Origin of the sequence: Romboutsia sp. Marseille-P6047 (assembly GCF_900604535.1) — a bacterium.
In the GTDB taxonomy this organism is placed as follows: Bacteria; Bacillota; Clostridia; order Peptostreptococcales; family Peptostreptococcaceae; genus Romboutsia_E.
On record NZ_UWOT01000008.1, the window covers coordinates 1 to 115,343 of the forward strand.

The 115,343-nt window shown below is 27.8% G+C and carries 113 protein-coding genes, 1 pseudogene and 3 riboswitches (1 of these 117 running past the window's edge); of the genes and pseudogenes, 19 read left to right on the top strand and 95 right to left on the bottom strand.

The features are described 5' to 3' along the window. Both EIH23_RS09470 and EIH23_RS09475 read right to left on the bottom strand, forming a co-directional pair. Nucleotides 1-660: CPBP family glutamic-type intramembrane protease (locus EIH23_RS09470; RefSeq protein WP_122640050.1), on the bottom strand; the 660-nt coding region annotated here is incomplete at its 3' end. Nucleotides 661-1,058: 398 nt separating this feature from the next. After that, a complete protein-coding gene (locus EIH23_RS09475; RefSeq protein ID WP_122640052.1) occupies nt 1,059-1,370 on the bottom strand; it encodes a helix-turn-helix transcriptional regulator in 312 nt (103 codons plus the stop codon). Nucleotides 1,371-1,637: 267 nt separating this feature from the next. Between EIH23_RS09475 and ytaF the strand changes: the two genes are divergently transcribed. Next, complete coding sequence (gene ytaF / locus EIH23_RS09480) at nt 1,638-2,255, top strand: sporulation membrane protein YtaF (RefSeq protein WP_122640053.1); 618 nt, start codon at nt 1,638-1,640, stop codon at nt 2,253-2,255. 30 nt (nt 2,256-2,285) lie between these two features. On the opposite strand, the gene EIH23_RS09485 is transcribed toward ytaF, so the two are convergent. Next, entirely contained in the window at nt 2,286-2,909 is a 624-nt protein-coding gene (locus EIH23_RS09485; protein ID WP_122640054.1) for a YitT family protein, read from the bottom strand. A gap of 404 nt (nt 2,910-3,313) precedes the next feature. On the opposite strand from EIH23_RS09485, the gene EIH23_RS09490 reads away from it, so the two are divergent. Beyond that, nucleotides 3,314-4,417 carry a DEAD/DEAH box helicase gene (locus EIH23_RS09490; RefSeq protein WP_122640055.1) on the top strand — a complete coding sequence of 368 codons (1,104 nt, stop codon included), beginning with the start codon at nt 3,314-3,316 and terminating at the stop codon, nt 4,415-4,417. Between the two features lie 89 nt (nt 4,418-4,506). On the opposite strand, the gene EIH23_RS09495 is transcribed toward EIH23_RS09490, so the two are convergent. The 28 genes from EIH23_RS09495 to EIH23_RS09630 form a co-directional block, all read right to left on the bottom strand. Further along, entirely contained in the window at nt 4,507-4,809 is a 303-nt protein-coding gene (locus tag EIH23_RS09495) for a PTS sugar transporter subunit IIBC (protein ID WP_122640056.1), read from the bottom strand. A gap of 144 nt (nt 4,810-4,953) precedes the next feature. Next, nucleotides 4,954-5,853, bottom strand: a complete 900-nt coding sequence (gene rbsB / locus EIH23_RS09500) for a ribose ABC transporter substrate-binding protein RbsB (protein ID WP_122640057.1) — start codon at nt 5,851-5,853, stop codon at nt 4,954-4,956. 15 nt (nt 5,854-5,868) lie between these two features. Further along, nucleotides 5,869-6,837, bottom strand: a complete 969-nt coding sequence (rbsC, locus tag EIH23_RS09505; RefSeq protein ID WP_330566215.1) for a ribose ABC transporter permease — start codon at nt 6,835-6,837, stop codon at nt 5,869-5,871. A gap of 1 nt (nt 6,838) precedes the next feature. Continuing rightward, nucleotides 6,839-8,329 carry a ribose ABC transporter ATP-binding protein RbsA gene (gene rbsA, locus EIH23_RS09510; RefSeq protein ID WP_122640058.1) on the bottom strand — a complete coding sequence of 497 codons (1,491 nt, stop codon included), beginning with the start codon at nt 8,327-8,329 and terminating at the stop codon, nt 6,839-6,841. Then, a complete protein-coding gene (rbsD, locus tag EIH23_RS09515; RefSeq protein ID WP_122640059.1) occupies nt 8,330-8,725 on the bottom strand; it encodes a D-ribose pyranase in 396 nt (131 codons plus the stop codon). Nucleotides 8,726-8,729: 4 nt separating this feature from the next. Continuing rightward, on the bottom strand, nt 8,730-9,638 hold the full coding sequence (gene rbsK, locus EIH23_RS09520) for a ribokinase (RefSeq protein WP_122640060.1): 909 nt from the start codon (nt 9,636-9,638) through the stop codon (nt 8,730-8,732). 244 nt (nt 9,639-9,882) lie between these two features. Next, on the bottom strand, nt 9,883-10,158 hold the full coding sequence (locus EIH23_RS09525) for a hypothetical protein (protein ID WP_122640061.1): 276 nt from the start codon (nt 10,156-10,158) through the stop codon (nt 9,883-9,885). 120 nt (nt 10,159-10,278) lie between these two features. Further along, nucleotides 10,279-10,914: an HAD family hydrolase gene (locus tag EIH23_RS09530; RefSeq protein ID WP_122640062.1), complete on the bottom strand. Its 636-nt coding sequence runs from the start codon at nt 10,912-10,914 to the stop codon at nt 10,279-10,281. A gap of 37 nt (nt 10,915-10,951) precedes the next feature. Continuing rightward, nucleotides 10,952-11,407: a YaiI/YqxD family protein gene (locus EIH23_RS09535; RefSeq protein WP_122640063.1), complete on the bottom strand. Its 456-nt coding sequence runs from the start codon at nt 11,405-11,407 to the stop codon at nt 10,952-10,954. 148 nt (nt 11,408-11,555) lie between these two features. Then, nucleotides 11,556-12,257, bottom strand: a complete 702-nt coding sequence (locus EIH23_RS09540; RefSeq protein WP_122640064.1) for a DUF6198 family protein — start codon at nt 12,255-12,257, stop codon at nt 11,556-11,558. Between the two features lie 114 nt (nt 12,258-12,371). Continuing rightward, complete coding sequence (locus tag EIH23_RS09545; protein ID WP_122640065.1) at nt 12,372-13,685, bottom strand: TRAP transporter large permease; 1,314 nt, start codon at nt 13,683-13,685, stop codon at nt 12,372-12,374. Between the two features lie 22 nt (nt 13,686-13,707). Then, on the bottom strand, nt 13,708-14,217 hold the full coding sequence (locus EIH23_RS09550) for a TRAP transporter small permease (RefSeq protein ID WP_122640066.1): 510 nt from the start codon (nt 14,215-14,217) through the stop codon (nt 13,708-13,710). 38 nt (nt 14,218-14,255) lie between these two features. Continuing rightward, nucleotides 14,256-15,308, bottom strand: a complete 1,053-nt coding sequence (locus tag EIH23_RS09555; protein ID WP_243113374.1) for a TRAP transporter substrate-binding protein — start codon at nt 15,306-15,308, stop codon at nt 14,256-14,258. 195 nt (nt 15,309-15,503) lie between these two features. Beyond that, on the bottom strand, nt 15,504-16,928 hold the full coding sequence (gene uxaC, locus EIH23_RS09560) for a glucuronate isomerase (protein ID WP_122640067.1): 1,425 nt from the start codon (nt 16,926-16,928) through the stop codon (nt 15,504-15,506). Between the two features lie 15 nt (nt 16,929-16,943). Further along, nucleotides 16,944-18,431: a UxaA family hydrolase gene (locus tag EIH23_RS09565; RefSeq protein WP_122640068.1), complete on the bottom strand. Its 1,488-nt coding sequence runs from the start codon at nt 18,429-18,431 to the stop codon at nt 16,944-16,946. Continuing rightward, entirely contained in the window at nt 18,415-19,908 is a 1,494-nt protein-coding gene (locus EIH23_RS09570; protein WP_122640069.1) for a tagaturonate reductase, read from the bottom strand. Before EIH23_RS09570 ends, EIH23_RS09565 begins: the two co-directional genes overlap by 17 nt. A 30-nt stretch (nt 19,909-19,938) precedes the next feature. Next, nucleotides 19,939-20,970, bottom strand: coding sequence for a sugar kinase (locus EIH23_RS09575; RefSeq protein ID WP_122640070.1), 1,032 nt, complete (start codon nt 20,968-20,970; stop codon nt 19,939-19,941). Continuing rightward, nucleotides 20,951-21,562, bottom strand: coding sequence for a bifunctional 4-hydroxy-2-oxoglutarate aldolase/2-dehydro-3-deoxy-phosphogluconate aldolase (locus EIH23_RS09580; RefSeq protein ID WP_122640071.1), 612 nt, complete (start codon nt 21,560-21,562; stop codon nt 20,951-20,953). Before EIH23_RS09580 ends, EIH23_RS09575 begins: the two co-directional genes overlap by 20 nt. 353 nt (nt 21,563-21,915) lie before the next feature. Next, on the bottom strand, nt 21,916-22,602 hold the full coding sequence (locus EIH23_RS09585; protein ID WP_122640072.1) for a GntR family transcriptional regulator: 687 nt from the start codon (nt 22,600-22,602) through the stop codon (nt 21,916-21,918). 219 nt (nt 22,603-22,821) lie between these two features. After that, nucleotides 22,822-24,675 (bottom strand): ABC transporter ATP-binding protein, encoded by a 1,854-nt coding sequence (locus EIH23_RS09590; RefSeq protein ID WP_122640073.1) that lies wholly within the window; start codon nt 24,673-24,675, stop codon nt 22,822-22,824. Next, nucleotides 24,668-26,920 (bottom strand): ABC transporter ATP-binding protein, encoded by a 2,253-nt coding sequence (locus EIH23_RS09595; protein ID WP_122640074.1) that lies wholly within the window; start codon nt 26,918-26,920, stop codon nt 24,668-24,670. The genes EIH23_RS09590 and EIH23_RS09595 overlap by 8 nt, the downstream gene beginning before the upstream one ends. Then, complete coding sequence (locus EIH23_RS09600; protein WP_122640075.1) at nt 26,921-27,412, bottom strand: MarR family winged helix-turn-helix transcriptional regulator; 492 nt, start codon at nt 27,410-27,412, stop codon at nt 26,921-26,923. Nucleotides 27,413-27,655: 243 nt separating this feature from the next. Next, the gene (gene hydG / locus EIH23_RS09605; protein ID WP_122640076.1) at nt 27,656-29,107 is read right to left on the bottom strand and encodes a [FeFe] hydrogenase H-cluster radical SAM maturase HydG; all 1,452 of its coding nucleotides are present in this window, start codon (nt 29,105-29,107) and stop codon (nt 27,656-27,658) included. A 120-nt stretch (nt 29,108-29,227) separates the two neighbouring features. Next, nucleotides 29,228-29,479 (bottom strand): TM1266 family iron-only hydrogenase system putative regulator, encoded by a 252-nt coding sequence (locus EIH23_RS09610; RefSeq protein WP_122640077.1) that lies wholly within the window; start codon nt 29,477-29,479, stop codon nt 29,228-29,230. A 219-nt stretch (nt 29,480-29,698) separates the two neighbouring features. Beyond that, nucleotides 29,699-31,132, bottom strand: coding sequence for a HAMP domain-containing sensor histidine kinase (locus EIH23_RS09615; protein WP_122640078.1), 1,434 nt, complete (start codon nt 31,130-31,132; stop codon nt 29,699-29,701). Next, complete coding sequence (locus EIH23_RS09620; RefSeq protein WP_122640079.1) at nt 31,132-31,821, bottom strand: response regulator transcription factor; 690 nt, start codon at nt 31,819-31,821, stop codon at nt 31,132-31,134. The genes EIH23_RS09615 and EIH23_RS09620 overlap by 1 nt, the downstream gene beginning before the upstream one ends. A 151-nt stretch (nt 31,822-31,972) precedes the next feature. After that, nucleotides 31,973-32,275, bottom strand: coding sequence for an energy-coupling factor ABC transporter substrate-binding protein (locus tag EIH23_RS09625; protein WP_122640080.1), 303 nt, complete (start codon nt 32,273-32,275; stop codon nt 31,973-31,975). Beyond that, nucleotides 32,259-32,993 (bottom strand): energy-coupling factor ABC transporter permease, encoded by a 735-nt coding sequence (locus tag EIH23_RS09630; RefSeq protein WP_122640081.1) that lies wholly within the window; start codon nt 32,991-32,993, stop codon nt 32,259-32,261. Before EIH23_RS09630 ends, EIH23_RS09625 begins: the two co-directional genes overlap by 17 nt. A 329-nt stretch (nt 32,994-33,322) precedes the next feature. Here EIH23_RS09630 and EIH23_RS09635 point away from each other — a divergent pair, with 329 nt between their 5' ends. The 3 genes from EIH23_RS09635 (at nt 33,323) to EIH23_RS09645 (ending at nt 35,272) form a co-directional block, all read left to right on the top strand. Then, nucleotides 33,323-33,943 carry a PIN domain-containing protein gene (locus EIH23_RS09635; protein WP_122640082.1) on the top strand — a complete coding sequence of 207 codons (621 nt, stop codon included), beginning with the start codon at nt 33,323-33,325 and terminating at the stop codon, nt 33,941-33,943. Nucleotides 33,944-34,077: 134 nt separating this feature from the next. After that, nucleotides 34,078-34,839: a threonine/serine ThrE exporter family protein gene (locus tag EIH23_RS09640; RefSeq protein ID WP_122640083.1), complete on the top strand. Its 762-nt coding sequence runs from the start codon at nt 34,078-34,080 to the stop codon at nt 34,837-34,839. Nucleotide 34,840: 1 nt separating this feature from the next. After that, complete coding sequence (locus EIH23_RS09645) at nt 34,841-35,272, top strand: threonine/serine exporter family protein (protein WP_122640084.1); 432 nt, start codon at nt 34,841-34,843, stop codon at nt 35,270-35,272. A gap of 112 nt (nt 35,273-35,384) precedes the next feature. Here EIH23_RS09645 and EIH23_RS09650 read toward each other — a convergent pair whose 3' ends face one another. From EIH23_RS09650 to EIH23_RS09680, 7 genes are all read right to left on the bottom strand, one after another. Next, nucleotides 35,385-35,867 carry a deoxycytidylate deaminase gene (locus EIH23_RS09650; protein WP_122640085.1) on the bottom strand — a complete coding sequence of 161 codons (483 nt, stop codon included), beginning with the start codon at nt 35,865-35,867 and terminating at the stop codon, nt 35,385-35,387. 16 nt (nt 35,868-35,883) lie between these two features. Then, nucleotides 35,884-37,044 carry a class I SAM-dependent methyltransferase gene (locus EIH23_RS09655; RefSeq protein WP_122640086.1) on the bottom strand — a complete coding sequence of 387 codons (1,161 nt, stop codon included), beginning with the start codon at nt 37,042-37,044 and terminating at the stop codon, nt 35,884-35,886. Nucleotides 37,045-37,153: 109 nt separating this feature from the next. Continuing rightward, nucleotides 37,154-38,038 (bottom strand): DMT family transporter, encoded by an 885-nt coding sequence (locus EIH23_RS09660; protein ID WP_122640087.1) that lies wholly within the window; start codon nt 38,036-38,038, stop codon nt 37,154-37,156. A 153-nt stretch (nt 38,039-38,191) separates the two neighbouring features. Then, nucleotides 38,192-38,647: a dUTP diphosphatase gene (gene dut / locus EIH23_RS09665; RefSeq protein WP_122640088.1), complete on the bottom strand. Its 456-nt coding sequence runs from the start codon at nt 38,645-38,647 to the stop codon at nt 38,192-38,194. Nucleotides 38,648-38,680: 33 nt separating this feature from the next. Beyond that, nucleotides 38,681-39,184, bottom strand: coding sequence for an anaerobic ribonucleoside-triphosphate reductase activating protein (gene nrdG, locus EIH23_RS09670; protein WP_122640089.1), 504 nt, complete (start codon nt 39,182-39,184; stop codon nt 38,681-38,683). A 17-nt stretch (nt 39,185-39,201) separates the two neighbouring features. Further along, complete coding sequence (nrdD, locus tag EIH23_RS09675; RefSeq protein WP_122640090.1) at nt 39,202-41,331, bottom strand: anaerobic ribonucleoside-triphosphate reductase; 2,130 nt, start codon at nt 41,329-41,331, stop codon at nt 39,202-39,204. A 314-nt stretch (nt 41,332-41,645) separates the two neighbouring features. After that, nucleotides 41,646-42,794 carry an aminotransferase class I/II-fold pyridoxal phosphate-dependent enzyme gene (locus EIH23_RS09680; protein ID WP_164489038.1) on the bottom strand — a complete coding sequence of 383 codons (1,149 nt, stop codon included), beginning with the start codon at nt 42,792-42,794 and terminating at the stop codon, nt 41,646-41,648. Nucleotides 42,795-42,948: 154 nt separating this feature from the next. On the opposite strand from EIH23_RS09680, the gene EIH23_RS09685 reads away from it, so the two are divergent. The 7 genes from EIH23_RS09685 to EIH23_RS09715 all read left to right on the top strand — a co-directional run bounded on the left by EIH23_RS09685 (nt 42,949) and on the right by EIH23_RS09715 (nt 48,974). Then, nucleotides 42,949-43,545, top strand: coding sequence for a DUF3793 family protein (locus tag EIH23_RS09685; RefSeq protein ID WP_122640092.1), 597 nt, complete (start codon nt 42,949-42,951; stop codon nt 43,543-43,545). 110 nt (nt 43,546-43,655) lie between these two features. Next, complete coding sequence (locus EIH23_RS09690; protein WP_122640093.1) at nt 43,656-44,288, top strand: biliverdin-producing heme oxygenase; 633 nt, start codon at nt 43,656-43,658, stop codon at nt 44,286-44,288. A 171-nt stretch (nt 44,289-44,459) separates the two neighbouring features. Continuing rightward, nucleotides 44,460-45,212 carry a polyphosphate polymerase domain-containing protein gene (locus EIH23_RS09695; protein WP_122640094.1) on the top strand — a complete coding sequence of 251 codons (753 nt, stop codon included), beginning with the start codon at nt 44,460-44,462 and terminating at the stop codon, nt 45,210-45,212. Beyond that, nucleotides 45,206-45,895 (top strand): DUF4956 domain-containing protein, encoded by a 690-nt coding sequence (locus EIH23_RS09700; protein WP_122640095.1) that lies wholly within the window; start codon nt 45,206-45,208, stop codon nt 45,893-45,895. The genes EIH23_RS09695 and EIH23_RS09700 overlap by 7 nt, the downstream gene beginning before the upstream one ends. 155 nt (nt 45,896-46,050) lie before the next feature. Beyond that, on the top strand, nt 46,051-46,722 hold the full coding sequence (locus EIH23_RS09705) for a response regulator transcription factor (protein WP_122640096.1): 672 nt from the start codon (nt 46,051-46,053) through the stop codon (nt 46,720-46,722). A 2-nt stretch (nt 46,723-46,724) separates the two neighbouring features. Next, nucleotides 46,725-47,936: a sensor histidine kinase gene (locus EIH23_RS09710; RefSeq protein WP_122640097.1), complete on the top strand. Its 1,212-nt coding sequence runs from the start codon at nt 46,725-46,727 to the stop codon at nt 47,934-47,936. Between the two features lie 60 nt (nt 47,937-47,996). After that, nucleotides 47,997-48,974, top strand: coding sequence for an aromatic acid exporter family protein (locus EIH23_RS09715; protein WP_122640098.1), 978 nt, complete (start codon nt 47,997-47,999; stop codon nt 48,972-48,974). Nucleotides 48,975-49,025: 51 nt separating this feature from the next. On the opposite strand, the gene EIH23_RS09720 is transcribed toward EIH23_RS09715, so the two are convergent. The 15 genes from EIH23_RS09720 to EIH23_RS09780 form a co-directional block, all read right to left on the bottom strand. After that, nucleotides 49,026-50,279: a hypothetical protein gene (locus EIH23_RS09720; protein WP_122640099.1), complete on the bottom strand. Its 1,254-nt coding sequence runs from the start codon at nt 50,277-50,279 to the stop codon at nt 49,026-49,028. A 12-nt stretch (nt 50,280-50,291) separates the two neighbouring features. Then, the gene (locus tag EIH23_RS09725; protein WP_122640100.1) at nt 50,292-51,110 is read right to left on the bottom strand and encodes a hypothetical protein; all 819 of its coding nucleotides are present in this window, start codon (nt 51,108-51,110) and stop codon (nt 50,292-50,294) included. After that, nucleotides 51,103-51,795: an ABC transporter ATP-binding protein gene (locus EIH23_RS09730; protein WP_122640101.1), complete on the bottom strand. Its 693-nt coding sequence runs from the start codon at nt 51,793-51,795 to the stop codon at nt 51,103-51,105. The genes EIH23_RS09725 and EIH23_RS09730 overlap by 8 nt, the downstream gene beginning before the upstream one ends. Nucleotides 51,796-51,804: 9 nt before the next feature. Beyond that, the gene (locus tag EIH23_RS09735; RefSeq protein ID WP_122640102.1) at nt 51,805-52,161 is read right to left on the bottom strand and encodes a GntR family transcriptional regulator; all 357 of its coding nucleotides are present in this window, start codon (nt 52,159-52,161) and stop codon (nt 51,805-51,807) included. Nucleotides 52,162-52,323: 162 nt separating this feature from the next. Continuing rightward, nucleotides 52,324-53,970 (bottom strand): carbohydrate-binding domain-containing protein, encoded by a 1,647-nt coding sequence (locus tag EIH23_RS09740; RefSeq protein ID WP_330566218.1) that lies wholly within the window; start codon nt 53,968-53,970, stop codon nt 52,324-52,326. 9 nt (nt 53,971-53,979) lie between these two features. Next, entirely contained in the window at nt 53,980-54,201 is a 222-nt protein-coding gene (locus EIH23_RS16610) for a hypothetical protein (RefSeq protein WP_243113375.1), read from the bottom strand. Nucleotides 54,202-54,268: 67 nt separating this feature from the next. After that, nucleotides 54,269-55,360, bottom strand: a complete 1,092-nt coding sequence (nagZ, locus tag EIH23_RS09745; RefSeq protein ID WP_122640103.1) for a beta-N-acetylhexosaminidase — start codon at nt 55,358-55,360, stop codon at nt 54,269-54,271. A gap of 102 nt (nt 55,361-55,462) precedes the next feature. Continuing rightward, nucleotides 55,463-55,825, bottom strand: a complete 363-nt coding sequence (locus EIH23_RS09750) for a C-GCAxxG-C-C family (seleno)protein (protein ID WP_122640104.1) — start codon at nt 55,823-55,825, stop codon at nt 55,463-55,465. A gap of 440 nt (nt 55,826-56,265) precedes the next feature. Continuing rightward, nucleotides 56,266-57,444 carry an SAM-dependent methyltransferase gene (locus tag EIH23_RS09755; RefSeq protein WP_122640105.1) on the bottom strand — a complete coding sequence of 393 codons (1,179 nt, stop codon included), beginning with the start codon at nt 57,442-57,444 and terminating at the stop codon, nt 56,266-56,268. A gap of 251 nt (nt 57,445-57,695) precedes the next feature. Continuing rightward, a complete protein-coding gene (locus EIH23_RS09760) occupies nt 57,696-57,914 on the bottom strand; it encodes an alpha/beta-type small acid-soluble spore protein (RefSeq protein ID WP_279265875.1) in 219 nt (72 codons plus the stop codon). A 59-nt stretch (nt 57,915-57,973) separates the two neighbouring features. Then, nucleotides 57,974-58,681, bottom strand: a complete 708-nt coding sequence (locus EIH23_RS09765; protein WP_122640107.1) for an N-acetylmuramoyl-L-alanine amidase family protein — start codon at nt 58,679-58,681, stop codon at nt 57,974-57,976. Between the two features lie 391 nt (nt 58,682-59,072). Then, the gene (locus EIH23_RS16335; protein ID WP_164489039.1) at nt 59,073-59,243 is read right to left on the bottom strand and encodes a hypothetical protein; all 171 of its coding nucleotides are present in this window, start codon (nt 59,241-59,243) and stop codon (nt 59,073-59,075) included. A gap of 128 nt (nt 59,244-59,371) precedes the next feature. Beyond that, a riboswitch (cyclic di-GMP riboswitch) is annotated at nt 59,372-59,455 on the bottom strand. A 50-nt stretch (nt 59,456-59,505) separates the two neighbouring features. Further along, complete coding sequence (locus tag EIH23_RS09770; protein ID WP_122640108.1) at nt 59,506-60,321, bottom strand: YjjW family glycine radical enzyme activase; 816 nt, start codon at nt 60,319-60,321, stop codon at nt 59,506-59,508. A 2-nt stretch (nt 60,322-60,323) separates the two neighbouring features. After that, the gene (locus tag EIH23_RS09775; RefSeq protein WP_122640109.1) at nt 60,324-61,817 is read right to left on the bottom strand and encodes a YjjI family glycine radical enzyme; all 1,494 of its coding nucleotides are present in this window, start codon (nt 61,815-61,817) and stop codon (nt 60,324-60,326) included. Between the two features lie 42 nt (nt 61,818-61,859). Further along, nucleotides 61,860-62,549, bottom strand: coding sequence for a Crp/Fnr family transcriptional regulator (locus EIH23_RS09780; RefSeq protein ID WP_122640110.1), 690 nt, complete (start codon nt 62,547-62,549; stop codon nt 61,860-61,862). Between the two features lie 246 nt (nt 62,550-62,795). Here EIH23_RS09780 and EIH23_RS09785 point away from each other — a divergent pair, with 246 nt between their 5' ends. After that, a complete protein-coding gene (locus tag EIH23_RS09785; RefSeq protein WP_122640111.1) occupies nt 62,796-63,749 on the top strand; it encodes a calcium/sodium antiporter in 954 nt (317 codons plus the stop codon). Nucleotides 63,750-63,857: 108 nt separating this feature from the next. Continuing rightward, the gene (locus tag EIH23_RS09790; RefSeq protein WP_243113376.1) at nt 63,858-64,541 is read left to right on the top strand and encodes a YczE/YyaS/YitT family protein; all 684 of its coding nucleotides are present in this window, start codon (nt 63,858-63,860) and stop codon (nt 64,539-64,541) included. Nucleotides 64,542-64,605: 64 nt separating this feature from the next. On the opposite strand, the gene EIH23_RS09795 is transcribed toward EIH23_RS09790, so the two are convergent. The 6 genes and pseudogenes from EIH23_RS09795 to EIH23_RS09815 form a co-directional block, all read right to left on the bottom strand. After that, complete coding sequence (locus EIH23_RS09795; RefSeq protein ID WP_122640112.1) at nt 64,606-65,190, bottom strand: helix-turn-helix domain-containing protein; 585 nt, start codon at nt 65,188-65,190, stop codon at nt 64,606-64,608. A gap of 224 nt (nt 65,191-65,414) precedes the next feature. Further along, the gene (locus tag EIH23_RS16615) at nt 65,415-66,812 is read right to left on the bottom strand and encodes a pectate lyase family protein (RefSeq protein WP_279265880.1); all 1,398 of its coding nucleotides are present in this window, start codon (nt 66,810-66,812) and stop codon (nt 65,415-65,417) included. A 9-nt stretch (nt 66,813-66,821) separates the two neighbouring features. Next, nucleotides 66,822-67,595 (bottom strand): hypothetical protein, encoded by a 774-nt coding sequence (locus EIH23_RS16620; protein WP_243113378.1) that lies wholly within the window; start codon nt 67,593-67,595, stop codon nt 66,822-66,824. Nucleotides 67,596-67,800: 205 nt separating this feature from the next. Next, nucleotides 67,801-67,886, bottom strand: a riboswitch (cyclic di-GMP riboswitch). A gap of 96 nt (nt 67,887-67,982) precedes the next feature. Then, nucleotides 67,983-69,455: a protein adenylyltransferase SelO gene (locus EIH23_RS09805; protein ID WP_122640113.1), complete on the bottom strand. Its 1,473-nt coding sequence runs from the start codon at nt 69,453-69,455 to the stop codon at nt 67,983-67,985. 231 nt (nt 69,456-69,686) lie between these two features. Next, on the bottom strand, nt 69,687-71,156 hold the full coding sequence (locus EIH23_RS09810) for a 6-phospho-beta-glucosidase (protein WP_122640114.1): 1,470 nt from the start codon (nt 71,154-71,156) through the stop codon (nt 69,687-69,689). An 18-nt stretch (nt 71,157-71,174) separates the two neighbouring features. Then, nucleotides 71,175-73,070: pseudogene (locus EIH23_RS09815) on the bottom strand (beta-glucoside-specific PTS transporter subunit IIABC). 185 nt (nt 73,071-73,255) lie between these two features. On the opposite strand from EIH23_RS09815, the gene EIH23_RS09820 reads away from it, so the two are divergent. Continuing rightward, on the top strand, nt 73,256-73,951 hold the full coding sequence (locus EIH23_RS09820) for a GntR family transcriptional regulator (protein ID WP_122640115.1): 696 nt from the start codon (nt 73,256-73,258) through the stop codon (nt 73,949-73,951). A gap of 49 nt (nt 73,952-74,000) precedes the next feature. On the opposite strand, the gene EIH23_RS09825 is transcribed toward EIH23_RS09820, so the two are convergent. From EIH23_RS09825 to EIH23_RS09845, 5 genes are all read right to left on the bottom strand, one after another. Then, nucleotides 74,001-74,432, bottom strand: a complete 432-nt coding sequence (locus EIH23_RS09825) for a gamma-glutamylcyclotransferase family protein (protein ID WP_122640116.1) — start codon at nt 74,430-74,432, stop codon at nt 74,001-74,003. Next, complete coding sequence (gene pcp, locus EIH23_RS09830; RefSeq protein WP_122640117.1) at nt 74,432-75,073, bottom strand: pyroglutamyl-peptidase I; 642 nt, start codon at nt 75,071-75,073, stop codon at nt 74,432-74,434. Before pcp ends, EIH23_RS09825 begins: the two co-directional genes overlap by 1 nt. 34 nt (nt 75,074-75,107) lie before the next feature. Beyond that, nucleotides 75,108-76,037, bottom strand: coding sequence for a DUF979 domain-containing protein (locus EIH23_RS09835; protein ID WP_122640118.1), 930 nt, complete (start codon nt 76,035-76,037; stop codon nt 75,108-75,110). Beyond that, on the bottom strand, nt 76,037-76,726 hold the full coding sequence (locus EIH23_RS09840) for a DUF969 domain-containing protein (RefSeq protein ID WP_122640119.1): 690 nt from the start codon (nt 76,724-76,726) through the stop codon (nt 76,037-76,039). Before EIH23_RS09840 ends, EIH23_RS09835 begins: the two co-directional genes overlap by 1 nt. Before the next feature lie 163 nt (nt 76,727-76,889). Beyond that, nucleotides 76,890-77,774, bottom strand: a complete 885-nt coding sequence (locus EIH23_RS09845) for an FUSC family protein (RefSeq protein WP_122640120.1) — start codon at nt 77,772-77,774, stop codon at nt 76,890-76,892. A 240-nt stretch (nt 77,775-78,014) separates the two neighbouring features. On the opposite strand from EIH23_RS09845, the gene EIH23_RS09850 reads away from it, so the two are divergent. Together EIH23_RS09850 and EIH23_RS09855 are read left to right on the top strand one after the other, a co-directional pair. Continuing rightward, on the top strand, nt 78,015-78,803 hold the full coding sequence (locus EIH23_RS09850; protein WP_122640121.1) for a threonine/serine exporter family protein: 789 nt from the start codon (nt 78,015-78,017) through the stop codon (nt 78,801-78,803). Next, the gene (locus tag EIH23_RS09855) at nt 78,803-79,258 is read left to right on the top strand and encodes a threonine/serine exporter family protein (protein WP_122640122.1); all 456 of its coding nucleotides are present in this window, start codon (nt 78,803-78,805) and stop codon (nt 79,256-79,258) included. The genes EIH23_RS09850 and EIH23_RS09855 overlap by 1 nt, the downstream gene beginning before the upstream one ends. Here EIH23_RS09855 and EIH23_RS09860 read toward each other — a convergent pair. From EIH23_RS09860 to EIH23_RS09905, 10 genes are all read right to left on the bottom strand, one after another. After that, nucleotides 79,251-80,027: an MATE family efflux transporter gene (locus EIH23_RS09860; protein WP_122640123.1), complete on the bottom strand. Its 777-nt coding sequence runs from the start codon at nt 80,025-80,027 to the stop codon at nt 79,251-79,253. The genes EIH23_RS09855 and EIH23_RS09860 overlap by 8 nt on opposite strands. A 57-nt stretch (nt 80,028-80,084) precedes the next feature. Then, nucleotides 80,085-80,585: an MATE family efflux transporter gene (locus EIH23_RS09865; RefSeq protein WP_122640124.1), complete on the bottom strand. Its 501-nt coding sequence runs from the start codon at nt 80,583-80,585 to the stop codon at nt 80,085-80,087. A 116-nt stretch (nt 80,586-80,701) separates the two neighbouring features. Further along, the gene (locus EIH23_RS09870) at nt 80,702-82,054 is read right to left on the bottom strand and encodes an alpha-amylase family glycosyl hydrolase (RefSeq protein WP_206425656.1); all 1,353 of its coding nucleotides are present in this window, start codon (nt 82,052-82,054) and stop codon (nt 80,702-80,704) included. Nucleotides 82,055-82,188: 134 nt separating this feature from the next. After that, a complete protein-coding gene (locus tag EIH23_RS09875) occupies nt 82,189-82,866 on the bottom strand; it encodes a sensor histidine kinase (protein ID WP_279265881.1) in 678 nt (225 codons plus the stop codon). Nucleotides 82,867-82,976: 110 nt separating this feature from the next. Next, nucleotides 82,977-83,738: an ABC transporter ATP-binding protein gene (locus EIH23_RS09880; protein WP_122640125.1), complete on the bottom strand. Its 762-nt coding sequence runs from the start codon at nt 83,736-83,738 to the stop codon at nt 82,977-82,979. After that, nucleotides 83,738-84,829 carry a FecCD family ABC transporter permease gene (locus tag EIH23_RS09885; RefSeq protein WP_243113380.1) on the bottom strand — a complete coding sequence of 364 codons (1,092 nt, stop codon included), beginning with the start codon at nt 84,827-84,829 and terminating at the stop codon, nt 83,738-83,740. Before EIH23_RS09885 ends, EIH23_RS09880 begins: the two co-directional genes overlap by 1 nt. A 9-nt stretch (nt 84,830-84,838) precedes the next feature. Further along, nucleotides 84,839-85,858, bottom strand: coding sequence for an ABC transporter substrate-binding protein (locus tag EIH23_RS09890; protein WP_122640126.1), 1,020 nt, complete (start codon nt 85,856-85,858; stop codon nt 84,839-84,841). Nucleotides 85,859-86,015: 157 nt separating this feature from the next. Continuing rightward, nucleotides 86,016-87,446 carry a YfcC family protein gene (locus tag EIH23_RS09895; protein ID WP_330566216.1) on the bottom strand — a complete coding sequence of 477 codons (1,431 nt, stop codon included), beginning with the start codon at nt 87,444-87,446 and terminating at the stop codon, nt 86,016-86,018. A gap of 127 nt (nt 87,447-87,573) precedes the next feature. After that, nucleotides 87,574-87,746: riboswitch (Lysine riboswitch) on the bottom strand. A 141-nt stretch (nt 87,747-87,887) separates the two neighbouring features. Beyond that, nucleotides 87,888-89,294, bottom strand: coding sequence for a glycoside hydrolase family 1 protein (locus EIH23_RS09900; protein ID WP_122640128.1), 1,407 nt, complete (start codon nt 89,292-89,294; stop codon nt 87,888-87,890). 23 nt (nt 89,295-89,317) lie between these two features. Continuing rightward, entirely contained in the window at nt 89,318-90,712 is a 1,395-nt protein-coding gene (locus EIH23_RS09905) for a PTS transporter subunit EIIC (protein WP_122640129.1), read from the bottom strand. Between the two features lie 336 nt (nt 90,713-91,048). Here EIH23_RS09905 and EIH23_RS09910 point away from each other — a divergent pair, with 336 nt between their 5' ends. After that, the gene (locus EIH23_RS09910; RefSeq protein WP_122640130.1) at nt 91,049-91,528 is read left to right on the top strand and encodes an NADH-quinone oxidoreductase subunit NuoE family protein; all 480 of its coding nucleotides are present in this window, start codon (nt 91,049-91,051) and stop codon (nt 91,526-91,528) included. A 77-nt stretch (nt 91,529-91,605) separates the two neighbouring features. On the opposite strand, the gene EIH23_RS09915 is transcribed toward EIH23_RS09910, so the two are convergent. The 11 genes from EIH23_RS09915 to EIH23_RS09965 all read right to left on the bottom strand — a co-directional run bounded on the left by EIH23_RS09915 (nt 91,606) and on the right by EIH23_RS09965 (nt 103,026). Next, the gene (locus EIH23_RS09915) at nt 91,606-92,493 is read right to left on the bottom strand and encodes a polysaccharide deacetylase family protein (RefSeq protein ID WP_122640131.1); all 888 of its coding nucleotides are present in this window, start codon (nt 92,491-92,493) and stop codon (nt 91,606-91,608) included. Between the two features lie 65 nt (nt 92,494-92,558). After that, nucleotides 92,559-93,413 (bottom strand): anti-sigma-V factor rsiV, encoded by an 855-nt coding sequence (locus EIH23_RS09920; RefSeq protein WP_243113381.1) that lies wholly within the window; start codon nt 93,411-93,413, stop codon nt 92,559-92,561. A gap of 6 nt (nt 93,414-93,419) precedes the next feature. Beyond that, entirely contained in the window at nt 93,420-93,917 is a 498-nt protein-coding gene (locus EIH23_RS09925) for an RNA polymerase sigma factor (RefSeq protein ID WP_122640133.1), read from the bottom strand. Between the two features lie 164 nt (nt 93,918-94,081). Then, a complete protein-coding gene (locus EIH23_RS09930) occupies nt 94,082-95,539 on the bottom strand; it encodes a glycoside hydrolase family 1 protein (RefSeq protein ID WP_122640134.1) in 1,458 nt (485 codons plus the stop codon). Between the two features lie 13 nt (nt 95,540-95,552). Continuing rightward, entirely contained in the window at nt 95,553-96,980 is a 1,428-nt protein-coding gene (locus EIH23_RS09935) for a 6-phospho-beta-glucosidase (protein ID WP_122640135.1), read from the bottom strand. An 82-nt stretch (nt 96,981-97,062) separates the two neighbouring features. Further along, a complete protein-coding gene (locus EIH23_RS09940; protein WP_122640136.1) occupies nt 97,063-99,009 on the bottom strand; it encodes a beta-glucoside-specific PTS transporter subunit IIABC in 1,947 nt (648 codons plus the stop codon). Between the two features lie 95 nt (nt 99,010-99,104). Continuing rightward, complete coding sequence (licT, locus tag EIH23_RS09945; RefSeq protein ID WP_122640137.1) at nt 99,105-99,944, bottom strand: BglG family transcription antiterminator LicT; 840 nt, start codon at nt 99,942-99,944, stop codon at nt 99,105-99,107. Between the two features lie 365 nt (nt 99,945-100,309). Further along, on the bottom strand, nt 100,310-100,789 hold the full coding sequence (locus EIH23_RS09950; protein WP_122640138.1) for a glutathione peroxidase: 480 nt from the start codon (nt 100,787-100,789) through the stop codon (nt 100,310-100,312). Between the two features lie 97 nt (nt 100,790-100,886). Beyond that, nucleotides 100,887-101,318 carry a MarR family winged helix-turn-helix transcriptional regulator gene (locus tag EIH23_RS09955; protein ID WP_122640139.1) on the bottom strand — a complete coding sequence of 144 codons (432 nt, stop codon included), beginning with the start codon at nt 101,316-101,318 and terminating at the stop codon, nt 100,887-100,889. Between the two features lie 163 nt (nt 101,319-101,481). Beyond that, on the bottom strand, nt 101,482-102,243 hold the full coding sequence (locus tag EIH23_RS09960; RefSeq protein ID WP_243113382.1) for a MurR/RpiR family transcriptional regulator: 762 nt from the start codon (nt 102,241-102,243) through the stop codon (nt 101,482-101,484). A 3-nt stretch (nt 102,244-102,246) separates the two neighbouring features. After that, nucleotides 102,247-103,026: a MurR/RpiR family transcriptional regulator gene (locus EIH23_RS09965; RefSeq protein WP_243113383.1), complete on the bottom strand. Its 780-nt coding sequence runs from the start codon at nt 103,024-103,026 to the stop codon at nt 102,247-102,249. Nucleotides 103,027-103,279: 253 nt separating this feature from the next. Between EIH23_RS09965 and EIH23_RS09970 the strand changes: the two genes are divergently transcribed. Beyond that, entirely contained in the window at nt 103,280-104,587 is a 1,308-nt protein-coding gene (locus tag EIH23_RS09970; RefSeq protein ID WP_122640140.1) for a conjugated bile salt MFS transporter, read from the top strand. Nucleotides 104,588-104,637: 50 nt separating this feature from the next. On the opposite strand, the gene EIH23_RS09975 is transcribed toward EIH23_RS09970, so the two are convergent. The 10 genes from EIH23_RS09975 to EIH23_RS10020 form a co-directional block, all read right to left on the bottom strand. Continuing rightward, nucleotides 104,638-105,132 (bottom strand): PTS sugar transporter subunit IIA, encoded by a 495-nt coding sequence (locus tag EIH23_RS09975; protein WP_122640141.1) that lies wholly within the window; start codon nt 105,130-105,132, stop codon nt 104,638-104,640. Beyond that, nucleotides 105,125-106,501, bottom strand: a complete 1,377-nt coding sequence (locus tag EIH23_RS09980; protein WP_122640142.1) for a 6-phospho-alpha-glucosidase — start codon at nt 106,499-106,501, stop codon at nt 105,125-105,127. Before EIH23_RS09980 ends, EIH23_RS09975 begins: the two co-directional genes overlap by 8 nt. Before the next feature lie 216 nt (nt 106,502-106,717). Then, the gene (locus EIH23_RS09985; RefSeq protein WP_122640143.1) at nt 106,718-107,224 is read right to left on the bottom strand and encodes a hypothetical protein; all 507 of its coding nucleotides are present in this window, start codon (nt 107,222-107,224) and stop codon (nt 106,718-106,720) included. A 28-nt stretch (nt 107,225-107,252) separates the two neighbouring features. Next, nucleotides 107,253-108,833, bottom strand: a complete 1,581-nt coding sequence (locus EIH23_RS09990; RefSeq protein ID WP_122640144.1) for an alpha-glucoside-specific PTS transporter subunit IIBC — start codon at nt 108,831-108,833, stop codon at nt 107,253-107,255. Nucleotides 108,834-109,007: 174 nt separating this feature from the next. Beyond that, entirely contained in the window at nt 109,008-109,454 is a 447-nt protein-coding gene (locus EIH23_RS09995; protein WP_122640145.1) for a hypothetical protein, read from the bottom strand. Between the two features lie 2 nt (nt 109,455-109,456). Continuing rightward, on the bottom strand, nt 109,457-110,512 hold the full coding sequence (locus tag EIH23_RS10000; protein ID WP_122640146.1) for a sulfurtransferase: 1,056 nt from the start codon (nt 110,510-110,512) through the stop codon (nt 109,457-109,459). Between the two features lie 262 nt (nt 110,513-110,774). Next, nucleotides 110,775-112,184 carry a vWA domain-containing protein gene (locus EIH23_RS10005; RefSeq protein WP_122640147.1) on the bottom strand — a complete coding sequence of 470 codons (1,410 nt, stop codon included), beginning with the start codon at nt 112,182-112,184 and terminating at the stop codon, nt 110,775-110,777. Between the two features lie 7 nt (nt 112,185-112,191). Next, nucleotides 112,192-113,295: an ATP-binding protein gene (locus EIH23_RS10010; protein WP_122640148.1), complete on the bottom strand. Its 1,104-nt coding sequence runs from the start codon at nt 113,293-113,295 to the stop codon at nt 112,192-112,194. Between the two features lie 13 nt (nt 113,296-113,308). Beyond that, the gene (locus EIH23_RS10015; protein ID WP_122640149.1) at nt 113,309-114,124 is read right to left on the bottom strand and encodes a hypothetical protein; all 816 of its coding nucleotides are present in this window, start codon (nt 114,122-114,124) and stop codon (nt 113,309-113,311) included. Between the two features lie 244 nt (nt 114,125-114,368). Further along, a protein-coding gene (locus EIH23_RS10020; protein WP_122640150.1) for a lysylphosphatidylglycerol synthase transmembrane domain-containing protein crosses the window boundary here: on the bottom strand, nt 114,369-115,343 show its 3' portion. 69 nt of this gene lie beyond the right edge of the window; the window shows 975 of its 1,044 coding nt (coding positions 70-1,044); its start codon lies off the right edge, out of view; the stop codon is at nt 114,369-114,371.

Below are 115,343 nucleotides of genomic sequence, written 5' to 3' on the forward strand. Positions count from 1 at the left end.
ACTAAATATCCCATGTAGTAGCATACATATAGATGTATCCTTTAATTTTATCTTTGCAATACCTAGTAAACTCCCCATAATTAAACCTTTTGTAGTACTTATCATTATTGAATCTACTACATAACCAGGGCTGTGTGTTACTTGCATATACTGTTTTATTATATCTATATATCCTACTTGATATAATGCATAAATTACGGTAATACAGATAAAAACTATTAATGTATTTTTTGTGTAATTACTTAAATAATTCCATATGTATTCTCTAAACAATAATTCTTCAAAAATAGGAATAATAATTATAGATAAAATTAATATCCCTATATTATAAATGTCATATTCATCATTAAAGTATATAGACAAAAATAAACAAATTAAAAATATAGTTCCTATAATTATACGAATTTGTTTACTTTGATTATTGAGCATATTAATAATCTTTATTCTTGATGGATTGAATTTTTCATTATCTTTAAATATTAGAACAAAAAATGTACCAACAATTAAAAATGATATTATACTTGTAATAATTAAGTTAATTAGAGATAAATTAAGCTGACTAAGTAGAATAAACTTTATGCTTATTCTAGCTAATTGGACTACAAATATAATAAAAATGGAATCCAATATATACTCTTTATAATTTGCTCTAGATTTCAATTTAAATCACCTACATATATTCTTCTTTTTTTATTTATATTCACAGTATAACTGAGTATTAATATTTTGTAAAATTTTATTATTAAAAGAAGATTTATAGAAATTATTTATATTATTATCACTAAGTAAATGAAAGGAGAATTAATGAAAAATAAATTCATTTTTAAATCTTTACTGTGTATCTTCACTGTAATATCAATTTTAAGTTTAGGATTTTTTAATTTTTATATGTCAAGTTATTATAATAATGAATCTATTGGATTATCATACCAAATACCTCCATGTTCGTTATTTTTTATAATTCTTTTAGTTATATTTATACAGCTTACTTTAGCATTTAAATTTATGAAAAATAAATAAAAGCACCTTAAATATTCAATCTAAGGCGCTTTTATTTATTAATCATAAAATCCGTTTAACACTCTACATATAGTAGCTTTGCTCCAACTAGTTTGTTTAGCTATTTCTCTATAACTCAATCCATCCTCTCTTAGTTTTTTTATATTACTTATATCTAAATCCCTAATTTGCTTTTCTTTTGGTTTTAATCCCCCTCTATTTGACTTTAACTCTTCAATCTCTAATTTTAAATTATCTATTTCTAATTGTTTTTTTTGCAATTTTTTCTCATAATTTTTTCTCATTTCATTAAATTCTTTTATATAATTTATCTTCCAATCCTCTTCAGTCTTTAATTTGAATATCCCCATATTTTAACCTCCTTACAATTATATTTTTATCAATATATTGAATAGTTTCTTTATTTAACATCAAAATCCTTGTAATTATCTACAAATATTTAATACTTTTTTATTTTATATTTCATGTATTTATAATTTTTATTATCAAATTAAAATATTTTTTCTCATATATATACAATATTTTATAAATATATTTATTTGAACTTAAATCACAAATTTTTAAAATATATATATTATGAATTAGACAGACTTTTGTATCTCAAGGAGGACTTTTCTATGAACTATATGACAGCTCTTTTACTTTCTATATCTGCTAATTTAGATACACTAGCTGTGTGTGTTTCTTATGGAATAAAGAAAGTAAAGGTAAATATTATAGCATCCTTGTTAATAAGTTTTATAACATCTTTAGGAACATTTATATCAATGTTTTTAGGAAAAGTTATAACTAATTTTATCTCGCCTAAGATTGTAACTATAATCGGAGGATTGCTTCTACTAATTTTAGGATTAAAAGTAATATTTGACTTTATAAAAAAATATAAAAAAAATCAGATCAAAAATTTATTAAGAAGTAAGAAAGTAAGTTATTCAGAAATTTTAGATAATCCAGTTAAAGCTGATACCGACAACTCTGGTGATATTGATTTAAGAGAGTGTATTTCATTATCAATAGCACTATCTTTAAATAACCTAAGCGTTGGTATAGCTGCAAGCATTGCTGGTATTAGTATTTTACTTAATACCTTATTTACTTTTATTTTCACATTAGTAAGTATTTATCTAGGATTTTTTATAGGACGTAAATATGCATCTAGATTTGTTGGTGAATACTCTGACTTAGTAAGTGGTTTACTAATCGCGCTATTAGGTATTTATCAAATATTTTTCTAATATTACTTAATAATAAAAAGCGAACCTTATTTAAAGTTCGCTTTTTATCATTATATTTGATTTACTATTTTTTACATAACTATATATACAATCTATTATATTACCACTTATTGCAACTGCAATTAAGGAGTAAAGTATTTTATCTATTGGCATATATGATAGTGATAATAACAAAATAGCACAATCACCTAACATATATACTCTACCTATATTTAAAGATGTATTCTTAGAAATAACTAATGCTAAAGCATCATCACCTCCAGCTGCACATCCGGTCGTGACTATTAAACCTGCTCCTATACCTACACTCAATCCTGCAAATATTGTTGATACAAGCATATTTGTATGAGGTAATATAGGTCCTATAGACTCAAATATATCATACAAAATAGAAAAACTAATTGATGCAAATATAGAATACATTAAGAACTTCTTCCCAAAATATTTATATCCTATTAATAAAAGTGATAGATCTATTATTATATTTGCTACATCTGGTTGAATATTATATAAATTCTTTAACAGTAGTAAAATACCTAACACTCCACCTTCTGTTATATTATTTAAATAATAAAAATTATAAACTCCAAATGCAAGTATTGCTGAGCCTAAGATTATTAGTAATATTCTTTCTAATTCTTGCCGCCTGGCCATTATTCCCATATCCTTTCTTATTAATTTAATATAATTATATAGAATAAAATAGCCTTTGTATACATCACTTTCCTAAACTTAAAATTATATTAAAATGTTCCATTTTTTTCAAGTGTTTTTATTAAGTTTTTTCATTTATTTTATGTCACATTCTATATATTAGTAATTTCAATACTTTAACCATAATGTAAATTTTACAATGTTTACATTAGCTACCTTTTAGTTTAGTAGTATTAAATTTAAGTTTATATTAATTTTTTATTTGTTTACTTATACTATTCTAAAATTTATCGTTAATATAATGATATTATAATACTATTTATAGTTATAATATAAATAGTATTAATTAATCTAATATGATATTATAAATTAGTTAAAATAAATTGACATGAGAGGTAATTAAGATGAAATTTAAAGATTTAGGAATTAAGGATGATATAATAAATATTTTAAATAAAAATGGTATAAATACTCCTACTCCTATACAGGAAGAAAGTATACCATATATAAAAAATGGTAACGATGTAATTGCTCAAGCTCAAACTGGAACAGGAAAAACATTAGCTTTTCTACTACCTATATTTGAAAATATATCTACTAATTTAAATACAACTCAAGTTCTAATATTATCGCCTACAAGAGAACTTGCTATACAGATAAGTGAAGAAGCAAATAAATTAAATGAAGCAAAAAATATAAATATACTTGCTGCTTACGGCGGAAAAGATATTGGATCTCAAATAAATAAATTAAAGAAGAATATCCATTTAATTATAGCTACACCAGGAAGACTTTTAGATCATTTAGATAGGGGTACTATTGACTTAAGTAATATTAAAACATTTGTATTGGATGAAGCTGACCAAATGCTCTTAATGGGATTCAAAAATGAAGTCGAAGCTATACTTGCTAAGACATCTAAAAATCGTCAAACTTTATGCTTCTCTGCTACAATGAATTCTCAAGTTAAGAAATTAGCTTATAGATATATGATTAATCCTATAGAGATTTCTGTTAAGAAAACCGAGATAACTCTTGATAGTATAAAGCAAGAAGTTGTAGAAACTACAGATAGATGGAAGCAGGAATCTTTGTTTAAAGTTTTAAATGAAGATAATCCATTTATGGCAATAATTTTCTGTAGAACTAAAAGAAGAGTGGATGCATTAGAGGAAGCTATGGCTAGAAATGGATACAACTGTGCTAAGCTACATAGTGATATACAACAGTCAAAGCGTGAAAGAATTATGAAGTCTTTTAGAAATGCAGATATACAATATTTAATAGCTACAGACGTTGCTTCTAGAGGACTTGACATTAGTGGTGTTGATAATATATATAATTATGATATACCTGAAAGTGCAGCTGATTATGTTCATCGTATAGGTAGAACTGGTAGAGCTGGCAAGGGTGGTTATACTTGTATGTTTATAGATCCTAAGAATCTAAAAACTCTTGAAGAAATTGAAGAAACTATAAAATTTAAGATCCCTAGAAGAGAACTATAAAAAGAATAATCAATAAAATAGAGGTAAATATCAAGTTTGATATCTACCTCTATTTTATTTAACATAGTATTTCTTATTAAAGTAATAACTTAGTTCAAATCAATAGATATTTCATTTATAACATTTACTGGGTTTTCTATTAAGAATCTTGGTTCTAATTCATAATATTCATAATCTATAAACCTTTCTATTTCCTCTATCTCTTCTACACTTTTATCTATCGAAAATAAAATTGCATTTGAATTTCTTATATTTTCATCTGAAAGTTTATTTTTTATTTTATTGCCCTTTTGAAGTTCACAGTGTATTAAACATCCTAGTTTTTCACCTGCTTCTGTAAGTGCTTTTACACTTTCTTCATCATCACATACTGCCACTATATTTAAAGCCATTCTGTTTACCTCTTTCTTTAATATATATTATATATACCATTATAACCTATACTTTATTAAATTAATTATTAATTTAATAAATAAAAAACATAGACAAATTAATTAGATATTTACCCAGTTAATTTATCTATGTTTACTTTTAACTTAATTTTTAGTTATTAACTTTAACTCTACAGGTATAAAATCGTCTACTCTCTCACCTTTTAATACCTTATCTATAGCATTTACAGCTGTTTCACCTATCAATAATGGCTGTTGAGCTACTGTAGCTGCCATACTGCCTTTATTAACAGACTCTACTGCATCATCTGTTGCATCAAATCCAACTATAAGAACATCTTTCATTCCCATATCTTCTAATGCCTTTTGTGCCCCTAATGCCATTTCATCATTTTGAGCAAATACAGCATCTATATCTGTCTTAGATTGAAGTATATTTTCCATTACTGTAAGGCCTTGAGTTCTATCAAAATCAGCTATTTGTTTAGCTATTATCTTCATATTACTTTCTGATATTTTATCATCAAATCCTTGCCCTCTATCTCTAGCGGCCGATGAACCAGCAGTTCCTTCAAGTTCAACTATATTACCTTCTCCACCTAATTGATCTATCAAGTACTGCGCTGCCATAGCCCCTCCTACTGCGTTATCCGATGCAATATGAGTTACTACCTCTCCACCATTAGCTGCTCTATCCACGGTAACTACTGGTAAATCATAGTTGTTAGCTATCATAACTGATGCTACTGCTGAATCTGAGTCAACTGGATTTAAAAGAACAATATCTACGTTTTTTACTGTTAAATCTTCCATATTTGATACTTCTTTAGCTGGATCATTTTGAGAGTCTAAAACAACAACTTCATACCCCAGATCCATTGCTCTTTTCTCTATACCATTTTTTAAGTCTACAAAGAATGGATTATTTAAAGTCGATACTATAAATCCTATCTTTTTCACTCCACTTACTTCAGTTTTTTGACATCCAACTAAAGTCATGGCACTCATTATAACTGTTAATATTATAGAAAGAATCTTTTTCATTTTAGATTTCCTTTCTTAATTGCTTTTTCTATCTAAAAGTACTGCTAATAATATAACTGCACCTTTTACCATTGTTTGATAATATGATGATACGTCTAATATATTTAGAGCATTACTTAACACCCCTATTATTAGCGCACCTATTATTGTTCCTGTTATTTTACCTTTACCACCATTTAGACTAGTACCGCCTAAAACTACTGCTGCTATAGCATCAAGTTCATATCCTGATCCAGCTGTTGGTTGAGCTGAATATAATCTAGAAGTTATTATTACACCTGCTACAGATGCTAGTATACCACTTATTGTATATACCCATATTTTTATCTTATCAGTATTAAGACCTGATAATTTAGTAGCTTCTTCATTCGAACCTAATGCATATGTGTATCTACCCATTTTTGTATTATGAAGTATATAATAGCATACCATAAATACTACTATCATTATCATAGCTGGAGTAGGTATTCCTAGAATTGTACCTCCACCTATTTTTCCAAATGACATAGCTAGTTCATTACTTCCTAATGTTATAGGATTTCCATTTGTATAAACTAATGTTAGACCTTTTAGAACTGTCATAGTAGCAAGTGTTGCTATAAATGGCTGCAATTTTCCTTTTGATATTATAAATCCATTTAAAAATCCTACTATTGAACCTACTAATAGTGCTGAAATTACTGATATAATTGCATTTTGTCCGGAAACTAAAAGACTAGCACACACTGCTCCACTTATACCTAGTATAGATCCTACTGATAGATCTATTCCTCCTGTTAATATAACAAATGTCATACCTGCTGCTATTACAGCATTTACCGATGTTTGTCTAAGAATATTCATTATATTCTTTGGACTTAAAAATGAAGGATTAAGTACTGATACTATAGCTATTAGTAACACTAATCCTAATAAACTTTTATATTTAACTAATAATTCTTTTACATTTATATTTTTGCTTTCTGCTCTTGATGATATATCCACTTTATGCCTCCTTAGCTTCAACTGCACATTTTAATATTGATTCTTGAGTTGCAGATTGTATATCAAATTCTCCTGTTATTCTACCTTGGCTTAGAACAAGTATTCTATCGCTTAGTCCTAATATTTCTGGCATCTCAGAAGATATCATTATCACTGCTTTCCCTTGACTCTTAAATTCATTTATAAGATCATATATCTCTTTCTTAGCTCCTACATCTACTCCACGAGTAGGTTCATCAAGTATAAGAACATCAGGATGAGTCATAAGCGCCTTAGCTATTGCTATTTTTTGCTGATTTCCTCCACTTAAGTTTTTTATTAATTGATTCTCACTTGGAGTTTTTATTCTCATTCTTCCTATATAATCATTAACTCTTTCAAGTTCTTTTTTCTTATCAATTCTAAATAATGTTGACATTCTATTTAAAGATGATATAGCCATATTTTCTCTTACTGATAAATCTAATATTAATCCATCACCTTTTCTATCTTCAGATACATATGCTATTCTATTTCTTAATCCATCTTTTGCAGACTTATTATTTATTTCTTTATTTTTCATATATATTTTTCCATTAGTTTTTTTTAAGTGACCATATATAGTTTTTGCTAATTCCGTTCTTCCTGCCCCCATAAGACCTGATATTCCTAAAATCTCCCCAGCCTTAACCTCAAATGATATATTTTCTATATATTCATTGCAAAGATTTTCAACCTTAAGTACTGTATCCCCTTTTTTAGTCTCTAATCTTGGAAATTGATCTGTAAGCTTTCTACCTACCATCATTTCTATCATTTTATCTTCGTCTAAATTATCTAAGTCCTCTGTTCCAACAAACTTCCCATCTCTTAAGACAGTTATATAATCACAAATTTCAAATATTTCTTTTAATCTGTGTGATATATATACTAATGCTTTGCCTTCTTTTTTTAATTCATTTATTACATTAAATAAACTTTTAGTCTCTTTATCTGTAAGAGCATCTGTTGGTTCATCCATTATTATAATCTTGGCATCTAATGATAATGCTTTAGCTATTTCTACCATCTGTTGTTCTGCTATACTTAGATTTCCTACTAACTCTCTTGAACTAATAGTCATATTTAACTTACTAAGTAGTTCATCAGCATCACTATAAAGTTTTTTAAAATCAACTCCAAAACCTTTTTGAGGTTCACGACCTAAGAATATGTTTTCTCCTATACTTAAATCTGGTAATAAATTAAGTTCTTGATGTATTATAGCTATTCCCTTTTCTCCTGCATCTTTTGGGCCTTTTATATCAGTTTCTTCACCTTTATAAAAAATTTGACCACCATCTTTTTTATATACACCACTTAATATTTTCATAAGTGTCGATTTTCCTGCTCCATTTTCCCCCATAAGAGCCATTACCTTACCTTCATAAAGCTCTAAATTTACTCCATCTAATGCTTTTACACCTGGGAACTGCTTAACTATGTCTTTCATTTGTAAAATAGGGTTTTTCATTTAAAATACAACTCCTGATTTTAATATTATATTGGCATATGGAGTACATTCTCCAGTTCTTACTACTGCCTTACTTTCTTTAGTAATTTTTTTAAATTCTTCATGGCTAACCATTATAATTTTTATATTTTCAAACCTTTTTAATATTTCATTATATATATAACTATTTTTTTGAACTATCTCTTCAGCTATTATAATTTCTTCTACACATAATTCTTCTAAAACCGTATCTAATGTTTCTATGAATGATGGTACTCCATACTTAAGAGCTAGGTCTATTCTTTTTACACCGTCTGGTATAGGTAATCCACAATCACCTATAGTTAAACTATCTGTATGACCCATTTTTGATATAGTATATGAAACTTCACTATTTATAAGTTTAGTTTTTCTCATCCTTCTACCCCCTAAAATTTTGTACGTCTAATAATGTTGGTAATGAACTTTGTGCACCTTCTTTTTGAACACTCAATGCTCCTACCTTTGATGCAAAGTCCATTGCTTCTTCTAGATTTTTTCCATTAGCAAATGCAACTGCTAATGCCCCAGTATAACTATCTCCTGCAGCAGTAGTATCTATAGCATTTACTTTATATGCTTTCTTAAACATAGATGACTCTTTATTTATATATAAACTTCCTTTAGAACCCAAAGTTACTATAAGTTCTTTTACACCTTTATCTATCATTATCTGTGAAGCTTTTTTGATATCATCTTCAGTTTTTATTTCTACACCACTTAATATTTCTAATTCAGTTTCATTTGGAGTTAATAAATCTACATTTGCTATTATTTCATCATCTAATTTAACAGCTGGTGCAGGATTTAATATTGTATATTTTCCAAGTTCCTTAGATTTTTTTAACGCATAATTTATAGTATCTATTGGAGTTTCAAGTTGTAATACAACTATATCACTATCCTTTATTCCATTTATGCTTTTATCAATATAATCTGTATCTACTTTAAAATTCGCTCCAGGTGCTACTACTATAGAATTTTCAGCATTTTTATCTACAGTTATCATAGCTACTCCAGTTGCTATATCTTCTTTATTTATATACTCAGTGTTTACATTGTCATTTTTTAAGGCATTTAGTAAAGTATCTCCAAATCCATCTCTTCCAACTTTACCTATCATATTTACTTTTCCACCAAGTCTAGCCATAGCAACAGCTTGATTAGCGCCTTTTCCACCTGGAACTTCTTTGAAATCTCCACCAATCACTGTTTGACCACCCTTAGGTCTATCATTTACCTTTACTACTAAGTCCATATTTAGACTTCCTATGACACATATATTTTTCACTGTACTCCTCCTAAAATCTTATTATCTTATTTTCTTACATTAATTAGAGTAACATATTAATTTTATTAGTGCAACATATTTCTTCATTTTTATTATTTTATAGACAATTTTCCCATTTCGTTAAATTTTTATTTAAAACTAAAATTAAATAGTATACACTTTTTATATGTACATACTCATATAAAAAGCTAAAAAGTTAATTTAAATATTCTTAATCGAACTAACCTTTTAGCTTTAATAATATTTAAATGTGTTTTATCATAAACTTTATTATTTCACATACTTCAAACTCTATTAAACAAAATAACTTATATATAACATGGCTTTTGGGTATATTCTCATCTCTTTCATCAATCCAGGTTCTTATTACTATATCTTCACTTTCATCATACTCTAAATTTAATATAGGTGTATCAAAATCTTTTATCTCTATACTAAACAAATATGTTTTACTTTTTTCATTATTGCATTCTTTAAAATAATGAATCTTTAATTTTTCATTTTCAAATAAAGCTTTCATATTTAATACCTCCAATTGTCAATTTAATTATATTTTATCCAAAAGCATACTATTTCATGGACAAAATATAATTTGATTAAATAAAAATGCTGATATAGAAAATAATCTATATCAGCATTTTTATAAATATAATAGTTCTGAAAAACTATCGATTACATGATTATACTCTTTTGTACTACCAAATCCATATCTAGCAAATATAAATCTAACTCCTGCTTTTCTTGCTGCTTCACCATCCATATGAGTATCTCCAACATAAATAGGATTTTTCAAATTATTTCTATTTACTATAAGCTTTATATTTTCTGACTTAGGTAAATTAGTTCTTCCTGGGCATTCAAAATCCTTAAAGTACTTGCAAAAATTGTTATACTCTAAAAAAGTTTCTATGTATCCATCCTGACAATTGCTAACTATAAATAGTTTATATTTTTTATATAACCTATCTAAGGTTTCTTCTATCTTATCATACAACTTAGCTCCATATTTTTTTAAGTATACATTTTCATATTTACCACATTCTTTTATAAGTTTTTCACGTTCTTCTTTATCTACATCAGGTAACATTTTTTCAGCAATATCTTCTAATCTAAGTCCCATATATCCTTTTAATTCATCTTCTGTTATTTCTTTTATTATATTTCTATTTTTAATTAGTACCTCGCTCCATGAGTTTGCAATTTCTTTAGTTGCATCCCACAATGTGCCATCTAAATCAAATATAATGCTATCAATATCTCTTTGTGTACCCAACATTCCCTTTTTCTCCTTTTAAATAAATTCTTTATTATTATTACTTATACTTAATTTTATATCCTTTACTTTTTAATAAATTAATTAATTCTATCTCAAATTTTTCATTATCTGCTTTCGTTCTTTTTTTAGGACCTTTTGTTCTTCCCCCACTTTTTCTTACTTTTTTCGATATATGCCTAGTAAAAAGTAGTTGGTCTATATTATTATTGCTATATATTAGTCCATTTTGATTTATAGCACTTGCCCCCTTAGATAGTACCATTGCTGCAAGACCATAATCTTGTGTGACTACGATGTCCCCCTTATCCACTTTATTTATAATTATAAAATCAGCTGCATCATTTCCTTTTGATACTACTATTGCCTCTACGTCATATCTTGATAAATTATGAGATGTGTCACATATTATAAGAATATCCTTTCCAAAGCTTTTTGTTACTCTTATACATATATCAATTACAGGACACCCATCTCCATCTACTATAAGTTTCATATTATCACCTTATTCTTTTTATTTATTATATATCTAATAATTACATTATATAAAAAAAGAGTACATATAAAAATAAATAACTTATTAAATAAAATACAGCATTAATTTAATAAATTTTTATAATAATATATACTCTTTAATCTCTATATTAATTTATATCTTGACTTACAACCTCATTATTTACCTCTCTATCTTTTCGATTGATAAATATTGGTTGAAAATAGTAATTTTTATCTACATAACTATTCACATTAGAAACCACTTTCCCAGTTATTAAAGCACATACAATAGTACCAATACCTATACCTTCAAATCTTTGTAAAAATACTATTGATAATACTATAGTTACTGCAAGACATGATAAGTCAAATGCTGTTTTGGCCTTTTTATAAGGTATATTTAAATTTTCAGGTAAGTCTCTCGTGAATGTATCTATAGGTAAAACAGGCGTTTTACACTTTAATAATAAAGACATGCCTACTGAAAGCATAGAAAAGCTCACTATAAAATAAATTATATTATAAAGTAATCCGTTTGGTAGTCTCTGCATAATGAATATATTACAAAAATCTATCATATTTCCAAATATTATTGCAAGAAAAAATGAAACAATATAACCTATTTTAAATTTTTTTGTTATTAAAACTAATATAAGTATTAATGTACACTGAAATATATAATTCCAACTCCCATATGTAATCTTATCAAATACAAGGCTTAATGTATATGGAACTGATGATATGGATGATATTCCAAATCCACTTTTAACCATAAGTGTATTAGCAAAACTATTAAAAACTAATCCTATAATCAGCGCTAACTCCCCAATAACTAATTTTTTCTCTTTCATAATCTTCCCTACTTTATGCGTTTTTATTTTATCTAACTAAATTTATTTTTTATAGAGAAACGGTAAACTCTACTTCTTTTGAGTTTACCGTTTCTCTATAAATCTTAATAAATATTATTCTATCATTCCCATTAATTTTGGAAGGAATAAACTTATTTGAGGTATAAATGTAACTAACATTAATACAACAAATATAGAAACATAGAATGGTAATATATTCTTTATTACGCCTTCTATCTTAGTTTTTGCTACTCTACACCCAACAAATAAAGTATTCCCTACAGGTGGTGTTATTGTACCTATACATAAGTTAAATACTAACATTATACCGAACTGTATTGTATCCATACCTAAATTTTGAGCTATAGGTAAGAATATTGGAGTAAATATTAATATAGCTGGAGTTAAATCCATGAAAGTACCAACTATTAATAGTAATATATTCATTATTAATAATATTACTATTGGGTTGTTTGATACACCTAATATTAAATTAGTTATGTAAGTAGGAACATTCGTAAATGCTAACACCCATGACATTATAGAAGATACACCTATTAAAAATACTATCATAGCTGTCATATTTATAGATTCTAATAATATTCTTGGTAAATCTTTTATTTTTATAGATTTATAAAATAACATCGCTAACATTAAAGAATAAACAACTGCTATAGCAGCTCCTTCTGTAGCTGTGAATATTCCGCCTATTATACCACCTATTATTATTACTATTAATGATAAACTTGGTAATGCATCTAAAAATATTTTTAAACCTTGTGCAAAAGTTATTTTTTCACCATTTGTCTTATATCCCTTTTTCTTAGCTATAAAGAATGCAACAACCATTACACCTAATCCCCATAATATACCCGGTATATATCCTGCCATAAATAATGCGGCAACTGATGTACCACCGCTAACTAGTGAGTATATTATTAAAGAGTTACTTGGAGGAATTAATAAACCTGTTGGTGCAGAAGCTATATTAACTGCAGCACTGAAATCTGTATCATATCCTGCTTCATCTTGAAGAGGAGCCATAGTTCCACCTATAGCCGCTGCTGCTGCTGTTCCCGAACCGCTTATCGCTCCAAATAACATATTTCCAACTACATTTGTATGAGCTAATGATCCTGGTAATTTTCCTGATAGCAGTGTTGCAAAATTAACTAATCTTATTGCTATACCACCATTATTCATTATTATCCCTGCTAATACGAAAAATGGTATTGCTAATAATGAAAATGAGTTAATTCCTGTAAATATACGTTGAGATGCTGTAAATACAGCATTTTCCCAAGGTAACGCTGTTAGTATAGATACAACTGAAGATATACCTATTGTAACTGATATTGGTATTCCTATTAATAATAAAACTGGAAATATTGCTATTAAAGCTAATCCTGTTTGTAATGCTAGTTCCATTGGCTTTCCTCCCCTAATTTAATTATGCCGTTTTAGTATTCTTATTCTTTACTTCTTTTCCACTTGATAGTTCTTTGATAATATCTGATATATTTAAAATATTATATATTATTGTTACTATTCCTGATAAAGGTAATGCAAGGTATATATATCCCATTGGGATTTGTAATGATGAAGACGTTTGCCCCATTGATAACTGAGACATTCTAAGACCTCCAAATACTAATACTAACGCAGCAAATAATATAACAACTATTTCTGAAAATAACTTAACCTTAGTTTGATTTCTTTCAGAAAGCTTATCCACTAAAAATGACATACGCATATGTTCTTGTTTTCCAAATACATATGCAGCTCCTAATAAGCCCATCCATACAAAGCAAATTAATACTAACTCTTCAGTTACAGTACTTGGCTTATTGAATATGTATCTTGATGCAACTTGCCATGTAGCAAATATAGTCATTAACGATAGTAATATACAGCATACAACTTCTAAAATTTTATCTAAACCTTTTCTAAGAGCTTCCATTTATATTCTCCTTTAATAATATATTTCACTAATATTTATTATTCCTGCTCAGATTCCACACTCGCATTCTTAGCTAGTATTTCATCTCCTTTTTCACGTATCTTATCATATACAGCTTTCATATTCTCATCTTTAGTATATTCAGCATGTAAATTTTTCATTTTATCTTGGAATGGTTTTATATCTGGGTAATAGAACTGAACCCCCATAGCTTCTGCTTTTTCTTTTGCTTCTGCTGCAGCATCTTCCCATAAGTCTACTTCAAATTTATTTGCATAACTTGCTGCTTCCATCACAATTTTAGCTTGTTCTTCAGTTAATTTATTATCTAGTAAATCTGTACTAGCGATTAATATATCTGGTAACATTGCATGCATGTTGTAAGAGTAATGTTTAGCAACCTCTCCGTGCTTATTATTAATTAATGCTAATTCATTATTTTCTGCACCATCTATAACATTTTGTTGTAATCCTGTATAAACTTCTCCAAATGACATTGGTGTTGGTGATGCTCCTAATGCTTGAAGCATTTTTACATTTGTAGGACTTGTTTGAACTCTTATCTTTAGACCTTTTAGGTCATCTGGTTCCATTATAGCTTTCTTAGTTGTATATATATTTCTTACACCCGCATCAAACCAAGTTAATCCTACAAATCCACTTTGTCTTGTTGATTCATATACAGAGTTCATTATATCTTCATCATTCATTACCGCATGATAATGCTCTGTACTATCCATTATGTAAGGTAAGTTAAAAACTGTGTAGCATTCATTAAATGCTTCTAATGTTCCCAGTCCTGCTATTACTAAATCTACAGCTCCAGTTTGAGATAGCTCTACAGCTTGAGATGTAGCACCTAGTAATTCATTTGGGAATATTTGTACATCGATTTCCCCATTAGTCTTCTCTTCTACGTATTTCTCAAATTCTAACATCGCCTTATGTTGAGGGTGTTCTTCATTTTGACCATGCGCAACTCTTACTACTTTAACTTTTTTTTCTGCCCCATCTACTTTATTGCATCCTACAGCCACAATTCCAATAGCTGCAGCTAGCAATAATGCAGTAATACGTTTTCCTATTTTCATCTAATATCCACCTTTCTCTATATATATTTCAACTTGAATGCTAGTATACTAGAATTCATCATGTTAATAATATAACATATTAACTTAAAATTTTCAATTTTTTATTAAAAAAAAATAATATTTTTTTAATAAAAAATTGAATTTTCATTAATTCCCCTAATTTTATTGAAATAAAATTAGAGGAATATTTAATTATTAATTACCTTTACAATACTTAGCAGCATTATTGTAACAAATATTTTCTATAATTTCCCCTAGAACTTCCATATCAGCTGGATACTCTCCATTTTCAACAAGTCCGCCTATATAATTGCATAAGATCCTTCTGAAGTACTCATGTCTTGTATATGATAAGAAACTACGAGAATCTGTAAGCATACCTACAAATTGACTTAATAAGCCTAATTGGGATAAAGCCATCATCTGTCTTTCCATTCCATCTTTTTGGTCATTAAACCACCATCCAGAACCGAATTGTATTTTACCTGCTATTCCTCCACCTTGGAAATTACCTAGCATAGTTCCTAGTACTTCATTATCTTTTGGATTTAGACAGTATAATATCGTTCTTGGAAGTTTATCTTCTCCATCTAATGTATCTAATAGTCTAGATAAAGGCTGAGCTACTTCACCATCATCTATACTATCGAATCCAACATCTGGACCTAATTTTTTATACATTCTAGTATTATTATTTCTTAACGCTCCTATATGTAACTGCATAACCATATTGTGTTTAGCATATATTCTACCTAAATTAACCATAGTTAAAGTAGCATATTTTTCTATTTCATCCTGAGTTAATTCTTCTCCATTTATAGCTTTTACAAATATTTCATTTACTTCTTCTTCATTAGTATTCTTAAAGTAAACCCTATCCATAGCATGGTCAGTTATTGTACAACCATTTTCTACGAAGAACTCTATTCTCTTTTCTAAAACTTTCATAAGCTCTTTATAGCTAGTTATTTCAATATCTTCAGTAGCACCTAATACTTTTATATATTCAGCAAATCCTTCATTACCTATTTTAACTGCTTTATCAGGTCTTAATGTCGGTCTTACTTCACAGTCAAAACTTTCATCTTTTGCTATTTGTATATGGTATTTCAGGTCATCTGCTGGATCATCGGTAGTTGCTATATACTTAACATTTGATTTTTTTATTATACTTCTTGCACTAAAGTTATCACTTTGTATAACTTCATTACATCTATTCCATATCTCTTCTGCATTCTTTTCACTTAATGTTTCCTCTACACCAAAATATGTTTTTAATTCTAAGTGAGACCAGTGATATATAGGATTTCCTATTAAATAAGGCATAGCTGTTGCAAATGCTTTAAACTTTTCAAAATCACTTTTACTTCCAGTTATATATTCTTCATCTATACCAAAGCTTCTCATAGCTCTCCATTTATAGTGGTCACCATATAACCATATTTCTGTTATATTATTATACTTTTTGTCTTCAGCTATTTCACTTGGTATTAAGTGACAATGAAAATCGAATATTGGCATATTCTTTGCATGTTCATGATATAAGTATTTAGCTGTTTCATTTTGTAATAAAAAGTCTTCATCCATAAATTTTCTAACTTTTGTAAGTTCTTTTAACATATTTAACTCCCCCTATTATAAAGTTACACCATCTTTTAATATTGATATTTCTCTATATCCATATTGCTCATTTTTAGCTATGTACTCTCCTGATGCTGTATCAAGTATTAACTTAAAGAATGAGTCATCTACAGATTGAGTATCTTTTGTTTCTATTAATTCACCAGCATTAAAATCTATCCAGTGCTTCTTCTTATTATATAAGTCTGTATTAGTAGATATTTTTAGTGTTGGCACTGAACCTCCAAATGGAGTTCCTCTACCTGTTGTAAACAATACCATATGAGCTCCTGCAGCAGCTAGAACTGTAACTGCAACTTGATCATTCCCTGGACCATACAGTAAATTAAGACCTGTTTTTTGTGCTCTTTCACCATATCCAAGTACATCTGTTACTATAGCTTTTCCACCTTTTTGAACACAACCTAATGACTTTTCTTCTAATGTTGTTATTCCACCCTTTTTATTACCTGGGGATGGATTTTCATATATAACTTGATCATATCTCATAAAGTATCTTTTGAAGTCATTTATTAAATCAACACTTTTATCAAATACATTTTTATCAACAGCTCTGTCAAATAATATAGTTTCAGCTCCAAACATCTCAGGTACTTCAGTTTGTATAGAAGTTCCTCCTAATGAAACTATTTCATCTGATAGTCTTCCTAACAATGGATTAGCAGTTATTCCTGAAAATGCATCTGAACCTCCACACTTAAGACCTATCTTTAATTTAGATATGTGAACATCTTCTCTTTTAAATTTAGAAGCATAGTCAACTAACTCTGATATCAGCTTTTTTCCTTCCTCAATTTCATCTTCAACATCCTGTATATTTAAGAATTTTATTCTATTGTGATTTATAGGCTCTAAGATTTCTTTAAAACTTGCTAGTGTATTATTTTCACACCCAAGACCTACTACTAAAACTCCCGCTGCATTTGGATGATTAACTAATCCTGCAAGTATATTTCTTGTATTTTCTAAATCGCTTCCTAATTGAGAGCATCCATGTGGGTGTTCAAAATAGTGCACTCCATCAACTTTATCATTTATAAGTTTATTTCCTTCTTTAACTAACAATGCACATGTTTTATTTATACAACCTACTGTATTTATAACCCATATTTCATTTCTAATTCCAACATCTCCATTTTCACGAACATATCCTTTAAAGTAGATGTCTTCATTTTTTTTGTCATATTTTAAATCATTTTTGTTAAATTCATAATCTAGTATTCCATCTAATCCTGTACCCATATTGTGAGAGTGTATCCACTCTCCAATTTTTATATCTTCTTTAGCCTTACCTATACTGTATCCGTATTTTAATACATCATTCCCCTTATGTATTTCTTTTACTGCAACCTTATGTCCCTTTGGTGTATCTTGTAATAATTTTATCTCTTTATCTTCTATGCTGATGATGTCCCCTTGGACACCATCAGCTAATAATACAACTACATCATCTTCCTTATTTATCTTAATGAACTGGCTCATATTCCTTCTCCATTGCTTGTAATTTTTCAGTTACAACTTCCACTATATTTAAATATTTAGTTAAGTCTTCTCCCCAAAGTTTATCTTCACTTAATACATATCTTACATACTCTTCATTTTTTTCTTCAAACTTGGAGTTTGCATTCTCCATAAATTCTAATACTTCTGGAGTATCAAATACTTTATATTCATTTCCATTAAAGTCATATCCAACATATCCATTTTCTCTCTTACTTATTTGATAGAATCTTAAAAGCCCTGCTAAACCTATCATCATATTTTCTGGAAATTTATTATTATCTTCTATAAATGACTTTATGGTTGGCCATAATCTATTTTGGAATTTAGATACTGAGTTCATAGATATAGACTCTAACTTATGTTTTATATGTGGATTTCTAAATCTTCCAAGAACTGTTGATGCAAATTCTTCTTTATTTCCAGTTTTATTTTTTAATGAAGGTAATATCTCTTTTTGTAATGTTTCATTTAAGTATTCTTTCATTTGCTCATTTTCAACAACTTCATCAACTTGGTTAAATCCTTTTAATATACTTTGAGGGGTGATTAATGTATGTGATCCATTTAGTATTCTTACCTTTAATAGTTGAGTATCATGTAAAGATTCTAACCATTGAACATTAAGCCCTGATTCTTTTAGTGGTAATATTTTATCTAATTCTTCACTTCCTTCTATTGCCCATAAGAAGAACGGCTCACACATAGACATTGCTTCATCTTTATATCCAAATCTATCAAAATAAGCTTGAGAATCTTCTCTTGGATAACCTGGAACTATTCTATCAACTAAGTTATTTAAGAATACACAATTTTCATTAACCCAAGCTTTAAATTCTTCTGAAGCTCCGAAATCTTCAGCATGTTTTGCTACCAATTCTTTTAATACTCTCCCATTTTCTGCTACCAATTCACAAGGGAATATAAGTAATTTCTTAGAAATATTTCCTAATGTATTAAATCTATGCATTAAGAACGCTGTTAGTTTCCCTGGATATAACCCTTCTGTCGCAACGTTTTCTAAGCTAACATTTTTATATGCAAGTCCAGCTTCTGTTGTATTTGATATTACTACATCTAAGCTTTCTTGCTCTGCTATATTCATAAAAGTATCCCATTCTACATTATAATTGAATACTTTTGAAAATACAGATATTATATCTTGTTCGAATATTTCATTATCTCCCTTAAACCCTCTTTGTACCACTGTATATAGTTTATCTTGAGAGTTTAATGTATTAATCTTTCCATCATAGTTTAAAGGACAAGTTAATGCTATTGAACCATTGTAGTTCCCTTTCTTTATAGCTTGATCTACCATCCAGTCAAAGAATGACATTAAAAAGTTTCCTTCTCCTACTTGCATTATTTTTACTGGGCTATTTAATACTTTTTCATGATGTTCTCTTTGTGATTGAGTTAAGCAATCCATGCTTAGACTTCTTAATTCTTTACTCATATAAATAATTCTCCTTAAAATATATTTATTTTATCTTTTTATATTTTCTATCCCTAAATTCATAAGTGTTTCAACATCTTCTAGTGAAACTAAATTTATATCACCTTGTATACTATGCTTTAAAGAGCTTGCACAAGTCGCAAATTCAACTACATCATCATTCTTCATTTTATTTAATAGTCCATGTAGTATACCTGCTGTATAAGAATCTCCTCCTCCAACTCTATCTAATATATCAAAAGTATATACCTTTGACTTACTTAAATTTTCTCCATCAAATAAAAATCCTTGTAAAGAGTTGTTACTTACTGAGTTTACTTTTCTTTTAGTGCAACTAGCGTATTGTAAGTTCGGATATTTTTCAAATAATTTCTTATACAAATCACTTAAGCTATCTTCAAACTTTTTAGATTCTGATATCTCATATTTTAGTATATTTTTAAAATCTAATATTCCTAAAAATGCAATGTCTACAAAAGGAAGTATATCTAACATGAACCTTCCAGCATCTTCAAGACTCCATAGCTTTGATCTATAATTAGAATCATAAGATACTACTATATCTCTTTTTTTAGCTTCTTTAGCTATCTCTAGAGTTAAACCTTTAAGTTCTTCACTTAGTGCAGGATTTATACCCGACATATGTACTAACTTAACATCTTTAAGTATTTCTTCGATTTCAAATTCATCTTTTTTAGCAAGTGATATTGCTGAATACTTTCTGTCATAAGTCACTTTAGAATTTCTAAGTCCATTACCTTGTTCTAAGAAGTATATACCAAGTCTTCCTTCACCTTTTGTAACATCTTTTGTACATATTCCAAAAGAATTTAAATCCTTTATTACTTTTTCACCTAATGGATTGTTTGGCACTTTGGTAAGAAACTTAGTATCATGATCAAACATACTTAAACTACAGATAACATTTGCTTCTCCACCAGAATAAGTTGCTTCAAAAGAATTTGCTTGTATTATTTTTTGATGATTAAAAGGTGTAAGCCTTAGCATAACTTCTCCAAATCCTAATACTTTTCCGTCATCTTTAACTTCTAATCTTTTCAATTTTATTTACAAACTCCTTAGCTAAATTTTCTATATCTTCTAAGCTACCTGCATTGAATAGTGAACTTCCAACTCCAACACAAGAAACCCCCATTTTAAACCATTCATCTATATTATCTATACTAACTCCACCAGTTGGCATTATTTCAACATGAGGTATTGGAGCCTTTAGTGATTTAACATATTTCGCTCCAAACATATCACCAGGGAATAACTTAACCATTTTATTTCCTTTTTCTAATGCATTCATTATTTCAGTAACAGTCATGCAACCTGGTAGGTATATTACTCCTAGTTCTCTACATACATCATTAACCTCATCAGAAAACCCTGGACTAACTACGTACTCAGCTCCTGCTTCAATAGCATCTTTAGCCATCTTTTTATTGAGCACACTACCTACACCAACTAATGCATTTTTATATTTAGATTTAACTTCAGTTATAAGTTCCACTACATTAGGTATTGTATAAGTAAGTTCTAATGCTTTAATTCCTCCATTTAAGCATGCTATTATATATCCCATTGCTTCTTCATGGTCGTTAGCTCTAATAACAGCTACAATTCCTTCATCTTTTATTTTTTCTAACATAGAACCCCCTCTTTTTATCTTGTATACCAATTTTTTTATAAAAAAATATACTTTTTATTTTCTAAAATATATTTTAATAAAAATTTATGATATCCGTTGATTTTAAAGTATTTTCCATAATCTAAAAATAATATTGCCCTTATTTATAAATGAATAAGTTCTTACATTATTTTTATGAAAGCTTTTTCTTGTATACCAATATAGTATTATTATACATCACAACATTATTTTTTCAATATTTTTTTGTTATTTTTTTATTAAATTATTATAAATTAATAATTTGTATACAAGATCTATATGAAAAAATAAGAAATCAAATTATATACAAAATAATCCAACTTCTTATTTAAATTTTATTTAAAATATTTAGACATTTCCCCATCATATTTTCTTATGTAGTCCCAACTTTTCATAGAGAACTTCATATGCTCATCTATCAAAGAGTCTACTCTATCTTTATCTTTATTCTTTATTACATTTAAAAACTCTTCATGTTGTTCAACTACAGATCTTTTAGAATCCTTTTTCTGAGTTAATAATCTTAATCTATTATAATGTGTGCTTATATTTAATATACTCTGCCAAATATGCTCCTTTTTAACACCTTTAAATAGTAGCTCATGGAAACATGTGTCTAACTTATGGAATTCATTTTCTCCACCATCTATATCTGCTATTATCCCTTGAGCAAAAACATTTTTTTCTAGTTCTAACATAACGCTATTAGGGAAATCTTCACAGGCTAATTTTAAAACTTTTTCTTCTACTGCAAACCTCATAAATATCGCTTCTTCTATTAAGTCCATATCTATTAAAGATACATATGTTCCAGATTGAGGTTTAACCTCTATTAAGTGTTCATTTTTCAACTTCATTATAACTTCTCTAATAGGAGTTCTTGATAAATCTAATTTTTCAGCTAACTCAAGTTCACTTAATAGTTCACCTGGTTTTAATTCTAAAGACATTATATTATCCTTTAATACCCTATATGCATATTCTTTTCCGGTTTCCTTTTCATTTCTTTCGTACAATATCAACTAAATTCACTCCCTAACCTTAACGCTATCAGTTCCTACTTTTTTAATTCTTATTACTAGTATACTAGATTTATATAATAATTCAATATATATTAAAGAAGGTGAATAAATCTTTTATTAAAACGTAAAAAATTTATTCACCTTCTTAGCTGTTATGTTTATTTATATTGTAAAGCTTATATTATTTTAATTTATATTCTTTAATTAATCAATATTAAATTATATAGCTTCATCTTTTTCAAATTGAGAGTTATATAAATTTGCATAGAATCCATTTTTCGAAATTAAAGTTTCATGATTTCCTATTTCTATTATATCTCCTTCATTCATAACTAATATTAAATCCGCATTTTTTATAGTAGATAATCTATGCGCAATTATAAAACTAGTTCTATTTTCCATAAGATTATCCATAGCTTTTTGAATTAATATTTCAGTTCTAGTATCTACTGAACTTGTGGCTTCATCTAGTATAAGTATTTTAGGATCTGCAAGTATTGCACGAGCAATTGTAAGTAATTGTTTTTGGCCTTGAGATACATTGCTTGCTTCTTCATTTAATACCATATTATATCCATCTGGTAATGTTTTTATAAAATGATGAACATGTGCAGCTTTTGCCGCTTCTATAACCTGCTCGTCAGTTGCATCTAATTTACCATATCTAATGTTATCTTTTATACTTCCATTAAATAACCATGTATCTTGTAAAACCATACCAAATAATTGTCTCAATTCACTTCTATTGAAATCTTTTACATTATGATTATCAATTAGTATTGCACCAGAGTTAACATCATAGAATCTCATAAGTAATTTTACTATAGTTGTTTTACCAGCTCCTGTAGGACCTACTATAGCTATTTTTTGTCCAGGCTTAACATGTGCTGTAAAGTCTTTTATTATTACTTTATCAGGATTATATCCAAATCTAACATGTTCAAAATCAATTCTACCTTCTAACCCTTCAATACTAACTGCATTTTCTACAAATTGATCTTCTTCTTCTTCATCTAAAAATTCAAATACTCTTTCTGCAGCAGCTGCCGTAGATTGTAATAAATTAGTAACTTGAGCTACTTGTGACAGCGGTTGAGTGAAATTTCTTACATATTGTATAAACGACTGGATGTCACCGACTTCTATAGTGTTTCTTATTGCTAACCATCCTCCAAGTATTGCAACAACAACATATCCTAAATTTCCTACAAACATCATTAATGGTTGCATTATACCTGATAAGAATTGTGATTTCCATGCTGATTGATATAAAGTATTGTTTAATTTATCAAATTCCCTTATAGCCTCATCTTCACCATTGAATACTTTAACTATGTTATGACCGCTATATAATTCTTCAACTTGACCATTCACATGTCCTAGATATTCTTGTTGAGCTTTAAAGTATTTTTGAGATCTTTTTATTATTAATGATATTAATATCATTGATATAGGTAGTATAATTAATGTAACGCCAGTCATTAACCAACTTATAGATAACATCATTATTAATACACCTATAATTGTAGTTACTGATGTTATCAATTGAGTCATACTTTGATTTAAACTCTGACTTAAAGTATCTATATCATTAGTTATTCTAGATAATACTTCTCCATGAGTTTTACTATCAAAATACTTCATAGGCATTCTATTTATTTTTTCTGATAATTCATTTCTTAAGTTATATGCTACTTTCTGAGATATTCCACTCATAACAAATCCTTGTATAAATGAGAATATAGCACTTAATATATACAATGCAATTAAAATAAGTAATATTCTACCTATTGCATCAAAATCAATTCCTGCTCCCGTTGTACCTGAAACTTTAGCAACTAATCCTTCATATATTTTAGTTGTAGCTTTCCCTAGTATTTTAGGACCAACTACAGAAAAAGATACACTACCTATTGCAAAAATCACAACTAAAATTATAGAAAGTTTAAATTTACCTAAGTATCCCATCAATGTTTTCATAGTTCCTTTAAAGTCCTTAGCTTTTTCCCCTTGAACTTTCATAGGACCGTGTCCTCCCATAGGACCTCTTCTTGGTCTTTGATTATTACTCATTAGCTAGCTCCTCCTTTGACAGTTGTGATAAAGCTATTTGTTTATAAACTTCACAATTTTTTAAAAGCTCTTTATGAGTTCCTATACCTACTATTTTACCTTCATCAAGTACTACAATTTGTTCAGCATGTAATATAGTACTTATTCTTTGAGCAACTATTAATATAGTACTTTCTGAAATTTCTTCCGTTAATGCTTTACGAAGTTTTGAATCCGTTTTAAAATCTAGAGCTGAAAAACTATCATCAAATATATATATCTCTGGATTTTTAGCTATAGCTCTTGCAATAGAAAGTCTTTGCTTTTGACCACCAGATACATTGTTACCACCTTGTGATATTTCTGTATCATATTTTTCAGGCTTAGAATCTATAAATTCTGTAGCTTGAGCTATCCTTGATGCCTTAATTATATCTTCTTCTGTTGCATCTTTCTTGCCATATCTTAGATTTGAATCAATAGTACCTGAGAATAATACCCCTTTTTGAGGTACATATCCTATTTTTTCTCTTAAATCATGTTGTGTTACATCTTTTATATTAACACCATCAACTAATATTTCACCTTCTGTAACATCAAAGAATCTAGGTATTAAGTTAATTAGTGTAGATTTACCACTACCAGTACTTCCTATAAATGCAGTAGTTTCTCCTGGATTAGCAGTAAAGTTAATATTTGTAAGTATGTCTTCTTCTGCATCAGGATATCTAAATGATACATTTTTAAATTCAACAACACCTTTTTTCTCAGTGTTAAATTCAACTGCCTTTTTAGGATCTTTTATAGAAAGATCTGTATTTATGACTTTATCTATACGATCAAGTGATACTAATGCTCTTGGTAACATAACTGATACCATTGATATCATTAAGAATGACATTACTATTTGCATTGTATATTGTATAAATGCCATCATGTCTCCAACTTGCATACTTCCACTGTCTATACTGTGTGCACCATTCCAAACAATTATAACTGTAAGAGCATTCATTATGAACATCATTGCTGGCATCATACATGACATGACTCTATTTACAAAAACATTAACTTTAGTTAAATCTTTATTAGCTTTTTCAAATCTCTTTTCTTCATACTTCTCTGTACTAAATGCTCTTATTACTGGAAGACCTGTAAGTATTTCTCTACTTACTAAGTTAACTCTATCAACTAAACTTTGTAATATTTTAAATCTAGGCATAACAACTAAGAACATTATAATTACTAAAACTAAAACAGCTGCTACTCCTACACCTATTATCCATGTCATTGATGTATTAGTTTGTAATACTTTTAAAACTCCTCCTAATCCTAGTATAGGGGCATAGAATACAATTCTTAAAAACATAACCATCATAGTTTGAACTTGTTGTATATCATTTGTACTACGTGTAATTAATGATGCAGTTGAGAATTCTGTTATTTCTTTATTTGAAAATGACATAACCTTTTTAAATACAGAGCTTCTTAAGTCTTTACCTAATGTTGCAGCAACCTTTGCTCCCAATAACCCAACTAATACCGATGCCATCACACTTAATAGCGTTATTCCAAGCATTATTAGTCCTGTTCTTATTATATAGCTATTTTGTAATTTTTCTATATTGACACCTATAGCCTCATATTCACCTTTTACATAGTTTATAGCACTTTGTTCAACCATCGTTTCTGGTAAATTATCAAATGTTTTATCCATTTCATTTATAATACTATCTAAATTTTCTTTAGGTATTGATGATAATATTGTAAATAAATCTATATCTTCAGTTTGAGACTGTGGAGGAAGATTAGCCATTAACTGCTTCTTCATAATATCAACTTGATCTCCACCTTTTTCAATTCCAGATACTATTAATATAGGTTTTGATAATATATTATTTAATTCATCTATAGTATCTTTATCTGTGGTATTTAACTCATAAAGATTTTCTTCTTCTAATATTGAATATTCTTGTTTATATTCTTTTAACTCACTATCTGATAATGTATCTTTACTTAACAATTTATAATTATCTAATACAGTCCCCTTATCCGATGAATTTAAGAATATCATAATCTTATCTAATTCACTTTTTCTTATTATTTTAGGAGCTGCATTTTCTACACCTCCCTGTTGTATACCAACATTTACAATATTAGATGTATAATCTGGTAGCGAAAGTTCACATACTGCTTGACCTACTAGTAATGTAACAATAAATATTATAGATAGGGTTGATTTTTTAAGATACTTAACTAAATTATTCACTTACTCATCCTCCTTTAACTCTTGGTTTTCCTTTTTTATTTCAACAATACTGTCATACATTTTTTTAAATAAACGTATCATTTCATCAGTATCTTTTTCACCCATTTTTTCAACAACTTTTTGAGTAAATTCTTCAAACATCTGATTTTCTTTAATAAGTATTTCCTCACCTGAATTTGTTAAGTTAACATAAACAACTCTCCTATCTGACTTATCTGCAACTCTCTCAACAAATCCTTTTTCTTCTAATGTATTTATAAGCTTTGATATTGCTGGTTTTGTTATCATAGAATATTTACTTAAGTCCGATGCTTTTACCCCTTTAGAAAATTGACCATTGGAATTATTATGATCTTTTAAACAATTTATTGCCTTTAAAAGCATAAATTCTCTATTAGGCATAGTTCTTTTTCTAAATCCATGGTGAGTTAATTTATTAATCCGTGTTATGACGCTTAATAACTCTCTAGATTTATCTTCAAATACATCCATTTATTATATTCACCTCCATATATTAATTGCCACTAATAATAGTTAACTATGATAACTTTTATTATAGTTAACTATTATATTATAGTCAATATAAACTTATACTCCCTATAAATTTAATTATTTCCATACATTAATTTATAAATAGCATAAACATAAAAAATATTTCACATAACTTTTACTATCACTTTTAATAATAAAAAAGCTATAAATAGTTTATATAAACTATTTATAGCTTTTTTATTATTAAAATCTAAAATCACGTTTCCCATCTTTTAAATCATTTAGATGTTCTTTTACTATTTTCTTTACCTTTTCATTAGGAATCTTCTCTACTTCTTTATCTATTAACGATTCACCTTTTTCTTTGGTATCCAAAGATGCATAGTCTTCTAAGTATTCTTTTAATGTCATTAATGCATTAGGCTGACAACAGTTAGCTATTTGACCTGATTTTACAAGTTTCATAAATCTATCACCTGTTCTTCCTTCTCTATAACAGGCAGTACAAAAACTTGGTATATATCCCATTTCTAATAACCAATTAACAACTTCATCTAAAGTTCTGTTATCATCTACATCAAATTGAGCTGTATTCTCTTTTTCATGCTTACCTTCAAATCTATCAGCGTATCCTCCTACACTAGTACTAGATGCTCCACTAATTTGAGAGACACCTAAGTGCAATACCTTTTCCCTAGTTTTTTGAGATTCTCTTGTTGACACTATCATACCTGTATATGGTACAGCTATACGAAGAACTGCTACTATCTTTTGGAACACATCATCAGGTACACCATCAGGGAAATCATCTGGATTTATATCATCAGCAGGTCTTATTCTTGGTACACTTATCGTGTGAGGCCCAACTCCAAACTTAGCCTCTAAATGCTCTGCATGCATAAGTATACCTACAAAGTCGTATTTATATGTATTTAACCCATATAAAACACCTAATCCTACATCGTCTATTCCAGCTTCCATGGCCCTATCCATCGCTTCTGTATGATATGCATAATCACTTTTAGGTCCTGTTGGATGAAGCCTCTCATAAGATTCTTTGTTATATGTTTCTTGGAATAATATATATGTTCCAATTCCTGCATCTTTTAGTTTTCTGTAATTTTCAACTGTTGTTGCTGCTATATTTACATTAACCCTACGTATTGCTCCATTTTTATGCTTTATACTATAAATTGTATCTATACATTCTAATATGTACTCTATTGGATTATTTTTGGGATCTTCTCCCGCTTCTAACGCTAATCTTTTATGACCTAAGTCTTGAAGAGCTATAACTTCCCTTCTTATCTCATCTTGTGTAAGTTTCTTTCTTGCTATAGTTTTATTTTTTAAATGGTATGGACAGTAAACACACCCATTTACACAATAATTAGAAAGATAAAGTGGTGCAAACATTACTATCCTATTGCCATAAAATCTTTTTTTAATATCTTCTGCTAAGCTAAACATTTTCTGAATTAATTCTTTATCTTCACAGGAAAGAAGTACTGCTGCCTCCCTATGAGTTAATCCATTACATCTATTTGCTTTATCTAAAATTCCTTCTATTAATTCTTTGTTATTTTTATTTTGCTCTGCATACTCTATAGTTTCTAATATTTCCTCATGATTTATAAATTCTGTTGCTACACTTGATTTTACATCATATACACTTTTTGTTGTTACATCACACATTTCTCCATACCCCTTTTTATTAAATTTATACAGTTTATATAATATGTCAAATAAACTGATTCTGATATGATTTAAATATGACTACTTTACAAAAAGTGATGGTTTAAGATGAAATAGGATTTACTTACTTATCTTTGAATAGTTAATTTTTACATTAATTCCATTGATCATCCCTAATTTTCCTGATAATGAATTAATAATATCATTAGTAGCATCAATTATTATACTTATTATAGATATTCCTTTTTCTCTATACGGTATTCCCATCCTGCCAACAATATATTTTTCGTAGTTGTGTATAATATCATTTAACTTCGGTATTGCCTCTTTTTCTTCTATTATTATACCAACTAATGCTATTCTAGTATCCACTATAAATCCCCCTAAAAAAATCCCCATACCTATATAGGCAGGGGATATTATTATTCTGTCTTATACCATCGCCTTCTCATTCGGGACTAACCCTCATGCATCTCAGTACGATTCAGTTAAAAAATCTTCTCTCTTGGGATATTTAATCCTTTAAGGTTAGATATACTTTGATGGTATCACATAGTATTCCTATTATCAATTAATTTTTAATATTATATCTTATTCATAATGTATTGTAAAATTAAATATAGATTTATATTTTTCAGTTGTTTCATAGTATATATTTTCATCTAAATTTTTCATTATTTCCCATGCAATCGACAGTCCAATTCCAGTTCCTTCAGATGAATGTGATTTATCTGCTTTATAAAATCTATCAAAAATAAATGGAATATCATCGTCTTCTACACCTATTCCAGTATCACATACACTCACCTTTAAAAAATGTTCTTCTTTTACCACCCTTAATGTTACACTTCCATTATCAGCAGTATATTTAAATGCATTATCTAGTAATATTACTAAAACCTGTGCTATACGATTAATATTAGTATATACATAAGGTAACTCATCAAATTTTATATCTATAATAAGATCTATATCTAGATCTTCAGATATAATTTTAAACTCATCTATAACTTGTAAAAATGTATCTTTTAAATTAACTCTAGCTTTTTCTAAAGATGCTTTTCCTGATTGTAATCTAGATAATTCCAACATATCTTTTATTAATGATTCCATCCTTACAGATTCTCTAAGTATCATACTATAGTATTTATCCTTATCTATCTTATCTACTAAACTACCATCTTTTAATATTTCTGCCATTGCTCTAATTGAAGTTATAGGTGTTTTTAGTTCATGAGTTACATTTGCTACATAGTCTCTTCTTGTTTGTTCTAATAACTTTGATTGTCCTTCACTATTTTCTAAACGAATTGCTAAATCATTAAGTGCACTAGATAATAGTTCTGTTTTATTATCTTCATCAACGTCACACCTAACAGAAAAATCACCTTCATACATCTTCATTACCATTTCCGTCATACTTTTCATTTTACTGAATTCTTTTTTACTTACCAAGTATATAGGTATTACTATAGCTATAAATATGAAAATCATACTTACACTCAGAACTGTATTTAAACCAAATATAACCCTATTAAATTCCCTTGCAAACTTTAAAACAAAAATTGTTCCTATAATATTTTCATTTTCATCTTTTAAGGGTTCACCTACAATCATTATATCCCCTTTTATTCCAGTTACTTTTATAATTCCTTTTATTGAATTCCCATGTAAAACTGAGATTTTATACGATTCAAGTGCTTTATCCACTTCATCCGTGGTTAAATATTTATATTCTAAATCTGATGTGAATTTACTTTCACTAATAATTATGTTTCCATACTTATCATAAGCTTGCATAATTGAGTTATTTATAGGATATATACTTGCCAATTTATCTATACTATATCTGCCATACTCATATCTTTTCGTTATTTTGCTCAAACTTTCTTCTGTTTCTCCAAGCTTTATTTTTAAAAAATATTGGCTCATAGTAAAATTACAAAATAGTATCATTAAGATTAATGTTGTTATTATTAATCTTACTAATTTATTCGACATATATTCATAATATTTTATATCCATTATACAGCCTCAATCTTATATCCAACACCATAAACAGACTTTATTTCCCAAGTTATATCATCTCTTTGAAGCTTTTTTCTTAATCTTTTTATTTGCGTATCTACTACTCTTGTATCCCCAAAATAATCATATCCCCAAACTTCAGATAAAATATGTTCTCTGTTAAATATACTTCCTGGGCTAGATACTAACATAAATAAAATTTTCATTTCTTTAGGAGTAATCTTAATAGATTCTCCATTTATACTAACTTCATGTGTATCTAAATTTATTTCTAAATCTTTATATTTAATATAATGTTTTTCATTATTTGAATTTGGAGTTATTCGTCTTAAAACAGTTTTTATTCTAGTTACAACTTCTCTTGGTGAAAATGGTTTAGTAATATAGTCATCTGCACCAAGCTCTAATCCTAATATTCTATCAATAGTCTCATCTTTTGCACTAAGCATAATTATTGGAACATCACTAGTTTTCCTAATTTCCCTACAAACTTCTTCTCCAAACATCTTAGGCATCATTAAATCTAATAATATTAGGTCTGGATTATATATATTATTTTTTTCTATTGCTTCTAATCCATCATATGCTGATATGTAATTGATTCCATTTAACTTTAAATATTCTCCTACTGTCTCATGTACTGATTGTTGATCATCACAAATTAAAACTAAAAGTGATTCATTCAATGTTAATCCCCCCTAATATTTTTTAATTTTATCTTAGATTAATTCTTTAATATATTATCATATTATGGTGTTTTTATAAATAATTACAAAATAAAAGAGCTATACTAAAATAAAGTTATAATAACTTTACTTTAATCTAACTCTTTCCATTCTAATGTTTTTTCTTTTTACTACCTAGATAGTATCCTATTAATCCTGCTCCCAATGCTGCTTGTGTCGAAAATAATAAACTTTCTATTTCTCCACTTGGAGGTTCGTAAAAACTTGTAAACCATGGTTCATAATTTGGAGAAAGTTCTGTTATAGCTTCTTCTGCCTGACCATCTGCTCCACCATATTCTGCATGTGGATTAAGTACTAGTGGTATTATTATTAATATAATTGCTAAGAATAATAGTATCCAGTTAAGTTTATTATCTCCTTTAGCTTTTCTGTCATTAACCTTTGTATCCATATTCTGCAACCTCCTCACCTTCATTTTGTACAATTAAATTGTATAATATTGTAGTTAATATACCTTCTGCAATTGCTATTGGTATTTGAGTGAAGAAAAATACACCTAAAAATTTAATTGCTGAGCTTGCAATTCCACCTGTGGCGTCTGGAAATGCTAATGCTAATTGTAAAGATGTTACAGTATATGTAAGTAAATCACCTAATGTTGCGGCTATAAATACTGCCCAACTCTTGTTTATCTTATTCTTAAAAAACTTAAATGTGAAAAATGACACTATAGGACCTACTATCGCCATTGAAAAGGCATTTGCTCCAAGTGTAGTTATACCTCCATGAGCTAATAATATCGCTTGGAATAAAAGTACTATAACCCCTAGTACTGTCATTACACTTGGTCCAAATAATATTGCACCTAGACCTACTCCAGTAGGATGAGAGCAACTTCCTGTAACCGAAGGTATCTTTAAAGCTGATAATACAAACACAAACGCTCCACATAAAGCTAATAATAACTTTTTCTTTGGTTGATCTTTTACTATTTTATTTATGGATTTTAAACCTATGATAAAAAATGGTATAAATAGTATAGACCATATTATCGACCACTTAACTGGCAAAAAACCCTCCATAATATGCATAGCACTTGATTCAGTAGGATTCATTACTATAAGTAGCAAAGAAGCTATTACCCCTATTTTTAAATTTAATTTTTTCATATTAAACTCCCCTCTATAAATTTATATGATGTTTAATAATTTCACTAACAACACTAATTATAGCTATATTACATGAATAAATTGTGTCATAATTATGTCTTTTTCTTGTCATACTTAGTACAAATTTATATACATAGGAATATTTTAATTTAATTCTATTAGCTTAATTATTTTAAATCACTTTTATATATTTAGTCTATAAATTTAATAAATTCTAAAATTATTAATTTATCATGTAGATGACTATTACTTTGCACTATTATTTTATGTATATTTATGAGAATTCTGGATATAATTCACTTGTAATAAAAAGTCAAGGGGGATAAAATATGGAAAAATTTTTTTTGATTGATACTGAAAATGTTAATATGAGAGCTTTATATGGTGCTCATCTACTTAATCCTAACGATCTAATAATTTTATTTACAACAAATAGAACATCAACAACTAGTTTTAAGGATTCAGTTATAGACGCTTTAAATACTAGTGCTAAAATAAAAAAAATAAATGTAACTACAGGAATAAAAAATAGCTTAGATTTTCAATTAGTCGGATACCTAGGATATCTAATTGGGTCTAATAAAGATAACATAAACTACTACATAGTTAGCAAAGACAAAGGTTATTTATCTTCTATAAATCTTTTATCTGAAATTTCTAATACTCAAAATTTTACAATAGATCTTATTCCTAGTATACAAAGCATTTCATATGATTTATATAATGAAGCTAAAGATCCAATGTTGGATTTAGAGGACGAAATTATAGTTGAATTGAAAGGTTATGGATATACTAATAAAACAATAACAAAGGCTTTAATTGCAATACAATCATCTTTTGATTTAGAAAGCCTTGAGCTTAATTTCTTTTTACAATTTGGATGGAATAAAAAGATATTAAATATTTGTAAACCCATAGTTCATCAGTATTATAGTAATTCTATTGCATAACATATATTTCATCAAATCATAATTACTTATTGCCAAACTTATCTTACTAATTCTTCCTAATCATAAAAAATCAGTTTATTAACCATCATTATCCATGTTATAATACCAATATTGTTATTAGAAAGGTGGTTAATATGGGTATTAATAGAATTCTTAATTTTGCCTCTACCGCAGGCAAAATGATGCTTCAATGTGGTGGAGAAACTTATAGGGTTGAGGAAACTATAACAAGAATATGTCAATCTTTCGATGTTGATGATATCGATGTTTTTGCATCTCCTACAGCTGTTATGGTTTCAATAATAGTTGATGGAAAAATACATTCGGTTGTTAAAAGAATTAGTTCTCGTAGCATCGATTTAAATATGGTACATAATATAAACTCATTATCTAGAACTATTTATAAAAATAGACCAGATATTTATTTTTGTGAAAAAGAATTAGAAAGACTATGTGTAGAGGATTTTTATTCGCTTAAAACTACTCTATTTGCTGCAGGTATTGCAACATCAACATTCACAATTTTATTTGGTGGTGGCTTTACTGATTTTATTTGCGCATTTATTATAGGTATTTTAACAAAAGCATTATCATTATTTTTAAATAAATCATCTCTTAATGAATTTTTTATCAATAGTATATGTGGTGCATTAGTTTCTATATACTCAATAATTCTTTTAAATTTAGGTATAATTACTCAGCTCGATAAATTAGTTGCAGGTAGTATAATGCTTTTAGTCCCAGGTTTATCTCTTACTAATTCTATTAGAGATATACTTGAAGGTCAGTTGCTTTCAGGTTTAGCTAAAGCTGCTGAAGCACTTTTTATAGGTATATCTACTGCAGTTGGAACTGGTACTATTCTTCATTTATACTTAAAATTAGGAGGAATATAGTATGATTATAGAAGTTATCATGGCATTTGGTGTTGGACTTAGCTTCGGATTACTTTTTAATGTAAAAGGTAAATACTTATATATAGCAGGCATTGGAGGAGCTTTAGGTTGGTTTACTTATAAATTATGTCTGAGTCAAGGATTAGGAGATAGCTCATCCTTATTTCTATCTGCAATAGTTTTTAGTATATATTGCGAGATTTGCGCTAGAGTTTTTATGACTCCTGCAACAATACTTAGTGTGTGTTGCTTAATACCTTTAGTTCCAGGATATGGTGTTTATAATACACTATATAGCTGCTTAAAAGGTGATTATATGAAAGCCTTAGAGATTGGAATTAATACTTTAAGTAGTGCTGGTGCATTAGCACTGGGGGTTATTTTAATATCTACTTTATTTAGAAATTTTAATTTATATAGCATATTTAAATAAAAAAATCAACGAGAAAAAAACTTTTATAGGTTTTTTCTTGTTGATTTTAATTATAAATTCACATACTTATCTATGTTTACATTTTTACGATTAAACTAATCAATAATTATTTTTATTTCAAACAAATTTCAATTTTATCTATCTCTGGAGATAATTGTATTAATTTTACATTAGCTTTTTCAAACATATATTTTGATGCTTTTATTGAATCCGTTTCTGCATATTTATCACTAAGATAATATACTTCTTTTATCCCTGATTGTATAATATTTCTAGCACATTCATGGCAAGGAAATAAGTTAACATAAATTCTACATCCCTCTAATGACTTCCCTCTAGCATTTAAAATTGCATTTTGCTCTGCATGAACTACATATGGATATTTAGTTTCAAGAAATTCACCTTCTCTACACCATGGAAAATCATCATCACTACATCCATTTATAAATCCATTATATCCTATTGATACTATTCTATTATCTTTATCTACTACACATGCTCCTACTTGAGTAGAAGGATCTTTACTTCTCATTCCAGATAATAAGGCAATACCCATAAAATAATCATTCCATGAAATATAATCTTCTCTTTTCATATATATCCTCCAATTATTATATTAAATTATCATTCTTTAGTAAGTTGTATAAAGTTGGATTAAAATTAAATTGAGCTATTAGGTTATTTACCTCATTTAATGCTTTCTCTCTTTTATCCTTAGTTACGTTACCTTTAGATGCTCTTATTAATATATTTTTAGGTGAGTGAGATATATCTATAAACTCCAGTAACTGAGTTTTATACCCTACAGCTTCAAGTAAATTAGCTCTAGATGCATCTGTCATAAGTGCAGCTACTCTTTCTTGTACTATTCCATATTTAGTTAATATAGATAAAGATTTAGCTTTCATTTGATGATTAAATTCATGTTGACAGCATGGAACTGAGAATATCATCTTACTATTCCACTTTATAGCATTGTACAGCGCATAATCAGTTGCTGTATCACATGCATGTAATGTAATTACCATATCAACTTTATTATTATACTTAAATCCATTTATATCTCCAAGTTCAAAACTTAAGTTATCATATCCATATCGTTTAGCTATTTCATTGCATTTTTTAATTACATCTTTCTTTAAATCTAACCCTATCATTTTTACATTTATATTTTTAATTTCCACAAAATAATAATATAGTACAAAAGTTAGATAAGATTTACCACATCCAAAATCTAATATAGTAAGTTCTTTATAATTATTTTTCTTTATCTCGTCATCAATTATCTCTACAAATCTATTAATTTGCTTGTATTTATCATACATTGATTTAACAACCTTACCTTCTTTGGTAAATACACCTAGGTCAATAAGTGGCTGTATAATCGTTCCTTCTCTTAATATATAATTTTTTTCTTTATTATGGCCTTTATTAACTAAATTCGAATTATCACTTTTTTTCTTTCCTAAAAATACTTTTCCTTTCTTGGATATCTTCAGGTCAAAATTATGAGTTATAGACCAGGCAGATAATTGTTTATAATCCGAAATTAAGTTTACTATTTTATCTTCTAATTCTTCTTTTTCTATATTTTCATGAAAAACTTGTTTATCTGTAAATTTTTCAATTTGGTAATACTCTTTATTATTTTTTTCTTTTATCGAAATATTTATCTTATTATACTCAACATCTTTATTAGCTTTATTACTAATTACAACTTTTATTATTTCATTTTGTGCTATTTCTTTAATTGAATTTTTTAAATCTTCCATTTTGACATCCTTATTATAATTTATTTTCTACTTAAATTTCTCCATTAACAATATTATTACATATATCCTTTTAATTAAAATTTTTTGTTATTTTAAATAACTTATAGTCTTATTTTGATTTTTCTATTTTATCTAATTTTTTATTATACAAAAATACATAATAAGATGCAGTAAATACTATTATATATCCAATTATACTAAATTTATCTGGATATTGATTAAATATAAATATACTTAATATTGCAGAGAATATTATATTACTATAATCAAAAATAGATATTTCTTTAGCAGGTGCATATCTATATGCTAATGTTACTCCAAATTGTCCTAAACTTGCTGATATCCCAGCTAACAATAGAAACATTAACTGTTTTAACGTCATAGGCTCATAGACATATATAAACATTGGTAATATACTTATTAAAGAAAACATTGAAAAGAAAAATACTATTGTATGAGCCTCTTCTTTGTTTCCTATAGCCCTCAAACAAGTATATGCAGATGCTGCAAATACAGCTGACATAAGCCCTCCCATATACGGTATTACCTCTACACTAAAAGTGGGTTTTATTATGAATAAAGCTCCAGTGAATGCTATTATTATTGATATAATTTGATTTTTATTTATTTTTTCTTTTAAAAATATTGCACTGAATATAACTACTAAAAATGGACTAATTTTATTTAGCATATTAGCATCAGATAAAACTAATTTGTCTATAGCATAGAAGTTAAGAATTACACCTAATGTACCAAACAATGATCTCATTAATAAAAGCTTTCTATTTTCTTTTTTTCCTACCATACTACCTTTATTCTTAACTATTAAATATAAAGCTATAATTGCAGAAACTAAATTTCTAAAAAATACTTTTTGAAAGTTTGGTAAATCACCAGCTAGTTTTACAAATGCAGACATAAGTGCAAATCCAAAAGCAGATCCTATTATACACATTATACCTTTAACTCTATTTGATTTTATTATATTATTCACTTTTACCTCCTATTTCTAATAAATTTTTAATTTGAAAGTTTTGTATACACTATCTTTTTAGTTTATATTTCTTATTATAAGTAGTCAATTATTAAATTCTTAAAATAGAAATAAAGCCCTTAGAAAATCTAAGCGCTTTATCTTTATAAATATTTATACTGTAGTTCCAGTAGATCCAAATCCACCTTCTCCTCTTACTGTTTTATTTACATCTGTTACTTCTCTAAATTCACAATGATATACTTTTCTAAGAACTCCTTGTGCGATTTTAGTATGTTTTGGTATAGTTATTTCAAAATCTTCTTCATTTTTTAACATTATACCTACTTCGCCTCTATAATCCATATCTACAGTACCTTCAAAAACAGTTATATCTGCATTTTGACCAGAAATAGTTGGTACTCCTTTAACTGTTATTCCTGATTTATTTTTTATTTGTATTCCCCATCCATAAGGTATCTCAAAAACTAATCCAGTTTTTGCTATTGCTTTTTTTCTTCCTGCAACTGTTATTTCTTCACATGTAAACAGATCAAACCCGCTATCTGTTTCATGTGCAAAAACTGGTATTACAGCATCTTCACTAACTTTTTTTACATTCATTATCATTTGTAATGTCTCCTTAATTCTGTCCTATTTATTTTAGCATACCTCATGTAAGGCTATATTTTTCGATAATAAAGATTGTTTAACATCTATAACTCTTTGATTAGAAGATCCTCTTAACATAATAGATAAGTTTTTTTGTTCTTCTTCAAATTTTCCATCTACTAATACATCTATATAATTTAATACTTCTTTCTGAACTTCATTCAAGTTCTCAATTGTATATCCAGTCCATAAATATATCATTTTCTCTGGATATACTTTTTTAAACTCTTTACATAAACTTATAACACCTTTAATATTTTGAGAGCATAGTGGCTCTCCTCCTAAAATAGATAGATTTCTCTTTATATTATTTTTATCTATATTATCAATAATATACTTTAGGTCTTTTTGTGTAAACTCTTTGCCACCATTGAAGTCCCAAGTTTCTTTATTAAAGCAACCTTTGCAATGATGGGGGCATCCTTGTGTCCAAAAAGACATTGTTACTCCTAATCCATTTGCTATATCATTATCTTTTATCTTAGAAAATCTCAACCTTATCACTCCAAATCTTATAGATGTAATACTCTTTCTCCTATTTCTTGAGTACGTCCTTTGCCCCACATATTTGAGCCTATATAACCACAAGTTCTTCTCATAACTTGCATTTCATTTTTATCTCTATTTCCACAGTTTGGACAATACCATTCTAAGTCATCATCTAACTTTATCTCACCTGTATAATCACACTTAAAACATACATCTGGTTTAGTGTTTATTTCAGCATATTGTATATTATGGTATATATAATTTATTATTTGCTCTACAGCAGGTAAGTTTTTACTCATATCCGGTACTTCTACATAACTTATACATCCACCTAAACTTATATCATGGAATTGACTTTCAAACTTTAACTTAGAAAATGCGTCTATTTCTTCAGTCACATGTACATGATATGAGTTTGTGTAATACATTCTATCAGTTACATTTTTTATTTCTCCGAATTTTTGCTTATCTATTCTACAGAATCTTGATGTTAAACTTTCTCCTGGAGTTCCGTATAATCCAAATCCAAGTCCTGTTTCTTTCTTCCATTTACTACAAGTATCATTTAAATAATGCATTACTTTTAAAGCAAATTCCTCTCCTTCTTTAGTCGTATGACTAACACCAAGCATTGCCTGAGTCATTTCATATATACCTACGTATCCTAAAGAAAGCGTTGAATATCCATCCTTTAGAAGCTTGTCTATTTTTTCTCCTTTTTTAAGTCTAGCAATTCCACCATGTTGCCAGTGTATTGGAGATATGTCTGAAGTTGTTCCTAATAAGAAATTATGTCTAACCATTAATGCTTCTCTACAAAGCTCTAGCCTTTCGTCTAATACTTTCCAGAACTTGTCCATATTCTTATTAGCTGTTAATGCAACTTGAACTAAATTTAAACTTATAACACCTTGATTGAATCTTCCATACCATTTATAATTTCCATTTTCATCTTTCCAGTTACTTAAGTGCGATCTGCAGCCCATTGGTGGGAATGTTTCTCCATCATAATTTTTTCTCATTATTTTAGCACTTTGATAATCTGGAACTAATCTCTTCGTATTACACTTTGCTGCTAGCTTTGTAATATAATCATATTTTCCACCTTCTAAGCAGTTATGCTCATCAAGTAAATAAACTAATTTAGGGAACTCTTCTCCGATTTCATTTCCTTTATAGTTTTTCATCCCTTCTAATCTTTGAAGTATCATTTCTTCACAAATTAATGCCATTTCTCTTTCATATTTATGACCTTCTTCTATTTCTAAATAAATAGTTGAGAATGGAGACTGACCGTTACTTGTATGAAGTGTTGAAAGTTGGTAACGTATTGTTTGTATCCCAGATCTCAACTCTTCCATCATTCTTTCTTCTGCCAATTCTTTAGCCATCTCTTCAGAATACTTTACTTTATATCTATTAAAATATTTATCGTATGAGACTCTTAAGAATGGTGCTATATGTTTTATAGTTATAGAATTTCCTCCATATTGACCACTAGCTATTTGAGCTATGATTTGAGTTATAATAGTACAAGCTGTTGCAAATGACTTTGGTGATTCAACTAACTTATTATTTATAACTGTTCCATTAGTTAACATATCTTCTAGATTTATAAGCATACAGTTATGAATAGGTTGTATCGTATAGTCCATGTCATGGAAGTGAAGTACACCTTCATCATGTGCTTGAACTATGTGTGATGGAATTAACTTCCTTCTAGCTATATCTTTAGACACCTCTCCAGCAACTAAATCTCTTTGAGTTGAAGCTAACATTCCATTTTTATTAGAATTTTCATTCATTACCTCTTCATTGCTTCTATCTAATAATCCTAATATACTTCCATCAGTTGTATTTTTTTCTCTTTTAAAAGATTGTACAGCTCTATACCCTTCATAAGCTTTAGCAGTTAATTCTTGTTTATTATCTATTAACATCTTATAAACCATATCTTCAACTTGATGTACTGTTGGTGATATAGAATTTTCATAGCAATAGGTTTCTATATCTGTTGCTATTTTATTAGCTATTTCTTCTTTATAAATTCCGCTACCATACTTCATTGCTTTTAATATTGCATTTTTTATTTTGAATTTATCAAATCCAACGCTATTTCCATCTCTTTTTATTATCATTAACTCTTTGATCATAGCATTCTCCTTTTAACCAATTATGTAATCCTTGTACTTCTTATTTTTCATAAAATATACATTTTTTTAATTTCAAGTATTGACTTTAATGACTATATACCCTTACTTGTCGTACTATATATAGTAAGTACTTAACTATTCTATACTATATATAGTATGTAAGCAAGTTATTTTTTCATTTTTATTTTTTATTTTTTAAGCATTAAAAAATGGCCTTATTGACACATTTTTCGACAACAAAACCATTCTTTTATAAATTTATTTATATGTTTTTTATGTTTTTTTTATAAGAAATACACATACTAATCCTATATCTAGTTATTACACAGCTCTTCAATTTTATCAAAAACTTTTCTTAAAATTTTTATATCTTTATTACAAGTGATTCTAATATAATTTTTATATTTATCTCCAAAAATTTCTCCTGGTAACACTAAAATTCTTTCCTTTAATAAAAGGTCTCTAAATTCATTTCCATCAAACTTAGTTTGAGATAAGTCTATAAATAAATAAATTCCACCTTGGGGTTTACTAATATTTAGATTTTTTATAGTTTTAGTTCTTTCATACCCGTACTCTACTCTTTTCCAATATATATGTTTTAAATTTTCACCTATGTCATCACTAAGTTTTAAAGCTGCTATAGATGCACTTTGACATATATTTGGTGCTGAGTATGTTATTGAATCATTTACAAATCTACATACATCTATAATTTTCGAATTTGATATTATATATCCAATTCTCCAACCTGTCATTGCATAATCTTTTGACATAGTTTTTATTACTACTGTATTTGTAAGCTTTTTATCAATCTCTAACATTGATGTAAACTTATTTTTACCATATGTAAACACTGTATATACCTCATCTGATAAAATTATACAATTATTCTCTCTACTTAAATTATATATTTCTTTTAACAACTCCTTTGAATATACACTTCCACTTGGATTTGTTGGTGAATTTATAATTATCGCCTTAGTTTTGCTCGTTATACACTTTTTTATGTCTTCAATACTCGGGATATATCCATCCTCTATACATGTCTCTACAACTACAACTTTCCCTAAGTTTAATTTAACTTGATCTATATATGTAGGATAATATGGAGCTATTATTATTACTTCATCATCTTTATTTATTATTGATTTTAAAGCTAAATAAAGTCCATGACCAGCTCCTATAGTAACCATTATTTCATTTATATCAATATCTATATTATATCTATTACAATAACTTGATATCTCAGCTCTGAATCTCTCATCTCCTAATGGATGAGTATACATTGTATGACTTATATATTCATTTTTATAAATAGAATCAATAATTCTTTTATCTGTGCATATATCATGGTCACCTAAACTTACATCTATTATATCATCTAATAGATTTACATCATCTCCTGCTGAATTTAATGCACCTATTTGTATATCTTTAAATTCATCTGCTATAAAGTTCATATTCCCTAACCACCTTTTTAGTTGTTTAATATTCATTGTATTTTTACTTTTAATTATAGTCAATCATTATTTAAGCATATTTTTCCATGGATAATAACTATAGATTATGGTAATATTTATATATATGATAACTATTATCAATTAGGAGGTAATTATGAGTATAAATTGCAATAAAAACTGTTGTGAAAATAAATTAAATTCACCTTATATAAAAAAAATATTAGAAATTCTAGGACCTGTTATACTTGGTTCAAAACCAGCTGAGATATTAAATATATCAGGTGAAATGAATCTGAAAAAAAATAAACTTAATGAAATAGAATCATTTTTTGATAAATGTAGTAAAATAAATTACAAAATTATAAATACTTATGATGGTGGTATTAGAGTTCTATTTATTAATAAAAAATCAATGTCTCGTGTATTTACAAATAAAAAGTGTATTAATTTTTTAAAGTTTCTAGGATATCCATCTGATTATGATATGGAAACATATATTAATGTTTTAATTAACAAATTACATTCACCTAATTTTCCAAATGAAATAGGTATATTTTTAGGATATCCACTTAAAGATGTTCTTGGATTTATGGGATATGGAAAAAATGAGCTATATACTACTCGTGTTTGGAAAATTTATGGAGATCCATCTATATCTTATGAAGTATGCAATAGTTTTTTAAAAGATCGAGCTATCATGAAAGAAATGATAAATAATAATTCAATTAGTGAATTAAGAAGTGTAATTTAAAATAAATTTTATTTTTAATGTTTAATTCATAGTATGTAGGGTATATTTTATATATAGAAAATGATAACAATTATCATTCTCTATATATAATTATTATCGAGGTGATACATATGGATTTAATGACAAAAATAAGAAAAAATAGTGCTACACTTCATAGTGCAGCTGAACACAGTGGATTTATAAAAAGAATAGTTGATGGTAATGCATCTAAAGACAGTTATGCTGAGTATTTATTTAATTTAGCTGCTATGTATAATTCTATAGAACAAGCATTAGAAAGAAATACAAATAACGAAACTGTTAAAGAGTTTGCTACTCCAGAATTATATCGTTATGATTTAATAAAAAAAGATTTAGACTTCTTATTAGGAGATAAAGTAAGTGAAATAGAATTACTTCCATCTACTATAGCTTTTGTAGATAAAATAAATGATTTAGAAAAAACTAATCCTGAATTAGTAATTGCTTATGCTTATACAAGATTTATAGCTGATTTATTTGGAGGAAGAACCTTTGTTGCTTTATTAAGTGTTAATTATAAAGTTCCTGCAGAAGGGTTAAACTACTACTCTTGTGATAAAATAAAAGATATTAGATCTTATGTTATGAATTATGCTAATAAGTTAAATAACTTAAAATTATCTTCTGATTTAGAAATTAAATTTATAAATGAAATTAGCAATGCTTATATATATAATCTAGCAATTTCTAATGAATTAGAAGCTAAACTTTATCTAAATTAGTAAAACAAAAACTATCTAAAATAATATTTATATTATTTTAGATAGTTTTTATTTTACTTAATATTATAAAAAATTAATTCATTTTAAATCCATGTTAACTTAAGGTTTATTTAAGGTTAAATTTTTACAATATAGCTATAAAATAGTTCTTAAATAAGGGGTTGGTTATAAATGTCGATAAAATCTTTTCAACGATATGAAAAAAAATTTATTTTAGATAAAAATCAATATGATATGTTAATTCCAAAATTACTCGAATATATGAATCCTGATAAATACTGCAAAGATGGACAAAACTACAGTATATTTAACATTTATTATGATACAAAGCATAGTGATGTCATAAGACACTCTATCTCTAAACCATTTTATAAAGAAAAACTCAGACTTAGAAGTTACACTATTCCTAAAAATATTAATGACAAAGTTTTTCTTGAATTAAAGAAAAAAATAAATGGCATAGTTAATAAGCGGAGAATTTCTCTTACATTAGAAGAAGCATACAAATTTTTAAAATTTGGATATAGACCAGTTTCTACTGACTACTTAAACAATCAAGTTATTAATGAGATACAATATTATCTTAGTAAGAATAAAGTTACTCCTACTGTTTACATTGGTTATAGCCGTAAAGCATTTTTTTGTAAAAATGACCCTGACTTTAGATTAACGTTTGATTCTCATATAACTGCTAGAAGAAATGATTTACATTTAGAATCCGGTTTATATGGCTATGATATTCTAGGTGAAAATAACTATCTTATGGAAGTAAAAATATTAGGTTCTATTCCAGTTTGGTTTACAAAGATTCTTTCTGAGTTAAAGATATACAATACTCATTATTCAAAATATGGAAATGAATTTATGGCCCATTGTTTAAATAATCAAAATAATAATTTAAAAGGAGAAGAAATAATATGTTAGAAACAATAATTTCATCAACAACTGGTGAATCATTTACTCTCACAAATACACTACTTGTTATAGTATCATCACTTTTACTTGGACTGGTTATTAGCCTTGTATATATGAAAACCAATAAAAAAAATGGCTACACTTCTGGTTTTAGTATAACTCTAATAATGCTACCAGTTATAATATCCATTATAATTCTCTTAGTTGGTAATAATGTTGCTAGAGCTTTTAGTTTAGCCGGTGCTTTTTCAATAATTCGTTTTAGAAGTGCTCCTGGTGATCCAAAAGATATTTCTTATGTTTTCTTTACATTAGCTGTTGGTTTAACATGTGGTATGGGTTATATTGGGTATGGAATAATATTCACTACAATTTTATGTGCTGTCATACTTATATTAGATGCTATAAAATTCGCAATTCCAAAAACAAAAACTATGCAACTTAAAATTACAATTCCTGAAGATTTAAACTATGAAGGTGTATTTGAAGACATATTATCTAAATACACAAACTCTTGGAATATAGAAAAAGTAAAAACTAGAGACTTTGGTTCTTTATTTGAATTAAGTTATATAATACATATGAAACCTGATTCTAATCAAAAGAAATTTATTGATGAGCTGAGATGTAGAAATGGTAATTTAAATATAACCCTTACTCTTTCTGGTTTTGAAGAAAAAGTTTATAACTAAAATTTAACTGGTACATAATCAGATTTATACAGATTATATACCAGTTTTTTGCTATTATTTTATATGTTGTAATAATTTAATATTCATTTAAGGCTAATAATGTAATATGAGATTATTAATTATAAAAATTACAAACTATATTTAGAGGTGAATTTATGAAATTATTGTTAGTTGAAGATGAAGTTCAGTTATCAGAAGCTTTAAGCCAAATACTTATAAAAAATAAATATTCTGTTGATGCTGTATACGATGGTGAAGATGGTTTAAATTATGGTTTAACTGATATATACGATATTATTATTTTAGATATTATGCTTCCCAAGTTAAACGGTCTTCAAATACTTAAAATACTTAGAAAAAAAGGTATATCTACCCCAATAATTCTACTAACTGCAAAAGATAGTATTGATGATAAGGTTACTGGATTGGATTTAGGTGCTGATGATTATTTATCAAAACCATTTTCAACAGAAGAATTGCTGGCAAGATTAAGAGCATTAACAAGAAGACGTGGCGAGATTATTAATGATAATATACTTGAATTTGGTGATATAAGATTAAATTTATCTACTTATGATCTAGAATCTGGTGAAAATTCCATAACTCTTACTCTAAAAGAATTTGAAATTCTAAATTATTTTATGCAACGACCTAAAAGTATTGTAAGTAAGGATGATTTAATAACAAAACTCTGGGGATTTGATTCCGAGGCAGATCATAATAATATAGAAGTTTATATCTCCTTTATAAGAAAAAAGTTAACTTATATTAATTCTAATGTAAAAATTGCTACAATTAGAAGAGTTGGATATAAATTGGAGGAATAATCATGTTTGACAAATTACGTTCAAAATTTATATTAATTAATATGAGTTTATTAACAGTTGTATTTATAAGTATATTTGGTACACTCTACTTTATGACTAATGAGAGTATGAATAGGGAAATTAATGCTTCCTTAAATACTCTTATGATTGATAATCCTAATAAGGATCATCGACCTAAGATAAATTCAAGTAATATAACTGTAGATTTAAATTCTAATGGAGATATTATACAAATATCTACTTCTCCTAATATTTATATAGACACAGATATTATAAAAGACTATATTGATGAGGTTATAACCAGCGAAAATATGTCATCTAAAATAAATATATCTAATAATCCATATATTTTCTTAAAAAGAAATTATGTTAATGGTATCAGAATAGTATTTTTAGATGTTTCTTATCAAGAAAATTTTAAGATATCATTATTAAAAATTTTTATTTCAGTTGGTGGCGTAAGTTTAGTTATACTTTTGTTAATTAGTATATATCTAACTAACAAAAGTATAAAACCAATAAAAGATGTTTTTGAGAAACAAAAACAATTTATTGCAGATGCATCTCATGAATTAAAAACACCCTTAACTATAATAAAAACTAATACCTCATTGGTTCTCAGTAACCCTGATGACACTGTAAAAAATCAAACTAAATGGATTAATTATATAAATTTGCAAACAGATAGAATATCTGAACTAGTAAATGAGATGTTATCATTAGCTAAATTAGACACAAAAGAAAATACTCTATTACTATCTTATATTGATATAAGTAGAATAGTTGAAACTATGCTTTTACAATTTGATGCGATTATTTATGAAAATTCTATAAATTTAGAAACGTATATAGAAAAAGATATCTTTATAAATGGTAACATGGAAAGTATGAAAAAATTATTTAGTATAATTATGGATAATGCTATAAAACATACTAAAAATAAAGGTACTATTTCTGTTAAATTATTCTTAGAAAAAAATACAGTTAAATTATCTATAAAAAATACAGGTGAAGGTATAGAGTCTGAACATATAAATAAAATATTTGAAAGGTTTTACAGGATTGATAGCTCTAGGGTTCGTGCAACTGGAGGATATGGCTTAGGTCTTTCTATTGCAAAATCTATAGTAGAACAGCATAAAGGTAAAATATATGCTAAAAGCAAGGTTAATGAATATACAGTATTTTTTGTGGAGCTTCCTATTAAGTTTTAAAATTAACTGAACTATGTTAAAATTGTCTCTGGTAAAATAATACATAGGGAGGTTTTATATTTGAATAAAGCTAATATACTTAAGGTAATAAAACTGTCACTTGGAAGTTCCCTTGCTATTTTTATTGCTTGGCTCTTAAAACTAGAATACTCTACTGTTGCAGGAGTTATAACCTTACTTACAGTAAAAAATACAAAAAAAGAAACTCTTAAAGGTACCCTTGGTAAAATATACGGTTTTATTTTATGTAATATATTTTCGTATTTGTGCTTTAATATTTTCGGGTATCATTTATATGCATTTGCATTATATATATTAATTATTATAAGTTTTTGTTTCTTACTAAATATATCAGATGTTATTGCTATGTGTGTTGTAATTTCTTCACACTATTTCCTTCAAGGTACTATGTCTGTACATTGGATTGTAAATGAATCTTGTTTATTTTTAATTGGTGCTGGAATCGGTGTTTTAATAAATATGTATATACCATCTAATATTGAAAAAATATATGAAAATCAAAAAAGATTACAAAATGAAGTTAGTTCTATCCTTATAGATATTGCGGACTTGATAGTAAATCCTACTAGTGAAAATAAATACAATAAAGATTTAAATACATTAAATAACTTAATAAGTAATAGTATTTCAGAAGCCTATAATAATATAAATAATAATTTATTAAGTGATACTAAATATCTCTTAGACCATATGGAGATTATAAAAAGTCAGAGAAATATATTAGAAAATTTATATTCATATGTATCTCAACTAAGTAGTACTCCACTTCAAGGCCATATTGTATCTGCTTTTATACATAAAATTGGCTATACATCTTTTAATGCTGAAACTGTTGCTGATTTATTAGATGAGTTAGATAGATTGATTGCTACTATGAAAAATCAACCTCTTCCTATAGATAGAATAGAATTTGAAGATAGGGCAATCTTATTTTTATGCCTAACTGAACTAAAAAAGTTCTTAATTAATCGTAAAAATGCACAAGCGCTTAGAGATAATTACTTTTATAATTTATAAATAAAAATACCTATATATAGATTTTAAAATTCTATTATATAGGTATTCTTTTTATTTTACTACACTTAAAGTTATATTATTATTCTTGCTATTATTTATTTTTGCTGCGTATAAAGTTTCTTTACTATCTCTATCTACTACATATATGTATTGTGATACATGACCTCTACTATTCCAAGTTGTAGATGTATTATTTTGAATTTCAAGAGATATAAATAATTTATTATCTATACATCTTAGATTATCTAAACTATACCCAACATCATTAGTATTTATATTTTCATCAAGTTTTAATGAGTACTTTATTTCTTTATTAGTTATTTTATTAGTATTTAAATTAATTTCAATTTCAGATATATTAAATGTTTTACCAAGTTCATAGTCATATATAAGATAAGCTATATCATCGATTAAATAATAATTAAATATATTCCATAAACCTTGTCCATCTATATTTCTTCCTAAACTTAAAGTATCAAATTTTCTAGTTTCTAAATCAAATGATAATAATTGGAACTCTGTTTCAGTTTCATTTTTATTGTTTTTACTATATAATCTATTTACGAAATAAGCTGTACTATCTTTTGAGAATGCAGTATTATATCCGATGCTTGACTCTCCATCCTCACTAAGTTTTTTAGTTAATATATGTTCTGCACTTTTATCCTTTAAATTTAATTTATATACATAAAGTCTTGATTCTTCTGTTTGATTTTCATATTTATTAGTATTATTATAATTTATCATATCTAAGCCTACTACCACATATAGCTCATCTTCAAATACAATAGGAACAGTTGTTGTTGATATTCCATTACTCTCATTATCTTTAACATAAGTATGTAAATTTATAGAATAATTTTTAACTTCTTTAGTTTCTATATTTTCTTCCATAACAGTTGCCACTATTTCTTTTTGTTCATCATCAGCATTTTCTTCTGTATAATATGTACTTACACTTACAACACCTACATAATTATCATATTGGTATGTTCCATTGTCTCCTTGGGAATAATCTAATAATTCCTTATTAGTTATTAAGTCTTGAGCATTACTATATCTAGTTGACGTAGTTTTAGTAAATTTCTCTTCACTAATTCCATCTTTATTTATAGTACTTTTAGATGTTTTATATATACTTTGCATATCTTGAGCAATTATGCTTACATCTCCTAAAGCAGATTTCTCTCCATTTATTTCTTTTATTATAATTTCTTGTTTATTATTTTTCCCTATAAAAATACTTAAACCTATCATTATTATTACTGTGCTTACAATAGCTATTCTTGATAATTTTATTTTCATATCTGTTCACCCCTAAAGATATATCTTTTTATTTAAAAGTCTATATGATATCCCTACCGATATTAAAGCTGTTATTATATAACATACACTTTGATATATAAGTAATTGTCCGCTGTATGATTTATCTGCCATTACAAAAAAGTTAGTACTCGCAAGGATAAATATATATACCACTCCAAGTAATATACCTACTTTTTTAAATGATTTTTGAATTATTACTCCTGTAAATATAATCATTACAGTAATTATTACACCTATTATATTTATCATTATGAATGATATAAAATCAAATTGCATAAACCCTAACATCTCAAATAATATCCTGTGATTTACAACTTCTACAATTTGGCTTAGAGTAACTGTCGTTAATGATGTTACTATTAATATAGATACTATCCAAGATAAGGCTTGAGCAATAATCACTCCATATATAAGAAGTACTACCGTCATTAACTTTGCTATGTACATATCAAATTTATCATTTGGTAACATAAATAGTGTATATGCAGTTTTACTTTTTCCTATAAAGTCTCTATACCAAATTATAAATCCATAAATCAAACATATAACAATGGCTACAACTAAGGCCATGCATATAAAAGTAAATGCCCTATCTATATACCTTTCTCTTATCATCCTTGCAGCTGATGCTTTTTGTAAAAGTTGAATACTTTTATTAGTTTGAAGCTTGTTAGCTACTGCAATTACTACATCACTTAACATCACAAAAACAACACCTATATTAAAAGCAATAAATGCTAAAAGTGCTCCAAGGTATAATTTATATATTCTTTTAAATTCTATATCATATAAAGTTAATATCTTATTCACCCCTATATACCTCCCTCATTTTATCTACAATTGACATACCGTCTTTTTCTCTAGATTCTTCAGCATTAAACTTACATACTAACTTGCCATTATTTATAAGTATTACATCATCTACAATCATTTCTATCTCAGGTATCTCATGAGTAGTTATTACTATACTTTGATCATCAGTCATATACTTTACCATCATTTCTATAATTTCTTCTCTTTTAAATATATCAATTCCTGAAAATGGCTCATCAAGTAATATATATTTTGCTTCTTGAGCAAAACCTAATATTATTTTTATTCTAGCCTTATTTCCTTTCGACAACTTGGATATAACTTTGTCATCTGTTAGATTAAAGCTCTTAAGCATTTCATAGGCCTTCTCATTATTCCAATTTTTATAAAATACACTCATAAATTCAAATGTTTCTTTTATATTTAATTGTGGAAAATGAATATCTATATCTGGAACAAATGCTAATTTGTTATATATTTTATTATTTATTTTTTCTCCATCTATTAATATTTCTCCACTATTTATCTTAACAAGTCCTGCAATTGCTTTTAATATTGTAGATTTTCCTACTCCATTTGTACCTAATATACAAGTGATTTTTCCTTCATGTATATTAAAAGATATATTATTAAGAGCTTTTGTTTTTTTATATCTCTTTACAACATTTTTTACTTCTATCATAAAGTCCCCCTAGTATCTATCATTTATAATTTTTATAATCTCATCTTTATCTACATTTATAGCCTTCATACTTTCTATAAATAGTTCTAAAGATTCATCAATTAAATTTTGTTTTATATCATTTATAACATTTATATCCGTAGTTATAGTACTTTGATAATTTCTAGCCGTATTAATAATTCCCATGTCCTCCATCTCCTTATATGCTTTTTGAACTGTATTTGGATTTACCTTTATACTCACTGCCATTTCCCTTCTAGAAGGTATAGCATCTCCTGGATTTAAAGATCCATTTACTATTTGTTGTTTCATATATCTTACAATTTGAATATACACCGGTTCTCTATCATTTGGAATAAAATTCATTTTATCACCTCCGTATTACTGTACTATATCAGCAGTACAACTCTTTAGGTGTATTATATATCTAATACACTATCTATGCAATATATTTTTACTAAGTTTAATTAAATAAATAAAAAGAGCAGTAAACTAATACTGCTCTCTTTTACTTATTATTTATCTATGTTAAGGTCTTCTTCCACCTTGCATTCCCCCAGGTTGCCCCATATTACTTGTTGATGTAATTCCAGATTGAGTAATACTTGTTACCGAACTTGATACACTAGAACTACCTATCTCTGTACCATTTTTATAAGTTCCATCAGAGTATAATCCATCAATTTCACTTCCACTTGAACTTCCACCTACATATACCTTATATGTAGATTTTGATTTTATTTTGGGTGATGAAACTATTACTGACTGATATGTTTTTGATGGTGCAAATGTTACTATCTCATTACCATTTTCATCTTCTATATGAATTATGGAATTAGCTTCCTGTGCTGATACACTAATATTTAAAGTGTTTTGGCTAGATGAAGTACTTGTTGTTTGAACCATACCTAAGCTACCTGATGCAATTAAAGTACCTCCACTTATATTAAATGTCGAATCATAATCTAGTGCTCCATTTCCACCATTAGTTGGCCCATTTACTATAGCTACACCATCAGTTATAGTTATTGATCCATTCGCATCTAATCCATCTCCAGTTGCATCAACAACTAAATATCCTCCATTTATATTTATCTCAGAACTTGAAGATGATGAGAAATTATTCTGACCTGGTCGCCCGCCTGTCGATGAAGAATCATTCCCTCCCCCAGCATTTACACCATCATCACTTGCTACTACATGAATATTTCCATCATTAATAGTTATAACTTGACTTTCAATACCTTCATATGATTTTGTAATGTCTATAGTTCCTCCATTTATTTCTAAGGTAGAATCTGAATGTATACCATCATCTCCTGAAGACATAGTAATTGTTCCGTTGTTTATTACTAAACTATCATTTGAATGTATCGAATCATCAGAAGAATCTATTTCTATAATTCCTCCATCTATAGTTATATTACTAGTAGCTTTTATAGCTTTTGCACTAGTTGATTCTTCAGTTGATGAATCGCTTGTGATTGTTTGTTGCTGTGGATTTTGATCAGGTGGCATTCCCCAGTTACCCCACTCATTACTACTTGAACTACTATTTTCGCTTCCTCCTCCAGAGGAAATCTTTATATTTCCATCACTTATTAATACGTTAGTTTCTCTTTGTATTCCATCTTGCCCTGCAGTGATATCTAATGTTCCACCTTCTATAGAAACATACCCTTTTGATGTATCTTCACTATTGTTTGATTTTATTCCATCTTTACCTGCATTAATAGTTACATTACCACCAGTTATGACTACAGAGTCCTTACCTCTTAATCCATCTCCAACTGATGCAACACTTATATTTCCATTTTGAATAACTAGATCATCCTTACTTACTATTCCCCTATCATAATTTCCATCCACTTCTAAAGAACCACTACCTATAAAAGTTAAGTCTTCTTTACTAAATATGGCTGCATTTGGTTCATCACTACTTTCATCTTCAAAAACATAACTACTACCATCTTTTATTACATTTGTTGTTCCATCAGCCAGTGAAATTACTGTTTTTTCAGAGCTAGTTATATATATTGCTGAACTATTTGAACAGTTGATATCAACACCATCTAAAACTATATAAGTTTTTTCTTCTTTATTAGTATTAACTATTACTTGTCCATTACTTAAACTCCCACTTATACTATATGTTCCCGATTCAGTTATTGTAATTGTATTGTTTTAAACAGTTACACCTAATCCTTCAATTGTACTATTATTATCTGATAGTTTTATATATGTATCTATATCTCCTATAGATTCTGTTTCTTGAGTAGTTGTTGTTTGTGTACTTTCTTTACTTTCTGTGTTTGTAGTTGATGAATTACTAGTATTCGCCGAACATCCACTCATAACTACACATAAAGAAAGTATCGATAAAAATGATATAAATCTCTTATTCATATTCTTTCCTCCTACTATTTTTATAAAAATATAGTAGCATGAGTACCTTAAATAAATCTTAAAATACTTAATTTATGATTGAATACTTAATTTTTAATGATAAAATTCTATATAAACTTTCATTTATTCTTTCTTCAGTTATATCATTTTCTTCAACTGCTTGTTTAATTTTTTCTATTACTGATGTTACGGTTTCTTGACCTCCTCCTATTAAAATAACATCGCTTCCTGATTGTATACTTTTTATACTTGCATCTTCTACACTCATTATATTAGTAATAGCTCTCATATTCATATCGTCTGTAATTACAACTTTATTAAATCCTAGATTATCTCTTAGAATTCCATTTATAATTTTTGATGATACTGTAGCAGGATTTTCTCTATCTATATTCTCTAAAACAATATGTGATACCATTACTACATCACAATTATTTTTAATTGCATATTTAAATGGAATAAATTCAAAACTTTCAAGTTCATCTAATGTTTTACTTACTATAGGTAATCCAAAATGTGAGTCAACTTCAGTATCTCCATGCCCTGGAAAATGCTTAACAGTAGGAATAACTCCGCTGTCTTGTATCCCTTTCATAGTGGCAACTCCCATAGTTGATACAATATCTTCATCGTTTCCAAATGCCCTATCTCCTATTACAGTATTTTTTGAATTACTATAAATATCTAAAACTGGTGCATGGTCCATATTTATTCCATGACTAATTAGTACTGTTCCTATTTCAAGGCCATTGTTATAAGCATATTCAGTACTATTTTGTTTTCCGATTTCTGATGCACTTTTAAAATTTCTCATGTCATCTGAAATTCTACTTATTCTTCCTCCTTCTTCATCTATTGATACAAATAATGGAACTCCTTTATTTGATTCATTCACATCATTAATTAACTTTTTTATCTGTGATGATGATTCTATATTTCTTTTAAATAAAATAATTCCTCCCACCTTATTTTCATTTACTAAATTATTAAGTTCTTCATTTATAATAGTCCCATCAAATCCTGCTAAAATCATCTGCCCTATCTTTTCATCTAAGGTCATACTAGTAATTATTTTATTAATTAAAACTTCATCTTCATTACTACACCCAGCAAAAAATATAATAAAAAATATAATTATACAAATCTTAATCTTCTTCATACTATGATTATTTCCATATAATTGAATTATTAAAATAAAATGCGTTATAAATAAAAAAGATTATAATAAGGTATTTCTGCCTTAATATAATCTTTTTTATAATTAATTTCCTAAAACTTCATTTAATGCATCATATGTAAAATCTATTATTTCTCCACATCCTACTTTGTTTCTTTTTAAATCTAAACATATTTCAGAATTATATTTTTCTCTTACTTTACTCATTAATGCCTTAGAGTACTGTCTAGCTTCATTTTGACTTAATTCACTGTCTCTACCTTTTAAATATCCAATTACAACTACTGCTGCATTTATAGCTCCACACAAACTTCCAACTGCCATACCTGTTCCCATGCCACTTCCTATAGATACTGGTATATCTGTATTATGTTCCTCGTTATATGATTTAATTAGTGCTTCTGCACAATTATATCCTTGACTATGATATACTGCTGGTTTCGTCATATCATATCCCCTTTCATTATCATTTATTAATATTCTATCTTATTAAATATTAACACATTTAATACTACATTAACCTTTTAATTTTAATTTCTACGCAAAAAAGGCTGTATATTGTAATTTATACACTATACAACCTTTGAATCTAATAACGTAGTAAATTTTGAGGGAGAACTACTATTAGATCTATATAAAACTAGGGTATTATACTTGGCCACTTTTTATTGGCTCTTCTTTAACTATATAATACAACTCTTATATGAATTTAATGTAAAGTTATCATGAAGAGTTCTTAAAGTTTACTTTAAATTTAATTTAAGTGTTTTCCTTTACATAAAATTTTTTTTATATTATACTAGATATTAGTGGGAACTTATATAAATATATAAGTATTACGCTAGCCCAAATAAAAGCATCTATCTTTGATAGGTGCTTTTCCGTTTTTATTCATAAATATAATTCCTAGTTAAAGGTAGCTCATTATTAACGCCATTTGTAAATACAATTTGATGAAGATCTATCACACCATTATAAAAGCAAGATGCGCAAGAATATAAATATATTTTCCACATTCTTATAAATCTTTCATCAAACTTTTCTCTAATTAAATCTATATTTTTTTCAAAATTTTCAGCCCATTTTAATAAAGTCTTCATATAATGTAATCTTAAACTTTCAACATCTTCTACGTAAAATCTATAATTTGAAGATATATATATAATTTCTCTCAAGCTTGGAATCACTCCACCTGGAAATATATATTTTCTCATCCATGCATCTCCCTCAGATTCCCATAAACCGCTTATATAATGAAGTACAAATATTCCACTTTTATTTAAAACGGTAGAAACATTTTTCATAAACAAGTCGTAATTTTCTCTACCAACATGTTCTAACATACCAACACTTACAACTCTATCAAACGTAAGACCTGATTTTTCTAACTCTCTATAGTCCATTAACTTAACATCTAAATACTCTTGTAAATTTTCACTTTCTATTCTACTTTTAAATTTTTTATACTGCTCCTCGCTTAATGTTATACCTAATCCCTTTATTTTATATTTTTTTGCTGCTTCTATAAGTAATGCTCCCCAACCACAACCTATATCTAATAAACTTAATCCTTCTTTTAAGTTTAATTTTTTTAATAAGTGATTAATTTTATTCATTTGAGCTTCGTACAATGAGTTTTTATCTTCCTTAAAATAACCACATGAGTAACTCATAGTTTTATCTAACCATAGGCTATAAAAATCATTACCTAAGTCATAATGATATGAAACCTGTTCTTTTTGCTTATTTTTAGATGTTTTATGTGAAAATAAATTTGGTAATGCTTTAAAATTCGTTAAAAATTTTTCCTTATACTTTAAAACTGTATTAAGCATTAATAAAAAATCACCTTCAACCTCTAAATCTCCATTCATATATTCCTCTCCAAATACTAATGAAGTACTTGTGAGTATATCCTTTTTACTAATAGGTTTCTTTAAAATAATCTTAAATAAAGATTCTTCTCCTCCTAATTTAATTTCTTCTTTATCCCAAAATTCAACAGTAAAAGATTCATTTTCAAATATTTTTAAAAATGATTTAAGAAAAATTTTGTCTAAATCCATTCTTTATCCCTCCTTATTTAACTTATATATTAACTAAAATTCTCTCTATTAATAGTAGAAATTATTTCTCTAACTATAACTACTTATCATTCTATTTATTTAAATCAGCCTTATTCCTATTTTTTCCTAATATATTGATTATTATTTACTAAATTGTATTTAGTAATACTTAATATAAATAATATAATTTAATATATATACATAAAAAAAACAAAGTATGGATTATCATATAGATAATCCATACTTTGTTTTTATTTTCTACTATTATATTGTCTTAATAATGCTTCTTTTCCCATTTCAACTAATCTTCTGCTCATTTGACCACCAACTCTTCCACCTAATTCTCCATTTTGGAAAGAAGTATCATTAGCACCATTTGTACTATTATTTATACCCAATTCATTTGAAATTTCTAATTTCATTTGATTTAATGCTTCTTTTGCATTTGGATCAACTGGTTTATTAGACATATACATCACCTCTTATTCAACTTAAATATTCTTATTTATAGTGTTCTTATTTTATAAAATTATTCAATATTTAAGTATTCTTGTATTCCATCTACTATAGCTTGTGCCATCTTGGTTTGATACTCCTCATCTGATAAATTATTCAATTCTACGTTGTTAGTCAAAAAACCCATTTCAACCAATACAGAAGGACAATCAGTACTTTTAACAACAGCATAATCATCTCTTTTAACTTCTCTATCTCTAACATCTAAACTGTTTATTATACTTGATTGAATTGAATTAGCAAGATCATATGACTCATCTGTCTCGTTTTTCCAATAAAATGTTTCAATTCCATTAGTTGATGATGTTCCATTAGGATCTGCATTGCAATGTAGAGATACAAATATATCAGCATTATTATCATTACAAAATTCAATTCTATCACTTAAAGATAAATATTCATCTGTATCTCTAGTATTTAACACTTCTATGTTACTATTCTCTTCTATTATTTCAGTGACTTTAAGACCAATCTCAAGAGATATGTCTTTTTCACTAGTTTCTCCATCTATACTTTGTGCCCCCACATCATTTCCTCCATGACCCATATCTATAACTACTATTTTTTTATCTTCTTGTGAAGTACACTTAACCTTATTACTTAATACAACATTATTTTCGTCTTTATTATTTAGCATTATATAAATACTAATACCAAATAAAATTAATAAAATTATGGATATAACTTTAAATGGATCTTTATTTATTCTTTTGTTTATCATATTTTTATATTTCTCCCTTATCTAAATATATATCAAGTATTTTTTCATAATACTATTCAAACCTTAAAATAAACTTAATATATATTGAGATTTTACCAATAAAAATATCCATGCATAACTAAATAGTAATTATACATGGATATTTTAAATAATTGAGTTTGAAACTTTCTATATTAATTTTTAATTATATAGCTTTAATATATCTATTTTACTTGTAATTCTTCTATACAGTAATGTAAATACCATCTTATATAACTTAACTCTTCTATAGTTTTGTTTGTATCATCTAAAGTTTGTTTAGTTCTACTTCTAGCATTCTTAAAATTATTCCACTTTTCTATAGTATTATTAGTTGTTCCAGCCCTACTTATATCTAGTAAGTTTGAATAATTTAATAAGTTTTTAAGTTTATTTTTTCTGTTTCAATTAGTTTTTTATTTTCAGCTTGTGACAACTTCGTGTCTTTGATACCTACTCCTACTTCGTCAGTAAAAATATTTAATTCTGGTGATATATTAATAGCTATTGATGATGTAATTAATATCAATAACATTATTTTCATAATATATACCGTTCGTATAAAAAAACTACCCTTGTTAATAAAAGGGTAGTTGCCAATCCAAATAAACAACAGAAAATATACCTATACTATTAGCATAAGATTTCTGCTTAAACAAAGAATAGTTATTCTTTGGCAACTGGCTGGCATAGCTTTTAACCTTAGCCCCTTTAGCTTTGCGTCTCTAGATTTCTCTAAATTTGCCTATAAAATTTTAATTTCTCTTAAATAATATCATCAAAATAAATTTTTTACAATATTTATTTTATATATTATTAGATATATCTGTATAATTGTAGAAATTTTTCATTTCTTCTTCATTAGGACCTACTTCCCCATGAAGTTCTAAACCTTCTTTTCTTACTCCATATTTTCTATAAGCATTAAGTTTATATTTACATTTATTATCTATAATTTTTGCTACCTCTTTTATTGTATATTCATTATTTAAGTTAGGTGCTACTACAGTTCTAACTTCATGAAGTTTATCTTTTTCTAAAAGATAATGCAAGTTTTTTATTACAATCTCATTTTTTTTACCTGTAATTTTTATATGTTCATCTTTATCCATACATTTTACATCTAACATAAATTTATCAGTAATATTTACTAAATCTTCTCTTTGACTTAAATCTAATGTCCCATTAGTATCAACGAAACAAGTAAGATTTAACTCTCTTTTTACCTTAGTAAATAATTTCACTAAGAAATCTGCATTAAGTGTACATTCTCCTCCACTAACAGTTATACCCTGTATAAATGGTCTTATTTTTTTTATTTCTTCAAATAATTCTTCTACTGAATATTCTATTGTTTTTGGAGTTGATAAATTTTCACATGTTTTTATACAATTATCACACTCTACACATATATCTTTATTCCAAACTACCTTTTTATCTTCTATTTTTAGTGCCTCAACTGGGCAAGTTAAAACGCACTTGCCGCAGTTAGTACACATATTTATAGTTTCTGGGTTATGGCAATAAGTACACCTTAGATTACATCCTTGGAAAAATATAGCCGTTCTATTTCCTGGTCCATCTATACAAGAAAATGGTATTATTTTATTTACTAAAGCCATAATTAATCTCTAAGCCTTCTATCAAATGCTTTTGCTCCATTTTTAGCATTCATACCAAATACTGTAGCATTATTCTTAACTGCTTTTCCACTTTCTAATTCTGCAACCTCTGATTTTTTAACAAGATATCCAGTAACACGAACAACATCACATCCACCTGAATATGCTGATATATATCTTATGCCATTATTAAATGCTCCATCTACAATATTTACTATAGCTTCTGGATTATCTTTATAAGTATCTTCAAATACAAATATATCCCCTATACCATTAAAGAAATATTTATGATACGGAGCAGATTGAACTATATGTTCAAATATTTCTGGTTCTTCACCTACAGGTATTCTACACCCTGGTGATATCCCTGTATCTGAATCTATCCCTACCTGACAGTGCATTACATGATTTCCATTAAAACATCCTACATATTTAGATTTATATGAAGTTACTATTGAATTAAGTTTTTCTATTATTCTTTCACCTAGATCATTTGCTATTTTTGAGTGACCAAATCTATCCTTTTGTTCTCTAGCATTTAATAAATAGTTTACTGCTTCAGCAAGTCCAACCATTCCAAACATTCCTGTGAACAGATCTTTATTTACAAACCCTTCCTTTACAAGGAAGTTTGACTTAAAGAATGCAGACTCTTCTACTAAAAATCTTACTCTTTCATCTATATATTCAAGCATCTTTTCAGCAGCAAAAGGTAACTTATTATCTAAGAAATCTTCTATCGATTCTGCTGTTTGTGCCAATCTACTAAGAACTAATCTTACTAGGGTATATCCACCCCCACCTATTATAAATCCATTATAACAACTTGCAATAGCATAGTTTTCAGTTCCAAAATCTTTCGTATCCATTTTGTGGTTTGCAAAACTAGGCTTAGCTGTAACTAAAGCTGTACTTGCACATAATTCTATAAACTCTTTTGATGTTATATCTTTATCATATTTGACTGTTAAGTTAGGCATCGCACACTCTAGCTCTTTCATTGCTTTTAATATAAGTCTACCTGCCTTAGTATCTACTGGACCTATATTGGCATGAACGAATGAATCTGTAAGCGCTCTATCTATATGAGTTAGATATAATTTTATAGCTTTATATGCTTCTTCTTCATCTTTTACAAACGGCTCTAATAATGTATCTATATTTCCTAAGTATACTGGGTACGAAGTTATCGATGGTACATGCTTATATAGTATAAGTAAGCTATTAGTAGCTTCCCATATATCTGTTGGTGGTTTTAGATCTAAAAATTCGCATCCTTTTTCCATTAATACTTCATAATTAGGTATTACATATCTTGGTCTATAAGGTGCATTTCCTTCAAACATAGTGCAGATTATTTCTGCATCAAGAAGAGGTTTAGTTTCTTCATCTATATTTAATACATTAAGAGTACTTTCAGCTTGTCCAGCTAATTGCAGTACTTGTTGGTTGTAAGTTAATGTTTCATTTTTTATAATGTTTAATACTTGTTCCATAAGTATTTCCCCCTAAATTTATATGTATTTTATATTTAAAAATTATTTTATTGAATCCAATTTTTCTGATAGTTTATAAAACTGATCTTTTGTTATTGTAATACCTTTTCTACTTACTGAAATTAAATTTTCCTCTTTTAATGTTTTTAAGTTTCTATTGATTGTTCTAGTAGAAAAACCTAATATTGAGCCTATTTCTTCTCTAGTTTTTTCTAAAAATACTATATTTTTATCTTCATTCTCAAAAACATTAATTAAATAGTTTATTAATGTACATATTGCTGGATATGCAAGTACTTCTCCAGTACTTAATGATTGATCATACATAGTCTTTGATACAAAATGTAGAATTTCTAATGTCAATTTTTGATCATTTTGAATCCATTTAATAAAATCCCTTTTAGGAATTTCTATTACTATACACTCTGTAGTAGTTTGAAGAGTTGAAGAGTAAGTTAGTTGATTAGCCATAATTTCCATTACGCCAATATATGCTATCGGTTTGACATTTGCAAAGCTATATACAAACCCATTTTCAAACTCATTTTTTACTTGCATATTTCCTTCACAACTTATATATACACTTTCAATACTATTTCCTTTAAGTACTATTAATTTCCCTTTTTCAAATCTTACTAATTTACATTGCCTTTTTATATGATTAGGTATTTTATTTATAAAGTCTTTTACTTTTTTATCTTTTATCCGATTATAAAACAAGCTTTCTTGCATATTTTATTTTCTCCTAACGAACAAATGATTTGTTCTATAATTATTTTATCATTATTTTTATACTTCCTAAAAGGACATATGTCCTTCTATATACATTTTTATAATATATTCTTTACAATAAAAAATCTACACTAATTAAGATAATAATTGCTACTAATACTCTGCTTATAAATTGTAAATTAACGTTAATTATGGTATTCTATTCTTTTAGATGATTATATTAAATTTTATTTTGGAGGAATTGAGATGTCATTTTTAATTTTAATTGTAGGATTCTTTTTCTTAATAAAAGGAGCTGATATATTTGTAGAAGGTGCTGCATCTATAGCTAAAAAATTTAACGTTCCTTCTATGATTATAGGACTTACTATAGTTGCAATGGGAACATCTGCACCTGAAGCAGCTGTAAGTATAACATCATCATTAGCTGGTCAAAATGATATGAGTGTTGCTAATGTTGTTGGTTCTAACTTTTTTAATATCCTTATGGTTCTTGGTGTATCATCTTTAATAGCTAAATTGCCTGTGGAGAAAAATACAATAAAAAAAGATGCTCCATTTTTAATAATTGTGAGTGCTATTCTATTATTATTCGGAGTAGATTTAAAAATAAGTAGAATAGAAGGTATTATTTTACTATCCTTATTTACTTACTTCTTAATAAATACTATAAAAAGTGCAAAAGCATCTAGTAAAAATTCATCTATAGATGAAATTGCTACAACAGCTATAGAAGATGAAGTTGTAAGTGAAATTCCTATGCTTAAAACATTATTATTATGTATCATAGGTATAATAGGTATAGTTATTGGCGGTGATATGGTTGTAAATTCTGCTACTTCTATAGCAACTTCATTTGGTATGAGTGCTAACTTAGTTGGGTTAACAATTGTTGCTGTTGGTACATCTTTACCTGAATTTGTTACATCTATTGTTGCTATAAAAAAGGGTGAAACTGAAATAGCTATTGGGAATGTTATTGGATCTAACTTATTTAATATACTATTAGTTTTAGGATTAGCCACTACAATTTATCCTATAACTATAAGCATGTTCGCTTTAATAGATATAGCATTTATGGTTGCTATAACAGTTCTTTTATATTTATTTATGAAGAAAGATTCTTCTCTTGTAAAAAAGCATGGCTTAATATTAGTTATTATATATGTTGCATATATGATTTATACTATTCTAAGATAGTAAAATGACTGCAAATAATTCAAATTATTTGCAGTCATTTTTTATAAATATTATGATAGTTATGGTATCCTATATAAGGATATTATTATTGAGGGGAGTATAAGTAAATTGAAATCAGTTATATTCAGATTTTTTAAAATGATAGTAGGATTCTGTTTTTGTGCCTTAGGTATTGTAATGATGATAAATGCTAACTTAGGTTTGTCACCTTGGGATGTATTACACGAAGGTATATATAATCTAACAGGTATAACTATGGGAAAAGCAAGTATTATAATTGGAGTTATAGTCGTTATTATTGATATAGTGCTTGGTGAGAATTTAGGTTGGGGTACTATTATTAATATGATTTTAGTTGGAGTTCTCATGGATATTCTAATGTTAAATAATCTAGTTCCTATAGCTAATAACTTTATTCCTGGGCTTATTATGATGTTAGTCGGAATGTTTTTTATGGGAATTGGATGTGTACTTTATTTAGGTTCTGGATTTGGAAGTGGTCCTAGAGATGGTATGATGGTTGCAATTCAAAAAAGAACAGGTAAATCGCTAACACTTATAAGAGGACTAATGGAAATTATAGCACTTAGTGTAGGTTATTTTTTAGGTGGTACTGTTGGAATAGGAACTGTTATTAGTGCACTTGGATTAGGTTATTTTATTCAGCTTACATTTAAATTATGTAAATTTGATGGTACTAAAGTTCAGCATAGGTATATTGTTGATGACATTAATTATATAAGAAATCTTTTAAATAAAGAAAATGAGAGTAAGCAATTATTTATTAAATAAATTATATAAAAAGTGTAGATAGTCTATATAAACAAACTTATCTACACTTTTTACATTTAACAGATTATACTATCTGATAAAATAATCCATGATTTGTACAATAATAGAATAATCTTCCGTGTCCTCGCTTACGCAATCTAAGTTGAAGATCCCATTCAGGATATTGCTTTGCAATAAGTACACTATCTCCTTTTAAATATGCTAAGAAAGATATATAATGTTCTTTGTCCATGGAGTGATTAGACGTTATATATAACTCATCTTCCACAGGCTCTATATTTAAAACGTGTTTTTCATCTGATTTCTTTGCTTCTAATGCTTCTAATTTTTTCCCACAACATGATATTTCTGCATTGCCCGTAGCTGTCATTAAATTATTACATTGTGGACATACATAAAATTTTAATTTATTCATATTTCCTCCTACTAAGTTGTTTAAATTTATCTCTCCTTCTAATATTCTATCAACACTTACACAAAAGATTTCTGCTAACTCTGAAAGTAATGATATATCTGGACACCCTAATCCTCTTTCCCATTTACTTATTGTTTTATCACTAATATTCATTAAATCAGCTACTTGTTTTTGTGTCATGTTCTTTTCTTTTCTTAGATTATATATTAATTTACCTATTTTTTTACAGTCCATTAACATCACTCCTTAGATATAATTTAAACTATTTAGTAAAATCATTCAATAAACTCTCCGTAGAGTTTTCTCTTAATCTATAGGTTCTGCTCTAATATAGTAATAGTCTTAAACATATGATTTTTCATTATAATAATATATTATTTTCTTATATTCCCTTTATAAATCTATCGAGTTATAATATTTTTCCCTGTTTATAACCTCTTGATTATCATTATTAATTTCTATATATACAGGACCTGTTGAGAATTCAATCTTTCATTAGCTTTAAATGTTTTATTTATTTCTAAACCTATGTAATATAAATTACCTGTATCACCTTTAGTTATTATATGCTCTCCTACTTCTAATTCCATTTCTATAACTCCGTTATTTGCAGTATATTCTTGTCCATCAATCACCACGTCTTTATTAAATGTTGAATTTAATACCAATATAAGTTTTGAATTATTTTCAGTTATAAATTTAATACTTGTTGAAGACTCCATTTTTAAGCATTTAGTAAGTTTTAAATCATTATATTTTACTGTTCCTTTCGTACTTGAAAGATTTCCTGATATATCAAAGAAGTTACTACTTTTATTATCCGTTGTAAAGTTATGCTTAACTATTATTGATTCATCAGGAGTCGATGGTGTTTGATCTACTTCTGGTTTTTCCGGTTCTTCTGGTGTAACTGGTGGAATTTCTTCAGGTTGTTGTGGTTCATCTGGTATTACTGGCTCTAATGTTTCTATTGATCCACCACCAATAGAAATTAATTGACTTTTGTATCCTTTGATTGCATTCATTAACTCTATATTTACGCTAGAACTAATATCATCAGCACTTGTAAATTTCCACTCAAAATCTCCACCATTTACTCTTCCTGAATAGTTTGTAACAATACCTCTTACATCTTCTATATTATCTGGAGTATACTCATACATTTTAGAACTTGTATCAAAGTTATTATATGTATTTGCTCCACTTAAAGTCTTATATGTACTTGGAACTATTTCATTTCTCGAAATTGCTAAATAAGCATCAAACTGTGTTGAATTTTGACTTGCATATACAATTCTTGATTCACCTGATATCTTGTTGTTATATGCTTTGATCATACCACCAGATTCACCTGAGAAGTTTCCTTTACCATTTCCATATATATCACTGCCTTGTAATGAAATAAGCATTGGATATTTAGTATTTCTAAAATCACTAGCTTCTACGAAAGCTGAACTGCCTTTAGTTACCCCAACTCCATATTTTGAATTTCCATCAAAATAATTATTATAAATATGCACTGTACCGACTCTTATTCTAGGATGCCTTGAGTCTGAATGATCAAACCAATTATGATGATACGTTACAAAAAACTCTTCAGTATCACTCATTCCACAAAGTGAAGCTTTACCTGAATCATAAAAATGGTTGTATGAAATTGTTACATAGGTTGATTTTCCCTTAACATCAGCTGAACCATCTCCTTTTGCCTGGTCTACATCACTTCCTGCACTTCCATAGAATATATCATTATTATGAATCCATATATTCTCATTCCCTGTATCCAGTGAAATTGCATCATCTGGGAATAACATTATACCAACATTTCTTAATTCTACATTATGAGAATCTCTAATTAAAAATCCCTATTTATATACTGTAGTATCCTCTCCTACACCTTCAAAAGTAACATTATATATTCCCTTTAATTGTAAATATCCACTTGAATTAAGTCCTATAATATCTGATCCTTTTATTTCTCCAATCATACGTATTATTAAAGGTGTTTTATCATAACCTTTTGGACGTTTTGATAGTATATCTACTATACCTGTACATTTAGTTTTACTCCCTTTGCTATTAGTAATAACATCTAACGTTACTGTATTAACATTTTCTGATGTTATATATATTATTTTTGAATCATTCTTAACTGTTCCATTATCATTATATCCTCCTGAGCTAGTCTTCATAGGAGATTCTTTAGAGAACCCAAAACCTTCTCTTGTATGATTTTTAACTTCTATATCTGTTATTATTCCTTGTAAAGATACCTCTTCTTTATTATCTATTGTAGGAATTACTTTTATAATGTATTCGCCTTCTGAAAGACCCAGTATATCTGCTCTAAAATATGATGAGTATTGCCTTATTAGTTCATCGTCTATTTTTTTATATTTATAATATGATTCAGATGCTAGCTTATAATAAACATTATACCCTTTAGCCTCTTTTATCGGCTTCCATTCAACACTTATACTTTCTAACCATCCTTTACTTTCTAATATAGAAACTTTGCTTAATTGAGTTATATGGCCTGTATTATTCTCTATTGCACTTGCAATAATAGCTACATTAGTAGATATTATTGACGCTATAGTCATAGATGCTATAGCTTTTGATAAAATTTTCATCTTCAAATTTAAATCTCCCTTTTATAAATTTATTGTAGCTAAGGGTATTCCGATAAAATCTTAATTCTTTAGTTTTATTTTGCAATAAAAAAACTATCCTAACTTAAGAAAGAGGATAGTTTCCATATAAATCATTACAACCTAATCTATATTTAATTAAATATATTAAATAAATATAATCTTATTTTATAAGAACAAAGAATAAATATTCTTCGGCAACTGGCTGGCATAGTAATAATTACCTTAGCCCCTTTAGCTTTGCGTCTTTGGATTTCTCCAAATTTGCCATTATTTTATTGTAAAAACAATTTATCATATATTTATATCTATTTCAATAGAATATCTTTATAAGAATAACAATACTAGAAAATTTTTCTAGTATTGTTATTCTTATTATGTTCCGCAATAAGTTCTATAAGGACAATTTGATGGCTTAGGTAATTTAGAATACTCTTCTTGTTTTTTTGAATGTTCATATGGTTTAGATAGAACCTCAAGAAGTCTTTTCATAACATTAAGATTACCTTTATTAGCAGCATCAAGAGCTTCTTCAACTCTATGATTTCTTGGAATTACAGCTGGATTTGAATTCATCATTAGTCCTTTAACCATTTCTTTTGACTTTCCTTGTCTTTGTAATCTTTCCTGCCATAATTTATACCAATATTTAAATTCCTGACTATTATACATTGAACTTTCTTTATTATTATCAAATGTTAATGAGATAAATGTATTAGTATAATCTTCATTATACTTCTCCATCATATTAAGCAAATCTTTAATAATAGATTTATCTTCAACCTCTTCATCAAATAATCCAAGCTTAGACCTCATTATAGATATCCAATTTGAATAATATATCTCAGAAAAGTTAGAAATAGCATTTTGAGCTATTTGTATAGCTTTATTCCTATCTTCATTTAGCAACGGTAATAATGATTCTGCAAATCTACATAAGTTCCACTCTGTCATAATAGGTTGATTTTTATATGAATATCTTCCATTTCTATCTATAGAACTAAATACAGTATTAGGATTGTATTCATCCATAAATGCACATGGCCCATAGTCAATTGTTTCTCCACTTATAGTCATATTATCCGTATTCATAACTCCATGTATAAAACCTACACATTGCCACTTAGAAACAAGACTTGCTTGAGATTTTATAACCTCATTAAGTAGATTAATATATTTATTACTATCATCTTTGATATGAGGAAAATGTCTTTTTAAACAGTAATCAGCTAAATCTTTAAGTTGTTGGTGTGACCCAAAGCTCGATACATATTGAAATGTACCAAATCTAATATGACTTGAAGCAACTCTAGTTAATATTGCACCTTTTTTTATATCTTCTCTAATCACTGGATCACCAGTTTTAACTACAGCTAAGCTACGCGTAGTAGGAATTCCGAGTCCATACATTGCTTCGCTTATTATATATTCTCTAAGCATTGGAGCAAGTGCCGCTCTTCCATCTCCTCCACGAGAGTATGGAGTTTTTCCTGAACCTTTAAGTTGAATATCATATCTTTCACCTAACGGTGTTATTTGCTCTCCTATTAATAAAGCTCTTCCATCACCTAGTATTGTAAAGTGCCCAAACTGGTGACCTCCATATGCTTGAGCAATATATTCTCCACCTTCTATTTTCTTATTTCCTGAGAATATTAAAGTTCCTTCATAACTTTTTAAGGAATCAATATTAAAACCTAAATTTTTTGCCAATTGCTCATTTAATATAATTAACTTTGGTGATGATACTGGATCTATATTAATTTTACTATAAAAAAAATCAGATAAATTTATATACGTATTATCAAAATTCCATCCCATGTTATTTGCATTTTTTATATAAGTCATTTTTCCTCCTTTATTTTAATTTAGATTTATTAATTAATATACCCTTATTAATCATTTCAAATAATCTTATTTAACACAAATCTTTAATCCTTTTTTTGTAATTTTAGACAGTAAAATTTAATTATAAAACTCAACTGTATTTTCACTTATAATGTTCATAACGATAATATAAAACAAACTAAAAGTCACTCTGATTTAATCAGAGTGACTTTTAGTTTGTTTTTAAATTTATTAAAAACATTTTTCTTTTACATTGTCTACTTCGATTTGTTCTCCGTTAGATTCTATAACTCTTTTATACCAAAAGTATGAATCTTTACGTAACCTCTTCATAGTACCATTACCTTCATTATCACGATCTACATATATCATACCATATCTCTTCTTCATTTCGCCTGTAGTAAATGATACTAAATCTATTATTCCCCATGGGGGATATCCCATTAAGTCTACTCCATCATAATTTACAGCTTTTTTAATTTCTTCTATATGTTGTTTTAAATAATCTATACGATTTATATCATGAATTTCTTCATTTTCTTCAACTACATCTACTGCTCCAAATCCATTTTCAACTATAAACATAGGCAGTTGATATCTATCATATATACGATTTAATGTATATCTTAGACCAACTGGATCTATTGCCCATCCCCAATCACTAGATTTTATATATGGATTTTCAACGCCATTTTCTAATCCACCATTCACTATATCTCCAGTATTATCATTATGTACATCAGATTTAACTGTCGTAGACATATAATAACTAAATCCTATATAATCAACTGTTCCTTTACGAAGTATTTCTTCATCTCCTTCTTGTATACCTATATCATATCCTTGTCTTTCAAATTCTTTTACTGCATAACTTGGATAATATCCACGAGTATGGACATCTAAGAAGAAGAATCTTTGACGCATAGCTTCCTCTGCAGCCATTATATCATCTGGATTACAAGAATATGGATATATAGGAACATGAGATACCATACAACCTATTTTGAAGTCTGGATTTATTTCATGCCCTTTTATTACTGCTTTTGCACTTGCTAATAGTTCATTGTGAGCAACTGTATATAACACTTCTTTAGGATCTTCATTCTCTTTAAGAGTTACACCTGAGTTAGTCCATAAGAATATTGGATTATTAGTATCCATTTGGTTATTTATTTCATTAAAAGTCATCCAATACTTAACTTTATCTTTATATCTTTCAAAACATACTTCTGCAAATCTAACAAAGAAATCTATTAATTTACGATTTCTAAATCCTCCATATTCTCTAGCTAAATGAAGCGGTAATTCAAAGTGAGATAATGTTATAACTGGTTCTATTCCATGCTTTAATAGTTCATCAAATACATCATCGTAGAATTTAAGTCCTTCTTCATTTGGAACTAATTCATCTCCCTTTGGAAATATTCTTGTCCAAGCAATAGATGTTCTTAAGCACTTTAATCCCATTCCTGCAAGTAATTCTATATCTTCTTTATATCTTCCATAAAAATCTATAGCTTCATGATTTGGATAAAACTTATCTGGCATAATTGTTTCAGTAATTTCTCTAGGAACACCATGAGCACCTGCAGTCATTACATCTATAACACTAGGACCTTTTCCACCTGCATTCCATCCACCTTCAAATTGATGAGCTGCAAAAGCTCCTCCCCATAAAAAATCTTTTGGTAATTGATTCATAATATCTCTCCTTAATAATTATATATTTTGTGGTACTGCTTTAAGATTAATTATTGTTTTTCCGTAACTAGCTTCTTCATTTATGCATAATGCACTTTCTTCATAAGAATCAAAATTAGTTATTACAACTGGCGTAATTAAAGAATATCCTTTTGAATTTATTGCCTTTCTGTCAAATTCTAGAAGTAAATCTCCACATTTTACTCTCGAATTAACTTTTGTTTTTATATCAAATCCTTATCCTTTCATTTGAACTGTATCCATACCAACATGTATTAATAGCTCTACTCCATTTTCAGAACGTAGACCTATTGCATGTTTAGATTCTGCTATAAATTCTACAGTTCCATCAAATGGTGCATATACTTTATTATCACTTGGTTCTATTGCAATTCCTTTTCCCATAGCCCCGGAAGAAAACACTGGGTCAGATATTTCTGAAAGTGCTATAACTTTTCCACTTATAGCATTTTTTATTTCTTCATTACTATTTATTAAACTAGGTTCCATACTAGTAATTGTTTCAATTACTTCTTTTTCTTCTTCTTTTTCTCCAAATCCAACTATTTGAACTAATATTATTGCACCAAATAATGCTATTGCACAACCTATTAATTCTCCTACTATTGATGTTGGATTGCTTGGATTTATAGCATTTACTACTGTTAGTACACCTGGAAGTCCTGCATACGCATAGTAGTGAGCATTAAAGAAAGATGCTACTACTGCAGCTACAGCTCCTGCTATACAACCACATATAAAAGGCTTTTTGTACTTTAAATTTACTCCATATATAGCTGGCTCCGTTATACCAAATATTCCTGTTATACCAGCTGAAAGTGCTATATTCTTAGTCTGTTTATTTTTTGCTTTTACAAATACTCCTAAAACAGCTCCAGCTTGAGCAACAACTGCCATTGTTTGGAATGCTTGGAATGTATCCATACCATACATATCATAGTTTGCTAATACCATAGGAGTTACTCCCCAGTGAACTCCAAATATTACTACTACTTGCCATAATCCACCTATTATTGCACCTGCGACTGCTGGTGATAAAGCAACCAGATAATTATATCCATTTGCTATTGCTGTAGCTAAACCATCAGAAGCTGGTCCTATTGCTACTATTGTAAGTGGTACCATAATTACCATACATAAAAGAGGTGTAAACAATGATTTAACCACTTCTGGTAAATTTTTTTCTACAAATCTTTCAACATATGATAATATCCATACTAAAAATAACGGTGGTAAAACTGATGAAGTATAAACTGTTTCTGATAACTTTATTCCCATAAAGCTCACAACTGATCCATTAGCTATTTGTGATGCTATATCAGACCAAGTTGGACTTACTAATGCACAACAACATGCTATCGCTATATATGTATTACATTTAAAATGTCTAGATGCTGTTATAGCTATGAATATTGGTAAAAAGGTAAATGGTGCCCAAGATATAAAATCTAATACTTGATTTACACCTGTACCTGAAAAATTTGGAAATGCTAAATTTGCTAATATTAAACATCCTTGTAATATACCTGCTGCTGCTAATATGTATATAAAAGGTGCAAAAACTGCAGACATTGTTGCTATTACCCTATTTAAAATAGTTCCTTTTGCTTCACTTTCATCTGATGAATTTTCTAAATTAACTATACTTGATACCTTATCAAATACCTTCCCTACATGTGTCCCTATTACAACCTGGAACTGTCCATTATTTTGTACCACAGTTATAACACCAGTAAGTGAAGATACTTTATCTACTGCATCTTTAGGTGTTTCTTTTAATACTAACCTAAGCCTTGTTGCACATCTTGCAGCGCCTGTTATATTTTTTTCCCCACCAACAGCTTCAATAATATCCACTGCTAACTTTTCATAGTCACGAATGCTATTTGACATTTTTATTCCCCCATTTAATCAATTTTATCCCAAAGTGTATCTTGATAAATTTATTGTATGTTTATATTGTAATTATACCGGTATAATTAGTTAACAGTTTTTGCAAACATTTTCATTAACTTGGATTAATTTATGTTTTATGCTATACTTATACAAAATATGATTAAAGTAATGAGGGAGTAAATATGCTGAAATATCAACAAGTTGCAAATGATATTGAAAATTACATATATGATAACGATTTATCTCAAGGAACAAAGCTTCCTACAGTAGAAACTTTAGCTTCAGATTATAGTGTCAGCAAAAGTACTATAGTTAAAGCTTTAGAATTATTAGTAACAAAAGGTATGGTATATCAAGTTCAAGGTAGCGGTATATTTGTTAGAAGAAAAAATAGAAAAGGATATGTTAACTTCTCTACAATTCCTGGATTTACTAATAACTTTAAAGGTTCTAAAGTAACTTCAAAGGTTTTAGAATTTGATCTTATTAATGCAACAAAAGAAATTGCAGACTTACTGGAATGTAATGAATACGATGAAGTTTATATGGTAAAAAGATTAAGATACTTAGATGATGTGATTTTCTGTATTGAAGAAGCTTACTATAAAAAGAGCATTGTTCCCTATCTAACTAAAGATATAGTAGAATGTTCAATTTACGAGTATTTAGAAAAATCATTAAATCTAAATTTTGCATTTTCTGATATCTATATGATTATAGAAAAATTAGACAGTGAATCTGCTAGTTTATTAGGTTTAAATTCTGGGGATCCTGCATTAATAGTAGATGAACAAGTTTATTTGACATCAGGAGTTCTTTTTAATGCTTCTAAGGTAACTTATCATTATGAAAACTCTAAGTTTTTCTTTCAATCTTAAAAAAAAGGAATGTCATAAAATGATTAAAATCACTTTAGACATTCCTTTTTTACTTACTATGCATATATTTCTTCCAATCCCCACTTTGAATATAAATTGATTCTTTCTCAAAACGTTGATCATTATTTTTATTGTAGAAGTAAACAAAGCATTTTTCAATTTCATTATCGCTTATATTCTTAACTTCAAGAATTATCTTATCATATTCATTTTCTGGATTATCTTTTCCTTTAAATCCTTCCATTTCATCCATTGCTTTTATAGTTTCCTCATAGAAATTTGGATCTATCACTATAATTTCTCCATTTATAATGTCTTCACCTGATATTATAGCTGGATATCCTTTATAAGGCATGTGATATAATCTCATATTTTCTAACTTTGCAGTTTTTTTCTCTAATACCTTACCAGCTAAATATTTCTCATAGTTAAAAAATCCATCTCTTAAACTTCCATAGACAAAAACATTTATATTTTTCATTAGCAAATTTCTCCACCTATAGCATTTATATCTTTATCATACAAAGTACATGCTTCTATTGCAAGCTCAAGTCCTTTTACTATTTCATCTAAAGACATAAATGGTGTATTTTTCTTATCTATAATTTGAGAAGTCATGTAAGGTATGTGTATAAATCCACCTTTTATATTAGGGTATTTTTTATCTATCATATATAATATTCCGTACATAACATGATTACATACAAATGTTCCTGCTGTATTAGATAATGTTGCTGGTATATTATTTTCATTCATATGTTTTACCATTGCTTTTACTGGTAAATTTGAAAAGTATGCAGCTTGACCATCTTCTTGTATCACTTCATCAGTTGGCTGATTGCCTTCATTATCTTCTATTCTAAAATCATCTATATTTATAGCTACTCTTTCTGGAGTTATGTCAAATCTACCTCCAGCTTGTCCCACAGATATTACAAAATCAGGATTATGCTCTTTTATTGCATCTTCTATAACTTGAACTGACTTAGTTCTAACTGTAGGTATAGTTATTTTTATTACATGAGCACCATTTATCTCGTCTTTTACCATTTTTACAGCTTCTTCTGCTGGGTTTACTGCGTCTCCTCCAAATGGATCAAATCCTGTTAATAATATTTTCATATAATTTCCTCCTAAAAATATCTGTTAATTTAAATTAAAAACCTAAAGTATACATTAAGAAAATATGAACTATAAGTAATACTAATGCCACTGGCGCTTGTGCTTTTATTACCGCATTTTTATCCTTAAGCTCTAGTAATGCTGCAGGTAACATATTAAAGTTTGCTGCCATCGGAGTTAATAGCGTTCCGCAATATCCAGCTGTTAGCGCAAGAGTAGAGCATACTATAGGATCTCCTCCTTGAGCAAATACAAATGGTAAACCTACTCCTACTGTTATAACTGAGAATGCGGCAAATGCATTACCCATTATAGCTGTAAATAATGCCATACCAACACAATAAGCTATAACTCCAACTAATATATTTCCAGTTGGTATAACCCCAGATATTATAGAAGATATCTTATCTCCTACTCCAGCTGCTGTAAATAAAACGCCTAATGAAGCTAATAATTGAGGTAATATTGTAAATGCTCCCATTGATTGATACATTCTATTACTATCTTCTAAAAATTCACCAACATTTGCTTTAGTTATTACAAATGTTAATAATAAAGTTACTGTAGCTGATATACCGATTGCTACTGTTCCTGATAAATATGTAAATGATGCTATTATCATTGCTACTACTGCAATTGATAAAGATGGTATAAATATTTTCAAACCTAATTTCTCTGCTTTTAAATTCGCAAATGTTTCATCTAACTGTTTTAATGTTCCTATATTTATTTGTTTAGTCACTGATAATAACGCTATTAAAACTACTAATACTCCTACTAATATACTTGGTATGTAATTTCCAAACATAAACACTATCGCTAGAGTTCCCCAAAATATTGAAGTTCCTATTCTTGTTTTATGATTTTTATCTTTTATAGTGAACACCATAGTAACTATCATGTATAACCCTATCATCATATAAAATATTTCTAATAATGTATTTGAAAGCTTTGCTATATCCATTATTCTGCACCTCCTACATTATTTTTTCTAGACATATATTTTTTCTTTAATTTTCTATCTAATAATCTATTTTGACAAACCCATAGTATTATAGCTAAAACACCCACTGGTATAGCTACTTTCGCCAGTTGAAGTGTATCTACATTCATTCCTAGACCTTCTAATGTTGATGCTATTAAAAGTATTCCTGCATTAGCCATAAATATATTTTGACCATAGAAATTACCTATATTATCTGATGCAGCTGAATAAGCTCTTATTTTATCTAAGTCTTCTTCGTCTAATTCTCCATACTTTGCAATGGCTGCACCTTCTGCCATTGGGCTTACTAATGGTCTAACAAACTGAGGATGACCACCTAATGTAACCCCCATTGCTATCGTTGCTTCTCTTATAAGTGTATATCCACTTAATAGTATTCCTGTTGATAAATTACTTGCTTTTTTTATAAGCATTATTGCTTTAGCTTTTAACCCATATCTTTCACATAATCCTATTATTGGTACTGTAAGCATAAATAAGCAAGTTGTTCTATTTGTTATAAATGCCTCTCCTAAGGTACTTAAAGTTTCTGTTATACTCATATTTGCAACTAACCCTGTAGCAATTCCAGCTGAAACTACAACTGCTATAGTATCTAATTTTAGCGCAAATCCAATTATAATTATCAATATTCCTATTAATTCCATATTGACTTCTCCTTTTTTTTTAATATTCAGTTAATTTATTATATAATGTTAATTTTTAAATGTAAACATTTTTCGACATACTTTTTAAAATTTTCTAAAAATTTTTACTTATATTTTATTTCTCTATATATAAAAAAACGAACTCTATTTAGAGTTCGCTTTGCTAGCTAATTGATTTTTCTTCATATATATTACGAATTTCATTTATATGCTGAATTACGATACTTATATGATAGTTATAAACTGGACTTATATCATCTTTTATTTCTATATCATTAGCTAATTCATCATATAAATCTTTACATTTATTATAATTTTCTTCATTTATATAACATTTTTTCTTCATACTTTCTAAAACTTGAAGATGCATGTATATCTGCTTACAAATCTCTATTATATTGTTAATTTTTTTATCATCAATTTCTGAATTACTATATTCTAGCTCTTCTAAGAATTTTTTATATAGTGCTTCAAGGTTAGAAATATCTTTAATTAAAGAAGATTTATCCATATGAATTCCATTTTCAACCTCATATCTTAATAGCTCAATAGATTTATCCTCTATTGTTTTAATTTCATTATAGATTTTATCTAAATAGTTAGGTCTATATATTATATAATTTACAGCTACTCCGATAAGGATACCTATCGATGTATCTAATATTCTATAAATAGAATAGCTCAATGGATTTGAACTTCCAGTTCCTAATTCTATAGCGCAAAATACTATACATGCAATATTTATAGATTTGTTTATATTTAAAATATTACATATATATATAGTCGCAATTACTCCTAAACATGATAATATAGGGTCACCAGGTCTAATACTTACAAATAAAAATCCTACTACACCACCTACAAATGTACCCTTTAACCTATTTTTACCTACGACTAAAGAACTTTTTACTGTTGCTTGCATGCATATAACACAAGATATTGCAGCATAAAAAGTGTTATCAGCTATATTTAACTTTCCAGCTAATATACACAACATAACACCTATACCGGTTTTTATAGTTCTCATTCCAGGTTTTTGTAATTTCAAATTCAACACCTCCACTCAATATTACTATATCATAATGTAAATTATATACAATTATTTAAACACATAAAAATACTAGAACAACTTGTTCTAGTATCTTGTAAATAAAATTTAAATTTGTATTTTATACTTACCAATAAGTTTACAAGATAAAACCTAGTTTTTTTATATTACATAAATATAAGATGGACTATTTAGGAAAAATAAATTATAACTCTTGCTAAATTTATAGGAGGTTTATTTATGGACAAAGAGTTTGATCATGATTATAAAAAAAATGTTCTTCGACTGGCACTATTTATTGGTGAACTTATGCTTATAAATGGAGCTGAAACTTATCGTGTTGAAGATACAATACTTAGGATTTGTAAGTCTAGAGGTTTTAACCATATAAATGTTTTTACGTCTCCTACAGTTATAATCATTTCTGATTATAGATTTGATGGTTATGCATTTATGAAAACTATAAAGTCTAGATCTATAAATTTAAACAAAATTTCATTATTAAATAGCCTTTCTAGGAAATTTGTAAATGATACTAATTTATCCGTTAAAGATGCTATGATAGAACTAAAAAGATTAAATAGTGTAAATTCATATTCTCCTATAGTAGCTTATATTTGTACAGGAATTGGCTCAGCCTTTTTCGCAGGTGTTTTAAGTGGAGATAACTTACAAACTTTTATATCTACCTTTATTACATCTATTTTAGCAGTTATTATTTACAATAAAACTATGAAGTTGAGTAGTATACCTGCATTTTCTAGCTTAATTGCATCTATTTTTATAGCCTTTATTGGGGTTTTATTATCCCATATTAATATAGTAGATACACCAACCATGCTAATCGTAGGATCTATTATGCCTCTTCTTCCTGGTGTTTCATTTATTAAGGGAATTAGAGACTTAATTTCTGGAGATTTAATTTCCGGTGTAGCTCGAGCTTTTGACGCGACTGTTACTGCTATAAGTATTGCCTGCGGAGTTGGTATTATTTTAGATATTTGGATCAGATTAGGAGGTATACTTTAATGACAAATATGCCTGTTTATATGCATTTTTTATATTCATTCTTTGCTACTATAGGCTTTTCCGTATTTTTAGATGCACCTAAATCTACATTGATTCCATGTGGATTTACCGGAGGATTGGGGTGGAGTGTATATTATTATTTATATACATTTACATATAATGATCCTTTTTCAAATTTTATAGCTGCTTTTTTAGTTTCTTTAGTAAGTGAAATACTAGCAAGAAAATTAAAGCAACCAGCTATAGTTTTTGTGATTCCCGGAATTATACCTCTTGTCCCTGGACTTGGTATGTATAAGACCATGCTTTACTTAGTACAAAGTAATTTCGCCTTAGCAATATCTAAAGGTTCTAGTGTGCTATTCGTTGGTGGTTCAATAACTCTAGGTGTACTTGTTGTAACATCATTAGTAAAAACAGTTAACATATCTGAATTAAAAAGAGCTGCTAAATAGCAGCTTTATCTTTTATATTGCTATTCAATTTTCTTAGGTAAATTAATAAAAATATAGTTCTGCCAAAATAATATGTTAAAAACGCAAACCAAAGACCATAATTTTTAAATATAGGAGCTGTTATTTTTAAAGTTATTATAAATAATATCATTGATAAAAATGTAGAGTTTCTTATCGCTTTAGTTTCCATAGCTCCAGTGAAAACCCCATAAAATGTAAGGCTCATACATGCTATACATGGATAAATGATTATCCAAAAATCATAAATCTTAACATTTGTAACAACTTCTTCTATACTTGTAAATAAAAAAATTACTCTCTCTCTAAAAAATATATAAAGTATAGTAAGTAAAACCATAAATATAAAACTCCACTTAAAGGTTATCTTTATTGTATTATTTAATAAATTACTATTTTTATTTCCTACTGCCCTTCCTGCAAATACACTAGATGCATTTGCTAATCCTTCAAATAAATATGAAATCACACTTTCTAGTTGTAGAATGATAGTATTTGCTGCAAGTATCTCAGTTCCAAAAGATGAGCTACTTGCCATAAACATATTATTCACTATCAAAAGACATATAGTACGTATTATAAAATCTGAATTAGCAAATATCTTATTAAGTATTTCATTCTTATCTAATATATTTTTATTTAATACATCTTTACATTTAAATCCACTAGAACTGAACATGAATTTAATACCTAATACTAATGTAAATAATTGAGAAAATAAAGTAGCTATAGCTACTCCATCTACCTTCATTCCAAAATTCCATACTAATAATACATCCAATACTATATTGACTATATTGCCAACAACCTACATTGTAACAGACTCTTTCACTTTTGATTGCCCCATTAACCATCCTAAAATAACATAATTTACAAATACAACAGGAGCTCCATAAATTAATATATTATAGTATATACGTGACTGCTCCATTACTAATTTTTCTGGTGCTAATATCTTCATTGCCAGTGTCCATATAATATCCTTCATTAATATAAATCCTAATCCTACTATAATAGCTATAATTAAGGGATGTATAAAAGCTTCTATTTTCTTTTTATTATTATCATCCCCTATGGCCTGAGCGCTATAACTAGTAGTACTTACCCTCAAAAATCCAAATAACCAATATAATGTATTAAATATAGTAACTCCTATGGATACTCCCCCTATAAATATAGGACTTTCCATTCTTCCAACTACTGCAGTATCAACTATACCTAATAAAGGTTGAGTAAGTGTTGATAACATAAATGGTATTGCAATCTTTAGATATTCACTTTGATTTAATTTATCACATTCTATATCCATAAAATCACCTTATTTTTCTATTATCATTAAGTTCTCATATTGTTTTATATTACAATCAATTAAGTTTCATGATACTTTAATCATATAAATAAATTTATTTAATAATACTTTTGCTCTTACTTAATATATAAAAGCCCCCCACTGTTAGAAGGAATATCTATAATTAATTTCTTTCTTTTTGTATCTATCTTTAATAAATTATTATTTTTAGTAGTATCTAAAATGTCAACAGCATTACTTACTTCAAATGGCATATCTATTTCCATAGTTATAGATTTGTAATTATTATTAACTATTGTTACAACTGCATGATTTTCTAATATTCTAGCAAATGCAAATTGACGATTTGTTAATTTAAGTTCTTTATAATCACCATAAGTTAATTCTAAATAATTTGCTTTAAGTTCTCCTAGTTTACATAAAAGATTAGTTATTTTATTTTTATAATAATAATCTTTATAATTGTTTAAGTCTAAACATGGCCTAAGATTCCAATCATCACCTTGATTCTTATTCCCTTCTATACAGAATTCTGAACCATAATATATAGAAGGAATGCCAGGTATGGTGTATTGAAGTAATAAAGTGTTATATATATGTTCTTTATTTTTCAAAATACTATATATACGTGATACATCATGATTGTCTACAAATGTATAAAGCCTTAATTTCCCTGTCATTTCTATCATACGTTTAATATTATGTGCTAACTCAAAATAATTGTGATCATTATGACTTGAGTAAATAGATTTATACATTGAATAATTCGTCACAGAATGTAACATCTCACTATTTGCCCAACGACTATAATCACCATGTATTACCTCACCCATTAACCAAAAATCATTTTTTAAGTTTTCAGTAAATATTCTAAGTCTTTTCATAAAATTAAAATCTAAAACTTCTGCAACATCTAGTCGTATTCCATCAATATCAAATTCATCTATCCAAAACTTAACTGTATCTAGATGGTATTTCACTACTTCTTCATTGTTATTATTTAATTTGACAAGAAGATTATATCCTCCCCAATTTTCATAACATAATCTATCATTATACTCATTATTTCCCAAGAAATTTACATTACAAAACCAGTTTCTATATTTACTATTTTCACGATTTTTCTTTAAATCCTCAAAAGCAAAAAAATTTCTACCTACATGATTAAATACTCCATCTACAATTACTTTTAGCCCTATTTTATGGCAATTACTTATAAAATTTCTAAAGTCTTTATTATTTCCAAGTCTTTTATCCACTTTTCTATAATTTATAGTATCATATCCGTGTGAACCAGATTCAAATAAGGGACCTATATAAATACATGTACATCCTATTTTTTTAGCATGCTCTGCCCATTTATTAAGTTTTTCAAAATGATTTTCTGCCACTCCACTATTTTCATGTCTACAACCACAAAGTCCAAGAGGGTATATATGATATATTACAGCCTTATCATACCATGCCATAACAATCTCTCCTTTCATAGTTAAATACCTTATATTCATTATATTAGTTTTTTTAATTTGTTATTCAGTTGTATATAATAAAAGGACTAGCTACGCTTAGCTAGTCCTTTTATTTGTTGCTCATTTTTTATCTTTTAAATTTGGATTAACTGGTAATATAATTCAAAATTGCTACCTTCTCCAAGCTTACTCTCCACATAAATTTCGCCTTTATGTAACTTTACAATTTGATTAGTTATTGCAAGCCCAAGTCCACTTCCTAATTTTGCTTTATTACTCATTTCTGTTACTTGACTAAATCTCTCAAAAATAGTTTTATGATATTTCTCATCTATTCCAACGCCTGTATCTTTAACACTTATCATAACCCTATCATTTAAATCTTTTACACTTACAGTTATATTACCACCCTTTGGTGTAAATTTAGCTGCATTACCAACTAAATTTACTATACATCTTTCAATTTCATAAGAATCACAGAATATAGTTTTCTCCTCAACATCTGGGTCTATTATAATATCAATACCTTTTGATTGTACATAATCAACTAGTGCCAATGAAGTTTCTTCAACTAAGTATACTATACCTACTTCTTTTAAATTTATAACATACATATCATTTTGTAGTTTAGTATTATCAACTATGTTGTTAACTAAATTTAATAATCTATCACAATTTTTTTGTGATATATCTATATAATAGCTCAATTTACTGTGTTCAAGATTTGAACCTTTTTTCATTAAACCTAAGATTAGTTGATTTGTGCTATTTATAACATTCAAAGGTTTTCTTAACTCATGAGATAAATTAATTAAATAACTATTTTTACTCTCTTATAATTATTAATATATTTAAAAATTTATTTAATGTAACTTCCTTAATATACTTTTATTTAATATATTTAAATTTATGTAACTAGTTTTTACAACTTATATATTATATTTACTAGATCAAGTCCATCATCGTAATTTACTACTGCATCAACTTCATATACATCTTTAATAAGTTCTTTTGTTAAAATTTCTTTTGGATTTCCATATGCAACTATGTATCCGTCTTTTAAAACATATATTTTATCACAATACATTGATGCCATATTTAAATCATGAATGGCAGCAATTACTTCTATATCTAAATTCTTAACTGTATTCATTAACTGTAATTGATATTTTATATCTAAGTGATTAGTCGGTTCATCAAGTATTAAACAATCTGTTTTTTGAGCAAGAGCTCTTGCTAATATAATTCTTTGCTGCTCTCCACCAGAAAGTGTATTAAAGTTTCTATCTTTACAATTAAGCATGTCAACTTTCTTTAAAGATTCCTCCATTATTTCATAATCATTTAAAGAATCTCTTTCCATTAATTTTTTATGAGGAGATCTTCCCATTAAAACTATTTCACTTACACTAAAATCGAAATCATAATAGTTATGCTGTGAAACCACTGCCATCTTTCTTGCACTTTCTTTAGTAGTAAGATCATTTAAATTTATATCGTCTAATCTAATAATTCCACTTGTTGGCTTTAATATTCTATAAATACATTTTAATAATGTTGATTTACCACTTCCATTAGGTCCGATTATACCTATAAATTCTTTATTTTTTACATCTATATTAATTCCATTTAATACATCCTTTTTCCCTATTTTAAATTTAATATCTTCTACATTTATTTTCATTAGCTTTTACCTCCAAAGCCGTAAGTATTTCTAATAATTAACAAAATAAAACATGGTGCACCTATCATTGAAATGAGTATTCCTATCGGTATCTCTGTTCCCTTTATAATTACTCTAGATAGTATATCTGCCCATATTAAGAATATTGCACCTAGCAGCGCTGCTATTGGAATTATTTTCTTATGATCTGGTCCTAGAATTATTCTAACAATATGAGGTATTACTAGCCCTACAAATCCAATCATTCCAGATGCGTAAACTAAAATTCCGATCATCAAAGATGCTATTATTAAATAAGCATGTCTATATTTATGAAGATCTGTTCCTAATGTTATAGATACTTCATCTCCTAATAACATTAAATTTAATATCTTATGTTGAGTTAAAAAGAATATAGTCCCTATTAAAACAAATGGCATTATAAACATTATTTGCTCCCATTTTGCACCAGCTACACTTCCCATTAACCAAAATGTTATAGTCTGCATTCCTTGAGCATCATTAGCAAAATAAACTATAAAGCTAGAGAATGCACTACAAACCGAACTAAGCGCCATACCTCCTAAAAGAAGTTTTATAGAATTTGCTCTTTGACCAATATTAGCTATTAATAATACAAGCATTGATGTTACAAGTGCTCCAATAAATCCACATATACCTATTGCATTACTTCCAAATATGGCTCCTACTCCAAGCATAACCGATATTGTCGCACCTAGTGATGCTCCTGATGATATCCCTAGTATATATGGGTCTGCGAGCGGATTCTTCACAATTGCCTGCATTACAATTCCTACAACTGATAATCCTATACCAACTAACATAGCTAATATAATTCTAGGTAACCTTATTAACCAAACTACATCATGTACTGCTCCATTAGATAATATTTCTTCATTTCCTATTCCAAATATTTTATAAAAAATAATACTATAAACTTCCTTTATACTTATATCAACAGAACCTAAATTCACTGCAAATCCTATAGATAAAGCTAATATTAATAATAATATTAGCGAAACACCTACATACATAGGTGCTCCTTCATTTATATTTATTCTACTTTTACTTATTATAGCTTTCTTATCCATATAATTAGCCTACTCATTTAAATCTGGATATAATCCATTTGCAAATGTATTTATTCCATCTATTGTTCTTATTCCACTACAGTACATTTCTCCTAATGCAATAGCATTTATTCTATTATTTTTTACAGCATCTAAACTTGCAAGTGACTTATTATTTAAAATATTTTCTACAGCTTCTTTAGGTACATTCTCGTCATTTCTATCCATATATACTACAAATATTGAATCTGGATTTAATTTTATTAAATCTTCTTCACTTATATTTCCACCATTAGGATTTAATAACTCACCTCCAAGAATTGAAACCATATCTCCACCTAATGTACTTGCTCCATAAGTATATATCTGTCCATCCATATATTCTATTATTAAAGTAGTTTGCTTTTCATTATTTTTTACTGAATCAGCTACAGATTTTACTTTTAAATCAATTTCATTTACTAAATCCTTAGCTCTATCTTCAACATTAAATATCTTACCTAAATTTAATATATCAATCTTTTCATTTTCCACTTTTCTACTTGCTACTGCTCCACTATTTAATGACATATATGTATTTGTACCATTTTTATGCCAATAGTCCACATCACCTAAATTCTTCTCATCAAATAATGAGTACCAAGATAATATAAAGTCTGGTTGTTCCATTATAATAGTTTCCTTAGATGGTGCAAATTCTTTTAAATAATTTACTTTATTAAAAGCTTCTTTATATTCACTCTTAACTTCATGGTCTAATCCAGAAGCCATTACTATCTTATCTTCTAAACCTAATGCTAGTAATGTTTCTATTGAATTTTGATATACTGCTACAACCTTTTCAGGTGACTTTTCAAAAGTTATTTCTACAGGTTTTTTTTCATAATTATATGTAGTTATTGTAACAGGATAATGTGAACTCTCATTCACTATATTTTCTGTTAATTCTTTATCTTCTACTTCATTTGTATTATTTGTGCTACATGCTGTAAGGCTTAATATAATTAAACCACTTAAAAGTAATGTAATTTTTTTCTTAATCATCTTCATTTTCTAAATCCTCTCATATATATTTACAATAAATACCTTACAATATTATACATATAAACTTAATCCTATTTGTGTCATTTTTGTGTCATTTCTGTGTCACTTTACACAAAAAAGTAAAAATAATAAAAAAATAGATGGACTAGAATGTCCATCTATTTTATGCCCATTGCATTAGTGATCCGATTGTTATAAAACCAAGTGATAATATAAATAATATCCCTTGAAGTGGTAAAACCCACTTTAACCATTTTCCATAAGGCACACCTGCAAGACCCAAGCAAGCTATTAATATTCCTGATGTTGGGAATAGTGTATTAGAAAATCCATCTCCCAATTGATATATCAATACTGTTAATTGACGAGATATTCCAACTAAATCTCCAAGTGGTGCAAGAATTGGCATTGTAAGTGCTGCTTGTCCTGAACCCGAACTAACAAAGAAGTTTATAAACATTTGTATAGGATACATTATATAAGCTGCTATCATTGGTGGTAAGTTACCAATTAATTGAGATAAATTATATAAAATTGTATCTATTATATTAGCATTCTCTGCAATTATTACTATAGCTCTAGCAAATACTAACATAACAGCTGCTCCTATCATTCCCTTTGCACCTTCTATAAATGCATCTGCCATTTCATCAGTTCCAAGTTTTCCAATAAAACCACTCATAAGTCCAGTTGCTAAAAATACTGCAGCTATTTGAGGAATCCAAAATCCCTGAGTTAATACTCCCCATACAATTATTCCTATACATAATGCCAATAAAAGTAATATTATTTTATGTGACATTCTAAAATCTTCATTTTCACTTCCACAGTTACCTAAGTTTGCACGCTTAATTTGATCACTTTCATAAACTAAACTAAGTTTTGGATTCTTTTTAATTTTTGATGCATACATCATTAAAAATACAGTTCCTATACAAGTAGTTATAAACCAAATAATTGTACGATATTCTATTCCTGAGAACATCGGTATTTCTGCTATTGATTGTGCAATACCTACTGTAAATGGATTAAGCATAGCTGATGAAAATCCTAATTCACAAGCCAAATATGTAATTCCAACTGCAACTATACTATCATATCCTAAAGATAGCGCTAAAGGTACAATTATTGCTACAAAAGGAACTGCCTCTTCACTCATTCCAAATACAGCACCACCTAATGAGAATAAAAATGTAAGCATTGGAATTACTAAAATTTCTTTTCCTTTAAATATATTAGTAACTCTCACTATTCCAAAATCTATTGCTTTAGTTCTAGTAATTAAATTAAATGCTCCCCCAACTACAAATAAAAATGCTATTATTTCTGCACCACCAATAATACCTTCTACTGGTGCTTGTAAAACTTCAAATACTCCTTGTGGCTGACTTTCAATATATTTAAATGAGCCATCTACAATTATTGTTTTTTCACTTCCATTTACCACCTTTACTACTTTTTCATAAGCCCCTCCTGGTACAATATAAGTTGCAATTGATACAAGTATAATTATTGAAGTAATGATTACTAAAGTATGAGGTACCTTTAATTCTCTTTTATTTTCTCTTTCTGTTCTTGCTTGTGCTAAATTCAATACTTTCACTCCCTTTTATTTTTATAATTTTCTTAAATACAAAAAAGTCTTGAGCGAAATCACTCAAGACTATATTCTTTCATTCAAATAATTTACAAATTGAAATACCAATTTATTAAAATATATCTGTCATGATAGCTCATCATAAAATTTATGACAGTATTATGCATATTCTACATAATCCCAACTATATAACCTTAAAGCCTCAGTTATATGTTTCGGCGATATTTCCTTTCAATTTACTTCACTGTGCTTAACTCTGTAAATTTACTCTTAAAGATCGCAACCTCTATCTTTTTTATTTAATTTTTAATTTATATATAATATAACCTATATTATTTCTATTGTAAAGTGAACATTAACTTTATTTTCAGATTTTTCTAATTTTATATCATTTTAACATAAAAGACTGAACTACTTTAGTTCAGCCTTAATATATTTCTATAATTTTTCCCCATTAGATCTTATTACTTCTTTATACCAAAAGTAACTATCTTTTTTAATTCTCCTTAAATCTTTAAAATCATGATCTTCTCTATTGATATATACAAATCCATAACGTTTTTTAAACCCTTGATGAGAACTTAATAAGTCAATTACTGACCAAGGACAGTATCCAATTAGCTCTACACCATCTTCAATTCCTTTTCTACAAGCATCTATATGATCTCTTAAGTAATTAATTCTATAATCATCATGGACTCTTTCGTCTTCAGTTAATGTATCTGCTGTTCCAAGACCATTTTCTGTAATTATAAGAGGTAAATGATATTTATTGTAATATTCATTTAATGCTATTCTTAACCCAACAGGATCTATTTGCGCTCCATACTCTGTTGCACTTAAGTTAGGATTTTTTTCAATTTTAAAATATCCATATAAATCATAATCTATCTCACTAACACGAGTTCCAACTGGATTTTCTTCTGTTGCTTCAAGATGTCTTGCACATAGTGTACGATAATAGTTAAATGCTATAAAGTCCATTTTAGCATTTTTAAGTATTTCTTTATCTTCCTCAAGCATATTAGGAACTATGTTAAGTTTTTCTAAGTAATTCATATAATATGCTGGGTATTGTCCATTATAGTGCATGTCTAATAAATAATTAGTTTTAAAGTTATCATTTAATTTTGCTGCCCATACATCTTCTGGCTTATTTGAGTATGGATAAGTTACTGTAGCCGATATTGATGGCCCTATTTTCCCACCTTCAACCATATTATGGCAAGCTATTGTTGCTAATGCGTGAGCTAAACACATATGATAATCCATCTGTGCTCTCATTTTTTCAACTTTATAATTATCAGTTTCATATATATTCATACGCTCTTTTACACGCATCATTAAATTTTGTTCATTATGTGGTTGCCAGTACTTAACTCTATCTCCGAAGTTTTCAAAGCAAATCTTTGCATATCTTTCAAATGCAAATGTACATTCTCTAGCTTCCCATCCATTATACTTCTCAACTAATGCATATGGTAAATCAAAATGATATAAGGTAACAAATGGAGTTATATTACACTCTACTAAATAATCTATTACCTTATTGTAAAAGTCTATTCCAGCTTGATTTATTTCTCCATCTCCAGTGGGTATAATTCTAGCCCATGATAGCGAAAATCTATATATATTTAGCCCTAAATCTTTCATAAGATCTATGTCTTCTTTCCAGTGATGATAAAAATCACTAGCTACCTTACTGTCTGCTTGAATTTCTGACTTTTTAAATGAATTAAAGTCTGCAACTGTCATTCCTTTTCCATCTTCATTCCATCCACCTTCTATTTGAAATGCTGAAGATGATGCCCCCCATAAGAAATCTTTCGGGAATGTATTTTTCATACTACGTCCTCCTAATGTCTATATTAAGCAACCTCTTTTAAAGTTTCTTCTTGCTCTTCCTCTATATCTTTAAATCCAACTATATATGTAAGTAGTGCTGAACCAAAGAATGCAAAAACACATCCTATTAAGTAAGCTAAAAATCCTTTAGCTCCAGCTTGTGCATATACTGGAATTGTAAGTACACCTTGATTTGCAAATGCTATACCAAATGCTCCTCCATATCCCATTATTCCACCACCTATTGCACCGCATATTACTGCACATATCATTGGCCTTTTTAAGCGTAAGTTAGCTCCATAAATTGCAGGTTCTGTTATACCAAATAAAGCAGTTATACTCCCCGATAAAGCAACTGTTTTTAGTGATTTATTTTTCGATTTTAAAAATACACCTAATGCTGCTCCTGCTTGTGAGAAATTTGCTGCTCCTGCAAATGCTAGTAAATTTTGACGTCCATTTTGAGCTATATCATTTATTGCTATTGGTAATATTGGTCTATGAGCTCCAAATATAACTAATACACACCACATTCCACCTATAAATGCTCCACAAAGAACTGGGCTAAAGTTCATAAGTAATTGATAGAACCAATTAACTCCATTACCTATATATATTCCTATTGGCCCAAATACTAATAAAGTGGATGGAACCATTATTAATATTGAAAGTGTAGGAACCATTATCATTTCAATTACATCTGGTATTACTTTTTTTAAGAATTTCTCTAAGAAAGATAACATCCAAATTGCAATAATTATCGGTATTACTGATGAAGTATAACTTGCTTTTGTAATACTAATATTAAATAAACTTACTACTCTCTCTTCTGCCATTAATGCTACTATACTAGGATAACATAGAGTTGCACCAAGTACCATTGATATAATTTCATGTGTTTTAAATACTTTAGCAGCTGTATATCCAAGTATTATTGGGAAAAAATAAAACACTGCATCTGATGCTGCATTTAAGATAATATATGTATCATTTTGCTTTATATCTATATTATGCTTATTTAAGTAGTACATAGATATAACTGCTAATATCCCCTTTATCATTCCTGAACCAGCTAGTGCATATATAATCGGCGTAAATATCTGAGCAATAGTTGTAAGTACCTTATTTAATGAAAAACCTTTTTTAATTTCTTCATTATTTTTATTCTTAGTTTTACCAACCATAGGTTCTAGTTCTTTAAATACTTTATCTACTTTACTTCCTATAACTACTTGTAACTGTTCCATACTTTCTACTACAGTTATAATTCCTTCTATTTGTGAAAGATTTTCTTTATTTACTTTACTAAAATCTATTAATGTAAATCGTAATCTTGTATGACAATGTATAACATCTTTTATATTATCTTTGCCACCAACATTTTCTAAAACTTCTTTAGCAATCTGTTTAAAATTCATATCTAACCTCCTATTTCTTATAACTTTATGTCCTTTATTATTTATCCATTATTTTTATTGATAATCAAATATTTTCATTTATTTAATAATCCTAATTTAATTATTTATAATTTTAGATAATTACTTATAAGTTTAAATATCAATTATATAAGTACTTTAATATATTCTTTACTAATGTTATTTCTTATAAAGTTTATACTAGTAATTTAAGGGTATTAATAATAATTATTATATTAAGGTGTTTAATTAATATTTTAGTACTTATTGTTACAATGCCTTTAGTATATTTATTAATTGTATAGTTTAATCTGTATAATATATAAAGGAGAGTTTTATATGTGTGATTTTATTTCTCGTAATAGTAAATCATTTGAGGAGTTAGATATATTTATAAATTCACTTGATAAAAGCGAGGATAATGTAATTCGTACTTTACATTATGCGCAAAAAATATTTGGATATCTTTCAAATGAAGTTCAAAAATATATTTCTAAAAAACTAAACATTTCATTTGATAAGATTCATGACTTAGTTAATTTTTACTCTTACTTTACAACTGACCTTAAAGGTGAAATCAAAATAAAAGTATGTTTAAGTGGTGCATGTGCTAAAAATGATAGTAGTAATATACTTGCTGAATTTGAAGAATTGCTAGGTTTAAAATGTGGTGAAACTAGTAGTGATTTAAAGTTTAGCTTAGATTCATCAAGGTGTGTTGGTTCATGTCGTCGTTCTCCAGTCATTACTATAAATGGAAGAGTTTATGATAATGTAACTCTTAAGGATGTTTCTTTAATTCTAAAAGAACTTAAGTAGTTTTTAATTTATATATAGTAAAAATAATAAACTTAATAAAAAAGATGGACTGTATATTACGTCCATCTTTTTGTCTTCTATGAAAGAGTTTTAAACTCATATCCATTTTCTTTAAAATATTTTATTATTTGTGGTAAAGACTTTGCTGTTTCTTCTTTTCCATAAGTATCGTGCATTAAAAGAACTACCATTTCTTTATCTTTAGATGTTTGTATTGCTATATTAGCTAATTGATCAGCATCTTTTTTAGCTCCTTCTGCATCTTTACTTAATGCATTCCAGTCTATTGATGCCATGTTATTTTCATCTAAATAAGCATCTAAACTATCCATACCTTTCCATGACATATGACCACCTGGACATCTTATTACTCTAGTAGAAAAATACTTACCTAAAACATCTTTTAATAATTTATCAGTTTTTTCAAAATCAGCTTTAAATGCCTCTAAATCTAATACTCTATTTGGATATAATATGCGATAATCATGAGTATATGAATGATTTGCAATAGCATGACCTTCATTTAGTTCTTGTTTTAAAAGTTCTTTTGCTTTTTCTCCACCTCTTTCAATATTTTCCCCTGTAACAAAGAAAGTTGCATGAACATCATTTTCTTTTAATATTTTTAAAACTTGAGGAGTTACAGTTGTTGAAGTTCCATCATCAAAAGTCAAAAATACTATTTTTTCTCCATTATTAGAATAATCATAGCTATTAAGTTTTTCAGCTACTTTTCTAGCATCATAAGAATATTTTTTAGCATCATTACTACATCCAACCATATACTTTTTCTTTTCTTCTTCTTCTTTTCTTCTTTCTTCTTCAATTCTTTGTTGCTCTAATTTTATTTGCTTTTGTTCTTCAAAGTAAGACCAAGCCTTACTTGTTATTCCTATAAAAAATAAACATATTAGTATTAATATTATTAATCTACTTTGGTTTATATTTCTTCTTACGTTTCTCATCTCTCTTAGTGCCTTTCTTTAATGTCATTTTTCTAGTTTGTATGTCCGTTATTTTCAATTTATATTTATAATTTATCTGTTATTGATTTAGGTATTACAAACTCAGTTAATCCTTGTGATCCCGGTGCTACATCATATTTATCAAAACATATTACAATTTCACCTTTATCATTTATATAAAACCCTTGATTTTTATCTATTTTGTCAAATGTATAACTTCCATCATTAGCATCTATCCAATAATGTACTTCTGAATCAGCCTTCATTCTTTCTCTCATTTGTTGTTTTATGTTTTCACTTATAATATCTACATAATCAGTTCCTCCAAACATGCCTTCTAAAGTTAAAATTGTTTGATTCCTTTTGTCTATATTATAAAATTTTCGAGTTGTATCACTTGATGCCATTATAGTGTTGTTGTATATAACTATAGATAAAATATCATCATTATCTGTTTTTACTTCATACCAGGATTTAAAGGATTCTCTTCCCTCTTCTCCTTGCAGTTTTAATTGTTCTAATTCTTTTAAATACTGATCATACAATTTTTTACCTTCTTCTTCGAACTCTTTATTCATTTGATATTGTAAATTAGTATCTTTCATACCTTCTATATTAGGCACGTCTATTGATATATCAAGTCCACCTTCATCAATTTTATAATTTCTAAAGTTAATTACTTTTATGACTTCACCTATTACAGGTATATTTTCTAAAGCATTTGCAAATGTTGGATTAATATTAACAATTCCTACTACTACTGCTAATGATGCTACTAGTGTTGACACCTTAGTTATACTTTTTTTATTACGTCTATTAAGTACATCATTTACAACGATATTTAATTTATCTGGTATCTCTATATTCATATAATCATTCTTTAATTGTTCTATTTTCTTATCACTTTTCAAAGTTTTCACTTCCTTTTATTCAGTAATGCTTATTTTCAGTTTAGATAATGCTTTATAAAGCCTAGTTTTTATAGTACTTTCTTTTTCATCTAAAATCTTTGCTATATCAGATATTTTCATATCTTCAAAGTATCTTAAAACAATCACATCTTTATACTTTTCAGGTAATACCTCTAGTGCTCTTTGAAGATCTATATCTTCGTATGTATCATACTCAGTAGATTCTTCTAAATTTAAGTCATCACTTCCTATAACATACTTGCTATTTTTCCTTATATAGTCAATTGCTGTATTAGCTACTATCTTATAAATCCAAGGTTTAATACTATCTATATCTTTGAGAGTGTCTACATTAGTTAAAGATTTGCATATAGCATCATGAACTATGTCTAATGCGTCATCTTCATTTCTTACATAAGTATAAGCAAATCTATATAATGATTCTTTATTGTCGACAATATATTTTTTTACCTCTTTTTCCTTTTTTTTAATTCCTAAGCTTAGTAATTTCATCTTATTCGTCCACCTCTCATATATATGACGATTTATATGTTGTAAAAAGTTTTCTTTTTTTATTTTTTATTAATTATTTTTTTTAATACATCTTAAACAAAATAAAATTAATAATAAAAAAGAGCATAACTATGCTCTTTCTTTATTATTAATTTTATTTACTTTTATGCTAATACAGTTTCAATATTTTCTAATTTTTCTCCATTAGATTCTATGACTTGCTTATACCAATAAAAACTTTTCTTTCTATTTCTAGATAAATCTCCACTACCATCGTCATACTTATCTACATAAATAAATCCATATCTTTTCGCCATTTCTCCTGTAGATGCACTTACTAAATCTATACAACCCCATGGAGTATATCCTATTAAGTCTACTCCATCTTCTACAGCCTCTTTCATTTGCTCTATATGTTCTTTTAGGTACTCTATACGATAATCATCATTAATATTTCCATTAATCTCCTTTTTATCATAAGCTCCCAATCCATTTTCAACTATCATCATTGGTATTCTATATCTATCATATATTTCATTTAATGTATATCTAAGACCTTTTGGATCTATTTGCCATCCCCAATCACTTGACTTTAAGTAAGGATTTTTTGCTCCACCTAAAATGTTGCCTCCTGTGCTTGCATTCTCAGGATCACTACTTACGCATATAGACATATAGTAACTAAATGTATAGAAGTCAACACAACCATCTTTTAGAATTTCTAAATCTCTATCTTCCATTTTTATTTCTATATTATTTTCTCTGAAATATCTATTCATATATGTTGGATATTCTCCACGTACTTGAACATCTCCACAGAAATAATTCATTACTCTACTATCTTTTTGAGTCATTACTATATCATCAGGATTACATGTAAATGGATACATTGTTGCAAATAATTGCATGCATCCTACCTTATAGCTCGGGTCTATTTCATGCGCTAATTTAACAGCCTTTGCACTTGCAACAAATTGATGATGTAATCCTTGGAATCTCAATTTAGGTATATCTACTTGATTAGTAAAATCTGTAGTTCCTTCATTTAATATACCTTGAGATAAAAATCCTCCAATAGGCATAGTTGCTGAATTTATTTCATTAAATGTTAACCAATATTTTACTTTTCCCTTGTATCTAGTGAATATTGCTTCACAATAATTCATGTATAAGTCTATTACTTCTCTTGAAGCCCATCCATTGTATTTTTCTGTTAAAGCAAATGGTACTTCATAATGAGATATTGTTATTAATGGTTCTATATTGTATTTTAAACATTCATCTATTACATTTTCATAAAACTTAAGACCAGATTCATTTGGACTATTTTCCATTCCTGTTGGGAATATTCTAGTCCATGCTATAGAAAATCTAAATACTTTAAATCCCATTTCTGCAAATAAAGCTATATCTTCCTTGTATCTATGATAAAAATCTATTGCTTCATGGCTTGGATAAAATATTCCATCTTCTATAGTTCTTGTTATTCTCTTACTTACCGTATGAGACCCTCCTGTACACATATCTGAACAAGATGGCCCTTTTCCGTTTACATTCCATGCTCCTTCGAATTGGTTAGCCGCAGTTGCTCCCCCCCATAAAAAATCTTTTCTAAAAGACATACTATTATCCCCCTTAATCTAAATCTTTACCGTTTGAAGCTATCACTTTTTTATACCAATCAAAACTTTTCTTTTTACTACGTTTTAGAGTTCCTTTTCCACCATTATCTTTATCTACATATATGAATCCATAACGTTTTTTCATTTCCCCAGTACCAGCACTTACTAAATCAATACATCCCCATGGAGTATACCCTAATAAATCTACACCATCTAATTCAACAGCATCTATCATAGCCTTTATATGCTCACGTAAGTAATCAATTCTATAATAATCATTTACATAACCATTTTCATCTGGAGTATCTACTGCGCCTAGTCCATTTTCTACTATAAATAATGGTTTTTGATAACGATCGTATAAAGAGTTCATAGTTATTCTAAGACCCAATGGATCTATTTGCCATCCCCATTCACTTGCATCCAAGTATGGATTTTTAAGAGTTGCAAAAACATTTCCTTCTGTTTGAGCATCTACCTTCGGATCTGCACTTGTAAGTCTTGATGAATAGTATGAGAATGATATAAAATCCACTGTATTTTCTTTTAATATCTTTTTATCATCTTCTCCTATTAATATGTTTATACCTTTACGTTCTAATTCTTTTATTGCATATGCTGGATATTCTCCACGAGATTGTACATCTATGAAGAAGTAATTTTCTCTATCTTTTTCTATAGATTTCCATACATCATTTGGATGACAAGTATATGAATAAGTATTTCCTGCAGCTAACATACATCCTATTTTAAACTCTGGATTTATTTCTTTAGCTAACTTTGTAGCTAATGCACTTGCAACTAGTTGATGATGCGCAGCTTGATATTTTATTTGTTCTTCATTTTCACCTTCTTCTATATATAGACCTGCACCAATAAAAGGTAAATGAAGTATCATATTTATTTCATTAAATGTTAACCAATACTTTACCTTACCTTTGAATCTTGTAAATATTGCTTCACAGTACTTTACGTATAATTCTACTAATTTACGGTCTCTCCATGCTCCATATTTTTCTACTAAGTACATAGGAACATCAAAGTGACATATCGTTACTAATGGCTCGATTCCATATTTTAAACATTCATCAAATAAGCTTTCGTAAAATTTTAACCCTTCTTCATTTGGAACTTCTTCAAGTCCAGTTGGAAATATTCTAGTCCAAGCTATTGATAAACGATAACATTTGAATCCCATTTCTGCAAATAATTTTATATCTTCTTTATAATGATGATACATATCTATAGCTTCATGTGAAGGATAATAATGATTATCATCACATTCAAACATCTTCATTTTACCAGCTAAAACTGGAAATCTATCTTTTCCGTGTGGTGCTACATCTACATTTGCTAGACCTCTACCACCATCTTTATATCCACCTTCACATTGGTTAGCAGCAGTTGCTCCGCCCCATAAAAAATCTTCTCTAAGTGCCATAACTCTACCTCCATAAATTTATGTATATTAAATCCCCTAGGAGATAAAAGTAAATATATATATCTTATCTCCTATAAAAACTCTAAGCTAAAACAGTTATTAGTTCTTGGCTATTGTTTATATTTTTTGGTGTTTTTCCTACAACATCTACATAATCAGAATAATTTGTAACCACTACTGGTGTTTCTAAGCAATAACCTTCTTTTGATATTTTTTCTATATCAAATGTTACTAATGTCTGACCTTTTTTAATTTTATCTCCTTGTTTTACAAAGGATTTGAAGTATTTCCCATCTAATTGGACAGTATTTAGCCCAATATGAACTAATAACTCACATCCATTGTCAGATACTATTCCTATTGCATGTTTTGTTGGAAATAAAGTCATTACTGTTCCATCAAATGGAGCTACTACCTTACCTTCTTTAGGTACTATTGCTACACCTTGTCCTAATACTCCGCTTGAAAATGCTGCATCTTGTACTTGGTCTAAAGCTTTTACTTCACCTTTTATTGGACTATATATTATTTCTCTTTTAGTTTTTACTATTGTTGATTGTTCTTTATTATCATTAGATTCCTCTACTACAGTATCATCTTTCCATAATAAGAATGTTAATACAAATCCTACTATTGCCGCTACTATTGCTGCTACTATTGAAGTATAAACTCCTGTCATATCTCCTGTTGCTGGATTTATATAATTAGGTATCCCAAATATTCCAAGTCCACCCATTACGTATCCTTTTATATTCATTACACCCATTACGTATCCTTTTATATTCATTACACCCATTACAGCACCTGCTGCCGCTCCACCTATACAACTGTATATAAATGGTTTCTTTCTAGGTAAAGTTATACCATAAATTGCAGGTTCTGTTACTCCACATATACCAGATATAACTGCTGGTATACATAACTCTTTTATCTTTTTATCTTTTAACTTAAAGTACATTGCCGCTACTACTGCTGTTTGTGCAAAAGATGGTGCAAATGCTCCAACTAATATTGTATCAAATCCCATAGTCATCATATTTGATATAGCTATTGGTATTAATCCCCAATGTAATCCGAAAATTACAAGTGCTTGCCAGAATAAACCAACTAATACACAACATAAGATTGGTGAGAAGTTATATAATGATAAGAATCCATTTCCAACCATATTAGCACCAAATGTTGCAATAGGCCCAACTAACATAAATCCTATTGGTAGCGAAACTAATAAAACTGCCATTGGTACAAAGAAGTTCTTTACTACATCAGGTATTATCTTATCAAACATTTTTTCTAATTTAGATGCTAAATATACAATTAATATTACTGGAACTACTGTAGATGTATAGTCCATTGCTATTACTGGTAATCCTAAAAATGTTATATATACTGGAGACTCGATCATTGTCCCTGCAAATAATGTGTATAAAGGTTCAGAACTAGCTGATAATGTAGCTAGCTGAATTCCTGGATAACATAAAGCAGCTCCTATAAGCATTCCGACAAATGGTTTAAGTTTAAACTTTTTAGCTGCTGTAAAACCTAAAATTATAGGCATATACTGGAATATAGCATCTCCAATTGAATTTAACATAATATATTCACCACTAGTTTGTGCATATAAACCTAGTGCCAAAAATATTGCATTGAATCCTTTTATCATACCAGCAGCACACATAACTCCTAGTATTGGTTGAAAAACTCCTGATATAATGTCTATAAATTTATTGAATATCCCTTTTGGTGAATCTGATTCTGAATTGTCTGAAGTATCCCCTCCAAGTCCTGCTAAATCACATACAACTGAATAAACATCTGGAACGTGGTTACCAATTACTACTTGGTACTGTCCACCACTCTTCATTACAGTTACTACACCATCCATGTTTTTTAGTACATTATCATTTGCAATTGACTCATCTTTTAGTTTAAAACGTAGTCTTGTTATACAATGTGATAAACTGCTAATGTTTTCCTTTCCACCGACATTAAATATAATGTCTTTTGCTAATTGTTCATACTTTTTCATTTTTACTCCTCCACTTTCTTTTTTGAAATATGAAGGTTTGGCCAACTTAATGTCACCATCCAATATATATAAGCCTAATTTCTAGGATTTATATCCTACCTAATACTTTTACTCACTACTCTTTCAACATGAATAGTTAAGTATAGTTTTTCTTCATCTGTTAATTTGTAATTATATTTTTTATCCATAAATTCATCTACTTTTTCTATACAACTATATGCATTTTTATATTTCAATTTTATTACATCTAATAAATCATCTTCATTGTCTTCATATGATGTATCTTTTAGTAATCTTTCTGCAAAGTATTTTAAATGAGTAATAAATCTATAATAATATACAGACTCTTCATCAAATGTTATTCCAAAATGATATTTAACTAAATTTGTTATTTCCTGCATTATTTGTGTCACTTTATAAACAATCTCTATATTTTGATCCATTTGTGCGTTTACTATATGTAGTGCTATAAAACCTGCCTCGTCCTCTGGTAATCTAACTTTGAATTTATTCTCTATGTAATCTAAAGACTCTAGTCCTATTATAAATTCTTCTTTATAAAATCTTTTTATATCCCAAAGAAGAGCATTTTTTACATTTATACCTTCACGAGCTCTTTTTATTGCTGTATGCATATGATCAGTTAAAGAAATATAGATACTATCATTTAATTTTTTCCCTAACTTCTTTTTTGAATTTAAAATTATTTCATCTGATAACTCCATATATTTTAATGGAATATCTGATATTAACTCTTTAAATTTATTAGACATATTTGGATCAGAAAGTTTAAATACTTTATCTATCATATCTTTTTGAATATAATCTCCTGTACGCTTTTTAAAAGCTATACCTCTTCCCATAACGACTATTTCTTTATTATTTTCGTCATTTGTAATAACAACATTATTATTAAGTATTTTTTCAATAATCATTCTGATTCCCCCCTTATCTCTTTTTCTACGATTAACTTTGATTTTACTTGGTTTATAACATAAAAAAACCTATTTATTACACGTTAAATAGACTTGTATTAGCCTAAGTAATAAATAGGTTTAGCTTGTATTTAAACAATCACTATCCGGTTACATTTAATTTTCTAAGTTATTTATATAGTAACAATTCCGCATGTGTATGTCAACGTTTTCTTAATTATTTTTAATATTTTCTATTTGTATAAATGTAATTATTAACTTCTTAGTATCATTGCACATTTATGATTTTATTTTTCTAAGTATTTCACCGATGAAAAGATTTCTATATTACCTTCTTAAGCTACTCATATATTGATATATTTCTTCTATCTAATTAATAATTTTTCAATATCATTCTTGATCTTAATTGGTGATACTGTAGGTGCATATCTTTTTACTACATTACCATCTCTATCTATTAAAAATTTAGTGAAATTCCACTTTATCTCTTTACTTAAGAAACCTTTGGCTTCATCTTTCAAATATTTATATAAGGGATGTGCATTCTCTCCATTTACCTCTATTTTTTCAAACATATTAAAACTTACTCCATAATTTAGCTGACAAAATTCATGTATCTCTTCATTTGTACCAGAATCTTGCTTTGCAAATTGGTTACAAGGAAAACCTAATATTTCAAAATTTTTATCTTTATATTCTATATATAATTCTTGTAACGATTTAAACTGTGGTGTTAATCCACATTTACTTGCTGTATTTACTACTAATACAACCTTATTCTTAAAGTATTCCATACTTATTTCCTGACCATTCATCTTTTTTGCTTTAAAATTATAAAATTTCATACTTATACTCCTTAATTTATATAAATTTAATTTTATTCAATTAATAATATTAAAAACATTAAAGTTAACCTCCTTATAGAACTTAACTTTTATATTTTTAATTAAATATTTTTAATAAATTATCTAATTGTGATTTTAAATATAATAAATCTACTCCATCTCTTTTACACATAGAGTACATCTTTTCTGGAACTTCAATTATATCTTCTTTTAATAATTTTCCTTTTTCCGTTAGCTCTACTGTAACTACTCTATCATCTTCTTTATTTCTATATTTAGTTACTAGTTCCATAGCTTCTAGTTTTTTTACTACTGGAGTAAGTGTACCGGAATCAAGATGCAGCCTTTTTCCTAATTCTTTAAAAATAATCTTTTCTTCTTCCCACATTACTAGCATTGCTATATATTGTGTATATGTTAGATTATATTTATCTAATAAAGGTTTGTATAGCTTTATTACTTCTCTTGATAAAGCATATAGTGAGAAGCATAATTGATTTTCCAACTTTATTTTATCATATTTATCCATATATACATCTCCAATATCATTTTTTAAAATTTAATTTAATTAAATTAAATTTATTATATATAGTATTAATATAACTGTCAACTCTAATATATAATTCACTCATAAAATAAATACGATAATAATTAATCATATACATTTTATGAGCGAATTTTCACTATCATATCTATTTAGAATACTTATATTCTAAATATTTTACTAATAAAAATTCATTTATTATAAAAAATTGTGAGGCAGAAAATATTTGTAAATTATCTTCTAGTCTTATAACTTCATGAGTGTAAAATTGTATATTAATATCACTTATCTTTGATAATGTATTATTACCACTCTCAGTGATAGAAATAATTTTCACCCCCTTATTATTTAAATCTTTTGCAAACTTATTTACAGTATTATTTTCACCTGATAGAGATATTAAAAATATCATATCATCTTCTGTAATATAGTTAGTTATTGTCTCTACTTCATCATTACCCTCTACAATATTAACTAACTTACCAATAGACAAAAGATTTCTTTTTAACTCTCTTACTGCATTACTTTGTATCTCGCATGTTCCATATGCATAAATATTTTTACAACTATCTAGTAAGTAACATATGTCTGAGAAATCTCTTTGTATTAATAGATCAATAGTTTTATTTATATCATCAGATATACTTATAATTTCACCTTTATCAAATGTGCATTTTTTATTATTTTCTAATTTCAAATAAAATTTTAGTTCGCTATATCCATTTAATCCTATCTTTTGAGCAAATCTTAAAATAGTAGTATGAGAAACATTACAGTTAGATGCTAACTCTTGTATAGACATACTTTCACATTTGCTTTTATTATTTAATATATAATTCCATATATGTTTATCATTTTCATTTAATTTCTTATAGTTATCATAAATTAGAGTCTCTAATCTTATGTCCATAATTTATGCCCCTTTTTCATTTTTATATTCAATATATTTTAAAAATAAGATTTCAATTAGTATAAAATAGGATGTTACCGAGTCATAGCTTAATTCATTTATTGTTCCTGGTAATGTAACAGATGATATGTACAGATTATAATCGCTCATCTGAGATAATGTATTTTCTTTTAACTTTGTAATCGAAAGTATTGGAATATTTCTAATATTTAACTTTGATGCAAAATCAATGATAAATTTATTTTCACCTGATACAGATATAATAATAAATAAATCTTCACTATTTGCAATATTTAAAGATATTTCTGATTCTCTATACCCACTTAGATCGTAAAGTATTTTTCCACTTGTCATAAATATTCGCTTAAGCTCTTTTTTAATTGATGATTGAACCATTCCAACTCCATATACATAAATATTTCTAGCTGCGTCAAATTTTTTAAAAAACTCAGTACAATCCTTTTCTTTTATACTTTTAATTACATCATAGTAAGTATTACATACCATTTCAGTTGTATTTGTATTTTCCTTTGTATCTTGATTTTCCAATTTTAAGTATAATTTTAATTCACTATACCCTTTTAAAGATATTTTTTGAGCAAATCTAAGAATAGTTGTTCTTGATACATTACATTTATATGCTAATTGATCAATAGCAAGCTTTTCACATTCTTTTTTATGATTAGATATATAATCCCAAATATAAAAATCATTTTCATTTAATCGATGATAATACTTATTGATTAACTCTTGTAATTTCATACATTTAATCTCTTCTTTCATATATTTTCCCTAATAAATTTACCCTATAAGTAAAATTATATATTACCTATTAACGTTTTTCTAGATAAATAAAATGTACTACATTAAAACTTTTATTTTGAATCATTTTAATTCAATTTGATTCAACTGTATTTTTATTGTTTTTTTTGTCGAATTATGTTATTATTTGCATCTAAGAAGTTATTTTATACAATCTTCTTATTAATTTTCATATAAATTTTATAAAAATATTAAGGTAAAGAAGGTATTCATTATGGAAAACACAAAAAAGAAAAATTCATTTTTCTATGGCTGGTTAATAGTCGTTGGTTGTATACTGATTCAAGCAGTACCATATTCATTGGCAGCTAATATTCAACCTGCTTTTACAAATTATGTAACTTCAGGAGAAGGTTTTACCTATACTCAATTTTCACTAATATTCACAATTGGAACTGTAGTTTCAGCACTATGTTCTCCTTTCATAGGAAAATTGTATTCTAATCCTAAAATTAATATAAAACTATTATATGCTTTAGGAGTAATTTTAGTAGGTGGAGCATTTTCAGCTATGTCTTTGGCTGGAGGTAACATATTTGCTTACTATGCATTATCTATATTCGTTCAAATCGGATCTGCTATAATATCTGCTATAGGTGTTCCAACACTTATAAATAGTTGGTTTACAGAAAATAAAGGTATCGCAATGGGTCTTGCATTCTCTGGTGGTGGACTAGGTAATATGGTTCTTCAGCAATTTGCAGGTAAATGGTTATCTAACCCGCAAATTGGTTACAAAGGTGCTTATTTAAGATTTGGTTTATTAGCTATAATAGTAGCATTACCTGTAGCATTATTTATAATGAGATTCCCAAAATCAAAAGCTGAGTTAGAAATGAATAAGTCAAAGAAATCTAAAAATGATTCAAATTCAAAGCAAAATTCTAACTGGGGATATACTTTTGCAGAAGTTAGTAAGATTAAATATTTCTGGATATTCGCAACATCGTTTATATTTGTTGGTTTATATGTTGGTGGAATGGCTCTACAATTCATACCATATTTGCAATCATTAGAACAAAAACAAATATTTACACTTGGATCAGCTTTAGTTGCTTCTTTATTCGGACTATTCTCAATATTCGGTAATTTATGTGGAGGTTTCTTATTTGATAAACTTGGAATAATTAAATCTCTTGTATTAGCAGGATTATTGGTTATATGTTGTGGTCTATGTTTAATATTTGTGGGACAAATAAATGCACTTGGATTTGTATTTTCAGTTTGTTTAGGAATATCTATGTTCTCATATATAATAGGACCTTCTTATATGACTGGTGCTTTATTTGGTAATAAAGAATTTGGTACTATATTAGGTATTGTACAAATATTCTTTGCAGCTGGATTTGGAACTGGTTCTACATTATTTGGGTTAATAGTTGATAAGTCTGGATTTACAAGCGCTTGGATATCAACAGTAATATATGCAATAATAGCATATTCAGGATTACTATATTCTACAAGTTCAATAATAAAAATGAACAAAGAAAACAATGTATTTGAAACTAAAAAAATATCTTAAATTAACAGAGCTAGCTTCATTTATAGTTAGAAGCTAGCTCTTTATATATTTTATTCATATTTTACTAATAAACTTGTTCCACATTCTACAGATTGATTTATATTACGTTCAGATATTGTATGTCCATTTGGCTCAACAATAACCATCATTGTAACATCTGGAATATTTTTTTCTTTTAATAACTTTCTATCTACTTTTACTAAAGTGTCCCCTACTTTTACTTTATCTCCTACCTTGCAAAAAGTTTCAAATCCTTCACCTTTTAAGTTTACAGTATCAAGTCCTATGTGAATTAATATTTCTACTCCATCTTCATTCTTTATCCCAACTGCATGTTTTGTATCTGAAACTAATGTAACTTCACCATCACAAGGAGATACAACTGTATTTGATGTAGGCTCTATTGCAATACCATCTCCTAATAATTTATTAGAAAACATTTCATCATTTACTTGAGATAAATCTATGCTTTTACCATCCATTATAGAGTAAAAACCTTTTGTTTTTACATTCTTATTCTTATTTTTGCTAAATAGTTTAAGCATATACTTCACACTCTTTTTTTAATTCATTTGGCTTTTTTAATTCTGGCCAATACTCTTTATTTGCTTCTATTAAATCATCTAATATAAGCTTAGCCACTCTTGCACTTGGAACTGTTTTTGATAGTGTTATAGCTTGCCATAACTTGTTATAATCACCTTCTATCCAAGCTTCAACTGTAAGTTTTTCTACACTTACTTGTTGTTCCATTAATCCTTTTTGGAACTGTGGAATAGCCCCTTGGCATATTTTTTCATATCCATTTCTACCAACTATACAAGGTATTTCTACCATTGCTGTTCTATCAAAGTTTTCTATTGCTCCTTCATTAGGAACTATAAGAAGGAATCTTTCATTTGTATTTTCTGCAAGGGCACAAGCTAAGTCTACTATATAAGTTGCATGTGCATCGGCTTCAAATCCTTCAACACCTTTACTTGTTCCTTTTTCGATTATTTCATTACATATTCCAAATACATGTTTTTCTCTTCCATCCATTACTTCATTTGCTCTTGTATATTCTGGATTAGAATGTTCAACAACATAATCTGGATATAAGTAATATTTTAAATAAGTATTTGGTATTGTGGTTGGATCTACTGCATAAACATCTTTTACTTTTGTAAAAGTTTCTCTCCAGCTATCATCAACATGTTGGTTAGTATCTGATAGTGCATCTGCAAATCCATTTTCTGCTACGTGTTTCTTTATTTGTGGCATTAAGTCATTTCCATTTTTGTCATATATTTTTGACCACCATCCAAAATGATTTAATCCATAGTAAGATACTTGCATTTCTTTTCTTGATTTTAACCCACACATATTAGCCATTTTTTCTTCTAAATCTATTGGCATATCACATATATTTAATATTTTTGAATTTGGTCTTAATCTTCTTGTTGCTTCTGCTACTATTGCTGCTGGATTTGAGTAGTTTAACATCCATGCATTTGGAGAATATTGTTCCATGTAGTCAAGTATTTCTATAACTCCTCCTATTGAACGCATTCCATAAGCTATTCCTCCTGGTCCACAAGTTTCTTGACCTACAACGCCATATTTTAGTGGTATCTTTTCATCCTTTTCACGCATTGCATATTTTCCAACTCTTATATGTGCTAATACAAAGTCTATATCAGTAAATGCTTCCTCTGGTTTTGTTGTATATGAGAATTCCACTTCTGGTGCATTTTCTTTTAAATATATTTCACAAGCCTTCGCTACTGTTTCTTGTCTATCTGCATCATTGTCATAAAACTTTATTGATCTAATTGGAAATCTATCCATATTTTCTAATAACATTAATACTATACCTGGTGTAAAAGTACTTCCCCCACCTGCTACTACAACTGAATATTTTTTATTTTCCATCTCTATTCCTCCCAAATTTTTATTATTTTATTTATCTTATGAGTACATAGTATACTTAAAAAAAACTTATATCAATACGTTTTCCTTTATTAGGGATATTGTTAATTTAATTGTTTTTTATAACATTTTCTGTGACTTTTCACAGGTTTGTTTATAACAAAGTAATAAAAAAAACATGGCAATAAATATATTACCATGCTCTTTCGATTTTTATATTTACATATTAATTCTTATCGTAGCAAATAAACATATACAAGCTAATCCAATAACAACTAAGCTACCTGAAATAGTCATTAGAAATTTATCTTTTAACTTTTCTTTAAAGCTCTCCTTAATAGTCACATTGTATGTTTTAAGGGTTTTATATAAAATAACTCCAAATAAAATTACATATAACACATTCTGTAATAATATCTCTGCAACTATAAACATAACTATATTTGTAATTGCATACGATGTATCACTTGACTCAATCTTCTTTTGTATAAATATTAATAAGTATGCTATAAATGGATTTATCATAGATACTAAAAATAGTATTGTAAGCTTAGGATTTTGTTGTATCGCTTGTTGCATAGCAACTCCCATTCTCGCAGATTCCATAGATAAATACATTAATGCCATAAATGGTGTTAGTGTAAGTAATATCTTTGCTATGTTATAATACTTACTCAATGAATTTATTTTATTATTTTTACTAGTTATTGCATTAACTTGACTCATTGTATCTCCTACTTTCTAAATTAACCTATTAGTTTGTAACTTTATTGTTTGCTAATAAATTCTCAAAATCATCTCTCACTTTTGCTACCTTAAGTCCTACTATAACTTGATAAGACTTACCATTTGCCGAACATCCATGAGTTCCTATTGATTTAAAATATACATCATCCTTACATAATTTTTCATCTTTTACATTAACTCTTAGGCGAGTAGCACAGTTTGTTACATCAACAATATTTTCTGCTCCCCCTAAACCTTCTAATATGCCTTTTACAAGAGCTAACTTTTCATCAACTACACCACCATTTTGTCTTTCTCTATATTCAGCTTTAGTATGGAATGTAACTTCTTCATCATCTTCTCTACCTGGTGTTTTAACATCAAATTTTTCTATTAAGAATTTAAATACTACAAACCATATTCCTGTAAATACTAAACCTATACCTAGCATTAATAAGTATTGCTTCCAGTGTGCACTCATTAATGGTATCCAGTTTAAAGATGCCATTTCTATTACTCCTCCAGAGTGTATACCTACGATTCCAGCAAGATACATAACTGTTGAAAGAGTTGCCGCAAGGAAAGCATGAACTATGAATAACCATGGTGCTATAAATAAGAATGTAAATTCTATTGGCTCTGTAACTCCGCAGAATATAGCAGTTAAAGTTATCGGTACTAATAATCCAAGCGTTTTCTTTTTCTTTTCAGGTTTTGCAGTTACATAAAATGCTAATGCTGCACCTGCACATCCAAATATTTTTGAAAAACCAGTTGAAGTAAATCCAGCTTCAGGAACTAATGATTTTAAAGAAGCTGTTGATGATGCAAGTTCTGGCAATTTAGTAGCCCAGTAAGCATAAAGACCTCCTGGTACTAATACATTGTCATAGAAAAATGGTGAGTATAAGATATGATGTAAACCAAATGGTATTAGTGCACGTTCTAAGAAGACAAATACCCAAACACCAAATGCTCCAGCTCCCTTAACAAATCCTTGGAATGCTAGCATTCCCATTTGTATTTTGGGCCATACAAGTGCTGCAATTAAAGCAACTGGAATAAGTACGAAGAAACCTATCATAAAAACAAATGTTGATCCACTGAATGTTCCTAACCATTCAGGTAATTCTGTATCAAAGAAACGGTTATGTAAATAAATAACTATACCAGATATAATTAATGCTCCTATCATACCCATATCTAATGTTTTGATATTAGCTATCATAGTAAGCCCACTAGTTCCTCCTACTTCTGCTGCAAAATCAACACCAAACACATTTCCCCATTGAGAAAGTATAGTGCTTAAGAAGTAATGGAATGTTAAATAAAGTACAAGTGCTTCCATACAACATCTTGCATTTTGTTTCTTTGCCATACCTATTGGAAGACCTACAACGAATAGTAGTGGTAATTGATTGAATACTGTCCATCCCCCTTGAAGTATTACATTCCAGCATTGATACCACATACTAGTTGGAGCTGCTAATGATCCCATGATTGCTTCTGTTGTAAATAAAGTACCTACCCCTATTACTATACCTGCAAAGGCAAATAATAATACAGGAGTAAACATGGCTCCCCCAAATTTTTGAATTTTTTGCATCATACGCTATCCCTTCCCTTCTGTATATATTTTATACTTAATTTATTTGTTTTTCTATTAAAATATTATCAAACAAGATTTCTATCAGCAATACGTTTTCCCAACTAAGGGCATTCGTATTAACTTATTTGAAATTTAACATTTTCTGTGATTTTTCACAAATAAAAATACACCCATTTAAATGAGTGTATTTTTATTTGTTTTATATATTAAAACTTCAATTCCAGTTTTGATAATTTGAATAAATACAGTTACTTCTAACATGAAACCTATATAATAATAAGCTCTTAATGTTTCAGTAGAATTTATTAGTGTAAACCCTGCATAAATAGCGAAAAGTATAACCATAAAAATATTCATACTTAATGCATATTTACTCATTTGTAACTTTCTTTTAATATATAATGCTAAAATCAATACTACTAATATAGCAAATATAGCGATAGTAATATATTGTAATTTCATTATTGGATATTTATTTTCTAGTAAATTATTTTTATATACTATATATCTTAGCATCCCCATTTTTTTATGAGTAAAATAATTCACTAAGTAAGCACCTACTAATAACAAAATTTGTAAGACTGTAGCTATTATATTAAATATCTTATTTGATTTTTTCATTTTTATTTTGCTGCCTTATCTGTTGATAATTCACCTACTGTTGTATAAACAACACTATCACTACTTGGATCTCCTACTTGTACTGGAAGGTCATCATTCATTTGCCACTGATACCATCCACCATCGTAAACAGTCATATCTCTTAATCCTGCATCATAACATATTAACCAAGGAACTGTAGCTCTCCATCCAGTTCCACAATAGAATGAAAGTTCATTATCTAAATTAAAATCACAATCTGACCATAATTCCTTCATTTGATCGAACGTTATATATGTGCCATCTTCATTAGTATAATCCTCCATAGTATATGCAGTACTTCCACCACGTCCCCATACAGCACCTTTAGGTTCTCCTGCTCTATCTATGTAGTTATATCCACTTGTTTCTCCTATAAACTCTGCTTCACTTCTTATACTTACTAAACGGAAGTTAGAGTCATTATTTAACTTATCTTGAGCATCTTCTATAGACATCCAGTATTCAGGATGTGCAGGAACAGTTGTCCCAAAATCGGTTGCAGCTACTGCTTTTTCTATAGTCGTATCTGTTTCATAACCAGCTTCTGTCCATGCATTTAGCCCTCCATTAAGAACCTTTACATTTTCAACACCTGCCCAAAGATATGCATAAGCAACCCTTGCTGTTCCCGAAACATCAGCTCCATATAGTATAACTGTCTTATCTTTTGTTATTCCTAAATCTAACATTCCTTGTTCAACTACTTTAGCATCAGATAAATTCCAATATGGCTCACATTCCACACTCGCTATATCAACATGAATTGCTCCAGGTATATGTCCTTTTGTATAATCTGTGCTATCTTTGTATGTCCCCCATGAAGCTTCTAAGATGACATAGTTATCTGACTCCGGCTGGTTTCCATCAATTACACTTTGTACCCATTCTGGAGTTACAAATACTTTTTCTTTATCTACTTGTTCTGATTGAACGTTTGATTCTTTTTTCGATGACTCTGTTTTATTAGCACTGCATCCTACTAATACTGTCGATAGCATTGTAGTACAAAGTACTAAACTCAATAATTTCTTTTTCATAATTTCACCTCTTATTTTTCTAAATTAGTATTTTACTACACTTTTTATCTACATTCAAATAGTTTTTATCTACATTCAAATAGTTTTTATCTATAATATAAACCTTGCTTATTTGACTTATCTATATATAACAATTATATCTGATTTGCTATATTTTCTCATACTTTCTGACTTTTAATACATACAAGCTAACATTCTAAATATAATATAAAATAAAAGACATGCTAAGTTCCAATTAGCACGTCTTTTCTCTAAGCAATATTTATAAAATTGGAGCTTGGTTATTCATTGAATATCCATCACTTCTAACATCATTCATATCAAATATATCATCTTTTACTTCAACCTTACTTAATTTCTTAACTATCCCATAAGGCTGAGCTAAAGAAAGTTTATCTCCTCTGCCTGAAATAACCCATAATATCTTGTATCCTCTTGGTATAACTTCTAATCTAGTTTCTCCTTTTCCATCAGTGAAATATACTAATAAATTAATCTTATTCCTATTAGCATAATCAAAAACTGGACTAAATTTAGTTCCACCTCTTATACTAGGTCTATCTTTTATGTCTTTAATATTCTTAACCTTATAAGTCCGCCTTATTTCATTATCACATTCTATAATAGTTATCTCATGATTGTAGTTTTTTACTATATTAAGTACTTCTTTTATAGCTTGCTTAAATTCTTCATCGCTAATACTTCCGCTAGTATCAATTGCTACTGCAACTTCGGCTTTATGACTTCTAAGCTGGCCTCTTAAATCTAATCTACTTGGTTGCCTTCTATTCCTTCTTGTTATAGTTTTCTTCTTATTACTTTCAACAGTTCCCATTAATTTTTTTAAGTATAAATTCCAAGGAAGCTCTCCTTTACTGCTTTTTAATGATGATATCATATCACTAATATATGATGGAACCGTACTTTTTAAAGAATTATCTATAAATTTTTCTGTAAATTCCCTAACAGTTTTAGAATCTATTTCATCAGATTCTTCCCATATATCGTGAGTGTTCTCCGGTCTAAATTCACTCTCTACATTATCATTTAAATCGGCATCATTTTCTTCTCCATCTTTATCAGATTCTTGTAAATCTAACTCAATTTGAATCTTTTCTACATAATACTCAAAAGTTTCATATGGCTCTAAGTTCATAGAATAATGTGTATTTACCCACTCTAATGTAGTAGCATATGGCGGCAAATAGTCTAAATATTTATTTACTATTATATCCATCGCCATATTGATTGCCAATGTTGAGCATCTACCTTTTAGTTCTTTTGCTCTTATTAAATGTAATGATAGTACATGAAGAATTTCATGTTTAATAGTACTTTCCATCTGTCTCATGTTAAGATTCAGAAATATTAACGGATTAAAGTATATTACATATTTAGCTCCCTTGAAGTTAACTGCACTTGGACTACTTATATCGAACTTTATATCTCTACCCATTTGAAATAAGAAGTAGCCATAAAAGTTATCTTTATCTTCCATAAGACTTAAACTCACTTTATCTACAATAGTAAAGAATTCCTCTTTAAAATCTTTAGGTATGTCTATTTCAAAATTTACATTTCCTGAGTTTAACTTTAATTCAGTTGCTTTATTAACTATTTCAATAGCTTTATCATAAAGACTTCTTGTTTGTTTTTCAAAATAACTTTCCATGATAATATTAACCTCTTATTAAGCTGTAAGCATTAAAATACAAGTCTACAAATTCTTCATTTTCTATAACTATTTTATAAATTTTTTCATAACTATTTTTTAAATCTTTCATTATACCTACCATTAAATCAACTGGATATATTTTTATAAATTCTACAAATCTATTTATATCATTATTACTATAGTTTTCATTTTCTATATTTGATTCTAATATTTTTAATATATTTACCGCAGTTAAATAAAGTCTTGTATGACTTTCTAATTTTATTTTTTCTATTATAGATTCTTCAAGAATTTCTCCAGAAAATACATCTTCATAAGATATAAGTGGTAAACAGTCTGATTCTATAAAACTTATAAATTCTTCTGCTATAATCTTACCTACATTTCCCTTTATAACATTTAAAAATACTGCTCTAGATATTATTTCTTTATTTTCTTTGTACATTTTGTAAGTTTTAGAAACTCTTTCATAACTTCTTGGTGTAGCTCGTACATCATCTTCATTTATTTTATGAAGATACTCTGGGAATGTAGAAATAAACTCTATAACTTTTTGTTCTATTCCTGCATCTATTGCCCAGCTTAGCCATTGTGAATGATCTGGTTCCATGTTAAGCCATACAAATCTATTTTCTTGTGCCGCATCCATATCAACTACTTGATAATCAAAATCTGAACCATATTTACTTGATGGATTCATTGCAGCTAGTATTTTTACATCATCATGTAACTTGTATCCATTTATTTCTCTGTTTAAAATTAGATTCATAAGTTCTTGTTGTACAGTATGCTCACAACGATTTATTTCATCTATAAATAAAAGTACACTTTTACCCTTTAATATCTCTTTATCTATCTCTCTTAACTTATGATGAACTGCATATATAGTAGTTTTTTTATTGTCTCCATAACTTTCTACAGTTGGTAGCCCCCCTATTTCACCTTCTTTAAGTAAGTTTCCATCAACTACAACTAAGCTCCAATTATTTTCTTTAGCGAGTCTTTTTGCTAGAGCTGTTTTTCCGATTCCACTTTCTCCAACTACTAAAGGTACTTCTCCAGTAGATAATACTAAGTCAACGCTTCTTAATGTGTCTATAAAATTCATTTTATCTTTTCTCCTATATCATCTTTAGTTTTTCATCTACAGCTATTTTTTTTGCTTTCTTACTTCCGTACTTATAAATAAACATTATTTTGTCCATTTGGATTTTATCACTATTTCTATCTATAGTACTACATTTTAAGAAATCTCTAACATACTTTTCTTCTACATCTTCTTTTGATAGTATTTCTATCAATATTTTTTCTATATCTTCTTTTGATATCTCACTTGGTATCCTATTTTCAATATATTTAATTATTAATATATTTACTCTTAAAAATTTTAATATCTTTTCCTTATCTAAATCAACCATAAAACTAATTGCTGCCTCATTACTTTTTATAGCTACAATTTGCGCCTTAAGACTTGGTGATTTTATATATCTTAATGCATCATAGCTTATTTTTACAGCTTCTTCCTGAACACTTTCATAAGGATTTTGTATATGCTTTATTGAATCATAATTTTTTCTTACTGCTAGCAACTGTAGTTCCTCACTTGGATTTTTTGCATACTGAATTGCCCAACCAGCTTTATCAATTGCTAATTTAATCACTTTATCTGTTGGTTTTTTTATATATTCTAATATACTCCATCCATCATTTATAGCTTTTATCATCATTTCTTCACTTGGATTATCTATAAATTTAATTGCTCTTGCATTATTTTCTATTGCTATAACCTTCATTTCCTCACTTGGATTTTGTATATATCTTAATAGTAGACCATCTAATTTTATGGCTAATAATTTCATTTCTTCGCTTGGATTATTTATATTTTTTATAATAGAAGGATTCCTCTTTATCATTTCAATAGCTCTTGATTCGTCCATAATATACCTCCCCTATCTATTATTCTATATTAAAGTTTATAATTATTAATATTATATTAATATACTTTTTTAATGATTTTAAACAGAATAATTATTCCAAAATTATAAATTTATATAATTTAACTTTATACTTAATTCTAATAAAAAAACGATGAAAAATTATTTCATCGTTTTTAGCTTTATACTATTTTCTTATAAATCCAGACTATATACTTTTTTATCTTAGTAATTATAGTGATATGATTTATTCATTTGTTAACTTTACCTTTATATTTTGTATTTTTAATATTATTAATAATATTCCACTTAAAAATAAAAATAAGTAAAAACTAATTCCACGACTAATTAACATAGCTTCACTTAATACTCTTATTGGGAAGAGTAATTTAAATAACATTAAAAATCCACTTTCACTTACTCCTACTGCTCCAGGAAGGGGAAGTGCACATACAGCTATAAATAAAACAGCTTGAACTCCTACAAAGGTAAATATTGAATATCCACTAAAACCAAAAGATCTATATACCCAGTATGGAATACTGTGAATTGCAAAGATTTGTATACATGTAGTCAAAAATGTTTTTAAAATAATCGTTTTATTTCTAGTAATATATAAAGAACATTCTTCATATTCGTTAATTATAGAATATACCTTATCCCTTATTTTCTTTACCTTATTATATCCTAGTGATTCAATTAATTTAATTACGAAATCAAAAACCTTTCTTATCGCAGAATATGAAAATATTGCTGATAATAAAAACAGCAGTGCTATAATATTTAATATTAATCCTAAAACAAGAAGGTACTTAATTGAGCCAATACTTCTTAATAATAAAGACTGTTGTGTAAAAAATCCAATTAATGAAAACATTATAGTAACTACCTGAAAAAATATTAGCTCAATTAAAAGTACTAACGTTGCATGTGAGATTTTTATATCATCTTTACACATTTGATAAGCTTGCATTGGCTGTCCACCAGATGCTGATGGTGTAATCGAGCTAAAAAAGAATCCATTTACTGAGTAATTTATACATCTAAATATACTTGGATTATATCCTAAAGCTATAAGATTTCTTTTTGTATTACTTGCTTCACAAAAAATATATACACACATACATACTATTGCTGGAATTATATAAAAAATATTTATCTGTGAAATCGTCTTAATTACTTTATTTATATCTAGGCTTTTAAAAATAAAATAAAATGTAAT

What these genes read in the sequence shown, in the direction of transcription:
- EIH23_RS09475 (WP_122640052.1), bottom strand. Translation starts at nt 1,370, where the DNA reads ATGGGGATATTCAAATTAAAGACTGAAGAGGATTGGAAGATAAATTAT.
- ytaF (WP_122640053.1), top strand. Translation starts at nt 1,638, where the DNA reads ATGAACTATATGACAGCTCTTTTACTTTCTATATCTGCTAATTTAGAT.
- EIH23_RS09485 (WP_122640054.1), bottom strand. Translation starts at nt 2,909, where the DNA reads ATGGCCAGGCGGCAAGAATTAGAAAGAATATTACTAATAATCTTAGGC.
- EIH23_RS09490 (WP_122640055.1), top strand. Translation starts at nt 3,314, where the DNA reads ATGAAATTTAAAGATTTAGGAATTAAGGATGATATAATAAATATTTTA.
- EIH23_RS09495 (WP_122640056.1), bottom strand. Translation starts at nt 4,809, where the DNA reads ATGGCTTTAAATATAGTGGCAGTATGTGATGATGAAGAAAGTGTAAAA.
- rbsB (WP_122640057.1), bottom strand. Translation starts at nt 5,853, where the DNA reads ATGAAAAAGATTCTTTCTATAATATTAACAGTTATAATGAGTGCCATG.
- rbsA (WP_122640058.1), bottom strand. Translation starts at nt 8,329, where the DNA reads ATGAAAAACCCTATTTTACAAATGAAAGACATAGTTAAGCAGTTCCCA.
- rbsD (WP_122640059.1), bottom strand. Translation starts at nt 8,725, where the DNA reads ATGAGAAAAACTAAACTTATAAATAGTGAAGTTTCATATACTATATCA.
- EIH23_RS09525 (WP_122640061.1), bottom strand. Translation starts at nt 10,158, where the DNA reads ATGAAAGCTTTATTTGAAAATGAAAAATTAAAGATTCATTATTTTAAA.
- EIH23_RS09530 (WP_122640062.1), bottom strand. Translation starts at nt 10,914, where the DNA reads ATGTTGGGTACACAAAGAGATATTGATAGCATTATATTTGATTTAGAT.
- EIH23_RS09535 (WP_122640063.1), bottom strand. Translation starts at nt 11,407, where the DNA reads ATGAAACTTATAGTAGATGGAGATGGGTGTCCTGTAATTGATATATGT.
- EIH23_RS09540 (WP_122640064.1), bottom strand. Translation starts at nt 12,257, where the DNA reads ATGAAAGAGAAAAAATTAGTTATTGGGGAGTTAGCGCTGATTATAGGA.
- EIH23_RS09545 (WP_122640065.1), bottom strand. Translation starts at nt 13,685, where the DNA reads ATGGAACTAGCATTACAAACAGGATTAGCTTTAATAGCAATATTTCCA.
- EIH23_RS09550 (WP_122640066.1), bottom strand. Translation starts at nt 14,217, where the DNA reads ATGGAAGCTCTTAGAAAAGGTTTAGATAAAATTTTAGAAGTTGTATGC.
- EIH23_RS09555 (WP_243113374.1), bottom strand. Translation starts at nt 15,308, where the DNA reads ATGAAAATAGGAAAACGTATTACTGCATTATTGCTAGCTGCAGCTATT.
- uxaC (WP_122640067.1), bottom strand. Translation starts at nt 16,928, where the DNA reads ATGTTAAAAGAACTTACAAAAGTTAGAAAATTTATGGATGAAGACTTT.
- EIH23_RS09565 (WP_122640068.1), bottom strand. Translation starts at nt 18,431, where the DNA reads ATGAGCCAGTTCATTAAGATAAATAAGGAAGATGATGTAGTTGTATTA.
- EIH23_RS09570 (WP_122640069.1), bottom strand. Translation starts at nt 19,908, where the DNA reads ATGAGTAAAGAATTAAGAAGTCTAAGCATGGATTGCTTAACTCAATCA.
- EIH23_RS09580 (WP_122640071.1), bottom strand. Translation starts at nt 21,562, where the DNA reads ATGTTAGAAAAAATAAAAGATGAAGGAATTGTAGCTGTTATTAGAGCT.
- EIH23_RS09590 (WP_122640073.1), bottom strand. Translation starts at nt 24,675, where the DNA reads ATGAGTAATAATCAAAGACCAAGAAGAGGTCCTATGGGAGGACACGGT.
- EIH23_RS09600 (WP_122640075.1), bottom strand. Translation starts at nt 27,412, where the DNA reads ATGGATGTATTTGAAGATAAATCTAGAGAGTTATTAAGCGTCATAACA.
- hydG (WP_122640076.1), bottom strand. Translation starts at nt 29,107, where the DNA reads ATGTGTGATGTAACAACAAAAAGTGTATATGATGTAAAATCAAGTGTA.
- EIH23_RS09615 (WP_122640078.1), bottom strand. Translation starts at nt 31,132, where the DNA reads ATGGATATAAAATATTATGAATATATGTCGAATAAATTAGTAAGATTA.
- EIH23_RS09625 (WP_122640080.1), bottom strand. Translation starts at nt 32,275, where the DNA reads ATGGATACAAAGGTTAATGACAGAAAAGCTAAAGGAGATAATAAACTT.
- EIH23_RS09630 (WP_122640081.1), bottom strand. Translation starts at nt 32,993, where the DNA reads ATGAAAAAATTAAATTTAAAAATAGGGGTAATAGCTTCTTTGCTACTT.
- EIH23_RS09635 (WP_122640082.1), top strand. Translation starts at nt 33,323, where the DNA reads ATGGAAAAATTTTTTTTGATTGATACTGAAAATGTTAATATGAGAGCT.
- EIH23_RS09640 (WP_122640083.1), top strand. Translation starts at nt 34,078, where the DNA reads ATGGGTATTAATAGAATTCTTAATTTTGCCTCTACCGCAGGCAAAATG.
- EIH23_RS09645 (WP_122640084.1), top strand. Translation starts at nt 34,841, where the DNA reads ATGATTATAGAAGTTATCATGGCATTTGGTGTTGGACTTAGCTTCGGA.
- EIH23_RS09650 (WP_122640085.1), bottom strand. Translation starts at nt 35,867, where the DNA reads ATGAAAAGAGAAGATTATATTTCATGGAATGATTATTTTATGGGTATT.
- EIH23_RS09655 (WP_122640086.1), bottom strand. Translation starts at nt 37,044, where the DNA reads ATGGAAGATTTAAAAAATTCAATTAAAGAAATAGCACAAAATGAAATA.
- dut (WP_122640088.1), bottom strand. Translation starts at nt 38,647, where the DNA reads ATGATAATGAATGTAAAAAAAGTTAGTGAAGATGCTGTAATACCAGTT.
- nrdD (WP_122640090.1), bottom strand. Translation starts at nt 41,331, where the DNA reads ATGATCAAAGAGTTAATGATAATAAAAAGAGATGGAAATAGCGTTGGA.
- EIH23_RS09680 (WP_164489038.1), bottom strand. Translation starts at nt 42,794, where the DNA reads ATGAACTTTATAGCAGATGAATTTAAAGATATACAAATAGGTGCATTA.
- EIH23_RS09685 (WP_122640092.1), top strand. Translation starts at nt 42,949, where the DNA reads ATGAGTATAAATTGCAATAAAAACTGTTGTGAAAATAAATTAAATTCA.
- EIH23_RS09690 (WP_122640093.1), top strand. Translation starts at nt 43,656, where the DNA reads ATGGATTTAATGACAAAAATAAGAAAAAATAGTGCTACACTTCATAGT.
- EIH23_RS09695 (WP_122640094.1), top strand. Translation starts at nt 44,460, where the DNA reads ATGTCGATAAAATCTTTTCAACGATATGAAAAAAAATTTATTTTAGAT.
- EIH23_RS09700 (WP_122640095.1), top strand. Translation starts at nt 45,206, where the DNA reads ATGTTAGAAACAATAATTTCATCAACAACTGGTGAATCATTTACTCTC.
- EIH23_RS09705 (WP_122640096.1), top strand. Translation starts at nt 46,051, where the DNA reads ATGAAATTATTGTTAGTTGAAGATGAAGTTCAGTTATCAGAAGCTTTA.
- EIH23_RS09710 (WP_122640097.1), top strand. Translation starts at nt 46,725, where the DNA reads ATGTTTGACAAATTACGTTCAAAATTTATATTAATTAATATGAGTTTA.
- EIH23_RS09720 (WP_122640099.1), bottom strand. Translation starts at nt 50,279, where the DNA reads ATGAAAATAAAATTATCAAGAATAGCTATTGTAAGCACAGTAATAATA.
- EIH23_RS09730 (WP_122640101.1), bottom strand. Translation starts at nt 51,795, where the DNA reads ATGATAGAAGTAAAAAATGTTGTAAAGAGATATAAAAAAACAAAAGCT.
- EIH23_RS09735 (WP_122640102.1), bottom strand. Translation starts at nt 52,161, where the DNA reads ATGAATTTTATTCCAAATGATAGAGAACCGGTGTATATTCAAATTGTA.
- EIH23_RS16610 (WP_243113375.1), bottom strand. Translation starts at nt 54,201, where the DNA reads ATGAATAAGAGATTTATATCATTTTTATCGATACTTTCTTTATGTGTA.
- nagZ (WP_122640103.1), bottom strand. Translation starts at nt 55,360, where the DNA reads ATGAAGAAGATTAAGATTTGTATAATTATATTTTTTATTATATTTTTT.
- EIH23_RS09750 (WP_122640104.1), bottom strand. Translation starts at nt 55,825, where the DNA reads ATGACGAAACCAGCAGTATATCATAGTCAAGGATATAATTGTGCAGAA.
- EIH23_RS09755 (WP_122640105.1), bottom strand. Translation starts at nt 57,444, where the DNA reads ATGGATTTAGACAAAATTTTTCTTAAATCATTTTTAAAAATATTTGAA.
- EIH23_RS09760 (WP_279265875.1), bottom strand. Translation starts at nt 57,914, where the DNA reads ATGTCTAATAAACCAGTTGATCCAAATGCAAAAGAAGCATTAAATCAA.
- EIH23_RS09765 (WP_122640107.1), bottom strand. Translation starts at nt 58,681, where the DNA reads ATGATAAACAAAAGAATAAATAAAGATCCATTTAAAGTTATATCCATA.
- EIH23_RS16335 (WP_164489039.1), bottom strand. Translation starts at nt 59,243, where the DNA reads ATGAAAATAATGTTATTGATATTAATTACATCATCAATAGCTATTAAT.
- EIH23_RS09770 (WP_122640108.1), bottom strand. Translation starts at nt 60,321, where the DNA reads ATGGCTTTAGTAAATAAAATAATACCATTTTCTTGTATAGATGGACCA.
- EIH23_RS09775 (WP_122640109.1), bottom strand. Translation starts at nt 61,817, where the DNA reads ATGGAACAAGTATTAAACATTATAAAAAATGAAACATTAACTTACAAC.
- EIH23_RS09780 (WP_122640110.1), bottom strand. Translation starts at nt 62,549, where the DNA reads ATGCAAGAAAGCTTGTTTTATAATCGGATAAAAGATAAAAAAGTAAAA.
- EIH23_RS09785 (WP_122640111.1), top strand. Translation starts at nt 62,796, where the DNA reads ATGTCATTTTTAATTTTAATTGTAGGATTCTTTTTCTTAATAAAAGGA.
- EIH23_RS09795 (WP_122640112.1), bottom strand. Translation starts at nt 65,190, where the DNA reads ATGGACTGTAAAAAAATAGGTAAATTAATATATAATCTAAGAAAAGAA.
- EIH23_RS09805 (WP_122640113.1), bottom strand. Translation starts at nt 69,455, where the DNA reads ATGACTTATATAAAAAATGCAAATAACATGGGATGGAATTTTGATAAT.
- EIH23_RS09810 (WP_122640114.1), bottom strand. Translation starts at nt 71,156, where the DNA reads ATGAATCAATTACCAAAAGATTTTTTATGGGGAGGAGCTTTTGCAGCT.
- EIH23_RS09820 (WP_122640115.1), top strand. Translation starts at nt 73,256, where the DNA reads ATGCTGAAATATCAACAAGTTGCAAATGATATTGAAAATTACATATAT.
- EIH23_RS09825 (WP_122640116.1), bottom strand. Translation starts at nt 74,432, where the DNA reads ATGAAAAATATAAATGTTTTTGTCTATGGAAGTTTAAGAGATGGATTT.
- pcp (WP_122640117.1), bottom strand. Translation starts at nt 75,073, where the DNA reads ATGAAAATATTATTAACAGGATTTGATCCATTTGGAGGAGACGCAGTA.
- EIH23_RS09835 (WP_122640118.1), bottom strand. Translation starts at nt 76,037, where the DNA reads ATGGATATAGCAAAGCTTTCAAATACATTATTAGAAATATTTTATATG.
- EIH23_RS09840 (WP_122640119.1), bottom strand. Translation starts at nt 76,726, where the DNA reads ATGGAATTAATAGGAATATTGATAATTATAATTGGATTTGCGCTAAAA.
- EIH23_RS09850 (WP_122640121.1), top strand. Translation starts at nt 78,015, where the DNA reads ATGGACAAAGAGTTTGATCATGATTATAAAAAAAATGTTCTTCGACTG.
- EIH23_RS09855 (WP_122640122.1), top strand. Translation starts at nt 78,803, where the DNA reads ATGACAAATATGCCTGTTTATATGCATTTTTTATATTCATTCTTTGCT.
- EIH23_RS09860 (WP_122640123.1), bottom strand. Translation starts at nt 80,027, where the DNA reads ATGAAGGTAGATGGAGTAGCTATAGCTACTTTATTTTCTCAATTATTT.
- EIH23_RS09865 (WP_122640124.1), bottom strand. Translation starts at nt 80,585, where the DNA reads ATGGATATAGAATGTGATAAATTAAATCAAAGTGAATATCTAAAGATT.
- EIH23_RS09870 (WP_206425656.1), bottom strand. Translation starts at nt 82,054, where the DNA reads ATGGCATGGTATGATAAGGCTGTAATATATCATATATACCCTCTTGGA.
- EIH23_RS09880 (WP_122640125.1), bottom strand. Translation starts at nt 83,738, where the DNA reads ATGAAAATAAATGTAGAAGATATTAAATTTAAAATAGGGAAAAAGGAT.
- EIH23_RS09885 (WP_243113380.1), bottom strand. Translation starts at nt 84,829, where the DNA reads ATGGATAAGAAAGCTATAATAAGTAAAAGTAGAATAAATATAAATGAA.
- EIH23_RS09890 (WP_122640126.1), bottom strand. Translation starts at nt 85,858, where the DNA reads ATGAAGATGATTAAGAAAAAAATTACATTACTTTTAAGTGGTTTAATT.
- EIH23_RS09900 (WP_122640128.1), bottom strand. Translation starts at nt 89,294, where the DNA reads ATGAAAAATACATTCCCGAAAGATTTCTTATGGGGGGCATCATCTTCA.
- EIH23_RS09905 (WP_122640129.1), bottom strand. Translation starts at nt 90,712, where the DNA reads ATGAATTTTAAACAGATTGCTAAAGAAGTTTTAGAAAATGTTGGTGGC.
- EIH23_RS09910 (WP_122640130.1), top strand. Translation starts at nt 91,049, where the DNA reads ATGTGTGATTTTATTTCTCGTAATAGTAAATCATTTGAGGAGTTAGAT.
- EIH23_RS09915 (WP_122640131.1), bottom strand. Translation starts at nt 92,493, where the DNA reads ATGAGAAACGTAAGAAGAAATATAAACCAAAGTAGATTAATAATATTA.
- EIH23_RS09925 (WP_122640133.1), bottom strand. Translation starts at nt 93,917, where the DNA reads ATGAAATTACTAAGCTTAGGAATTAAAAAAAAGGAAAAAGAGGTAAAA.
- EIH23_RS09930 (WP_122640134.1), bottom strand. Translation starts at nt 95,539, where the DNA reads ATGTCTTTTAGAAAAGATTTTTTATGGGGGGGAGCAACTGCGGCTAAC.
- EIH23_RS09935 (WP_122640135.1), bottom strand. Translation starts at nt 96,980, where the DNA reads ATGGCACTTAGAGAAGATTTTTTATGGGGCGGAGCAACTGCTGCTAAC.
- EIH23_RS09940 (WP_122640136.1), bottom strand. Translation starts at nt 99,009, where the DNA reads ATGAAAAAGTATGAACAATTAGCAAAAGACATTATATTTAATGTCGGT.
- licT (WP_122640137.1), bottom strand. Translation starts at nt 99,944, where the DNA reads ATGATTATTGAAAAAATACTTAATAATAATGTTGTTATTACAAATGAC.
- EIH23_RS09950 (WP_122640138.1), bottom strand. Translation starts at nt 100,789, where the DNA reads ATGAAATTTTATAATTTTAAAGCAAAAAAGATGAATGGTCAGGAAATA.
- EIH23_RS09955 (WP_122640139.1), bottom strand. Translation starts at nt 101,318, where the DNA reads ATGGATAAATATGATAAAATAAAGTTGGAAAATCAATTATGCTTCTCA.
- EIH23_RS09960 (WP_243113382.1), bottom strand. Translation starts at nt 102,243, where the DNA reads ATGGACATAAGATTAGAGACTCTAATTTATGATAACTATAAGAAATTA.
- EIH23_RS09965 (WP_243113383.1), bottom strand. Translation starts at nt 103,026, where the DNA reads ATGAAAGAAGAGATTAAATGTATGAAATTACAAGAGTTAATCAATAAG.
- EIH23_RS09970 (WP_122640140.1), top strand. Translation starts at nt 103,280, where the DNA reads ATGGAAAACACAAAAAAGAAAAATTCATTTTTCTATGGCTGGTTAATA.
- EIH23_RS09975 (WP_122640141.1), bottom strand. Translation starts at nt 105,132, where the DNA reads ATGCTTAAACTATTTAGCAAAAATAAGAATAAGAATGTAAAAACAAAA.
- EIH23_RS09980 (WP_122640142.1), bottom strand. Translation starts at nt 106,501, where the DNA reads ATGGAAAATAAAAAATATTCAGTTGTAGTAGCAGGTGGGGGAAGTACT.
- EIH23_RS09985 (WP_122640143.1), bottom strand. Translation starts at nt 107,224, where the DNA reads ATGAGTCAAGTTAATGCAATAACTAGTAAAAATAATAAAATAAATTCA.
- EIH23_RS09990 (WP_122640144.1), bottom strand. Translation starts at nt 108,833, where the DNA reads ATGATGCAAAAAATTCAAAAATTTGGGGGAGCCATGTTTACTCCTGTA.
- EIH23_RS09995 (WP_122640145.1), bottom strand. Translation starts at nt 109,454, where the DNA reads ATGAAAAAATCAAATAAGATATTTAATATAATAGCTACAGTCTTACAA.
- EIH23_RS10000 (WP_122640146.1), bottom strand. Translation starts at nt 110,512, where the DNA reads ATGAAAAAGAAATTATTGAGTTTAGTACTTTGTACTACAATGCTATCG.
- EIH23_RS10005 (WP_122640147.1), bottom strand. Translation starts at nt 112,184, where the DNA reads ATGGAAAGTTATTTTGAAAAACAAACAAGAAGTCTTTATGATAAAGCT.
- EIH23_RS10010 (WP_122640148.1), bottom strand. Translation starts at nt 113,295, where the DNA reads ATGAATTTTATAGACACATTAAGAAGCGTTGACTTAGTATTATCTACT.
- EIH23_RS10015 (WP_122640149.1), bottom strand. Translation starts at nt 114,124, where the DNA reads ATGGACGAATCAAGAGCTATTGAAATGATAAAGAGGAATCCTTCTATT.